Here is a 92532-nt window from a genome sequence, read left to right as displayed (position 1 = left end):
GTGACCTCTGCGGTAAATCAGCCACGAAAAAACTAATGTTCACGAATATTTTTTGCTGGCGCAAAATTGGTACTGAACCCTCCCCCCAATATTTCTATTTATTTCAACATTATTTCCACTTTATTTCTCTTTACCGCCAAGGTGCCAAGGTCACGCAAAGGACCCAAAGTTTTGGTACACACTCTGCGCTCTCAGCGTCAACCTTTGTGCCCTCAGCGGTTAATTAGCCACGAAAAAACTAATGTTCACGAATATTTTTTGCTGGCGCAAAATTGGTACTGAACCCTCCCCCCAATATTTCTATTTATTTCAACATTATTTCCACCATATTTCAATTCAGAAGGAAATTTAAGGTAAGGATTAACCAGTATCCCAATATCGATCAATATCTACTAATATCCATCAGTATCCAATATCAATCAATATCATCTTTTTTATTAAAGTTCTTCTCATAAAACTCAAACACCCTATTCCAATGATCGTAAAAGTCACTTTCATTGCTCGCAGCTCCGGCACCGTGGCCACCGTTGAGGTAGTTGACCCAGGTGACGTCTTTGCCCAATCGGCGCATCGCATAAAAGAGTTCTCGGGAATTGGTGCCCGGTACATTCCAATCTCCTTCACCGGTCATGATGAGATGGGGTGTTTTGATGCGGTCTGCATAGAGAACAGCAGTAGTAGCCAAGTATTTCAAGGGTTCATCCCAAAGCGTACCTCCGATGCGGTCTTGTCCATATTCGGCAGCGGTGTAATTTCTGGTTCCGATTTTGGGGCTGTCGCCTAAGAAACTGATGATATTGACTTTACCTGAAATGTTGATGGCCGCTGCAAATCGGTCAGTTTGGGTAATTAACAAGGATGTGGCATAACCTCCGTAACTTCCGCCTTGTACACCTACTTTGTCATTGTCCACTTTGCCCTCATCTACCAGTTTATTGATCGCAGCAGTGATGCCTTTGACCCATGCTTCTCCAGGATAACCCATTTCCAAATCCACCGAAGGTCTCAAGGCAAAGTATCCCTGATTAGCGAAGAGGTTCATGTTGCGGTTATAGCCGTTGGCAAAAAAACTTTCATAAACTTCGCATACCAAGGGGTATTTTTTTCCTTCTTCGTAATCCACCGGATAGTATAAAATACCTTGAAGCTCTTTGCCATCCACGTTCCGGTAGGTGATGAGTTCGGAGCGGGTAATCTTTTTATCTGCCAACCAAGGGTTGAGGTTGGTCAGTGGCCTGAAGTCTGCAAAGGTCCAATCAGTCAGCATAAGGTCAGCTGGCATATCCCCATCGGATAAACTCAAGACGATGTTTGAAGCGTTTTTGGCTTTTTGAATGCCTGTGTACAAACGGGTGTCGATGATGATATCTTCCATGGTCCGATTGCTTAGATTGTAGCGGACAAATCCCCTTCTCCAAACATCCTTTTCACTGTAGGAAAAATAGAGGTGATTTTCATCTTCGGACCAATGTGCCAAACTGAGATTAGGCGCTTTTTCTTTGTCTTCCGGGAATTCATAGACCATTTCTAATCCCTCACCTTGGGCATCTATCAACCAGTAGCCTTTGTCCGAACTCAGCAAGAGTTTGTTTTCGGATGGAGACCAGGCCGTGATGGAAAATTTCACTTCCTTTTTCTTTTCTTCGTCCGAATAAGCTTTTCCTTTGGTCAAATTCTTTGCGTCCAAGGCTCCCAAGGTTTGCACGAAGACATAGCCCGAATCTACCCAGGCAAATTTGGCTTTGGATTCAGACCAATTGTAGTTTCTTCGTTGCTTGTTTCGCTTGTAAAGAATATGAGTAGAGTCCGGATTATTCAAATGCTTGTAAGCTACCTGATATTCCGTCCCCTCATTTCTGACATAGGAGGTTTTAAGAGGAAAGGTCTCGTTGAAAATCAGGAATTGATTGTCTTCTGAAAGGTATACACCTCCATAATTGGCTTCGGGCAAGAGTTGTTTGGCAGCACCATTAGCTAGGTCTACTTGCATGACCTGGGTAAGTGCGTTGGTATTTCTGATTTCATCCCAGTTCAAAAATGGCTTACTTCCGTCATAGACTACGACAGGCCCCTTGGTTGCCGCATTATATAATTCCATTGCCCTTGTCATCCAATCGTTTGCTCGGGTATGAAGGAGCATGGATTTTCCGTCAGCAGTCCATGTGAGGTCTGAATTGGCCAACAGTGGATTGCCGCTCACCTTGATTTCACGGATACGCTTGCGGTTAGTATCGTAAATCATCAGGTGCAGCTTTTCTCCCTTTTGTTCCAAATAAGCCAATTCTGTGGAGTTAGGAGACCATGCAATGGAAGTGACCCGTGATTTTTCTTTATATGGGAAAGTCTTCTTACCTGTGCTTGTTTCGATGATGACGAATTCTCCCGGCAAGACATTGATATAGGAAGGGTCCTGAAAGCGGAAGTGGTCCACATCGAAGCGGGCGCTACCATCGCTGATGACTCCTCCAAGCAACTTCCCGTCTGGTGAAAGTGCGGTGCTGCCAATGGATTTGACCTTGATGGCGTCCTCGACGGTGAAGTTGGTTTTTTGTCCCCAAGCGAGTTGGGAGATGAAGAGGCTTACAAAAAGGAAGAAAAGGGTGGAACGATTTTGCATGGGATTGTTGGTTGATTTTAATTTCTAAACATCCCAACAAATAACTGCATTTCAATGCCTTTCAACTAACCGTTAGCGGAAAAATCGGTCAGTTGATAGAATTTTGAGACTTGGATATTTTCTTCCCCCCGTCTCTGATAGCTAGCAAAGAAATCCAGTTTATTTACCGCATTCTCCTTCGGTAAACTTCAAAATACCTCTAGCAGTAGCTTCGCAGGCGTTGCCATAGGTCTTGCCATCACAGCCGCAGACGGGTTGGTAGATCGCTGGACAGACTGCATCCCGACGTACTTTTGAAGCATCAAAGCAGTCTTTTGCCAATTGATCTTCCCCATCAAGCACCGGGTCGATAGCATCACAGGTAAATGCCGTAGCAGCTATAAAAGCGAAGATGAATAGTAGGTTAGCTAGTTGTTTCATGGTTTTGGTTTTTTCTTTAAGACGAAAGAATGGTGCCTTGTGCTACATGTGGGGGCAAAATTTTTGCCAAAATCAATGAGTTTAAATTAAACGTTTAAATCTTGGGGAGAACTTGGCCTTTGGATCTTCTATTTGTACTTTCATGGAAATCAACATGAACTATGGAATTTCCTAAAGATTCAAATCTTCCTACTCATCTTTTAGCATCTTGTTTTGATAGCACATCTGCTACTTATAAGTATTATTGGTTCTTAAGTATTCTGGATTCTTTGAGTGAAAATAAAACAGTATTTCCGAAGAAAGAGCTTTTTTCAAGGATGGTAGCAATTCCTTGGTATACTGTAAATTATTTTCAAGTTTCCTTTGGCAAGCAGGATGTAATACATAGAGAAATCGAAAACATTAGAAGCTTTGAGAATATTTCAATTGATGAAGATAAAAATACAATTGTTTCAAAGTTAATAAGGTCTCAAAATTCTCAAACACAGCAAGCTCTTTACCACTTCGACAATCAGGTTCCACATTGGTTTTTATCACCATGGTTTAGAAAAAATAAGAGTAGACAGTATATTTATTCGGGTTCAAAAGATTTCGAAAATGAATGTTTGTATGGTTTATATCAAGATCGAATTGAGCTAAACCCCAATTGGTTGCCTTATTTGATAAAAAATGTACGATTTTTAAAGGATTTTTGCTTGTGGAATCTAGCAGTATTTTTGCAAAAACGTAATCCTGGCGTGCCTGAAATACCGAGTAAACTTGTAAAGCCTGCTAGTCGAAATCCATTAACCAGTCAAAGAAACAATTTTTGGAACCTAGTTTTTGATGAGTTGGGTGAAATTGAATGTATTTACACCCATGAAAAGTTAACCAGATCAAATTATGAAGTCGAACATTTTATTCCTTACAGTTATGTTTGTCATGATTTGATGTGGAATCTTGTTCCTGCTGATCCAATATTTAATTCTCGAAAAAGTAACAAACTACCTAAGTTGGAGGACTATTTTGATGGATTTTATAAAATCCAAAAGCAAGCAATCGAAGTCATTTTAAGTAAAAAACCTAATTCGAAGTATTTGCTGGATTATTTATTTTTATTTAAAAACCTTGATGAAATTGAGGAGTTACCAACTCTCTTTGACAAAGATAGACTCAGGGAGGCTTTTCAGCCTTTGATTTTAATGGCTCATAATAATGGCTTCCAATACTTGTCACGAAATGAAAAATGAATTCTCCCACCTCACCGCCAAAGAACGAGACAAGATCTCCTTTCCTGCAAGACTCTTGGAGGAAAGAGGTCTGTTGAAAGGGAGAATATTGGATTTTGGATCTGGCTATGGGAGAGATGTGGAGGTATTACAGTCCAAAGGTTATCAAATTGAAGGGTATGATAAGCATTATACCCCAACTTATCCACAAGGTAAATTTGATACCATCATTTGTTTGTATGTCTTGAATGTGTTGCACTTAGAGGAGCAGACTAAAGTCTTGATTGAGATTTCCAAACTGCTTCAACCGACTGGGAAAGCTTATTTTGCAGTTCGCAGAGACCTGACTTACCAAGGATACAGAACACATAAAATTCATCAAAAACCGACCTATCAATGTAATGTTGTTTTACCTTTCCAATCGCTCTTTGTAAACGATAGTTGTGAAATCTATGCATACGCTCCCATAAATCAATTGAGTAGTGCCAGTGATGTTGACTGTATTTTTTGTAGGCCAACTCTTGAAATGCAGTTGATTGCTGAATCAGCTTCCGCTTTTGCGATTTATGATAAATTCCCTGTAAATCCAGGACATGCCTTAATTATTCCCAAAAGGCATGTGGATAACTATTTTGAATTGACGCTTCGTGAACAAACTGCTATGAATTTTATGCTGAATGAAGTCAAACAGGAGATTCAGGAAAAATTCAATCCAGCTGGTTTTAATATCGGAATCAATGTGGGCAAAGTTGCGGGGCAATCCATCAACCATGTGCATATGCACCTGATTCCTAGGTACGATGGGGATGTGGAAGACCCCTTTGGTGGTGTACGTGGAGTGATCCCCTCCAAAAAAACATACTAACCCTAATTTTCCTTTTCCAACTCCTCAATCAATCGGTCCACTAAGCTGATCAGCTGATCTTTGTCTTTTGCTTTCCATTCGTGGAGGACACCATCTATGGATTGGGCTATGTCTGGCATTTTCGATTGGAGGCTTTTGCCAGGATAGGTGAGTTGGATTTCTACACGGCGCTCGTCACTTTCGGAGCGTACTCTTCGGACTAGATTCATGGATTCCAAACGCTTCAGTAAAGGGGTTAAGGTGCCTGAATCCAAGGATAGCTTTTGTCCAATCTGTGAGACCATCAAGCCATCCTCTTCCCATAGGCAAAGCATCACCAAGTATTGGGGATATGTCAAACCTATATTTTCCAAGGGTTCCCGGTAGCGCTGGGCAATCAATCGGGATACCACATAAAATCGAAAACCAAGTTCTTGCTGAAGTAGTGACATAAAAGTATACGTTGAGTTGTGAACAATTAAATTTAACAAAATTGGCTCACGGAAAGCACGGAAGTCGCGGAAATTTTTTGAAAAGGTCCACGAATGGCACGAATGGACACGAAAAAACTTCATAATTCTACATTCGACGTTGGGCATTCGACATTTTTTGGAGTAGCGGGAGTGGTTCACTCAACGCCCGCAAAGAAAGGTGTATGTTGTTATGGGTTTGAATAAAACTAAATCTAAAATCTTACCTCTAATCCCGTTAGCTATCGGGACTAAAATAAAAAGGTCCACAGATTTGCACAGATATTATGCCTGATAGTAAGCTTTTTAATTTGGTGCAAGGCTTAAGAATTTTTGCTTGTGACTCCTTCATCAATCTATCTTTAAATTGGGTATCCGAATGTGGATCATGTAAGGGCGCAAAGTTTTCTTCGCAAAGCTCAGTAATTGATACAAAAAAAGCGACTACTAGTCGCTTGTTATCCAAAAGGGAGGAAAAGGAATGAGTTAGTCTTTCCTCTTTTTTTCTTCTTGCTTGGCCTTTTTATCGGCTCTTTTTTCCTTCAAGTTTTTTTCAGCTTTTTTCTTTACAGCCTTTTGTGCGTGTTGTTCTTTTGCCATGATCGTCAAATTTGTAAGGAAGATACCGTTTTTAATCCAATAATTTACAGAAGTGCTCGCAGAAATCACGGAATAGTTTCACGCAACGAGCGCAACGATGTGACGCAGCGGCCGCAAAGTCATTCTACATTCCTCATTCTCAATTCTTAATTATTCCTCCTTCATCCCTCATCCTTCCTCCTTTTCCTTGGGTTTCACGCAGCGGGCGCAACGGTGAGACGCAACGCCCGCAAAGTCATTCTACATTTCTCATTCTCAATTCCTAATTTTTCATCCCTCACCCTTCTGCCTTCTTCCTTTTTTCAGGGGTCCACAGATTTCGCAGATTGGCACAGATTTTTTGATAAGTGAGATTGGTAATTTTTGAGGGGAAAATTTTCTTCGCAAAGCTCAGGGATGAACACCAATAAAAACCTCAATTTTGAATTCAATTGCGATTCCCTTAAGTTTCATCACATCTTTTCTAGAATAATTCTTTTGTTTACACGCCACCAATATATCGCCGATACGTGTGCTGAGCTTGTCGAAGTAGGCATATATCAACTTATATCGCGCTAGCATATTTCATTATCCATCCCTCACAATCTCTCCATCAGCAGTCTCGTTTCTCGCTTCTAAAATCTCGCTTCTTACAAGGGTTCTTGCTGACTCAAGCAATGAAAGCTGCCCAAACCCCATATCAAATCCACGGAATCTACGCCTACGACTTTTCGGTTGGGAAAACAGCCTTGGAGGATATCCAGGGCTTTGTCATCGTTGGTATCACGGAAGGTTGGTACAATCACGGAACTGTTGCCGATGTAAAAATTGGCATAGGATGCCGGTAGTCTCATATCCTCGTAGATGACGGCTTTTGGCATGGGTAGCTCGACAATGTTGAGGGATTTTCCGTTTAGTAATTTCATCTCTTCCAAGAGTTCCATATTTTCCTTCAATACCTCATAATTTTCATCGGACTTATCATCCTCTACCACGGTCACGACGGTATCTGCATTGACAAAGCGAGTCAAATCGTCGATATGTCCATCGGTATCATCTCCAACAATCCCGTCCTTTAACCATAAAATCTGATCAATCCCATAAAATTCCATCAAGTACTGTTCAAGCTGCTGTTTGGATAAGTGTGGATTTCGGTTGGGGTTTAAGAGGCAGGCTTCCGTCGTCATCAAGGTACCTTGACCGTTGACTTCGATGGCACCACCTTCCATGATAATGCCCGGACTAAAGGTTTGAATATTTCGATATCGGGCGATGTGATAGGGAATCTCATTGTCCAAATCAAATGGGGGATACTTACCGCCCCAGGCATTGTAATTCCATTTGACCAAGGCTTTTCGCTCAGGAGCCCCTTCATTGATCAAAAATGCCGGTCCATGGTCTCTGCACCAAGCATCATTGGTGGGGAAATGGTGAAAAAAGACCTTGGAAAGGTTGATGTTTACTTTTTCCAATTCCTTTCTGGCAAAGTCTTCCATCGCTTGTCCCGCTACATTGATATGCACTTCCTCCCCTTCGGCAAGTAGCTTGACAAAGGTGGCGTAGGATGGAAAAATGGTGGAAATTTTCCCGGGCCAAGAGGCCTCTTTGTGTGGCCAACTCAACCAAGTTGCTGCATGGGGTTCAAACTCTGCCGGAAAGCGATAGCCTAGGGCCTTGGGGCTTTTGCCTGGTTCAATCTTCATCGATGAATCGCTTTAAGATCGGGGAATAGGTTTCGATGCGGCGGTCTCTCAGGAAAGGCCAATGCGTGCGGTAGCGATCGGACTGGGACATATCAATGCCTTCCACATGTACCAATTCTTGTTCGTGATCTGCCTGATAGGTAACCCACCCAAAGGCGTTGGTCACGAAGGAACCTCCCCAAAATTTCATATCTCCTTCGATTCCTACGCGGTTGACGGCGATGACGGGAACGCCATTGGCAACGGCATGTGATTTTTGGACGGTCTGCCATGCATGGTATTGTTCTCTGTTGGTATCCTCATCTTGGTCTTTGTGCCAACCAATAGCAGTTGGGTAGAATAGGAGTTCGGCCCCCATCAGCGAAGTGATGCGTGCAGCCTCTGGATACCACTGATCCCAGCAGATCAACACGCCAACTGTGGCAAATTTTGTTTTGAAGACCTTGTATCCCAAGTCTCCGGGGGTGAAGTAGAATTTCTCATAGTAGCCCGGATCATCGGGAATATGCATTTTACGGTATTTTCCCAAGTAGCTGCCGTCGGCATCCAATACAGCGGTGGTGTTGTGGTACAAGCCTTCGGCACGTTTTTCAAACAAAGAAGCGATGATCACTACGCCTAGTTCTTTGGCAAGTTCGCTGAATTTTTCGGTGGATTGTCCAGGAATTTTTTCAGCGAGTTCAAAGTTTGCATGATCTTCTACATCGCAGAAGTAGAGGGAACCAAAGAGTTCCTGCAAGCAGATGATCTGAGCGCCTTTGGCTGCTGCTTCGCGGATGCCTTGTGCTGCTTTTTGGAAGTTGGATGCGAGGTCAGCACTGCAAGCATTCTGAACCAAGCCTACGTTTACGATTCGTTTCAAGATAAAATCTGTAAAAAGGTGAAGTACTAGTTCAAAAATAAACCAAAAAAATGGAAACTTGTGAAAAAATAAAAAAGATAGCTCGCAGAATGCGCAGAATCCACGGAAGAAATGGTTGAATGGTAAAGGAATAGTTCACGCTACGTCCGCAACGATTGAACGCCAAGTTCGCAATGTCATTCTACATTCCTCATTCTCAATTCCTAATTTTTCATCCTTCATCCCTCATCCTTCCTCCTTTTTTTCAAGGGTCCACAGATTTCGCAGATTGGCACAGATGATTGATGGAGAGCAAAACTTTCTTCGCAAAGCTCAGGGATTTAAATCGGATGGTAATTACTTGTTAAAGTTAGTTATTCCTCCTATTTCGAGCTGAATTAAAAACTGGGGGAATGTGTCTGTTGGGGCGTTTAGAATGGATACATACTTGGATTCCCATTCAAATCCTTCGCGAGGTGGAACTCTGAATCCGACTTTTAATCGTACCACTGCGCAATCTTCTTTAAATAAATTCTGATATGCTACTCCTAAACCAATTAAGGTGCCATATGACAAGTGATTGAGTTCGACTGATGTGTTTGGGTTTTGAAGGATGGAGCCTATAGTACCCATGCTTCCCGTATTTTTTGAAGCAATTAAACTAGATTCTGTTCCGGAAAAACCCACAAATCCAAATAGGGAATATTTTTCTTTAATCAACACATGATACAACAATGGCAGGTTTGCTGTTACGGCTCTTCGTATAATTTTCGACTGTGGGTTTAAAGATTCATTGGACTGTCTTCCTAAAAGAACTTGAGGTCCGGCTTCCAATCGATTAAATCTCCAATTAAAACCAAATCCAACATTCAACGCACCTGAAGGTATAGTAGGATAATTGCTTTCAGTAAGGTAATTGTTGAGATGGATAGTATGGGTGTAGGTAAATGAAGGAGCCACCAAATATGGCCCTAGTCCCCTTTTGTAGTACGATTTTTTTGTTATATCCACTTCTTCTCTGGGCCATTGGGCAAAAAGAAAAGTGCTCCGTAGGAAAAGTACCAGGAATACACGGATCAATCTAACCATTTAAGTAGAATATATTGATTTGAATACGCCGGTCAGCCATTTGACCGGCGTTTGTGAATTATAATATTTGCAAGACGTTTATTTTTTCTTTCTATCCCAGTTAAATGCTCCGCCTATGGAAAGTTGGACCTGCCAATAGTTGAAACTATCAAGGGGTGAATTGCTCAGTTGAGTGTATCTGCTACTCCAGTTCTCAATAGGATTAGTCTGAATCCTTTTGCCAATTCTGATTGATCCAATTATAGAGTCTTCTAGGAATAAATCGTGTGCATCCATTCCAATTCCAATAAATAATCCATTAGAGTAATTATTAAGATGGACAGAGTTTCCGGGATTGCTTAGCATGTTATCCAAGGAAGTGGAAGAAGTAGATTTTGACAAGAAGAGTGTAGTTTCTGTAAAACTGTAAGCAATGAAAGGATATACAGCACCGCCATCTGTTCTTATCACATGGTAAGCAAATCCAAAATTCCCTGACCAGGTCATTCTCCTCGTAGTTTGGTTAATAGTGTCATCTCCTGGTGTCGTTCGTAGTTGGTTACCCCAAAACAGGTCGGTTATCACCATCAATCTGTTGATCCTATAGTTCAATCCAAATCCTAAGTTCAAATGCCCTCTTGGTAATACAGGGTATCCATTTTCATTTAGCAATTGATTGATACTTGCTGGAGAACTCATAGTAAATGCCGGAAATATGATATAAGCATTAATCCCTCTATCATAATCAGGTCTTGGATGTTCCCACCTATAAACCTCCTCACTATCTTGTGCAAAACCTACTGAAAACATCAGTAGCAAACAGCATAAGATACCTGAAAACTTGACTACCATAAGAATTTGAATGTATGTTTGACCATATTCACTATCTCTTTACCCAATTCTTTCGAGCTGTCGCACATGTTTTCGTAATTAGTAGGATTTAGAGTTAATACCCCTTTTCACGACACAAATAGAATTAAGTTTTCAAAATTTGGTCAATATCCACTTATTAAGTACTTATAATCGTTTAATTAACGATTGTAGGAAAAACTATCTGTTATTAGCACTTAAAACACATAAAAAATATGGTATGATGGCTTCTACCTTCCTATCATTCTACACTCCTCATTCTCCATTCCTAATTTTAGGAGTCCACGAATGTCACAAATACTTCATAATTCTACATTCGACGTTGAGCATTCGACATTTTTGGAGGTAGCGGGAGGGTTTCACGCCACGACCGCAGCGGTTTGACCCCACGGCCGCAACGTCATTCTACCTTCTTCATTCTCAATTCTTAATTTTTCCTCCTTCCTCCCTCATCCTTCCTCCTTTTTTCAGGGGTCCATAGATTACCCAGATGTTTTTTGCATTTATTTTGGTTAAATGGTATTTTCAAAGAAACAATGAACTATGAAAAACTTTTGGAGAGCACTGAAGCAACCGATTATTTTTTTGTTGAAAAAACCGACAATCTCGATCGCAAAAAAGGTGTCCTCCTCTCCGAATAAGCAACAGGTTTTTAAAAGGTTGACGGATATTTATCAGGATATAATTCAACATCCGAAGTCAAAGGAAGGTGCCTTGTATGAATTGGATCTGAGAACAGGGACCACCATTATATTTTCGGATCACCATAAGGGCAATAAGGGTGGCGGGGATGAGTTTCGCTTTGCCGAGAAAAATTACCTGGCAGCACTCGACTATTACAATCGTAAAGATGCAACATACATCAATTTAGGAGACGCTGAAGAATTTTGGAAATTCAATATCTTCTCCATCATGAAGCATAACAAAGCAACGTTTCAAGCAGAGAAGAAATTTGTGGAGCGGAATGCGTTCTACAAGATCTATGGCAATCATGACCTTTTTTGGAAAATTGACCCATTTGCGGAGATGTACCTTTGGCAACTCTATGGAAAGGCTATCAATATCTATGGAGGAATTGTGATTCGCGTAGCATTAGAAAACGGGAAACATATAGATGTTTTTTGTACCCACGGGCATCAGGGAGATCAAAATTCCGATGGGAACGCATTTTCCAAGTGGTTTGTCACCTATATCTGGGGCCCTTTTCAGTCATTTTTGGAAATCAATATCAACACTCCAGCCAATACCCAAACGGAAAAAACACTCCATAATCGGATCATGTACGAGTGGAGTCAGCAACAGGAAAACTTAATTTTAATTACAGGTCATACCCATCAGCCGATTTTTCATTCCTACAGCCATTTACAGTCATTGAAAGAAGCCTTGGCGCAAGCTCAAGAGCTTGGGGAAACCGAAGAAATCCAGGAATTGAAGGAGAAAATCGACCGACATCCAGAGCAATGTCGGGTAGCGGCAACTACCAATGGGAAATACCGACCAACGTATTTCAATGCCGGCTGCTGCTGCTTCAGCGACCATAGTATTACAGGAATAGAAATAGCAGAAGGAACGGTTCGCTTAGTCTCTTGGCATGATTTGAATGGAACTTCTGAACGGGAGGTCTTGGAGGAATTACCACTTCACGAAATCCGACACATGTTTTTTGACTAAAACGCCTCTTCTATGCAATATTTCCATAAAAAGAAATGTGCTCTATCCAATCCCTCAAAACTCCTACCTGGGTTGGTTCGGATGCTGACGCGCTTGCCTTCGGCATCGGCAATCTTGACGATTTGATGATCTCCAAAGTAAGAAGCTTTGGCGATTCTGCCAATCAATTGCTGTCCTTCCCGCTGTACGACCTCCCCGTGCTCGGGACGGAAGGTAATGCGCACCTGTTCATGGTACTTGCTAGCTTCCGGGTCAGAAATAAAACCAAAGGAAGTATAAAATCCATCTTTGGTCGGCGTGGCAAGCATCACATTCAGTTTACCAAAAAAGTTGGCAACATAGGCGTTGACAGGATGCTCGTATAGATTCTTGGGAATGTCGATTTGTTGAAGGTAACCCTTGTGTAGGATTGCCACGCGGTCAGCTGTGGAAAGTGCATCGCGAGTATCATGCGTAACAAAAATTGCTGTAATGCCTGTTTTTTTGATGATTTGACGGATTTCCTCTCGTACCTGATCTTTCAATACCGTATCCAGATTACTGAAAGGTTCATCCATCAACAAAATTTTGGGATTAGGCGCTATAGCCCTTGCTAAAGCGACACGCTGCTGCTGACCCCCTGAAAGTTGATGAGGATATTTGCTGAAATCTTCTTTCAAACCGACCAAACGCAAGGTCTCTTCTGCCACCTCATCTTTGTTGGGAAGCTTTTTATCCAATCCGAATTTGATGTTTTCCAGGATGGTCAAATGGGGGAATAGCGCATAATCTTGAAACACCATGCCTACTTTGCGCTCATGGGCAGGAACGGATTTTTTTCCTTCTACAATAACTTGTCCGGATAGTGAAATCACACCGTCGTCTGGGTGTTCGAGTCCTGCGATCAATCGAAGCAAAGTAGTTTTTCCTGAGCCACTTTCGCCTACCAATGCCAATATCTCTCCTTCTGCTACTTCGAAGGAAACATCTTTAACAGCAAATTCCTTTGCTTGACTGTACTTTTTATTGACCTGTGTAAGTGAAAGAATGCTCATGCAGTCTGGGTTCTATCCTATTTTTTTATTGATCAAGCGATTGAGTAGAATTATGGGAATAATTCCGGTCAAAATGATGATCAATGCGGCATTTGAAGATTCGGCGATCATTTCGTTGGTGGCCATATCAAATGTTTTGGTCGCCAATGTTTGGTAATTAAACGGTCGCAGGATCAAAGTTAAGGGTAATTCTTTTAACACATCCACAAAAACCAACAATACACCTGAAACCAGTGAATTTTTGATCAATGGAAGATCAATTTTAAAGAGTGTTTTGGTACTTCTACTGCCTAATAAGCGACTAGCCTCATTTACATGAATGCCGATTTTTTGGAATCCAGATTCTACAGGATTATAGCCTACTGCCATAAAACGCACCACATAGGCAAACACCAATGCGAAGAGCGTGCCTGATAGAAATAAGCCAGCTGTTTTGGCAGTCAGGAAGGTATTATACACCCATTTGTCAAACGCTAAAAATGGAATCATAATTCCCACGGCAATCACTGCACCGGGAATGGCATAGCCCAAGGTGGAAATTTTTGTAATATTTTTGATCCATTTGAATGGACTCAGACGAAGCGTGTATAATAAAATCACGGACAGGATGACAATAACTATTCCCGTGATTGCTGCTAAGGTAAAGCTTCTATAAATCAACAAGAAGAAATCCTGATTGATGACTTTTTCATAGGTCATGCTTACCCAATGCAAAATCTGGAAAAACGGGATTAGAAAACTGATCAAGAAAATGAGAAGGCAAATGCTTGTATACATGTACTGCTTGGCCTTGGTTGGGACTAAGCGTACCGTTGGTTTATGGGTTCCTTTCAGAGAGGCATACTGCCGGTTGCCTCGTTGCCAGGATTCTAAATAAAGGATGCTGAAAACGAAGACCATCAAAATTGCAGCGAGGTAAATGGCCGTAGTCGCATCTCCCAAGGAAAACCATGACCGGAAAATGCCGGTGGTAAAGGTGTTGACGCCAAAGTATTTTACCGTTCCGTAGTCATTTAAGACCTCCATAGATGCCAAAGCAATTCCACCCACAATAGATGGGCGTGCCATGGGTAATGCTACTTTGAAAAAGGTTTGAAAGCGATTTGCTCCTAATAGAAAAGAGGCTTCCTGTAAGCTTTTAGATTGTTGCAGAAAGGATGTGCGACTAATCAGGAATACATAAGGAAATAGCGTTACCGAGAGGATAAAAATCGTCCCCGGTAAATTCATTAAATCAATCAAAGGACCTTTAAACGTGATATCAAAGTTGTTTCTTAGGAAACTCTGAATGGGTCCTGTATAACTGATCAGACCTACATACGTGTAGGCCATGATATACCCAGGAAAGCTGAGTGGAAGAATCAATAACCACTCGAAGTATTTTCTTCCGGGAAATTCATAATTAGACACGAGCCAAGCAGTGCTGACTCCTAGTAAAAAAGTGAAAAAAGCAACTCCTATGAGAATGAAAACAGTATTTTGAAAGTATCCCCATAAAAGTGTTTCGGAAATATGCTTCCAACTATCTCCGGGACTATCGAAGATTTTAAAAAAAATGGTCAATAAAGGAGTGGCTACTAGCAGCAGTATCAGCAGCGAGTAGCCAGTCCATTTATTCCACCAATAATACGTTCGTTTGACTAATTCCAAACCTTATTTCCAGCCTACTTTGTCAAAGATTACCACTGCCTCACTGTTGTTTTCACCCAATACAGAAAGGTTAATATCATCTGCTTTGAATGTTCCCCATTTCAATAATTGCTCTGAGAAAGCAGCAGCAGGATTTACAGGATATTCAAAGTTGATATTCGCCAAAAACTCCTGCGCATCTTTGGATGAAAGGAATTCTAACAATTTGATTGCATTGTCTTTATTTGGAGCATATTTGGTTACACCAGCACCGGAGATATTGATATGCGTTCCTCTATCGTCTTGGTTAGGGAAGAAGATTCCAATTTTTTCAGCAGCTTTGCGCTCTTCTTCATTGGCATCATTCAACATGATACCGATATAATATGTGTTGACGATAGCTACATCGCCTTCTCCAGAGGCAACAGCTTTTACTTGGTCTCTGTCAGAACCTTTTGGCGCTCTAGCCATATTGCCTAACAAACCAGCTGCCCATTCTGCTGCACCTTCACTGCCTTTGTGTGCAATCACTGAAGCTAGCAAGGATTGGTTGTAGATGTTCTCAGAAGAGCGGGTCAACACTCTGCCTTTCCAGTTTTCTTCAGTTAAGGCCTCGTAAGTACTCAATTCTTCAGGATTGACACGGTCTACGCTGTAAGCCAAAATTCTGGCACGGTAAGTTAATCCAAACCAATTTCCAGCCGGTTCTCTAAACTTTGCAGGAATATTGTTGTTCAATACATCAGAAGATACTGATTGTAACAAATCTTTGGTTTGTGCACGGTACAGTCTTCCAGCATCCACCGTAATTAGTACATCAGCAGGAGAATTAGGTCCTTCCAATTCTAATTTCTGTATCAATTCATCTGCCGAGGCAGACACTACGTTTACTTTGATGCCAGTGGCTTCAGTAAACATATCGAAGAGTTGCTGATCAGCTTCATAATGTCTGTGAGTATAGACATTGACAACTTCTTCCTTTTCTGAGCTTCCGCAGGCAATCAAAAAAGCCGCGGCAAGTGCTACAAATGTTGATTGAATAAGTGCTTTTAGCATAGTTCGTTATTTTGAGAGGGCGAAATTAATCATTATTTAAATCAAATCTAAATAAACACAAAAAAGATTTTATATTTGCAACAGAAGTACATTAACCCTGAAGTTTTTCAATATGACTATTCAACAATTGGAGTATGTATTGGCTGTTGACAAGTTTCGTCATTTCGGTCAAGCTGCAGAATCTTGCTTTGTAACACAACCCACCCTGAGTGCCCAAATTCAAAAACTGGAGAATGAATTGGGAGTCATTTTATTTGATCGAAGTAAAATGCCAGTGATTCCAACAGAGATTGGGGTACAGATTATTACCCAAGCAAAGAAGGTAGTATCTGAAAGTAAAGGCATTTTCGAGTTGGTATCCCAACTGAAAGGGGATATTTCTGGATTGATCAAAATCGGAATTATACCAACGCTGGCACCGTACCTTTTGCATCGCTTTATTCGGAGTTTTTTGGAAAAATATCCCCATGTGAAAGTGCAAGTGGAGGAAATAGTGACAGAAGAAATCGTCCGTAAACTCAAAAATGATGAGCTAGACTTAGGCATTGTAGTCACTCCTTTGGAAGAAAATGGGATTGTTGAAAAACCCATGTTTTATGAGAAGTTTTATGCCTATCTCTCTGAGGGACACCCTTTGTTACAAAAACCAAAACTAGTTGTTGGTGACCTGGAGACGGATGATATGTGGGTATTGCAGCAAGGACATTGTTTCCGCGATCAGGTATTTAGGTTGTGTGACCAAACGAAGTTTCAGCGCATGAACTTCCACTACGAGAGTGGGTCATTGGAAGGCTTGAAAAATATGGTCAATGAATATGAAGGCATGACCTTGCTTCCAGAATTGGCCACCTTTGATCTATCTTCGGAAGAAAAACAGCGTTTGCGACCTTTTGAGGGAGAGGAGCCTATGCGAGAGGTAAGTATTGTACTGAACAGAAGTTATCTCAAGAAAAAATTGGTTGAGTTGCTTTTCAACGAAATTTCAGAAAACATTCCTCAAAGCATGACATCCAAAGCGCATGGTAAAATCGTAAAGTTTAAGTAGTTTTCGGACTAAATAAATTTTTGATGAAGGGAAGGATTCTTTCGCTTGCGGTTTTGCTGTTCTTATTCTTGCAAGAATCGGAAGCGCAGTCTTTTGCTCGACGATATCTGAACAAGGTGTTGAATGACACCTCAGATATTAGCAGACCCCAATTTTTGGTATATCCTACCTTAGCATATGCACCCGAGACAAGCTGGGAGATTGGTTTTTCCTCCTTATATGTCTATTATCCCAAGCGAGACACAACCAATCGCTTGAGTGAAATTAATGGCTTTACTTTCATTACGCTGGAAAATCAATATGGAATTTGGTTTGACCACGCCATTTATACGGATAAAAATAAGTGGTTCTTTTTAGGAAAAATCCGATTGCAGAGTTTTCCGCTCAAGTACCATGGGATAGGTATGGACAGCCCAAGGGATTACTTAGCCTTGGTGGATGCCAATCAGATTTGGATCAAGGAGCGGGTGTTGCGAGAAATTCGCCCCAATCTCTATTGGGGTTTGGAAGCAGAGTACAATCAACTATCCCGAGTCGATTTTCAAAAGGCTGAAAATGCCCCTGCTTTCGATTTGCCATTGGGGTTTGAAGGCTCTCGAAATTTGGGTTTGGGACTAGGTCTTGTGTACGATGACCGTCACAATGTATTGAATGTACGGGATGGGCATTTTGCGGAGTTAGCTTTGATCCGCTACTTTCCAGCCTTGAGCTCTTTCAATTTCAATGCCTTATTATTGGATTCCCGTCTTTTTAGGCCCGTTGGAGCCAACAATGTTTTGGCTTTTCAATTATTGGGTCAATTTATGGCAGGTGATGTTCCATTCAATCAATTAGCCTTGATGGGAGGAGAAAGTATGATGCGGGGGTATTATTTGGGAAGATTCCGAGATCGCAATCAAGTAGCAACACAGGTGGAATACCGGATGCTTCCTTTGCCTTTGGGCTTCACAGACCGCTTGGGAGCAGCAGTTTTTGCTAGTGCAGCCACAGTTGTTCCAGACTTTTCTCAAGCCTCCATCAACAAAGTTGCTTGGGCCGCTGGAGCGGGTGCTCGTTTTTTATTGTTTCCCAAAAAGGATATTTACACGAGATTAGATGTGGCTTTTACTAAAGAGGGAACAGGATTTTATCTGTTTATTGGGGAGGCGTTTTAAGCTAATTTTTTTATTTCATGTTGCAAAGAAGAGAGTTCAATTGAAATGATATTCCAGACAATCGAATAGTCTACACCAAAATATTCATGAATTAACCTATTTCGGAAACCTCGAAGCTGACTCCAAGGAACCCTTGAATTTTTTGTTTTAAAATCTTCGCTTAGACGGTTAGATGCTTTTCCGATTATTAGTAGATTCATCACTATCGCATCTTTAGTTTTAGAGTCTTTTAAAAATTCTTCAAAGCTCAACCCCGCTTTATAGTTGAGAATTTTTTGAATTGCTTCTAATATATCTTCCACCAAAAGTTTATTATCCCTACTAGACATAGACTAAGTCTTTTTTGATAGCATTGAAATATTTTGGTTTGATTCCATTTCTCGATACCAAATCAACTTTTTGACCTACGCACTTTTCTAAATCTTCAGCCAAATCCATAAATGCTAATCCTATCGGACCATTAAACTCTACTAAAATATCGATATCTGAAGCACTTGTTTCTTCTCGTCTGGTATAGGAACCAAAAAGACCTATAGCTTTTAATGGATACTCAGCAAACAGTCGGTCTTTGTTTTCCAGTAATAATTGTTTTATTTCTTGAAGGTCTTTCATAGATGCTAATTTACTTAAAACCTCACAATTGTAATAATCTCCGCCACACAAACAGGCTTGTCCGAATTTTTGGCTTCTATGTTGGCTTGGATATGTAGGCTTACTGCTCCATCAGGCCGATCCTCTACTTTGCTGACCGATGCATGAAGTCGGACCGAATCACCCGAATATAGTGGTGCTGGAAAGCGTACTTTCTCCGTACCATAATTGAGTGCCATCTGTACCCCTTCAAGTGGAAGCAAATCGTAGAGCAATTTCGGAATCAACGAAAGTGTCAAATACCCATGAGCAATGTTTTTTCCACCCGGTAGTAATGTTTTGGCTTTATCGGTATCTACATGAATCCACTGCTTATCATCAGTGGTATCAGCAAACTGCTGAATCAATTCCTGGCTCACCACTACCCACTCACTCTCGCCCAGAGAACTCCCCACGGCCTCCCTCAAATCCCCCACCGACCGAAACACTTTCTTTACTTCACTACCCTTATCCGCTCTTGACTCTTGCTTCTTGACTCTTGCTTCTAAACCCTCATTCTTAATTTCTAATTCCTCATTCTCCATTCCCTTCATCCTTCCTCCCTCATCCTTCCTCCTTTTGACGACCACAACCGCTTTCCCTACCACCTTCCGGTCCATCATTTCCTGAAGGGCTTTCGGGCTTTCTTCCAAGCTGTACAACTGATGTATGTGCTGACTGATTTTTCCAGCCTGTATCATCCCTACCAATTCCATTAGATTTTGCTGACTTGCTTGTGCTTCCTCTGTGGAAAACCTCCCCCAAAAAACACCCATCACTGAGCAGCCTTTCAGTAAAATCAAGTTAAGCGGAAACTTGGGAATTTCACCGGCTGCGAAGCCTACTACCAAATAGCGCCCCTTCCAAGCCATGCTTCGAAGTGCGGGTTCGGCAAATCTATCCCCGACCACGTCCAAGACTACATCCACTCCTTTCCCCTGCGTCAATTCTTTGACGCGTTCTTTCAAATCTTCTGTTTCATAATTGATCAGGTGATCAGCACCTTTCTCTTGACAGATAGTTAACTTATCTTCACTCGAAGCTGCGGCAATAACAGTTGCACCCATGACCTTTCCCAACTCCACTGCAGCCAAGCCTACCCCGCCAGAAGCACCTAATACAAGTAAGGTTTCTCCTGATTTTAATTGTGCACGATTTTTTAGCGCAAAATAGGAAGTCCCAAAAGTGTACAAGGTAGAAGCTGCTGTCACATCATCCATAAAAGGCGGGATGGGGAATACCCGATCTGCGGAAACTTTCACCTCCTCTGCAAATCCACCCCAGCCACACAAGGCCAATACTCGTTGTCCGACTTTTAAGTGCTTGACCTGATTTCCAACGCTCTTGATAACACCCGACACTTCCCCTCCCGGTGAGAAAGGGAGTTCGGGTTTGAACTGATATTTATTTTGGATGATTAATACATCGGGAAAGTTGACCGCACAGGCTGCCACTTCTATGACAACCTCTTTTTCACCTGGCGAAGGGTTTTCTACTTCCTTGTAAACAAGGCTATCTGGTAGCCCGTATGATTCACAGATAATTGCTTTCATAATCAAAAGTTTGGCTCAAAATAGGCAAATCTTGATTATAAATGTAATTTTGTGAGCAGGATAATTCATCAAACGGATATGAGCACGATCAAAATTGAGTTGCCCGACGGTCTTGGAGTGGAACCCCAAGAATTTCTTTTAGCTGCTGCCAGCAAGCTGTATGAGACAGGGAAAATAACTTCAGGTCAGGGTGCTTCCATGCTCGGTGTTTCCAAAAGAACTTTTCTTGAGTTATTAAATTTATACGGAGTTTCTGTGTTTAATATTTCTGAAAGCGATTTGGATGAAGATATTAAGAATGCGGGTAGTTATGGTCCCCGTAATTTATAAACTAGTAGAATATTAACCCACATATAAAATGTCAGTAAAAACCTACATTCAAGACAATAAAGAACGTTTTTTAAATGAGTTGTTTGATTTGCTTCGTATCCCTTCTGTAAGTGCTGATCCGAAGTTTAAAAATGATGTGTTTGCTGCGGCAGATTTTGTAAAGGAGCAGTTAGAAAAGGCCGGTGCGGATAAGGTGGAATTGTGTCAGACGGCAGGCTATCCGATTGTGTATGGAGAAAAAATCATCGACCCTGCCCTTCCAACGGTCTTGGTATATGGCCACTACGATGTGCAGCCAGCCGATCCATATGAATTATGGGATTCACCGCCTTTTGAGCCAGTAATCAAAACGACTGACAGACACCCGGAAGGTGCCATCTTCGCACGCGGTTCGGCTGATGATAAAGGTCAGTTTTATATGCATGTAAAGGCCTTTGAAGCCATGATGGCCAATAACTCTTTGCCATGTAATGTGAAGTTTATGATCGAAGGCGAGGAGGAAGTTGGTTCGGCCAACTTAGACATCTTTGTCAAAGCCAACAAAGAAAAATTGAAGGCCGACGTGGTGTTGGTATCTGATACACATATGATTTCCTTACAAGATCCATCGGTGACGGTGGGTTTGAGGGGACTGTCCTACATGGAAGTCGAAGTCACAGGGCCCAACAGAGACCTTCACTCTGGAACGTATGGAGGAGCGGTAGCCAATCCGATCAATATTTTGTGTCAAATGATCGCATCCTTGCAGGATGAGAACAATCATATCACCATTCCAGGCTTTTATGATAAGGTGGAGGAGTACAGCGCTGCCTACAGAAAGGCCTTGAATGAAGCGCCATTTGAGCTAGAGGACTATAAAAAGAAATTAGATGTAGCAGATGTGCATGGTGAAGAAGGCTATACCACCATCGAGCGTGTAGGTATCCGACCAACCTTGGATGTCAATGGTATTTGGGGTGGTTATACAGGAGAAGGTGCCAAAACGGTGCTTCCTTCCAAAGCCTATGCAAAAATTTCCATGCGATTGGTACCCAATCAAGACTTTCGAGAGATTTCCAACTTGTTTGAAGCGCATTTTAAATCCATCGCTCCTGCTTCCGTCAAGGTAAAAGTAACTCCTCATCACGGTGGAGCTCCTGCTGTAGTGTCTACAGATACTCCAGGTTATAGAGCAGCTGATTTGGCTATTCAAGAAGCTTTTGGCAAAAAAGCCATTCCAACAAGAGAAGGAGGTTCGATTCCAATCTGTGCCCTTTTCCAGCAGGAATTGGGCTTGGATCCGATTCTATTGGGCTTTGGTTTGGATACTGATGCCTTGCATTCACCCAATGAACACTATGGTGTGGCGAATTATTTGATGGGAATTGAGACCATTGCCTTCTTCTTCAAGCACTTCAAAGATCAAGCGAGTGCTTAAGCGATAGTCTTGAGTACACTTGAAACTAGAAACAAAAACTGCGGTCATGAACAGTATTCGTCAGAGAATAATGAATGACCGCAGCTTGCTTTTAATAGCAATTGTCCGTTCAGCCACCCAAATAGCCTTTTGTGCCAAGGATTACTGAACTATTTGCCTAATTTCCTCATTATTACAGCGGAAAAGTAATTATACCATGTCTACATACCTGAAAAGCAGTCTCTTTCTTTTTTCTTTCTTGCTTCTTTCCTTTTATGCTTCGGCACAATTGATTGCTCCACCTAAATGGACAATTCAATTGGCGGATAAAAACCCAAGTGTGGGTTCTGAGGTAAAAATCACCTTCAAAGCACAGATTCCAAGAGATTGGTATATTTATTCCAACGACTTTGATCCAGATTTGGGCCCTATGCTGACGGAATTGGAGCTTAAAACCTCGGATGGAGTGCAATTGGTTAATGGTTTGAAGGCCATCAACCCTAAGAAAAAATACGATGAAATCTGGGAAGGTGATGTGACCTATTTTGTGGGTTCAGGGACATTTGAACAGACAGTAAAAGTTACTGGTAATGCGATCAAACTGGTTGGTTCGATCAATTATCAGATGTGTTCTGATGTCACTGGTCAGTGTATTCCATTTGAAGAGGATTTCACGATTACGGCGACGGCGACAGGAACTGTTTCCTCCAGTGCGGATGCTACTACAGCGGCAGTATCTTTGGAAGAAATTGTGGAGGAAGTGTTGGAAGATGCTGGAGAGGAAGTTGTAGAGGCTGATTTATCAACTCCAAACGCTGTTGCTGATGCCCCCACTTACATTGATTTGACAGCAGATGAGGAAAATGAGGGTTTGATCGGCTTTATGATCATTGCTTTCTTGGCAGGATTAGCTGCTTTGTTGACACCTTGCGTATTCCCCATGATACCGATGACGGTAACCTTTTTCACAGGTAGAGCAAAATCAAGAGCTTCGGGAATTCGGAATGCTTTTTTGTATGGATTTTCCATCATTGCCATTTATACCATAGCAGGTACGGCAGTTGCGGCAATCCAAGGACCTGAATTTGCTAATTGGTTATCCACACACTGGGTGCCCAATGTATTCTTCTTCTTGGTTTTCATTTTCTTTGCCTTTGCTTTTTTGGGAATGTTTGAATTGACTTTGCCGAGCAGTTTTGTCAATAAAATTGATGCCAAAGCGGATAAGGGAGGTTTTGCAGGTGTCTTCTTTATGGCCTTTACCCTGGTATTGGTCTCGTTCTCCTGTACAGGTCCTATTGTGGGTTCGATCTTGATTTCTTCGGCAGGTGGAGCTTTGGTGAAGCCGATTTTGGGCATGTTTTCTTTCTCTTTGGCATTTGCTATTCCATTTACACTGTTCGCGATTTTCCCGGAGTGGCTGAATTCTTTGCCAAAATCTGGTGGATGGTTAAACTCAGTAAAAGTTGTTTTAGGTTTCTTGGAATTAGCCCTTGCATTCAAGTTCCTTTCGGTAGCAGATCAAGTATACCATTGGGGGTTGTTGGATCGAGATATTTACTTGGCGATTTGGATTGTGATTTTCTTCTTACTGGGCTTGTACCTCTTAGGAAAGCTTCGCTTGCCGCATGACTCTCCTATGGACTACTTGTCCGTACCAAGATTGATGTTGGCGATTGTTACCTTTGTATTTGTAGTGTATCTGATTCCAGGGTTGTGGGGAGCACCTTTGAAAGCTCTGAGCGGATACCTTCCTCCGATGGCTACGCATGATTTCAACATTATGGAAAACCGAGGAACAGCAGCTAAAGCAACCACATTGGACGATGTACCCAAGTATGCCGACTTCCTACACTTGCCTCATGGCTTGCAAGGATATTTTGATTATCAGCAAGCCTTGGCAGCGGCCAAACGAGCCAATAAGCCTCTGTTTATTGACTTTACTGGACATGGCTGTGTCAATTGCCGGGAAATGGAAGCCCGGGTTTGGTCCGACCCACAGGTATTGCAGCGCTTGCAGGAAGATTTTGTGATGGTGGCTCTATATATTGACGAACGTTATCAGCTTCCGGAATCAGAGTGGTATACATCTGAGTTTGATGGAAAAGTGAAAAATACCATAGGCAAGCAAAATGCAGATTTTCAAATCACCCGATTCAATAACAATGCGCAGCCGTACTATGTGATTTTGGATCATCAAGAGCAATTGCTTATCCGACCCAAAGCATATGATACCAATATCCAGAATTTTGTCAATTTCTTGGATGAGGCGAAAGCGGAGTTTGGAAGAAGGTAAGATATAAAATACAAATCATCCCAACCTAATAGGTTTCCACAACCTGTTAGGTTTTTGTTTTTAAGCCTTATTTATTCCACAATCTTCCTTGGAATACTTTGAGGCAGACGTGTGAGTAATTCATAATTCACTTGCTGAGAAGATTCCCCGAAAGATGCTACGGAAATTTCCTGATTTCCTTGCACACCGATCAAGACCACCTCATCTCCAGCCTGCACTTTTTCCAAATCTGTAATATCTACTGCTATACTGTTCATAGTAACCGTACCTACCACAGGGACAATTACTCCACCAATCAAAACTTTTCCTTGGTTGCTTAATAGACGGCTAAATCCATGACAATATCCAACAGGCACGAGCGCAATCGTCATATTCCGCGGTGCCATGTAGCTGGAGCCATACCCAATAAAGCTTCCCATGTCAACCTTTTTAGTATTCATGATGCTGCTTTTCCAGGAAATGAGCCGTTTGAGCGGGTTTTTATTGTCTAGTGGTAAGGATTGGAACCGGTACATATACGTTTCTTGCGTGGGCCAAAAGCCATAGGAAGCAATACCAATTCGAACCATATCCATTTTTGTCTCTGGATAGAGTAAGCTGGCTGCGGAGCAAGCTGTATGGTATTTTTCAAAGTGAATGTTGTGGGTATCAAACCACTTTTTGAATTTACGGTATTGCTTGATTTGGTTTCTTATCCGGACGTAGTTGCTGATGCTTTCTGCTCCAGCAAAGTGTGTGCATAGCCCTTTTAATCTGATATGCGAAGCGTTTTCTTTGAGTAAGCTCATCAACCATTCCAATTCATCCCACTCGAAGCCTGTTCGGTGAAAACCCGTTTCTACTTCTACATGGATATTTACCGGAGTGCGGGTTGTTTTGGCAATGGCAATCGCTTGTTCTAGCCGATTAAAATCAAACACATAGAACTCCATCCCTTTTGCAATGACCTCTTCTAAATCCTCAGGATCAATCATGCCCATGATCATTGCCTGACTCTTGTGTTTGCTGGCCTGATAGACTCTCCAAGCCTCATCTGCTGAAAAGGTCGAAAAGTGGCGGATGCCATTTTCTTCGGCAAGCGCTACGATATGTTCGATGCCATGCCCGTAGGCGTTTCCTTTGACTACTACCGAAAGTTGGGTTTTTGGGCCGAGATCTTGTTTTAAAAATTGAATATTGGCTGCATAAGCAGATTTACTGATTTCTATATAGGATGTCTGACGCATGTCTGCAAGTTATAAACATATCCCATTTACCCTAATTTAGTGTGGATAAACTGTAAAGTGTTGCACTGTTTTTTCACTTTTTTAGTACATTCCCATATCAAATTACCCCTAAAAAATGAAAAAATTTGCCCTTGCTTTATTTATCTTAATTTCCTGTCAAGCAAAAGAGGAGATACTTCCTCCAGATCCTGTTTTTCCGATTCCTAGTGAGCGACAGCTTGATTGGCATGAACTGGAGTATTATGCATTTGTTCATTTCAATATGAACACCTTTTCTGACAGGGAGTGGGGTTTTGGAGATGAGTTGCCCTCTATGTTTGATCCAACTGATCTCGATACCAGGCAATGGGCCCGAGTAGTCAAAGATGCTGGTATGAAAGGAATCATCATTACAGCCAAACACCACGATGGTTTTTGTTTGTGGCCCTCAGCCTATACAGAGCATTCCGTAAAAAATTCCCCCTGGAGAAATGGACAAGGTGATCTGATACAAGAGTTAAAAGAGGCTTGTGAAGAATTTGGCTTGAAGATGGGTATCTACTATTCCCCTTGGGACCGCAATCATCCAGCATACGGTCAGCCAGCATACATTACCTATATGCGGAACCAATTAACAGAATTGCTCACTAACTATGGAGAATTATTTGAAATTTGGTTTGACGGGGCGAATGGCGGTACTGGCTATTATGGCGGTGCCAACGAGGATCGAATGGTGGATAAATTGACCTATTATGATTGGCCGACTACCTATGAGTTGGTAAGAAAGTTACAACCCAATGCAGTCATGTTTAGCGATGCTGGCCCCGATGTGCGCTGGGTAGGAAATGAAAATGGCTTTGCTTACGAGACTACTTGGTCCAATTTAATGAGAGACTCCGTGTATGCAGGAATGCCGGAGTATCCTGAGCGTTTTGCTGCGGGTCAGGAAAATGGGACGCATTGGGTGCCTGCAGAAGCCGATGTGAGCATTCGTCCAGGCTGGTATTATCATGCTCATGAAGATGATAAAGTAAAAACACTCGAAGAACTGACAGAGATTTATTACCAAAGCATAGGAAGCAATGCAGCCCTGTTGATTAATTTCCCTGTGGACAGGCGCGGCTTGATTCATGAAAATGATGAAACACAAATCTTAACGTTAGCTACAAAGATCAAAAAAGACTTTGAAGTGGATTTGATAAGTAAGGCTACAGTATCTGCTTCCAATGAACGTGGAAAAGGATTTGAATCAAAGAATGTGCTTGGTTTGGATTTAGCTAACTATTGGGCTGCTTCGGACGGCATTATTCAAAACGAAATTTTACTAGCATGGGAGCAACCCGTAACCATTAATCGTTTTCTAGCTCAAGAGTTTATACCCCTCGGACAACGAGTCAAGTCTTTTGTACTTGAAGCAAAACTTGGGGGTCAATGGAAAGTTATCCACAAAGGAACCACCATAGGTGCGAAAAGAATTTTGCGTTTTGATACGGTGCAAACAACGGATCTGAGGTTGACTATTCAAGACGCAAAAGCGAGTCCTACCTTAGCACGTTTGGGGGTTTTCTTTGCGGAGGATTGATGTAAAAAGGAAAAATGTATGTTCAAATGAGGATTAAGGCGTTGAAATTCAACTCCTATCGGAGTTGGGCAATTTGGAATTTGGTTATCCATTTTACCCCGAGTTGTGACTAGGGGCTAATAACCTCCGGTAGTCAACTCCCGCGGGAGTTTTATTTCCCCAACCTCTTCGCTTCCTCCCAATACACATCCATCTCCTCTAAGCTCATTTGGTCCAAGCTTTTACCGGCTGTTTTGGCGGCTTGCTCAAGGTATTGGAATCTTTTGATAAATTTCAGGTTGGTTCGTTCTAAAGCCTCCTCAGGATTGATGTCGATAAATCGTGCATAATTGATCAAGGAAAATAATAAATCTCCAAACTCAGCTGTAGCCTTTTCCTTGTCTAGGGATTCTTCGGAGACGGCGTTAAACTCCTCCTTAAACTCCTGCATTTCCTCCTCTACTTTTTCCCAAACCTGATGCTTTTCCTCCCAATCGAAACCCACGCCACGGGCTTTTTCTTGAATGCGCATGGCTTTGATCAATGCTGGAAGGGACTTGGGTACTCCTCCCAAGACAGACACATTTCCTTTTTCCTGCAACTTTATTTTTTCCCAGTTTTGCTTGACAGCTTCCTCATCGTCAGCTTTTACATCTCCGTAGATATGTGGATGTCTGCGAATCAGTTTTTCAGACAGAGAATCTATGACTGATTTGATATCAAAGGCTTCTTTTTCCGAACCGATTTTGGCATAAAATACGATATGAAGTAAAATATCCCCTAGCTCTTTTTTTATCTCTTCCAAATTGTTATCCAAAATGGCATCCGACAACTCAAAGGTCTCTTCAATGGTCAGGTGTCGAAGACTTTCCAAGGTCTGTTTGCGATCCCATGGACATTGTTCCCGTAATTCATCCATGATAGTCAATAATTTGTCAAAAGCTTGAAGTTGGCCGGGTCTTTGTGATAATTGAGACATAAAGAGGGAAACTATTCGAAGAGTAGAAACGTTTTGAAAGTATTGTGTAAATTTGCGGAAATAAAATTGATATGGCAACCTTATATTTGACTTTAGGATTTCTAGCGCTTTTCTTCATATTGATGTCTGTGCGTTTGATTTTTATCAAAAATGGGGAATTTAAAGGTACCTGTGCATCTCAGAATCCTTATCTGAATAAAGACGGGGGAACGTGCAGCTATTGTGGAAAAGAAGTTAGTCCAGATAGCAGCTGCGCCAATCCAGACAATGAAGTAGATAAGGTGCTTGCCAAATTTAAATAAGCGACACTTACGTTTCCTGGGTAAACCAGGATTTTTCTTTATCCAAACAAATTTTAGAACGTGGCTTTAATAAAATCTATTTCCGGTATCAGAGGAACTATCGGAGGCAAACCTGGTGAGGGCTTAACCCCATTGGATGTTGTTAAATTTACCTCCGCTTATGGATATTGGGTAAAAACCCATACCAACAATCCTAAAGTAGTCATAGGTAGAGATGCCCGCATTTCGGGTGAAATGGTATCCAAGTTGGTAGCAGCAACCCTTCAAGGTTTGGGTATTGATGTAATCGATTTGGGTCTGAGTACAACCCCAACTGTAGAATTAGCCGTTCCTTTAGAAAAAGCAGGTGGAGGAATTATCCTAACCGCGAGCCACAACCCTATTCAGTGGAATGCCCTGAAGTTATTGAATGATAAAGGAGAGTTTATCTCAGATGCGGAAGGGAAAGCCATTTTGGAAAGTGCTGAGAAGGAAGATTTCTCTTTTGCTGAAGTAAAAAAATTAGGTTCTTACACCGTTAAGGACGATTATATTGACAAGCATGTTGAGCATGTCCTTTCACTACCTTTGGTGGATAAGGAGGCAATAGCGGCTCGCAAGTTTAAGGTTGTGATCGATTGTGTGAACTCTACAGGTGGTATTGCCTTACCAAAATTGTTGAGAGCTTTGGGTGTGGAAGAAATCGAAGAAATGTACTGTACACCCGATGGTCATTTCCCTCATAATCCAGAACCCCTTCCTGAAAATTTACGCGATATAGCTGAAAAGCTTAACCGTGGGAAATATGACTTGGGTATTGTTGTGGATCCGGACGTGGATCGCCTATGCTTCATGAATGAAGATGGAAGTGCTTTTGGAGAAGAATATACCTTAGTGGCTGTAGCAGACTATGTGCTTTCCCAAACTCCTGGTAATACGGTTTCTAATTTGAGTTCTACCCGTGCTTTGCGTGATGTCACCGAGAAAAGAGGTGGAAGCTATCAAGCAGCTGCAGTTGGAGAAGTCAATGTGGTCAACAAAATGAAAGAATCCAATGCCATCATCGGTGGTGAAGGTAACGGAGGGGTAATTTATCCTGAGTCACACTACGGACGGGATGCTTTGGTTGGAATCGGATTGTTTTTGACTCATTTGGCAAAGTTTGGCAAAAGTATCTCCATGTTGAGAGCTACCTATCCAAATTATTACATCTCCAAAAACAAGATTGAGTTGACTCCGGATATCGATGTAGATAAAGTATTGGAGGCTATCAAATCAAAATATAGCAAACAGCCGATCAATGATATCGACGGAGTGAAAATTGAGTTTGACAAAGAGTGGGTGCATTTGAGAAAATCAAATACAGAGCCTATCATTCGAATTTACTCGGAGTCTGCTTCTCAGGCTACCGCAGAGCATTTGGCGAATAAACTCATCACAGATATCAAAGAGGTAATTACTGAGTCATAAAAAAAGAAATTGCTAACTTGCAGGCGCTATGGAGATTCTCTGTAGCGCCTTTCTTTATAAACCCAAATCTAGGAAGCAATGAGAGTCTATTTTGACAATGCGGCAACCACAGCTATGGACGATCGTGTGATTGAAGCCATGCTGCCGTTTATGAAACAGCATTATGGTAACCCCTCTTCTGTGCATAGCCATGGACGGGAAGTACGTTCTGCCATTGAAAAAGCCAGAAAGAAAGTAGCTGAATTGTTAAATGCTTCTCCAGCTGAGATTTTTTTTACTTCTGGAGGTACGGAGGCGGATAATACAGCCTTGGTTTGTGGAATGGAAACGCATGGTATCACACATGCCATTACATCCCCTATCGAACATCATGCAGTATTGCATACCTTGGAGGAATGTGCCAAAAAGGGAAAGATTCAATTGAGCTTGTTGGAGGTCAACGAAAGGGGTGATGTTAATCTGGAGCAATTGAAACAACTCTTGGAAAAGCATCCTCATTCCATGGTTTCTTTGATGCATGCCAATAATGAGATCGGAACTATCAATGACCTAGAAACTATCGGTCTGTTAGCTAGAGAATTTGGCGCTTTCTTCCATTCTGACACTGTACAGACCATGGGTCATTATGTGCATGATTTGAAAAATTCACCTATAGATTCAGTCGTTGCAGGGGCCCATAAATTTCATGGACCGAAAGGCTCAGGATTTTTGTATGTAAAAAAGGAAAAGAAAATACATCCCTTTATTTACGGCGGTGCCCAAGAGCGCAATATGCGTGGTGGAACAGAAAATGTGATTGGAATTGTAGGAGTAGCCAAAGCCTTGGAATTAGCTTATGAGGATATGGCGGATCATCAGGCTCATATTCGCTCCATCAAGCAAGCATTCAAGTCCCAACTCGAAGCTTCAATCCCAGGCGTGCAGTTCAATGGGGCTTCTGGAGATTTAGATGCTAGCTTGTACACCGTATTAAATGTGAGTTTGCCTCCTTCGGAAGAAAACAGAGGGATGTTACTATTTAATCTGGATTTGAATGGAATTTCGGCTTCGGGTGGTTCGGCTTGCAGCAGTGGTGCAACGGTAGGCTCCCATGTCTTGAGAGCTTTAAACCATAACCCTGAGCGTGAATCGGTTCGTTTCTCTTTCAGCCGATTCAATACCTTGGAGGAAGTCACTTATGCGGTGGATAAGATAAAAGAACTTTACGCAGTGAATGTGTAAATAACTACACCGGAACAATTAATGGTATAAATAGAGTCAGACCCGGCAGGTTTTTAAAACCTGCCGGGTTTTTTTGTGGTCGAACTAGCTTTTCAAACCAACAGCAAGAAGGTTTTGTAAATTATTCCTAAATAGATAGGTACTTGTTTGCAACTTTAGGACTAAATACATAATTTGAACGAAAAATTATGGTTATGAGGTTCTTCGTTCTATTGTCTGTTACTTTCATCTTATTTTCTTGTGGTACTAGAGAGGGTTCCGATAGGTCTTCAGGTACGCTTAACTTGACCATTCAACAAGATACAGTATTGATTGACTCCGGTGACGAGCTCGTTATGGCTGGGGCAAGTATGTTTACGTATGGGCTTAGTCCTGACAAAAAGCGCTTGTATAATTTTGATCGGAAGTCCTTGAAGTTGGAGGTTTTTGACTTAGACAATAAGTCTCTGCTCCAAAAAGTATCCTTTGCCAATGATGGTCCCAATGCGGTTTCTGCCTATGTGATGGCCTTGCGGGTTTTTCCGGATGGAAGAATTTTTATGCATGGGTTCGATAAAAGTGGGTTTTATGATTTGGAGGGAAATTTGACCGAGTCTCTAAGTTTACATCCAACAGATTACATTGCGCCTGATGCAGAGACAAGCTATTCCTTTAAGTCTGAGTATGTATTTTTGGATGATCAGACGGTTTTGATGGGTTTGATGAACATGTTTGAGCACGTACCTTACTTGGCTAAATTGAATGTGAAAGAAAAATCCTTGGAAATGATTGATTTTGAGTATCCTCAAAAAATGGAGAAGTTCTCCATCATTATGGATGGGGATGGCATGAAAATGGCCTCCATGGGTGCGATTTATAAGCAGATATACCAAGGAAAGGTGTTGATTCATTCGGATATGTTCAATGAAACGCTAGTATTTGATCCCATAACAACTGAATATTCCCTGATTGAATACAACAGTACCCTGACCCCAAACGAAAAAGTAGGTGGTCAAAAGCAGAAAGTTGGAAGTCGGGAGGAGTTTAGTGAGCAAAGCAAGATTTTGGGTTCTCAGGTCAGTTTTGGTAGATGGGTGTGGGATGAAAGCTCCGAGCGTTTCTATCGCCTTTCCAGCATACAACAAGCGGCTGAGAACACCGAAGGAGAAAGTTATTACAAAGTAGTATTGACCGTTTTTGATAAGGACTTACAAATGCTCGGAGAGGTCTTAGTTCCCGATTACCGAAAGAAATATGGGGTTTATTTTATCAAAGACGGAACCGTATGGATTCACGAAAATGTGGATGATGAGTTGGGGTTTGTACGCTTGAAAGTGGGGTGATTTTTTGATTTTATTTCCAAAACCATCTAGTGATTGAAAATAAATAATGATTCGGCACAAAATTTTAAAGATTGTGAATTGTTATTTTATGGTTGTAAAAGAACAAAAATTGTAAATATTTGTATTTTTATCTTAATTTAAATATAAAAATATACTAAATATTTGCTTATTTCTTTCTTTCTTTGAATACTTTGAAGTTGTAATTACTTCAAAGTTTAATTTATTAATTAAAGTCAAACAAAAATCATCATGAAAAAACTCCTTGTTGGCATTTGTGCCATTCTCTTGTTATTTTCGTCTAGCTATTCAACGGCTAGTGATGCTTCAGTTAACCCTCCTCCTGGAGCAGGTTCATCTAAGTGTACAGTAAGTTCAAATCCATCAAACAATGTTGGATACTGTATAAATTTCTTTGGTGGAGATTATTGTACTGGAAAAAGTAGTGGAACGATAGCCCCAGCCTGTGATGGTACTATTAAACCACTATAAATTTGAATTTTAAATTAAGACTATCTTTTAATAAAAAAATTATTTGCTACGGTTGCAAATATAGTTTAGTTGAAAGATAGTTTTTTTTCTATTATACTATGAAAAAGTTAGGATATATTCTTTTGTTAATATTGTTCTTTGCTTGTTCAAAACATGATTCAAATAAAGAGAAAATAATTGGTAATTCTTTTTCCATCCCCCTTTCACAAACAGAAAGTTTTATTTCTCTTTCTTTTGATGTTTCTACTATAGATCAAAAGCCTGTCGCAGCAGTTTATAATTTTCTCAATGGTGAATTAAGGTTGTATGATATAACTACTGGAAAGGATCTCTTTAAAAAAACCATTCCCTTGGAAGGGCCAAATTCAATTCCCGAACATTTTTTAGTCAACACTTATATTGGTGAAGAAGGAGTCTTCCTTGTCTCGAATGCTGGAAGGGTTGTTTATTTATTTAATAAAAAAGGAGATTTTATAAATAAACTAAGACTCCCAGATTTTGAGGAAGACCATGGGTACTTTTATTTTTCCGATGGTAATAAACTGTTTATGAATAAAGATAACAAGATATATCTCAGTTATTTCGCAGGGTTGTTTCCTAATAGAAATCCAAATAATGTGTATAATAGTGTTTTAGCTATATCTATTGATGATAATAGTTTTAGATATTTGGCTCCATTACCTAGAGAAAATGTTGAAATTTTCTGGGGGGAAGGCCATATGCTAACTGGGCCTTTTGGAACCTATTCTACACATTATAATGGTTTGATTACTGGTTTTTCTAATTCCAATATTGTAAAAGTTTATGATCTTAATGGGACCTTGTATAAAGAGGTTTATTTGGAACTAAGGAATTGGAGACAACCTGTGCCAACGAACATAAAATATGAGGACCTAGCTAACTTGGATCAAGATGCACTTTACAAATTAAGAGCTCATAGTAATCAACAACAAAAAGTTTGGAAAATTCTTGAAATGGAGGAGGGATTTATAGTTGAAGTTTTGGAGCCTGTATCGGAAGCACCGCTGCCTAGATTTACAGTGTATAAATTTGATAAGGACTTTAATTTTCTGTCTACTCGTGCGTTTTTGGATGACCATTATACCTGTTATCAATCATTTGTAGTAAACAATAAATACCACTTGGTGGACCTGAAAGCCTATGAAGAAAATGAGGATGAGTTGAAATTTGGGGTTTTTGGATTTGAGGATCTTTGAATTGGAATATCAAGCGCTTTAGTGGTAGTTCTGTAACTCATTTTTAGTACAAGTTGCTTAGCCATAAGTTCAATTCTTGCGAGCAAGTGATTTGCTGATGAATCAATAAACCCTGTAGATTGATTTGTATTCAAATCAAAAATTCCATATATTTGATTTGTAATTGAATCAATTAGAATGGAAGAACTCTTAGCATATCAAGGAAATCTTTTAAAATCCTTCCAAAGTAGTTGGTATAGGTATTTGTATGCAGAGTTGTTGGTGGAGGAAAGGTTGCTAGGTATCAAAGGTCTTCGTGGGGTTGGAAAAACCACTTTGTTGCTTCAATATTTACATCAGCTTACAGAAGCAGGTGAAAAAGCAATGTACGTAACAGCTGAGCATCCTTATTTTTATACGAAAAATCTTTTCAGTCTAGCTTCCTTGTGGTACAGCTACGGAGGACGTGTATTGTTAATTGATGAGGTACATAAGTATCCTGACTGGTCTCGAGAATTGAAGTTGATTTACGATGGATTTCCTGAGTTAAGGGTGGTTTTTACCAGTTCATCCGCCCTGGATCTGTACAGAGGAGAAGCCGATTTGAGCAGAAGGTTGGAAACTCAACTACTGCATGGACTTTCATTTCGAGAATATCTTTCGCTTTATCAGGGATTGTCTATCGAAGCCATAGACTTCTCTTCTATCCTTGGTAATCCTTTAGCTATTTCGACAGAATTGATTCAAAAAATAGGTAAACCTGTATTGCCCCTTTTTAAAGAGTACCTACGACAAGGATATTTTCCTTTTGCCAAAGACCTCAAGCCGGAAAGAGTACCGCAGCGATTGATTCAAATCATTAATACCGTGCTTGAAAGTGATCTTGCGACGATTCAAGGATACAGTGCATCAAATGTAACGAAGGTAAAACAGCTATTAGGAGTAATTGCCGCAAGCGTACCCTTCGAACCCAATATTTCCAAAATAGCTGAAAAAATGCAGCTGGGTAGGCAAACGGTGAATATCTTCATCAAGCACTTGGAAGATGCAAAGATTCTTAATTTACTTTACGAGCATGTAGGTGGAATCAGTCAATTACAAAAACCGGGTAAGATTTATTTCGAAAACGCCAACTTTCTGTTCTCTTTACAATTGAATCCTTCTGTAGGTACAATGCGGGAGACTTTTTTTCTAAATCAACTCAAAAACAGCGGACATGTGGTGAGCCTCAGTAAGAAGGCTGATTTTTTGGTGGATGAAACCTACACTTTTGAAATTGGTGGTAGAACCAAAGACCAAAGTCAAATCAAGGGTGTGGAGCAAGCCTATCTTGCTCTTGATGATCTGGAATTTGGAATGGGAAATAAAATACCATTGTGGGTTTTTGGATTCTTATATTAACCCATTATCAACTAATCAGGTATTCAAGCGTTTGATTTGTCCATCCAATAAAGACTCATTTGCCAAAGCCACGATGATGGCCGTATCTCCTCCGTTCATCACATTGGAGTGCGGCAATGCGTTTTCTTCCATGCAGCGATAGAAGTCCGTCAAGGCATAGTAACTTCCATCTTTCAACGGCTCATCAATCAAGCGAATGCCTTTTTTGTCTGCATTCCAATTGAGTTTAGTGGCTCCTGACACACCATCTACTAGTTGTAGTTCTTCCAGTTGCTGTTCTTCTGGATAGAAATAACCATCGTTGACAAATAACGAGACTGTTCCTTTGCTGCCACGGATTTTAAACACATAGCCTTCATGGGCATTGCTACAGGTAGCACCAAAATTTCCCACCATGCCAGCTTGTTCATAACGTGCCAACAGCTGCACATTGTCAAAGGTCTCTCTACCATCTTTGAGGTAATCTATGCCACCCGTGGCGAAAAGAGTGTCTGGTTTGGTATCAAAGGCCCAATCGATGAAATCTATCTGATGAGAAAGGAGTTCTGCTGCTAGTCCTCCTGAATATTCGTGGTACATCCGCCAGTTGACTTGTCGCTCAAACTCAGGGCTTGGAACAGGTCTTCTCCAGGTGGTATTCCTATCCCATCGCACTTCTATTTGGGTAACTTTGCCCAAGTAGCCAGCATTTATGTAGTCTTTGACCTTGAAGTAGAGCGGAGAATAACGGTATTGGTGACCGATTTGTATGGTCTGTTTGGAATAGTCCTCAGAAATCCGTTGAAGCTCCAAAGCTTGCTCAACGGTATGGGTCATCGCTTTTTCTAGGAAAATATGTTTCCCGGCCTCCAAACAAGCCTTGGCCTGTTCAAAATGCAAGTACAGCGGTGTACAAATGACGATGGCATCAATGGATGGGTCTTCCAACATCTTGCGATAGTCTTTGTATTGCTTGACAGAAGTTGGATCGGCATAGTTTTTTAGATTGGCAAGTCTAAAATCCAAGGTGTCACAAACTGCAGTTACCTCATAGCGTTCAGGAAGTGTATTAAATACCGCATGCAATCCCGTGCCACGATCTCCGTAACCAAGAATGCCAATCTTGTATTTTTTTCTCAACCCATACGAAATTCCAAATCCAGGAATAGCCATGGCCAAACCTAGTACCGAACTGCTCTTAATAAATGCTCTCCTTTTCAATGCCAAACGTTTTTAATCTCTTACTGCTTTTCAATTTAAAACAAAGACTTCAAGACCAAAAACCAACTTTGATAAATGGTCAAAAGCCAAAAAAGCGCTATGGTTAAAAATAGCGCTCTTTTGATTGGTTTCAAATCTTGGGTTCCCAACCTGGTTCATAAGATCTCCCCCATAGCTCCATACCCTTTCGGTTATAAATATGCCCGTTGGCAGGATTGCAGTCAAAGTTTTCTCCGATGCGGGAAGAAATATTGGCCAAGTGACAAAGGAGGGTACTGATTCTCCCCACTTCAATAGGCGATCTTTGCACAGCTTGCCCCCTGATAGCTTCTAGGAAATTCACTACGTGGGAGGTACTCATATCACCCCCACCACCTAATGCAGTTCCTCCCTCATCATTGGCAGATTTTACTTCTCTTATAAGTTTACCATCTCTGTCAAAGAGACGATACAACTCTCTATTGACAAAAACAGAACCGTCTGTTCCGAAGATAATGGTGCCTCTTCCGCCTCCATACATATCGTAATTGTTTCGGCTTTTACCATCCCAAATAATGGTCTTATCTCCTTCAAACTTGAATGTGGCAAGCATGGTGTCGTACATTTCCCAACCATCATCCTGAAAATGATATTTACCGGAATCTACGGCTACGTGATTTGGAAAATCCACTTTCAATGCCCAACGAGCCACATCCAATTCATGGGTAGCATTGTTGCCCGTTTCGGCAGTACCAAAGTCCCAACCGTACCAGTGCCAATTGTAGTCCCAGGTATCATGCATGTAAGCTTTGCGAGGGGACGGACCTTGGAATAATTCCCAATCCAATCCATCCGGTACAGGCGCAGCTGTAGGGTTAGGCACTCTGCCTCTCGCCATATTGTAAAAAGCTTTGGCCATATAAGGTGTACCAATGACTCCATTGTGGATTTCTTGGATAATTTCTATGGTATGGTCAGAGGAGCGTTGTTGATTGCCCATTTGTACTACCTTCCCATATTTCTGCTGGTATTCCACCAATAATTCTCCTTCCCGAGCATTGTGGCTACAAGGCTTTTCTACGAATACATGTTTACCGGCTTCCAAAGCCATCCAAGTACCGGGTGCATGCCAATGGTCCGGAGTAGCATTGATGATGGCATCTACTGATTTATCTTCTACCACTTTGAAAAAGGAATTTTCCAATTTCGGACTGTAGTTCAACAGGTCTGAAAAGCGTTTGCCGGCTTTTTCCCGTTGGGATTTCATGACATCGCAGAGGTAAGCCACTTGCACATTATTTTTGGAATCGGTCAAGGCTGGAACAAATGCTCCCAACCTTCTTCCCAATCCGATGATGCTGATATTGATTCGGTCATTGGCACCGATGATGTTTCCGTAACTTTTGGCAGAGAAGCCCAAGGCTCCCAAGGAACTTAATCCAGCGCTTAAAAGTGTTCCTTTCTTGAGAAAATCCCTTCTGGATTGATTATGATCTTCCATCTGTATCTTGGGTTAATTTAATGCTTTAATTTTGATGTTTTTGAATTTTACTTCATCTCCATGATCTTGAAGTAAGATGTGGCCTTCTGGGGCTTCACCAAAGTTTTCCCAAACCTTGTACTTACTTTCGCTTACCATTTGTCTGAAATCTTCAGAACCTCGTACATACTCCAGTACTTTTACCCCATTGATAAAATGCTCTACTTTGTTGTCAGGGTGGACTACTATTCTTCCTTGGTTCCATTCGCCCGGCTTGCGTACATACCTAGGTTGTTTGTCAGCTGTTTTTAAGTCATACAAAGAAGCTAAGGTGCGATTACCATCTCTGCCATTTTTTGCATCTGGATGATTTTCATCATCTAGGATTTGATATTCTAAGCCGATTGCAGAACCTGTATTCCCTTCTTGAAGGGTTACAAAATATTTTACACCGCTGTTGGCACCTTCTGAAATATTGAAGTCAAATGCCAAGTCGAAAGCACTGTATTTATCCACTGTAACAATATCCCCAAAGCTCATGGACTCAGAACCGTCAGAAGCCTCTACCATGAGGATTCCGTCTTTGATATGCCATCCTTCCGAAGGAAATGCATCTTTATAGGCACCCACCCAACCAGTAGAGGTTTGACCATCAAATAGTAGTTTCCAGCCATTGGCTTTTTCAAGCTCTGTCAATTCATTGAGGCCTGTATTGACTACAAATACATCTCCCGAGAAGGGAGTTGGCTGCAAGTTTTCTGTTTGTACGCGGATATTTCTGAAATAGGTTTTTTGACCTTCATCCTCTAGGTTGCGGATAGAGTGCACCTGCAATCCGATGAATCCTCTGCTATCCATATCATCCACTACATAAGCAGCTTCCTGCCCATTGACCCAGGATTTGATAGTATTACCGATGGCTTCAATTCTATACGTATTCCATTCACCCATTTTAAAGGCAGATTTGGCAGAAGGGTTCAAATCCAAGGGATACATCCAACCTCTTCTTCGCTCATCGAATAATCCGCCAGACCAAGCACGGTCTGTAGGGTCAGCTTCGATTTGGTAGCCATATACAAGACCATTCCCATCCATCGCTTCTGGATCAAACTGTCCGCGGACCATTACTCCTGAATTGGACGAAACATGGTTGATTTTCAAATCAAATTCTAAAATAAAATCTTCGTAGAGTTGCTCGGTTACCAAGAAGGTGTTGGGAGTGCCATGCTTGGCTATCCCGATAATTTCTCCATTGGCTACCTCAAATTCTGCTTGTCCCATTACGGCTTTCCAGCCGTTGAGTGTCTCGCCGTCAAATATGGATACCCAAGCTTCTTGCTCTTCGGAATTATCGGCCTGCTTACAAGCAAAAACCGTTAAGATGAGTCCCAAAAACAGGAAAGCAATCTGTTTGTTATGCGTGGTCATTGGTTAATTGAGTTTTAGTACTACGATACAATTTCTTGAAATATTGTGGAAATAAAGCCTGAATAAAGGCCATTTTACGAAAACGATTCCGATTAGTGGAATTTTGGATGCTGTTAATTAAACTCCAGAAAAGGCAGTATAGCCCCCGTCTATGGGTATAACTACACCAGTTACAAAGGCAGACCCTTCATCTAGTAACCAATACAGGGTAGAAAGCAGATCTTCCGGTACGCCAAATCTTCCCATGGGGGTTTGATTGATGATTTGCTGTCCCCTTGCAGTCAAGGAACCATCTGGATTGGTCAAAAGAGCTCTATTTTGGTCGGCCAGGAAAAAGCCGGGAGCCATTGCATTGACGCGAATGCCCGTCTTGGCAAAGTGTACCGAGAGCCATTCGGTAAAGTTAGAGACCGCAGCTTTTGCTCCGCTGTAAGCTGAAACTTTTGTCAGTGGCTTGAAAGCAGAGAGGGATGAAATATTGATGATGGAACACCCTTTCCTTCCAACCATGTCTCTAGCAAAAACTTGTGTTGGAATAAGTGTTCCCAATAGATTTAATTCAAATACAAACTTGAAACCAGCCGGGTCCAAATCAAAAAATGTTTTGATGGATTCATTGTCGAGGTCTTCTACGTCCATAAATGGTTTATCTGTTGTACCCTGTGGATGATTTCCTCCTGCACCATTAATTAAAACATCGCATGGTCCCCAAGTGGCTAAAATTTGCTGATGAACAGCTTCCATAGATGCCTTATCCAATACATTTGCTCCAAAACTTAATACATCACCTTCGAGCGTTTGTGCAAATTCATCAGCTTCTTGTTGCACAAGTCCGATGATGGCAACTCTGGCGCCAGCCTTTGCCAAGGATTTGGCCATTGCTCCGCACAAAACGCCATATCCGCCCGTGATTATTATTACTTTGCCTGAAATTCCTTGCATAGTCAATCGGTTTATTGTTTACTCAAAGTTGTCCAATAAAACTCATCTTGTCTATCGCTGTGATTGAAAATTGCGCAATCGATTCCACTAATGTGAACTTTCTCTCGGGGTAAATACGGATGGAATGATGATACGCTTTTCTTCTGACAGATCGACCTTCTTATCTTTCAAACCCTTAATCAGTTCCAATGCACAGGCAGAACCCATATCAAACGCAGGCTGGGCGATGGTGCTCAGGGGTGGATTTAGAAGATCAGCCATCTGCATATTGGAAAAGCTTACGACACGAACTTGCTCAGGTACTTTGATCCGTGTTTTGGTAAGTGCTCTGTAAGCGGCAATGCCTAGTTTTTCAGCAGCAGCGAGTACACCATCCGGCCTCGATAGTTTAAAAAATAGTTTTTCTAAAATCTCTTGATTTTCCTTGTCGTTATGTCCCATTTCAATCAAACAAGCGGGATCTAAAGTTTTTCCCAATTCTTGATGCGCTTGGATAAATCCTTCCCGGCGCGCAGCTCCCACACTACTTGTATGGGATAAGCCAAGGTATACCACTTTTTGACAGCCCTTTTCGAGTAAATGCTTGGTGCCTAGGTAGGCCGACTCTTGATCGTTTGTGGTATACTTAATACCTGCTAATTGCCTCGCTACTCTGTCAAAAAATAAAACTGGGATATTTCGTTCCCGTAACCATTCCAAGTGTTGCGTTTCTTTTTCTTCATCTGCCAAAGACATGATAACTGCATCCACTTTTCCTCCTAGCAATCCATATACTATCTTCTTCTCCTGCTCTACATCTTCATAGGAGTTGTAGGCAATCAAACTGTAGCCATGTGTTCTGCAAACATCTTCTACACCCTCTATGACTAAATTAAAAAATGGGTTGACACGGTCCGGAACGATGATTCCAATGGTCTTGGTTTTTTGTTGACGTAAGCCCTTGGCATAAGCATTTGGCTGAAAATTGAGGGCCTTGGCAAGCTCCGTTACCTTTTTCTTGGTTGCTTCACTGATTTCATGGCTATCATTGAGCGCTCGTGAAACAGTCGAAGTAGCGAGATTCAATTTTTCTGCTAAATATTTGATGGTAATTTCGGACATCTTTCGGTTTTGGGTCTTTCGATAATATCTTAAATATGGTCATAAATTCGGAAACGATTGCACACTTTACTGTTGAAAGGCAATTTTTGTGCAGGAAGAATCTCTACTTTTATTTGGATAAAATAACCTAAACTATGAATGAGCAATTTTTGATGAAACAAACCATGCGCTGGTATGGGCCGAATGATCCTGTGACTTTGCAAGATATTCGACAGGCCGGCGCAACTGGGATTGTAACTGCATTACATCATATTCCTAATGGGGAGGTTTGGACAATAGAAGAGATTTCCCAAAGAAAAGAAATTATAGAAAAGGCCGGTTTGACATGGGATGTAGTGGAATCTGTTCCCGTACATGAGGCGATCAAAACACAAACAGGAGCATTTCTCACCTACGTAGAAAATTACAAGCAATCGCTCATCAATTTAGCGACTGTGGGGATTACAACAGTATGTTATAACTTCATGCCTATTTTGGACTGGACCCGTACCGATTTGGCTTTTGAGTTGCCCAACGGAGCGAAAGCCTTGCGATTTGATATAACAGCTGTTGCGGCATTTGATGTATTTATTTTGAAAAGACCGAACGCAGCTTCTGCTTACACTGCTGAGACAATCAAAAGAGCGAAGGATTATGTAGATCGCTTATCGGAGGCATCCAAAGATCAACTGATCAGCAATATTATCAAAGGATTACCGGGTTCTGAAGAAGGCTATACCTTGGAGCAGTTTCAGGAAGCTCTGGATACATATAATGGAATAGACCATGATCGCTTGGCTTCAAACCTGGATTATTTCTTATCCCAGATTGTTCCTGTAGCTGAAAAGCATAGACTGAGGTTGGCCATCCATCCTGATGATCCACCATTTGATATTTTTGGATTACCACGGGTAGTAAGTATTCCTGAAGATGTTCGAAGAATATTTGCTAACAATCCCAGTCCTTGCAATGGATTGACGTTCTGTACTGGCTCCTTCGGAGTGTTGGAGTCCAATGAGTTGCCTGCCATGGTCCGTGAATTTGGCGAGCGTATACATTTCATCCATTTGCGAAGTACCTTGAGGGATGAACTTGGGAATTTCTATGAGGCGGATCATTTGGCAGGTGATGTACCGATGCCGGCTGTGATAGAGGAGATTTTGCATTGGCAGCAGCAGCGAGGGGAATCTCTCCCGATGAGACCCGACCATGGCCATCAAATGCTGGACGATCTGAAAAAAATTACCAATCCGGGATATTCTGGCATTGGCAGATTGAAAGGCTTGGCAGAGTTGAGGGGAGTGGAAGCTGGTATTTTATATTTATCCTCAAAAATTTAGTGCTTTTTCATATTTTTAGTCACTTCTATTTGAATTAAAGTTATCATATAGTGAGTAATCTATCAGTCCAGTTGTCACTGGAAAAATTGATCTTAGAGCAATTTGAATCCAAGTTTGGAGGATCTCCAAAGCTTGTAAAGGCTCCTGGAAGAATAAATCTAATTGGTGATCATACTGACTATCATCAAGGATTTGTGCTTCCAGCATCAGTAGATTTGTATATAACTGTAGCCATTCGAAAAAGTCCAACAAGACTTAATCGGGTATATTCTTTAGACTTTGATCAATATATTGAATTTGAACAGAGTGAGTTTATTGGAAATGAGAAAAATTTGAAAGGATGGGTGAAATACCTAGTTGGTATGCTAGATTGGATTCATTCGGTTAAAGAAAATTTTCACCCTATAGATCTTGTAATTGGAGGAACTATTCCTGTTGGAGGTGGTATGTCATCATCAGCTGCCTTATGTAATGCCTTAGGATTAGCGTTTAGTTTGGAGGCACAAATAAATCTAGATCCAAAGAAAATTATTTTTGCTGCTCAGGCAACGGAACATACCTATGCAGGTGTTAACTGTGGCATTATGGATCAGTTTGCATCTATGTTTGGTAAAAAAAACAGTGCTGTTTTTTTAGACTGTAAAACGCTTGATTTTGAATACGTTCATATTGATCTTTCTGAATACTGCTTTGTATTACTTGATACCACGGTAAAACATAGTCTTGCTGATTCCGAATACAACGCACGACAGCTTGAATGCTCTGGTGGATTAAAGCTTATACAACAAGATTTTCCTAGTATCCAATCCCTACGTGACATTAGCATGGATTTGTTGATTTCCTACCGAGCAACTATGCCAGAAAAAATTTTTGATAGATGTATGTTCGTCATTGAAGAAAATCAGCGTGTAATCGATAGTAAAAAGTTACTTAGCAATGCTGGCTTTGTTAGTTTTGGAAAATTAATGATTGAATCGCACAAAGGCTTACAGTTAAAATACGAAGTCAGTTGTACAGAATTAGATTTTTTGGTTGACTTAGCCAATCAGTTTATAGGGGTTTCTGGAGCTAGAATGATGGGAGGAGGTTTTGGCGGATGTACCATCAACTTAGTTGAAAGACGATTTAAGGAAGGTTTTATTCAACACGCTAAATTATCTTATCTCAATATGTTTGGGTTGAACTTAAAATCCTATGAACTAGAGATCTTGGATGGTGCATATGCTTCAATATGTTAAGTTTTTTATTGTATTTCTTTTTTTGTAAGTTTGTAAGGTATTGAAAAAAAGCAGTTTATATTTTTGTGTAACATATTTACCTACTTTTTGAAACGGATTTACCCTATACAGGAAATATATATTTTTCAATTTTGAGGCAAAACAAAATAAAAACCGAAGTTGAAGTTTAAGGAAATTTCAAAATCAAAAAAGCTCAAGTTATACCAGTTAAGAGAAGTCATTTTTGGGCTTCTCTTCCTGGTGTTTTTGTTGTTGTTAACAATAATCCTATAACCCATGAAAACCCGGATTTATCTTTTCTTGACTTTTTTTATGATGACGGCAATCGTTGTTGCTCAGAATGCTGTAATCACTGGAAAAGTTATAGAAAGTGAGACAGGAGAACCATTATTTGGTGCAAGTGTATTGGTTGAAGGAACATTTGCAGGAGTTTCTACAAATATTTCTGGTGATTTTTCATTGATCACCCAGGCTCAAGGAGGACAAGTTTTAATAGTGAGTTATTTGGGTTTCGAGACAAAACGAATAAATGTTTCGATTGATCAACCTGATGTTAATGTTGGAATTATACGTCTCGGTTCTGATACCAGAAGCTTAGATGTTTTTGAAGTAAGAGCGAGTTTAGAAGGTCAGCAGCGTGCCTTTAATCAGCAGCGGATGGCTGATAACATCAAAAATGTAATTTCAGCTGATCTCATTGGCAGGTTTCCAGATTTAAATGTTGCCGAAGCCATGCAACGTGTCCCTGGAGTAAATATTCAACGAGATAGAGGTGAGGGTGCCACGGTGAGCATCCGAGGAACTCCCCAGCATTTTACTGCTATTCAAATTAATGGTGAACAGATTCCTTCTGTTCAACAGGATGGTTCTAGGAATGAGGCCTTGGATTTGATTCCTGCCGATCAATTATCCAGTATGGAAATTACAAAAGCTCCTACATCTGATATGGATGGAGATGCCATTGGTGGTGTAATTAACCTTAAAACTCCAGTAGCAAGACGATTAGACTTAGCGATTAGAGCAGAAAGTGCACTGGGTTATAACGACATTTCTGGTGGGTTAAATGGAATAGGAAGGCTTAGAGTAGATAAGCGTTTTTTTTCTACGGATAAAGTTCAAGATGGTAAGCTGGGTGTAATTTTGGGTGGCTCATACTTTAGTAGCAATAATTCTGAGGATAGAATAGATGCCACATGGCAAGGTATTGCCAGACCCATTGGCAACCTTGAGTTTCCCGAAATCGTCATGGGAAATTACCAATTTAGAAGTACAATCAATCAACGGGAGCGCATAGGTGCCACAGCAACTGTAGATTATAAATTCAATTCCAAGAATGAAATTGTTTTTAACTACATGTACAATAGAAGAGAAGATAATGATCTTCGAAATAGACTTCGATTTGACATGGATAGGCCTGGTACTATATTTCATCGACTGGATTCTATGTCCAATGGAAGGGTGAGAAGGGATATCAATATTTTTGATGAATTGAAAACCAATCATAGCTTCAACCTTCAAGGTTTTCATACAATTGGTCTTTGGAAACTTGATTGGTCTGCTTACTACACTCTTTCTAATCGGACTTTTTCATCTGACAGGGGTGATTTTGCACAGGATAATGTAGGCATAGTTACCGATAATTCGTCAGGTATTTACAGTGATGTGCCACTTTTTAGAACAGCCTCTTTTAATCAAAGTATTTATGACCCGTTTTTTTATGCTGATTTTAGAAGATATGAAGAAGATTTTGAAACTACGGACGCAACTAATCTTGTCACTAGGTTTGATATGCTTCGGAATTTTACAATTGGTGGTAACAAGCAAGGGTTTTTTAAATTTGGAGCCAAAGTCAGGTCTCAATCCAATTCAAAATTTAGAGATAATAGAGTTTTGAGGTTCAATGATCCAAATAGATTGTTGAATACCTCTGAAGCTTTTTTGAGATCTCTTTCAGGTACACAACCCATAAGCTTTTTGAATGGGTCATACAATTTTGGACCATTGATTGGTCGCGAAAATTTTCAATCCTACATCAACACCAATCGCTTGTTTTTGACGGAAGGTGATGATGCTTGGGACTCAAGAAGACTTTCCTTGAACGATACTTATGATGCTTTTGAAGATATTTATGCTGGTTATATGATGACCCGCTTACAGCTCAATAAGTGGATGGTACTGGCAGGTTTGAGGTATGAGTTTAATCAAGTGGTTTATGATGCATTTGAAGTTATCCGGGTTGGAACAGATGTGCGGGGTACACCCATCAGAGGAGGAACAGATTATGGATTCCTTCTTCCTAATCTTCATGTGAAATACAACCTTGGAAAGTTTACAGCTTTACGTTTTTCCGCAGTAGTCAATTATGCCCGACCGAACTTTGTAGACATCGTTCCTTTTGTAAACTTCGATGCAGATGCTATCACACTAAGGCTAGGAAATCCTGATCTCCAACCTGCCAGAGCGCTCAATTTGGATGTGATGTATGAACATTATTTTGCAAATGTTGGGATATTTTCTGTAGGAGGATTCTATAAAGATATTGATCAGTTTCAATTCTCAAGAATTGATCCTTCCTTGTTAGAAGATTTCCCAGGCTTCCCAGGTACTCAAGGGTTTATTTTTAGACAAGAGCAAAATGGTGAAAACGCCAAAGTAGCAGGGGTTGAAGTCAACTTTGTAAGAGCCTTGGATTTTCTCCCAGGATTTCTGAGCAATTTCAACATTGATGCTAACTACACCTATGCTTATTCTAATGCATTTACTCAAGATAGATTCAATATTTCATTGCCAGGACAGGCACGTCATACCTACAATGCCGCATTATCAGCAGATTTTGGAGCGTTTACTGGAAGGTTAATGGCCAATTACAATGGAGATTTTGTGAGTTCTGTTGCATCACAGCGGCAGGATGACATCATTCAAGAAGGCCGCTTACAGATTGATGCTAGCGCTAATTACAACATTAGCAGTAAATGGAGACTTTTTAGTGAATTTGTGAATATCACCAATGCCCCCAATGTGCGGTTTCAAGGTGATAGAAGTCGGATTTCTAGGATAGCTTATTTTGGCTGGTCGGCAAGAATTGGTATTGGATTTAGAATTTAATGACATGAAAAATATAAAACTTATTATATGGATCTTACTACTGTTTGTAACAGTAACTGCCTGTGATCGAGAGGAAGTTTTTCCACTTCCCGCTCCATCATTGGTATTAAGGACTCCTTCACCAAATCAAATTGTGCAGGAGCCAGGCAATGATATTTACTTGGAGTTTAATGTGCAGGCATCTAGTGGACTAGAATCATTTGAAGTGCTTAAAGATGGGCAAATGATCGATCAAGTCACCTATTCCACTGAAATTTCATCTGTATATATTTTTGAATATACTGTTCCATTTGACGAAGAAATTGGTACTGTCAATCAATTTGAATTTAGAGTTAGAGACCGACAAAATCGGACTGCACAATTTGATTTGTCAGTTTTAATTAGGTCCACTTTTGAGCAAGTTGTGGAAGTAATCAATGGTGTAGAAGTAACCGTCATCAAAGGGAAATTGAATAATGATTTTCATTTCAGTGCCGATAAAACTTACATGATTGATAGTGTACTATCCATAGAAAATGGTTCTACCCTTTCAATTGATCCTGGCTCTGTAGTTTATTTTAAGACTTATGCCAATGAAAATCAATTTTCTCAACTAGCAATATTTAGGGATTCAAAGATAATCGCCGAAGGCACCAAAGATGAACCAATTGTCTTTACTAGTGACCGAGTATTAATGGGTGAAACACCACGTCCTAATGACTGGGGGGGAATTTACATTTTAGGAAATGCTCCTACAAATGTGGGGCCTACAGGAATTGTAGATGGTTATAGGTATGGAGGAACGAGGACAAATGATGATTCAGGCATCCTCAAGTTTGTAAGGGTAGAATTTGCCGGTAAGTTAGGGTTTCATGCTATCCATTTTTTTGGGGTAGGTTCACAGACAAGAGTAGAACATCTACAGGTATTTAGAAATGAGAATATTGCAGTCAGAGTTAGAGGAGGAAGGGTTAGTTTTAAGTACTTGGCAGGGATAGGTCATGGAGGTTATGGTATTTGGGCTGATGAAGGCTGGCAGGGCAATGGTCAATTTTGGATTTTTCAGACCGATAGACAAGCTACTTTGGTGCCGATTAATTTTTGGAATATTGCTCGATCCCTTGAAATGAGAAATAGCGATGGGTTTTTTGATACCCAACCAAGAACGACATTTAGAATTTCAAATGTGACCCTTATCGGTAATGGCTTTCAAGATGGTGTCAGCAATGGTACTAGAAGAGGTGTGCGAATCAGGACTGGAGCACGCGGAATTTTACAAAATCTGATAGTCACAGAATTCCCCGATGATGGTGTGCGTATAGAAGATTTACCTATTAGTGATCTTGGCCAAAATATGATACTCGGAAATACTTTTTCCTTTAATAACCGGAGAAATTTTGAACAAGACGCGCCAATCTTTGCCCAGGATCCTGCATTCAATGTAAGTGCTAATCCAGTTCAAGGAATTTCACTTTCCAACTTTGTAGGAGTACAGTCCACGCAATTTAACCCCACTAATTTGGGAAGTTTCTTTAGTCCAGCCCCATTTGCAGGGGCAGTATCACCTGACAATGATTGGACAGCTGATGGTTCTTGGTTTAAAAATCTTGACGGGACAATTCGATAAATTCATTCAATCCAAAATAAATAACCATGATACAAACAAAACCAAAAAGTATGCGCATTTACCTTTTAGGACTTGCTGTACTTGCTTTTCTAACATTTTCTTGCGGAGAAGATGACGAACCGCAATTACCTACACCTACTATTTCAATTGAAGGAGGTGAGACTATAGAAGTTAGGAGAGGTCAAACAATCACTGTAAATCTCAACCTGAATACAGGAGGAGGAAATCGAGAATTAATTGTTTTTAGAGGTGGAGGAGTCTTAGAGGTTGTTCCTTTACAACAGGACGCTACTTCATTTTCTTATACCAATCAAACAGTTCCAACAAATGCAACTGAGGGTGAAGTTTTCCAATTTGAATTTGCTGTCACTAATACTCAAGGAGTTACCTCAGAGAGGGTCTCATTGAATGTGGTAACGGTAGCTTATGAAGCAGTTACTATTGGTGGACAGCAGTTATTCCGTGTAGATATTCCTGAAGATGGTATTTTTGAAAATGATGTGGTTTTCATCACTGGAAGAAATTATCTGGTTAGGAGTACCATGAATTTTGCTTCAGGTGCAGCTTTGAGAATTCAAGAGGGGGTTCAGGTATTTATTGAAAGCCCTAATGGTACGCTTACAGATATAGTAATCAATGCGGGAGCAACTGCCGAAGTAGTCGGAACTGCCCAAAATCCCATAGTATTTACATCTGTTAACACATTGACCTCTAATGAGGATTCTGGGGATTGGGGAGTTTTCAATATTCGCGGAAATGGTGGTACATCTACTAGTGGAACTTACCGTTATATCAGATTTGAATATGGAAATGCAAGAAATTTTAGACTTCAAAATGTTGGAAGTGGTACTACCATAGATCATATTCAAGTCTTTAGAGCTGCTGGAGAAGGAATAATGCCTACTGATGGTACTGTCAACATGAATTATTTGGTAGCTACAGATTGTGAATCCGGAGGGTTTAGAATTGGTGATGCATATGCTGGAAGAATGCAATTTGGGATCTCTATGATTAGTAGAGTTTGGGGAGATAATTCAGAGGTTGATATAAGAGAAACAGCCTCTCCTATAATTTCCAACTTTACAGTAATTGGACCTGGAGCAGATGCTGGTAATACCTCTGGTATCCGTATGAGAGCTAACAGCAGTGGAAAAGTATACAACACAATCATTGCTTCATTTGCTAGAAGAGGATTAAGACTTAATGATAATGTTTCAGTAACGGACTTAAATGGACCTACCGTTTTTGCACACAGCTTTATATTTGATGTGCCTACAGATCCTTATAGAGATGATACAGCTAATGGGAATCCGTTTAGAGGCTTTATTGATGGCGATGGTGTTTTTCAAAACCCATTCTTCAATAATGTGACTGGTTTTGAAGGTAACCAACCAGTTTTAACTACCATTCCTGGTATAAGTAGTGGTTCCTTTGTCCCTACCGCAGCTCAGGCATCCCAATTTAATCCCAATACCATTACAGGGTTTGCTTCAGCTGCATTTGTCGGTGCTGTACAAAATTCTGCAAACGATTGGACTAGAGGTTGGGTAAAAAATCCTGATGGCTCAATCCGTTAATCTATAGTTTTAGTCAATTAGCAGGCAGTTTCTCTAGAAGTTGCCTGCTAATTTTTTTCTCGTGTAGTTTCTCATATATAAGGTTCGTGTGTTGGTTATGAAAAGATCAATCTCTCTCATGTGTTTTTTTGTATGGCATTTGTCCCTAGGGCAAAGTTTGGAAAAAAACACTCCTCCACCCAATCCTCAAATTCCTTTTAAAGCCTCGGTTATTCCAGATAGAATCATACTTTCTTTTGGAGATCAAGTCGATTCACAACGGAATATCAAGTGGAGAACTTCCCTTGCCAGCGATAAACAAGCTTTGGAATTGGCAGTACAAACAGGGAAAAGTGATTTTCATAGATCAAGGCTAAAATTCTCAGCACAAACAGCGTTGCAGGTAACCTTGCAGTCGGACAGCTCTCTGGTCCACGAGGTGAGTTTGATTGACTTAGAAAAAAATAAGATTTATAGTTACAGAGTTGGAGGAGGAGACTATTGGTCGCCTTGGTTTGATTTTGATACCCAAGAACCTGAGGATTCTTTTCAGTTCATTTTTTTGGGAGATGCACAGAATGATTTGGTTCCTTTATGGTCAAGAGTAGTGGCTAAGGCATTTGAAACAGCCCCAAAAGCAAAATTTGCCTTGCATGTCGGGGATTTAATCAACCATTCCCAAAATGATTATGAATGGGCTGAATGGTTTCATGCCGCAAGCCCATATATTCAACGAATTCCCCAACTAATTGTGCCAGGTAATCATGAATACATCAAAGATGAAAATGAAAAAAAGATCGGTATCACGCCTTATTGGGATGCTCATTTTAAGTTTCCAGCCAACGGGCCAATCAATCTAAAAAACAGATCCTATTTCTACGATTATGGAAATAGCCGTTTTATCATGCTTGATTCCAATGAAAAATTAGAAGAACAGGCAGATTGGCTGGAAAATATCTTGGCCAGCAATACTCAAAAATGGGTGATCGTGATGTTTCATCATCCGGTGATATCGGGTGCTACCGGAAGAGTTAACGATGGAGTTTTAAAAATTTGGAAACCAATACTCGATAAATATAAGGTTGACTTAGTACTTCAAGGGCATGACCACGTCTATGCAAGAGGGAATGAAGTAATTTCTGGATTGGATCAATGGAATGAATACAGCGGAACAGTATATGTAGTCGCTGTAGCAGGTAGAAAAATGTATCCTTTGGGGGATCATCCGTGGATGCTTCAAAAGTTTGAAGGAGTGCAGACTTTTCAGACGGTAACTGTTTTTTCAGACATGCTAAAATTTGAGACTTACATGTCCAATGGAGAGCTCTTGGACGCTTTTGAAATTATCAAAGAGGAAAACAGTAAAAACACTATCAATGAATTAATCTTGGGCAACTAATTATGAAAAACCTACTGACATTGGTTTGCTGCCTTGTGCTAAGCACGTTGGTATATGCAGAAGACAAGCTGCCAAAAGCTACGCTCAAAGGCGATACCCTCTTCATTGAAAATACACATGCTATTCATACATATCTTTGGGATGGTCAACTTCGATTACTGTCTATTGTAAATTTAACCGATGGAGTCAATTATTTTTCTACTGATCCTAAACCTGACATTTTTCTTGCCAAGGAGTCTCAAGATTTTCAAAAAGTTGATTTTTCAACTGAAATAGTGCAAAACTACCCTATAGAAAATCCCTATCTTAAAGTAAGTCTGGTAAGTTCATCAGAATCTTTACAACTCAATCATGACTTGATAATGTATGAGCATTCTGGAGCTATTAGGCATCAGTATGCTATCAAAGGTGAAGCATCAGAAAAAATTTGGGAAATAGCCGGAAATGAAGGCAATCCTATGATAGAAAATATCAGGGTTGGTATAGCTGAAAACACCCGAATTGGAGTTTTGTCAGGATTAAGTCCTCATACCAGGTACGAACTTGTAAGCTTTAAGGAAGCTACCGATTACCATGACAATATGGTAACTAAGCAGACTTTATTTCCTTTTCGTCAAGCGCAACAAGTTCAGGGAAATTTAATTGTAGCACGACTTCCTCATGCAAATACTTCGCTATGGATGCTCAAAGAAAGCCCGATTGCATGGTCTCAATCCAGTTATCCTGGGTTTGATTTTACCATTTACAACTGGGGAGTTGCAATGAATGGCTTAGGGATTGAACCAAGGATATTATCATCAGATCAATGGATAGCTGTGTATTCTTTTGCAAGGGGGTTATCGAAGCAGGAGGACTTGGCCGAACGCAAGGACTGGTTGACGTATCAGATGATGTTGAGAAAGTATGACACCAATCGTGACGCTATGATTCTCGCCAATACATGGGGAGATAGAAGCCAGGACAGCAGAATGAATGAAGAATTTATTCTAAAAGAAATTGAAGCTGCCGCTCAATTGGGAATTACCCACTTACAATTAGATGATGGCTGGCAGCAAGGTTTATCCAAAAATTCAGCTTCCAAAGCAGGGATGAAATGGGATGACTGGACACTCGAAGACTGGCAACCCCACGCGGAGCGATTTCCTAATGGCTTGAAATCTATTGTAGAAAAAGCAAATCAATCTGGAGTAGAAATTTGCCTCTGGTTTAATCCAAGTAAGTCAGACTACTATAAAAACTGGGAAAGGGATGCTTCTATTTTGATTTCCTATTTCAGAGAGCTTGGAATTAAGGTCTTTAAAATTGATGGATTAGAACTCGGCAATCTGGAAGCTGAGACGAATGTTAGGAAGTTTTTTACTGCTGTCATGGATGCCACCGAAGGCACAGCGACCTTCAACTTAGATGTGACTGCTGGAAAAAGAGTTGGCTATCATTATATGCAGGAATTTGGAAATGTTTTCTTAGAAAATCGATATACAGATTGGGGTAATTACTATCCGTATAGATCACTTCGGAACCTTTGGATGTTAGCTTCTTATGTACCAAGTAGTAGATTGCAAATCGAATGGCTCAATGTTTTTAGAAACGCTGGAAAATATGCGGCAAATGATATTCACGCACCATCAAATGTTGGACTTCCCTATGCGTTTTCAGCAACCTTGGCAGCACAGCCATTAGCATGGATGGAAGTATCCGGATTACCTACAGGTCAGGAGGATTTACGAAATTTACTCAAGGTTTATTCTAATCATTCGTCTAATTGGCATGCGTCTGTGGTACTTCCTTTGGGAGAAGAACCATCAGGTGTATCTTGGTTAGGCTTTTGGATTCATACTCCACTGGAGCCACATGATTATTTGTTAGTCTATAAAGAGGCATCGGAGGCTGATTCATTTTCATTTCACCTTCCAGATAATTATACCGATTTTGACATTATCTATGGAGAAAGTATAGCTTCTGATTTACAGACGAATCAACTCATGCTTACTATTGAAGGAACTTACCAGTTTTTGATTATCAAACTGAAGCATTAAAACATCGCGTTTCAAATTCAATCTATTGGTCCGTTTTCTTATTGAAAGTTGAAAAAACTTCGTGACTTACATCAGATGCGTCACGAAGTTTTTTGCATAGGAGTACGTTTAAAGCTTTTTAATACTTAAGGCACTGATAATTGGCCTTCCTACTTTGCTGGTAAATGATATTTCAATTCCTGAATTATTTGAAGCATTGACTACAAATTTTTCTCTAACAGGATAGTTGTATCCAAAATCTTTGAGTAAATCGAGATTTTCAATGACAGTTAGGCCGTTGATGGAAATATCAAAAACCCGAATTCCTCCTGGATGTTTAGGAGATTCTATTCCTTCGACAAATCTTCTAGACCTTGGGAATGGCTCAACCATCCAAAGTTCCACAACATACTCCCCATCAGGCATATCCGCATAGAATTTTTCTATGCCCTCCTGCATAGTTTGATACAAAGGAACAAATTCATTAGTGGTAAGAATATCTTCTTTTGTGCCGATTTTGTTGGCGATATACAAACTTTTTCCTCCCACATGCCCCCAGCCACGATTATCGTAAACTCTGCTTGGGATATAGTTCACCTTTCCTTTATCATCAAAAAAGCTGTGATTGCTCCCAAAGTTGACGTACAATTCTGTTTGCATGGCATCTTTGAGTGATTCAGCTACTGGGGTAAAATGGATTTCCAGTCGGTCTTTTATTATGGTCTCATGAGGCGATTTTGCTTCAAAAATATTTTCTCCTTCGATAAATACCACATCCCAAGTCACATGATGATCAGTTACGGTTTTTTCACCAAGGGATTGTCCATTATGAATAAGTTCTGCTGCTGGAAGGTTGCTGTAAATTTGAACAGGCAAAGCAGCTGTTTTACCATCTGTGGACAGAGCAGAACGATGCCTCCAATTGGTTTCGGCTATTTTTAAAACAGGCGTGTCTGATAAGTACGCTTGAAATAAATAGTAAACATCTTTTGGAGTTCGGTCACTTGTCAGTATACCCTTATTATTGAGATGTGGATTGGTGTCAATTCTTCGCTCGGAGCTAAAATCAATTAAATTCCACACAGCCCCGCCTGAAATGTATGGCCTTTCATATAACTGTTTTAAGTAGCTTTCAAGAAATCTTTTATGACCCTCCATGGTAAAATCAAACTTTTCTGGTTTGGTACTATGGAGCCTAGGGTCACTACCCGCCCCAAACTCACTGATGAAATGAATTCTCTCTGGGTAAAGCGCATGCTGTTCATCCATAAACTTGCCAAAATCCTCAAAATTATCATAATACCAACCATGATATAGGTTCCAACTCACGATTTGAGGAATTTCAGACAATCCCGAACTTTCATACAAAGGATAATTGTGGAGGGCCATGGCTGTATAGCGGTAGGGGTCCTCCTGTCTTGTGATTTTTTCTAATTTTTTAGCTAGCTGCACTGTGTGTCTCGTTTGACTATCTACGATAGCAGAATCAATAAATCGGTGAGCCCAATATATTTCATTCATATAGCCCCAAATAATCACCGATGGATGATTGTAGTGCTGTCTAATCATTTCTTTAAGCATTTCTTCGGAGTTAAAGTCATGCTCTTCGCTTGCGGTCACTTCGTTGACAAGGGGAGTTTCCTCCCAGATCATCAATCCCAATCGGTCTGCTGCTCGCAAGACAGCTGGGTCTTGTGGGTAATGAGCCAATCGGACAAAATTTGCTCCCATATCTTTGATTGCCTTCATATCAGCCCAATGCTGTTCATCAGACAGTGCATTACCCATGCCCATAAAATCCTGATGTCTGTTTGCCCCCATGAGTTTCATGGGCTGTCCATTCAAGAAAAAGCCTTCTTTGGGATCAAAGTGAAAAAAGCGGATACCAAATGGAATATTCAATTGATCCGTAAGTTCCCCTTGATGATAAATTTTTGCCTCCAGGCTATATAAGAAAGGAGAGTCAGGTGCCCATAAATCTGGATTAGAGATTGCTATATCCTTAATATCAAATGAATTCCTCCCCCCTTGGAGTAGTATTGGATGTTGAGATTCATGAATGATGTTATTGTTTGGATGTTTGATAACTAACCCAAGTGAGATATCCTGGATATTTTGAATATTGCTTTGTATGCCTCCCTTAATCGTCAGTTTTGCTTGGTCCTGAGATACTTCTGGAGTTTGGATAAAAACTCCATCACTGGCATAATTGTCCATATCAAAATGCAGCTTTGAAGTAGAAATGAGCCATACATCTCTATAGATGCCTCCAAAAAATGTAAAATCAGCAGAAAGTGGTGGTATATCGGGGTTATGAGAGTTGTCCACCACTATCGCAAGCTGATTGTATTCCGGTTCCAAGTGATCCGTAATATCAAATCGAAACGCTGAATAACCTCCAATGTGCTCACCTACATGTTTTCCATTCATGAAAACTGTCGTAGTTTGGTTAGCGCCTTCAAAATGGAGGTAGTAGTTGTGGTTTTCTTTGTCAAATTTCTGCTGAAGTTCCTTGAAATAGTAACCCTTTCCCCGATAATATCCTCGTTGACCATCAGGCAATACGTCCTGATCGTTCCAGGTGTGAGGTAAGTGAATTACAGGCCAATCAGGAGCAAGTTTTTCTATTTTTTCAGCCTCGAAATCTCCTTTGGAAAACTTCCAATGTGAATTAATGGATTCTTTAGACCGAGTTTGTCCCTTGGCCATCAAGGTGGGTAAGCATACGATTAATCCCCAGAGTACAGCAATTTTTAAAGTCTTCATCTTTATGTTTTGAGTTTTCAAAAACACAAGAAGAAGTAAGGAAACACCTGTTAGCGAGGGCTCAACAGGCTAACAGTAATCAAAATAAAGCTCAGAGTAAAGCTACATAAAATATTTATTCTTCGAAATATCTAAGGCAAAATTCCAGCTAATTTCTATTTTCACCATATGAAAGTAAAGTGTGTCATTGGGCTATTCTTCATTGGTGTTTCTTTTGGTTTTTTTTCTGATCTCCAAGGTCAACAGTTAACCTATGACAATATTAAATTCGATAGAATCGGAGTCCAAAAAGGCCTATCCCAAAATAGTGTTTTAAGCATATATCAGGATATTTTTGGATTTATTTGGTTAGGAACACGAGATGGTTTGAATAAATTTGACGGCTATGATTTTGAGATTTTTAGGCATGAAATCAATAACAAGACGAGTTTAGGTGGAAATACAGTCACAGAAATCCAAGGAGACTCTAAAGGGAATATTTGGGTAATTACTGAAAATGGACTCAGTTTTTTAGATAGAAAAAAAGGAACATTTAAAAATTATACGTTACCATCAGATCAATATGAGAGTACGTTGTTTAATGCCTTGTTGATTGATAAATTAGACAGGATTTGGGTTGGTGGGAGATTTGGATTGTTCCTTTTTGACGTAGAGAAAGAGGAGTTTTCCAAAGTTGGAAGTTCATCTTTACAACTTTTGGGGATGGTTACTGCCTTAACTGTGGATTTTAATGGTAAAATCCTTGTTGGATCCTCTCGAATGACCATTCATAGTGTAGAACAGGATCTTTCACTTAAAAGAATTGAATTGGAACTACCCTCTCCAAGTACGGCTAGGGTTGAAGCTATGGTAGTAAAAGGAGACTCCTTATGGATAGGGTCATATGGAGATGGTTTGTATTTGTTTAATTCAGAAGGGAAGTTTATTAGTCAGTTTAAACAAGAGGTTGAAGACATCAACAAAAGATTGACTAATAACAATATTCGAACACTTGAAATTGACAATGAGGGGAGCTTATGGGTAGGTACCTTTGATGGATTAAATTTGATAACCGATCAAAATAAAGTCATTTCTATTTTTTCAAAACCTGCACAAGCTGAAAGCCTTTCTCATGGAAGTATCCGATCTATATTAAAAGACAAAAATGGTTCTATTTGGATTGGTACCTACCAAGGTGGTTTAAACTTGTATGACCCAAACTTGCAACGCTTTGAACATTATTATTCGAAACCAGGAGAAGATACTTCTTTATCCTATGATGTAGTTGGTGCTTTCGCCGTAGACTCTAAGGGAAAAGTTTTCATTGGTACCGAAAGAGGGGGACTAAATCGTGTAGAATTTCCAGAGGAAAACCATACATCCATTAAGAGAAATAGTACTATCAAATCTTTAATGGTTGATTTTCAAGATCAAGTTTGGATGGGAGTTTTTAGGGAGGGTTTACAAAAACTGCAAACTGATGGACGTACTATTCTCAATTATCCATCATCCAGCCAACCAGATTTTGCGTTTTTAAAAAGAGCGATCATCAATTTTATCTTACCTGATGGAAAAAAAGGATTATGGCTTGCAGTGGACAGTGGTGGAGGGCTATTTTATTTTGATATAAAGACAGAAAAATTTTCTAATTACCTTGGTCAAGATGAACTACAAGAATATCTTAGAAACTATCCAGTAAAGTCTCTCACATGGTTAGAAAACGATAAATTGATGCTAGCTACCAAAGGAAAAGGTGTAGTGTTTTTTGATACAAAATTAGGGACTTTTGAAACATTTGATAGCTTTGGAGATGATTCTATTTTTGCTGATGAAATCAATCATCTTTTTTTAGATAAAAAGGGTCGTATTTGGATCTCATCTCAAGGAGAGGGAATAATTTTGTTTGATCTCAAAAACAGGACTTCACAACAGTTTCATACTGGGAATGGGTTGCTTAATAATGTTGTACTTGGGACATTACAAGACAATGAAGGAAATCTATGGTTTGTCTGTATCAATGGTATTAATAAACTTACCATAGATGGAGACAACTATTTTTTTAAATCATATCGCTTATCCTCAGGGTTCCCATTAATTGAGCTAAATGAAGGAGCTTTTTTAAAACTACCTACCGGCGAGTTTTTGATTGGAGGAATAAATGGTTATGTCAAATTTGACCCTTTAAAAATTAAAGACAACGAACATGTTCCTAATGTACTGCTTACAAATTTGAGTGTTTCCAATAAGAGAGTTTCCCCAAACGATGAATCTGGTATCTTGGACAACAATATCTATAAGACAGAAAAAATCATCTTGACCTATTTCCAGTCCATTTTTAGTATTGATTTTGCTGCATTGAATTATATTAGACCTGAGAACAATAGCTATGCCTATCAGCTAGTTGGATTTGACGAGGATTGGGTTCAGACTAATGGAAGAAGATCCGCAACGTATACTAGTTTACCTGATGGAACTTACACTTTTTTGGTAAAAGGAAGTAATAATGATGGTATATGGAATGAAATCCCAGCTAAGTTGGAAATCGTCATTTTGCCACCACCTTGGAAAACTTGGTGGGCAATTTCGATTTATGGAATTGTGATTGTATTTGGTTTTTGGATTATTAGAAGAAATGCCATAAAAAGTACTCAATTAAAAAATACGCTTCTTTTAGAACAACTAGAAAAAGAAAAATGGCGTGAATTTCATGATTTAAAGCTGAAATATTTTATTGATGTATCCCATGAGTTCAGGACGCCATTGACCTTGATTCTCTCTCCTTTGGAAGATATCATTGCACGGGGAACGGGAGATTCTTGGCTAAAAAGCCGGCTTAGAATCATGTTTTTCAATGCAAAGCGACTATTACATCTGATTGACCAAATATTGGAAATTCGTGAAATCGAAACAGGTCATTCCCAGCAAAATCTAAAACCTTTATTTTTGGAAAGCTTTTTAGCCGACATACTCGATAGTTTCAAAGGATTGGCAGATAAGCAAAAAATCAAGCTTTCGGCAGCTTTCGATGGTTTGCCCCAACAACCACTTTGGATTGATCAAGACAAAATGGAAAAAATCCTTTTTAATCTCTTATCGAATGCGTTCAAATTTACCCAAGTGGGGGGTGAAATCACTTTTACTGTACAAGAGCGAGGTGGAGTTTATCATTTCACCATCAAAGACAACGGGAGAGGAATCAGTCAAGAAGCATTGCCCCATATTTTTGACCGTTTTTTCAAAGAAAGCAAAAAGCAATATGGGGCCGGTATAGGCTTATCCTTGACAAATTCACTGGTAAGTATATTAGGAGGTAAAATTTCGGTAGAAAGCCAATTAGGAAAAGGAACGGCTTTTTTTATTGAGATGCCATTTGAAATTGCTGACGAAATAGTAGAAAAAGAATCAAGCAATCAACCATTTGTAAAACCTGTACCCTTGGAATATCAGGATACCGAGCTGGCGGGAATGCCGGAGGACAGCAGTGATTCCAAACCAACATTGTTGATTGTCGAAGATAATGTGGAATTAAAAAAATTTCTCAAAGGTCAGTTTAGTCATGAATATGAAGTAATAACGGCTAAAAATGGTGTTTCTGGTTTGAATAAGGCCTTAAAATCTGATCCTGCACTAATTATTTCTGATGTGATGATGCCTGAGATGGATGGAATGGAATTATGTAAAGCAATTAAAACTAATCCAGCTATCAGCCACATTCCGATAATCTTGCTGACCGCCAAAAGCGCCCAAAATTTCAAGTTGGAGGGGTTAGAATATGGGGCAGATGATTTTATCAGTAAGCCATTCAATATATTAGAATTGAAAGCCAAGGTCAAGAGCATACTCAAAAATAGAGCCTTGGTACAGGAGAAATTCAGGGGTGAGCAAGCTTTGGGGGATTCCAAAGGAACGTTGAGTACGCAGGACAGAGACTTGATGCAAAAAGTCCAACAGCTAGTGGATGAACATCTGAGTCAACCGAATCTTACAGTTGACTTTCTAAGTGACCAAATAGGGATGAGTAGGGTGCATTTATTCAGAAAAATCAAAGCCCTTACCGGACTTACGCCTTCTGAGTTTATCAAGGAAAAACGAATGAACCTCGCCATGAAACTTCTGCTTTCTCAAAAGCACAGAGTTTCTGATATCGCCTACGAAGTGGGTTTTCAGGATGTGGCGTACTTTGGAAAAGTTTTCAAAAAGCACTTTGGGCATAGCCCGGGAGAAGTCAAAAAACAGGAGTAAAAGTTGTCAAACAACCTGTTGAACCTTTACCCAAATACATATAAATTCCTGCAAATGCCAAAATCTGCCATCTGTAGGTATGGTTGAAAAGCTTTTTTTCCGAATTACCTGAATGTAAATTTAACTTGCTTCAACTATACTTAGGTAGTTCAATAATTCTTGCTCCACAGCTGATTTCAAACCTTTGATTTTTCCTAAGTTTTCTTCCCACAGACCTTCGTTGGATAGAATTTTGTCAACTTTTTCTGATAGTTCATTAGGCTCATTCCAGACTGAGTTGAAAAATGACATGATTTCAGGGCTATCATTCACTGGAAGTTTTGTTTCTTGATATTCACCCTTATAAAACAAGATTAAAGCTGCGAATGACTTGATTAAAATGGAGGGTAACTGTTGATTTTTATGATAATATCCAATAAGGGATGGAAGCACTCGAACTTTAAATTTGGATACAGCATTCAACGCGATGCTGGCAAGCTCATGGTGAACATATGGATTTCGGAAGCGATCCAATACATCCTGTGCAAAGTCTAGCAGTTCATCTTTTGGCATATCCATGCTAGGAATGATTTCATCATAAATGATTTTTTCCAAAACTGGATAAAATTTGACATCTTCCATACAATCTCTAACGGTTCTTAAGCCTTCCAAATAGGCCAAGGGAACCATTGCGGTGTGTGCTCCATTGAGAATTCTGACTTTCCGTGTTCTATAAGGAGTCAGGTCATCTACTACCTTGATTTGTAAGCCAGCTTGTTCGATAGGTAGAATATTTTGAATGCTTTTAGGACCTTCAATTACCCACAAATGAAAAGGCTCTGCTTTGACTAGTAAAGAGTCGAAGTATCCAAGTTCCTGTTGGATTTCTTTGGCAGTCTCTTTTGGATAGCCTGGCACAATTCTGTCTACCAGTGTATTGTAAAATGTATTTTGGTTGATTACCCAGTCCTTAAAAGCTTGAGGTAGCTTCCAAAGTTTTACATATTGAAGTACGCATCTTTGAAGCTCCTCGCCGTTTTTATCGATCAGTTCACAAGGTAATATGTAAAGCCCTTTGTCTTTGGATGCATTGAAATGATTGTATCGCTCCCAAAGTAAGAGGGTGACTTTACCGGGAAATGTTTCGGGAGTTTTGTCATAGGAGCGATCTGATGGTTCAAACGCAATACCTGCTTCTGTAGTATTCGAAAGTAATATCTGGAGGTCAGGATTTTTTGCCAAGTTCTTGAATCCGATAAAATCCTCATAGGGATTGATTACTCCTTCTACAGCTGTAATCAATCTGGCTTCGTTGATTTCCTGACCTTGGTGAATGCCTTGTAAGACAACATGGTACAAGCCATCCTGTTGGTTGACTTGTGTTCCCATGCCTTGCTGTAAAGGTTGTACAATCTGAATATTACCATTGAAATCTGTCAACTCATTCATTTGATCGATCATCCAATCGCAAAATCCGCGTAAAAAGTTGCCTTCTCCAAATTGGACAACTTTGATGGGTCGGGCTTCAGTAGTAACAGTATTCCTTGTGAGCTTATTGAGAGTATCCATGGCGGTGCTTTTCCTTAGAAATTAAAATATGCTTTAGCATTGTGGTAACAAATGTCTGAAACGATTTTTCCTAGCCATTTTTCATCTGCTGGCAGTTCTCCTTTCTCTACATCTTTTCCTACCAAATTACATAAGACTCTTCGGAAGTATTCGTGTCTTGGGAAGGAGAGAAAACTTCTGGAATCCGTCAACATCCCAACAAAGCAGCTCAAAAGCCCCATATTAGAAAGAGTATTGAGTTGTTTTTCCATGCCGTCTTTTTGGTCTAAAAACCACCACCCTGATCCAAACTGTATCTTTCCTTTGACAGACCCATCGTTGAAGTTGCCTACCATCGTAGCAAGCACTTCATTATCTCCTGGGTTCAGGTTATAAAGAATAGTTTTTGTCAATTGGTCAGTGGAGTCCAGCAGATTGAGAAATCCAGCTAAGCCTAAAGCTTGAGGATAATCTCCAATAGAATCAAAACCAGTATCAGGACCTAATTTGGAAAGCATACGTTGATTGGTGTTCCTAAGGGCGCCGAGATGAAATTGTTGTACCCAACCTTTGGCATGATACATCTTACATAATTCAAGCAAAGTGTTGAATTTGAAATACTTGATCTCTTCTCCACTTAATGTTTGACCATATAGTAGTTTTTGGAACAAAAGATCGGGGGAGAATTTACCAAGTTTGAAAATATATAATTGCTCTAGTCCATGATCGGAAATCGTACAACCATGAGCTGCAAAAAAGTCTATGCGATTTTGTAAGGCTTGAAGCAAGTCTGAATAATTATTGATATCAAAACCAACTGCATCAGACAATTTGCTTACATAGGCCATGTAAGTTTTAGAATTTTCAACAGCAAACGCTTTGTCAGGCCGGAATGCAGGGAAAAGTTTGGGAGAGATACCATTTTTCTGCCCTAGCTTATGAAACTCCAAGCTATCTATAGGGTCATCAGTACTGCAAACAACCTCTACATCCATTTTCTGGAGCAATCCTTGAGCCTTAAAGTTATGGTCTTGCAATGCTTCAGTTGTTTGGAAAAATATTTCATTTGCATTTTCTAAATTAAGTAACGCATCTATTCCGAAATATCGCTTCAATTCCAAATGTGTCCAGTGATAAAGTGGATTTCTCAATGTGTAAGGCACAGTCTCTGCCCATTTCTGGAATTTTTCCTGATCACTGGCATTGCCTGTGATGTATTTTTCATCAACTCCTAGTGTTCGCATCGCACGCCATTTGTAGTGATCACCTGCCAGCCAAACTTCAGAAATACTTCTGTATTGTTTGTTTTCAGCAATTTCTTTCGGAGAAAGATGGTTGTGATAATCCAAGATGGGTAGATGCTTGGCATATTGATGATACAGTATCTTTGCAAATTCTGATTCTAATAGAAAGTCATCGCATAGAAAGCTTTTTTTGATTATATCTGTAGAAAACATAAGCTTAATAGGTTATTAGAGATTCATTATTATTTTTGTGTCGATTGTCTGAGAATTAACTCAGGTTTTAGTACTGTCTTTTGTGGAGTTTCATCCGTTTTTTCGTTATTGAGGATAGCAAAAAAGGTTTCTGCTGTAACTCTCCCCATAGGAATGGATTTTTGGTCTACAGTGGTAATAGTTGGGTCAGTGAATGATGTAAATGGCTCATTTCCAAAACCAGCAATCTTAACTTGTTGGGGCACTTGTATACCTTTTTCTTTGAGAATTTGAAGAGCTCCCATAGCAGCGTAATCTGAGCTTGAAAAAATAGCATCAAATTCAACACCTTTTTTCAAAAGGTTCTCTGTACTTGACCTTCCATCCTCCAATTGCATGTTACTTTCTTCAATCAAGTTCGGGTCGAGTTGAATTTGATTGTCTCGTAGGGCATCTTCGTAGCCTCTTAATCTGTCCCGATAAATATTGATTTTTTTAGGACTGGTAAAGTGGACAATGTTTCGGCACCCTTGCTTGATCAGGTGATCTGTCATCTGATAAGCAGCCAAATAGTCATCGATGACTACCTGTGATACTTCCAATTCATTGGTAATCCGGTCAAATAAAACTAAGGGGATTCCTTTATCGAGTACTTTTTTGAAATGGTCAAAATTGGAGGTGTTTTTGCCTATGGAAGCGATGATGCCGTCCACACGTGCATTGAGTAATGCCTCGATGGTCTGTACTTCTTTGTCGTATTCATCATAGGATTGGGAAATGATAACCTTGTAATCCAGATTATTGGCAATTTCCTCAATCCCTCTTACCACAGAGGAAAAGAAATTTCTATTGGCAGTTGGGACGACTACGCCGATCAGCTTGCTTTTGCCGCTTCGGAGGGCGGAAGCAATGTGATTGGGTTGGTAGTTGAGTTGCTTAGCCATCTTTACCACTTGCTTCTTGGTGGTTTCTGAAATCCGCGGATTATCATTCAATGCGCGGGACACTGTCGAAGCCGTGATATTTAATTTTTCAGCAATATCGTGAATAGTTGCTTTTCCTTTTTTCATACGTTGTTGAATTAATCTCTAGGCCTGCCAATCGTTGCCAAGATCCCTCCATCCACATAGATAATTTGCCCATTGACAAAATCGCTTGCTTTGGAGGCTAAGAATACCGTTGCACCGGCAAGATCTTCAGGGTTTCCCCATCTCCCTGCGGGTGTTCGTTCGAGGATGAAATTGTTCATAGGATGTCCATCTACTCGGATAGGTTTGGTTTGTTCAGTTGCAAAATAACCGGGACCTATGCCGTTGACCTGTATATTATATTTTGCCCACTCGGTTGACAAGTTTTTGGTAAGCATTTTCAATCCACCTTTTGCTGCAGAATAAGCAGTGACAGTATCTCTTCCAAGTTCGCTCATCATGGAGCAAATATTGATGATTTTTCCGCCCCTTCGCTCAATCATCCCTTTGGCCACTGCTTGGGAGAGAATAAAGGGTGACACCAAATCTACATCGATGACTTTTCTGAAATCTTCAGGGTCCATTTCTAAGGCAGGTACCCGCATGATCATCCCAGCATTGTTGACCAGAATGTCTATGGGGCCAATTTCTGCGGTAATCTTAGCAATATTATCTTGAACCACACCAGGCATGGTCACATCGAAGAGATAACCCTTGGCATCAATGCCAGCTTCCTTGTATGCTTTCAAGGCACTCTCCATTTTTTCCGGTGTATGTCCATTGATGACGAGTATAGCCCCCGCTTTTGCAAGCGCTTGTGCCATTGCCATCCCTAATCCATGCGTTGCCCCTGTTACGAGTGCGACTTTTCCATCCAATGAAAATAAATCGTTCATCTTAGCGGAGTTTATCAGGTGAAACGACATCCATATCTCCATAGTCCAGATTTTCACCCGCCATTCCCCAAATAAAGGTATAGTTAGAAGTGCCAGCACCACTGTGAATAGACCAAGGTGGACAGATGATTGCTTGATGATTGGTTAGCCATATATGACGAGTTTCCTGTGGTTCGCCCATAAAGTGGCAAACTGTCTGCCCTTCACTCAAATCAAAATAGAAATAGGCCTCCATGCGTCGGTCGTGCGTATGGGCAGGCATGGTATTCCAAACCGACCCTGTTTTCAGTTCAGTCATCCCCATTTGCAATTGGCAGGTTTCTACCACCGAATTGACAATCAACTTGTAAATCGTACGGGCATTGGAGTTTTCTACGGAGCCCAACTCTACAATTTCCGCATTGGATTTATCTACTTTTTTGGTTGGGAAAGTAGCATGTGCCGGAGCGGAATTGAAGTATAAAAGGGCCTCACCTTCAGCAGCAGGATGGAACACCACCGATTGTGTGCCTTTACCTACGTACAAAGCCTCTTTAGGATTGAGAACAATTTTTTCTCCTTCAACTTCTATGTTACAGGTACTTCCAACATTGATGATACCTATTTCTCTTCTTTCCAAAAAGTAGGTGGATTTCAGTTGTTCGACTGTCTCTAAGTGGAGTGGTTTGGATTGAGGAAAAATTCCTCCCACGATTAAACGGTCATTTAAAGAATAAACACCTGTGATGGTATCGGCTATGAATACCTGATCTACAAGAAAGTGTGCTCTTAGTTGCCTGGTGTCATACCCTTTGACATCTGTAGGATGGTTGGAGTATCTAGTTTGAATAGTTGTGTGCATCATATGTAAAATTAATGCTATCGGTTGCGCAATATAAAACTTATTGCGCAATTAAGTAAATTTGCTAGAATTATTTTTGAAGAGTACATGATTTTAAAATTTGATTTGATGACGTATAGCAAAGTAATAATGTTCTGTTTTGAGGTCAAATAGGTAATTTTATTTGATTTTTTTTTAATGACATTTTTTTTTCTCAGATTAGTTTGGTATTTATGCAATCGATTGCTCAAATGAATTCCTTTGCGCATTTATTGCACAAAAAAAATCTGTTAACTTAGCTAGTTGTTGTTGTGAAAAAAATAACTGTTCCTACACTCCTGATTCTCTGCTTATTTTTCACCATTGGGCCAACTTCTGAACTTTGGGCCCAAGAGAAATACAGGTGTACAATAGAGCTAACTAATCCTATTGGCTTAGAACGTACAGATGCTTTTGTACTTGTACCCAAAGAAAAACTTACGCCACTCTTTCCCCTCATCCAATCATCGCATTTGACTGTTCTAGAAGGTAATCAATCCATTCCCTTTCAATGGGTTGACAATGGTGCAGAGCAAGGCTTGGTGTTGGTTTTTCCGAATTTTCAGGAATTTGAAAAGAAAATCATTCATGTCATCTACGACGAACAAACCGTCCCAAACCACAATTTCACCAAACGAACACAGGCAGAGCTTTCGCACAAAGTCGGTGGCTACTTTGAAAATCGGAAATATATCGGGGGAAATTTTCAGAACGTACAATCCCTGAAAGTTCCGGCTGAACATACGGACCATTCTTGGTACATCCGCTATGAAGGTCCAGGTTGGGAGTCCGATAAGGTTGGATATCGTTTTTATTTGGATTGGAGAAATGGCGTGGATGTGTTTGGAAAAAAAGTGAGTGAACCCATCCTGCAATTGGTTGGACTGGATGGATTTGATTCCTATCATGAAATGCAGGACTGGGGAATGGATGTACTGAAGGTTGGAAAAACTCTGGGAGTAGGCTCAATCGCTGCATTCCACCAAGGTAAGGCAGTCAGAGTGGAACAGACCGATAGTTTGTATGCGGAAATACTGCAAAACGGTGTACTTTACTCTGCTGTGGAAACCCACTATTATGGTTGGCAGGTAGGTGGGCGAACCACAGATTTGTTTTCTCAAATCAGCATCTCAGCCGGAAGTAGGCTGAGTAAGCAACACATCCGTCTTAGTAATGAACTTGATAACATTGCCACTGGTCTTATCAAAGACCGAAAAGCTGAACTGATGGTGCATCAGACGGACCAAGGATATGGCTATCTTGCAACCTATGGGCCCCAAAGCCTAAACGATGACTTGCTTGGAATAGCAATTATTTTCAATCAAGCGGACGTGCTTGAAGTAACAGCAGATGAGTTATCCCATGTGGTGATCCTCAAACCATCTAACCAAGAAGTAAGCTATTATTTCTTGGCTGCATGGGAACTTGAACCCGGGGGACTTCGGAGTAAAGAAGCTTTTGAAAACTATTTGAAGCAAACCATCCGGGAGTTGTCGAACCCCATCAAAGTGGAAATAAACTAGTGTAATTCTTGATGCTATGAGTACATATAAACTTGGGAATTTGTCTAAAATCTGTTGATATGAAAGCTGTCATACTCTTGTGCTTCTTGATTTTGCATCCCTTTTTGGTGGCTTGCCAACAGGAGGCTGTGCCCCCACAAAAAAGTTATGCTGCTTGGATGGCGGATTCCGAGATGCTGAGGAATCCGGATGGCTGGACCATTGATTTCAATGCCAAACCCAAGTGGGAGTATACGCATGGCTTAATCATGATGGCAATGTTGAGGGTGTATGATCAAACCAAGGATCCCCAATACTTAAACTATGTGAAACATTTCTCTGAGTTTATGATTCAGGAGTCTGGTGAAATTTTGACCTACAAACTATCGGATTATAACATTGACCGAGTCAATGGAGGGAAGTTTTTGATTACGCTTTATAAATACACTAATGACCAACGCTACTTATTGGCATTGAATCAATTGAGGCAGCAAATGCGCGAACATCCCCGAAACAGCGAGGGGGGTTTTTGGCATAAAAAAGTTTATCCTCATCAGATGTGGCTGGATGGACTGTATATGGGTGCTCCTTTTTTAGCTCAGTATGCAGCTACTTTTGATGAACAAGACATTTGGGATGATATCTTCAATCAATTTTATTTAGTAGACAAGTATCATTACACGCCTGAAAATGGGCTTTATCATCATGCATACGACGAAAGTAAATCGGAACGCTGGGCAGATACAGCTACTGGGCTTTCTAAAAACTACTGGGGAAGAAGCATCGGCTGGTTGGCAATGGCTATGATTGATGTTTTGGATTATTTTCCCGTCGAACATCCCAAGCGCGCGACTTTGGAAGCATACGCTAATCAATTGGCACAAGGAATTATAGCATACCAACATGAGTCAGGAACTTGGTATCAGGTGGTGGATCAAGGTGAGCGGGAAGGAAATTATTTGGAAGCTTCTGTATCCAGTATGTTGGCCTATTTTCTGCTGAAAGGAACGGAAAATGGAGTGCTGAAATCAACATACAGAGCAGCAGGGATACAAGCATATGAGGGTATCCTTCAAATGTTCATTTCTGAAAACCCAGATGGTTCCTTAACCATGAATGACATTTGCGGTGTTGCGGGTTTAGGAGGTAATCCGTATCGGGATGGTAGTTTTGAATATTACATCGGAGAACCTATTCGTCCAAATGACCCCAAAGGTGTTGGCCCATTTATTCTTGCGAGTTTGGTCTATGAAAATCTAAGGAGGTAAGCATGGTACAGATGATTGTTTTGTGGATAGTTCAGCTAAGCTTGCTCAGCAATCCCGACTTTACCGTTGCTCAGGATGGTACGGGAGATTTTAGAACAATTCAGGAGGCGATTATGGCTGTGCCCGATTTTAGGAGTGCGCCCACGGTTATACGAATAAAAGCTGGAGTTTATAAAGAAAAAATCATCCTTCCAAATTCCAAAACCCATGTATGGTTTATTGGGGAAGATGCCGCTACGACGGTATTGACCTATGATGATCATGCTTCCAGGTTGAATCGTTTTGGTGAATCACTAGGCACTTCTGCTTCCAGTTCCTTTTTTATCTTCGGCAATGACTTCTATGCGTATAATCTCACGTTTGAAAATTCAGCGGGACCAGTAGGGCAGGCAGTTGCTGTCCGTGTCTCCGCCGACCGGGCTGTCTTTGAAAAATGTCGTTTTTTGGGACATCAAGACACACTTTATGCCGAGGGGGAAGGAACCCGACACTATTACAAGGAGTGCTACATCGAGGGAACCACTGATTTTATTTTCGGAGCAGCTACATCCGTTTTTGACAACTGCCAGATTCATTCCAAGGCGGGTGGCAAATACATCACGGCAGCCTCCACTCCAGAGAAGCAAGCACATGGTTTTATATTCTTCCAATGTAAACTCACGGGGGATTCACCGGTGGGAACAGTTTTTTTGGGAAGACCATGGAGGCCATTTGCGCAAACAGTTTTCATCCAATCTGACTTAGGCCCTCACATTGCTTCCCAAGGCTGGCACAATTGGAATAAACCCGATGCTGAAAAAACAGTCCACTATGCTGAAATTGAGAATTTTGGCCCCGGAGCTGTCTCTAAGGAGCGAGTACCTTGGGCCAAAACAAGCGCATCAAAAGAGGCGGCTGTTATCAGTCTTTCGGCAGTTTTGGCAGGCAAGGACGGCTGGAATCCACATGAATTTCTTATCTCTCAAAAATAGTCAGACCTATTGTATACGCTCAATGCACTAAACCCTATTCACATGAACCATCCACACACCAAATTCTTATTCATTTGTTTGATTTGGAGCGCTTTTGTTACGAGTTGTCAAGCGCAACAGCACACAATCAATCAGTCCACCATCTATGATGGGATTGAATTTGACATGCCCCACGTAAAAGAAACTTCCTTTCCGGATTACACCATTGTTATAAAGGATTTCGGAGGAGTTGCTGATGGGCTGACCAAAAACACGGAAGCCTTTGCTCAAGCAATGGCTCATCTGGAGGCCAAAGGCGGGGGTACCCTGTTGGTGCCTAGAGGAATCTGGTTGACAGGTCCCATCGTATTCAAAAGCAATGTGAGGCTACATGTAGATGCAGGGGCACTGATTCTATTTTCTAAGGATTTTGATGATTATCCCTTGGTGGATACAAGTTTTGAAGGACTTGATACCAGACGCTGCATGTCACCAATCTATGCTTATGGTGTAGAAAACATAGCCATTACCGGAACCGGAACAATCGACGGAAATGGAGATGCTTGGAGATTTGTCAAAAAAAGCAAAATGACGGGCAATCAGTGGAAATCTTTGTTGGAAAAAGGAGGCGTTTTAAATGAAAAAGGGGATACCTGGTTTCCCTCCGAAAGCTCCTTGAAAGGTTTTCAGGCAAGTTCAAATTTCAATGTTCCAGACTTGATTCCGGTGGAGGAATACGAATCGATTCGTGATTTTCTGAGGCCCGTATTGGTCAGTATTGTCAAAAGTAAGCGGATTTTATTGGATGGTCCTACCTTCCAAAATTCCCCCGCATGGAATATTCATCCTTTGATGAGTGAAGACATTATTATCCGCAACCTTAATGTGCGGAATCCTTGGTATTCTCAAAATGGCGATGGATTGGATGTGGAATCCTGCAAAAGGGTTTTGATTTACAACAATATTTTTGATGTGGGTGACGATGCTATTTGCTTCAAATCAGGAAAAAATGAAGATGGTAGAAGAAGAGCTATACCTACCGAACATGTGATTGTCAAAAACAATATTGTCTACCATGGTCATGGGGGTATTGTCATAGGAAGTGAAATGTCTGGGGGTGTGAGAAATATCCATATCTCTCAATGCACATTTATGGGAACAGATGTTGGCTTGCGTTTTAAAAGCACCAGAGGTCGTGGAGGATTGGTAGAAAATATCTACATATCTCATATTGATATGATTAACATCCCAACGGATGTTATTAATTTCAATCTTTTTTATGGAGGTAACTCCCCTATCCCAGAACCGGACCAAGATGCCAGCAAAGAGGCTAGGGATGAACGCCTGGCGCCAGTTACGGTAGAAACCCCTTCCTTTAAAAATATTTACATGAAGCACATCGTCGCCACAGGTAGCGGAGTCGCAGCTAATTTTCAAGGCTTGCCGGAGATGAATTTACAGAATGTACACTTGGAGCACGCAACTTTGGAGGCTAAAAAAGGAATCATCGCAGTCGATACAGATGGGCTTTTTTTGAACAATGTAAAGGTGATGGCAGCTACAGGCCCAGCTTTGGTATTGTACAACAGTAAAAACGTGCAAGTTTCCAAGTTTGATTATGTAGTCAAGGAAGAGGTTGGGATTTCTGTCTTAGGTCCTTTGTCTATGGCTATTCAAATTTCCAAGGAGTCTTTGAGAAGAGCTACTGATGTATCTAAGGGCGAGGGAGTTCGTACAAATGCAGTCATTGTTAAGTAAGATGAAAAGTATTGGAATTGTATGTGTGCTGGGATTGCTTCTTTCATTTCAAAAGTTGAAGGAAGCACCGCTCAAGATATTTCTTGTGGGAGATTCAACCATGGCTGATAAGTCCTATGTGCCAGGCAATCCAGAGAAGGGTTGGGGTCAAATTTTGCCTTTGTATTTCAAGGAGGGAGTAATGATTGTCAATCATGCCGTCAATGGAAGAAGTACTAAAAACTTTCGGGAAGAAGGAAGATGGGACAAGGTACTTGATGAGGTTCAGGAAGGAGACTTTATCTTCATTCAGTTTGGTCACAATGACCAAAAAGAGGATGACCAAAACCGCTATGCCTCTCCTGCTGATTATAAAAAAAACCTCACCCGATACGTGATGGAAGCCAGGGCTAAAGGAGCAATTCCTGTGTTGGCTACCCCGTTGTCAAGAAGGAGTTTTGATGGACAAGGCAATCTTAAAGACACGCATGCGGCGTATACCCTTCAAATGAAAGAGGTGGCTTTGGAATTGGATGTCATTCTTCTGGATTTAAATGCCAAAAGCAGGGAATTGCTAATGGCTTGGGGTGTGGAGCGCTCTAAGGAGCTGTTTATGCATTTTGAACCCGGTCAATACGAGCGATTTCCAGATGGTATTGTAGACAATACCCATTTCTCACCCACGGGAGCTTTTCGGATGTGCGATTTGGCTGTGGCGGCTATATATCAACAAATTCCAGTATTGGGAGATTACCTCAAAAAGTAAATTTTTTGGGTTATTTTGAAAAGAGTGTTATCGGTGATAGCACTACTTTTTGAATTATGTAAACGATTGCGCAAAACGTCTGTTTTTTCTTTGGTATATTTGAGTGTGGGGAAAAATTTTATCCAAACAATATCCGTTAAAATGTGCTTTTAAGCATTTTTAAACAATCAATATGATATTTTTTTAAAAAATTCTTGTGGAGAAAAATTTTTTTTCATAATATGCAAACGATTGCGCAAAATAATTCTGTTTTTGCAAAAGGCATGCTTATATTGATTATTTGTTTTGTTGCATAAATACAAGCAGCAGACATGTGTGGAAGAAGGTGAAATAAGCTAGTTTTAAAAAAAATGAACTGACAAATTATACGTAACAATTAACCCTAATCGATAATGAACCAAAAATTTACAAAAAAGTCAGTATCAAGACCGTTGTTGCTTTTGGCGGTCTTTTTGCTGTTGTTGGCACATGTAACCTTTGGACAAGGAATAGTCAAAGGTAAGGTTACAGACGCAGGAGGAGAACCGATCCCCGGTGTCACCGTTTTGGTAAAGGGAACTAGTAAGGGTGCCGCTGCTGATTTGAATGGGGACTACTCCATAGAAGTTCCGGCCAATGCTACCCTTGTTTTTTCTTTTATTGGATTGGTTTCCAAAGAAGTCTTGGTAGGCAACCAAAGCATCATCAATGTTACCATGGATGAAGACATTTCTACGCTTTCAGAATTTGTTGTTATTGGTTATGGTACTATTGATAGAAGGGATTTGACGGGGTCAGTTTCCTCAGTCAATAGTAGGCAACTTGTAGATATTCCAGTCAACTCAGCAGCGGAAGCTTTAGCTGGCCGGTTGGCCGGTGTGCAGGTGACAGGTGCCGAAGGTGCACCCAATGCTGACATACAAATTCGAGTGAGGGGAGGAGGTTCAATTACCCAAGATAACTCACCGCTATACATTGTGGATGGAATTCAGGTTGAAAATGCCTTGAATGTGTTATCTCCTCAGGATATAGAGTCCATCGATGTTTTAAAAGATGCTGCTGCTACGGCCATTTATGGTGCAAGAGGTGCTAATGGTGTCATCATCATTACCACCAAAGGTGGCAAAGAAATGAAAACATCGGTCAGCTACAATGGTTTTGCGGGTGTTCGAAATCTTGCCAACAAATTAGATGTGATGAATCCTTATGAGTTTGTTCGTTATCAATACGATAGAAGTAGGGGTTCAGAGCAGGAACGTAACAATTTTTTGAGAACGTATGGGCACTTTGGTGACATCGAAAACTATAGACAGATTCCTTTTGTAGATTGGCAAGACCAAGTTTTTGGACGCAATGCAACCATGCAAACACACAACGTGAGTGTGGCTGGTGGAACAGCAACTACTAAATTTAACTTGAGCGTGACCTCCAATACGGAAGAAGGGATCATGTTGGAGTCTGATTTTGATAGAAAATTAATCAACTTCAGATTTGATCATAAAATTACCAATAAATTAAATGTTGGCTTTAATGTTCGGTACAATAATACAATGGTGAATGGTGCGGGAACAGCTTCTGAAGGTTCTTCTAGCACTAACCGTCTTAGGCATGCCATCCGTTATAGACCAATGTTGATGGGAGGTACAGATTTAACACAATTTGATCCTGACTATGCTGACGAAACCAATTCCAATTCTTTGGCATTGGTGAACCCAATATTAATTACAGAAGCAGAGTATCGTCAGCGAAAGCAGAATGTTACAAATTTCAATGGATCAATAGAGTATAAGTTTACTGAATACCTTTCTTTTAGATCTACATTTGGAGCAGATTTTAATAATTTTAATGATTATGCATTTAATGATTCTATCACTTCTCCTTCAAGACAACAGGGGGCTAGTTTACCCATGGCTTCAATTCGAAGAACAGAGCGTAGAATCTTAAACAATTCCAATGTATTGGTCTTCAATACAAATAAAATAAAAACTAGCTTTACTGAGTCCAATAGGATTGATTTGTTGTTGGGACAAGAGATTTTTGAAGAATTCTCTCGTATGGATTTTTTGGAAGCTCGTTTTTTTCCGAGTGGAACTACTCCTGAAATAGCATTAGGAAATATGGCATTAGGTACTCCGATGATTCCTAATACAAATGTGCAAGAAGCTCGACTTCTCTCATTTTTCGGAAGACTTAATTATGCCTACAGAGATAAATTTTTATTCACTGGAACCATGCGTGCTGATGGCTCATCTAAGTTTGCACCAGGCAATCGCTGGGGATATTTTCCCTCAGTAGCTGGCGCTTACCGGATTTCGGAGGAACGGTTCATGCAAAGTATAAGTAAAACTGTATCCGAAATGAAGCTGCGGCTGAGTTATGGAGAGTCAGGCAATAACCGTATCGACAATTTCCTGTTTTTAACTCAATTCACTCCGAATGCATTTTATGGGTTTAATAATACGGTTAATGTAGGTTATTCACCTGCGGCATTAGCGAATGAAAATTTACGTTGGGAGACTACTGTTGCCAATAACCTAGGTTTAGATGTAGGATTGTGGGGAGGTAGATTACAGTTTTCCGTTGATGCTTATTTAAACCGTACCAGAGATCTACTAGTGGAGGTACCTGTTCCAACTACTTCTGGCTATACCGTGCAGATTCAAAATGTTGGAGCTACTTCCAATCGAGGATTGGAGTTTCAGCTTTCGGGAGCCATTGTTGAGAAAAAGAATTTTTCCTGGAATGCTAACTTCAATATTTCCTTTAATCGCAACAGGGTAGATGACTTAGGAGATCAATCGTTTTTCCTTATCCCCTCTGGATGGGCGGGAGGAAATGCACCATTTGATTATGCTATTCAGGTGGGAAGACCTGTTGGCGCTATGTGGGGCTTGATTACGGATGGATTCTATACCTTGGATGATTTTGATTTTGTCAATGGGCAATACATCCTCCGAGATGGCGTCGCTACCAATCAAAGTATTACTGCCGTGGCTCCGCGACCAGGCTCCTTAAGATTTAGAGATATCAATGGAGACGGTGTGGTGGATGATAATGATCGAACAGTTATTGGAGATGCTCAACCGAAGTTTTTTGGTGGTTTCAATCAGCAATTCACCTTCAAAAACTTCGACGCAAGTATCTTCCTCAACTTTGTGTATGGCAACAGTATTTTAAATGCCAATAAGTTGGAGTTTAGCTCTGGTTTTACTCCTAATGCTAATATGTTAGCTATCATGAATGACCGATGGACCAATGTAAATGCTCAGGGTCAGGTGGTGACAGATCCAGCTGAACTAGCAGCATTGAATCAGAATGCAACGATCTGGGAGCCGCTAAGATCTGCAAGTTCATTTTGGTTACATTCTTGGGCTGTAGAGGATGGCTCTTTTCTTCGAATCAATAACGTGACGATTGGTTACACGCTACCACAACAGATTTTGTCAAAGTATAAAATCCAGCGATTTAGAATTTATGCTACCGGTAATAACTTGGGTATTTTCACCAGGTACTCAGGGTATGATCCAGAGGTTAACACAAGAAGAAGAACACCGATGACACCTGGTGTGGACTATTCTGCTTATCCGAGAAGCCGCTTGTTTCTTGGTGGAGTCAACATAACCTTTTAAACCCAAAAAGCCAAAATCATGAAAAAGTTTAACTTAAAAATAGCAACATTTCTTCTTTGCATGGCCACGTTGGTTTCCTGTGAGGATTATTTGCAAGTAAATCCGGTTTCTTCTTTCGGACCTGATTTCGTATTCAGTAATGTAGGAACTGCTACTCAAGCGCTTACCGGGGTGTATGCGCCGCTTGGTGGTGACCACGGATATGGAATTCGCCTAAGCATGTACTATCCTGTAAGTGATGATATTTTGATGGGGCAAGCTGGTAACCCTTTTCCTGACAATGAAAGAAGAGATATTGCCCAATACAATGTACAACCTAGCAATACTCAATTACGACTACCTTTCAATCAGTTGTATTTGGGTATAGAGCGCGCAAATATTTGTATCGCTGAGATTCCTAGGATGAATATGTTTGAAAATGGAACAGCTTCTGAAAGGGCTGCTTTGAGAAGGTTATATGGAGAAGCTTTAGCATTGAGGGCTCAATTTTATTTTGAATTGATTCGAAATTGGGGAGATATCCCAGCTCAATTTGAGCCTTCAAGTGCTCAGCCAGATCTTTTCTTGGAGCGGACGGATAGAGATATTATCTATGACCGTATCATAGAGGATTTGGCGGAAGCTGCGGAATTAGTTCCTTGGGGAACACCTGGTGGAAACAATGAGAGACTTACCCAAGGAGCTATCAGAGCGCTTAGAGCTAGAATCGCACTTTTTAGAGGAGGTTATTCCTTGCGGTTGGATAGACAAATGAGAAGAGGTACTGGGCATGTTCGCTTCTACCAAATTGCTAAAGAGGAAACTGAAAAAATTATCCAGAGTGGTTCTCATGGTCTACATCCTGATTACGAGGAATTATGGAAAACATTACTAGCTAACAGAAAAGATCCCGCTGGTGAGTTTATTTGGGAAGTAGCAATGACTGGTGGAACCAATCAATTTGGAGATTCCAAACTTGGGTTTTACAATGGTCCAAGGTGGAATAATATTGGAAACTCTGCTTTGACACTTCTTCCAACCTTTTTTTATGCATTTGATGAAAATGATTCTAGAAGAGATGTATCAGCTGCTCCTTACAATATTGAAAGAGAAGGGACGCTTGTTGCCAGACCCTTGCATCAAATGCTGGATGGTAAGTTTAGAAGAGATTGGATCACACCATCAACTTTTGGGACTGTAGCACAGTATTTCAATATTAACTGGCCTATGATTCGTTATTCTGACGTCTTACTGATGTTTGCAGAAGCTGAAAATGAATTAAATAATGGTCCAACACCGAATGCAATTGCTGCATTTGAAGAAGTGCGATTAAGAGCATTCAATGGCGATAGGAACTTAATTGGTGTTACGCCCACGGATTATCAGGGCTTTTTTGATGCGCTAGTAGATGAGCGTGCTTTTGAATTGGTGGGAGAAGGTATTCGAAAGTATGATTTGATCCGATGGAATATGCTTGGTCGAAAATTACAGGAAACTAGAGACAAGTTAACCCGCATGGTCAATCGGGAGGGTGAGTACGCGAGTCTTCCTACAACGATGTTTTTCCAACCAGGTCAAACTACAATTAATTGGATGAACTCTCTAACTCAACCGCAGCCAACACCTGCACCTGCGGGCTCTGCCTCAGTCGCTTGGGTTGGTAATGGTTTAAATAATGGTATCCTTAATTTTTATGTGATTGGTTTTGAGCCAAATAAAAATGAATTATTGCCATTACATACATCAGTTTTGGATGCGAATCCTCGATTAAGACAGGAGTACGGCTACTAATCTAAACTCAAAATTCTAAGCAATGAATATCTTAAAAAAAATATACTTCAAAGCCCTATCAGCGTTTCTTTTGGTAGGAGTTGTGTTAGTTGGATGTACTGATTTTGACCTCGATTTATCAATTCCCGATGAAATGACTCGATTTCGTCCTTCCGGATTGACTGCGGCAAATGGAGAAATTGCAGCAACATTGACTTGGCCTGCTTCTTTATTTACAAATCCAGGTGAAGTTACTTATACGGTACAAATAGGTACAGACAGTTTATTTACATCCGTAGTATTTGAAACAGTTACAGAAGAGACTACTGTTCAAGTTACAGATGAAGAACTACAAGTTCAAATACCATATTTTGCACGAGTTCGGGCTAACGGGGTAACTTCTGCTCAAAATTCTGCATGGGTAAGGACAATGACTCCATTCCAAATCACAGGTGAACAAATCTTTTTGCCAACATTAGATAACGAGATTGGTTCGACCACTGTGCTCCTACGTTGGAGACCTAATGCTAGCCCAACTCGCATTGTATTAGCTGATCCTGCTGGCAGCCAATTAGAGTTTTTGTTGACAAACGAAGATAGACAAGCTGCTAGTGTTACCTTAGAAGGATTACAACCGTTGACTGCCTACGTGGCTACTATTTTTGCGGGTCAACGTACAGTTGGAGCTACATCTTTCGTCACCAAAGAGGAAAGTATATATGATATTCTAGTATCTCCTGGTCAAAATTTACGAACAATCATTGAAGAAGCTCCTGATGGAAGTTTTATTGGATTAGAACCAGGTACATATGATTTGGTCGATAATTCAGGAGCGTTTGCAAACCTTAGATTGATCGGAAAAACAATTATCCTTCATTCTGTTTCTGGAAATCCTGCTGATACTAGGATAAATTTCAGAGAAATTACCTTTTCAGAATCCGGTGCAGGAATAGAGGTAAATGGAATCACCTTTGATGGAGAGCCTGGTATAGGTGACTATTTATTCAACTTTGTAGGTGGACCTGCGGATTTCACCAAGGTTGTCATAGATAATAGTGTTGTTGTCAACGTGAGAGTTGCATTTATGAGAGCTAACCGAGCTGGTAATAACGAACACAAAATCGACTTGATCAGAGTGAATAACACGTTGATGAGAAGTCATGCGGTCGCAAACTGGCATGTATTCCATATTGATCGCTGTGAATTCAAGGAGTTGGAAATCACTAATTCTACATTCCATGCAATAGGAAGCAGAGGATTTATCGGCTGGGCGACCAATATGCCAATGACTTTCCGCCCAAAAATCACTGTCAATAATGTAACCATCAATGGCCTTGGTTCTAGCAACAGAAATGATTCTTTGTTGGATTGCAACAATAATGAGGTTGACTTTACCATGACTAACTCTATTGTGGCCAACATGCCATTTGATGGTCAGACGGTTGGATCACGATTGATAAGGGCCAATCCTAACTCTCAAGTTATTTTAGCTAATACAAACCTATTCAACCTAACTACAGGAGGTCCAGACCCTCAAGAAATTAGTATTATTTCTTACGTTCAAACCTCCAATTTATTGAATGTCAATTTGGGCTGGAATCAGTCAACAACTGATTTCGGATTGCCAGCCAATTCTCCTTTGCGAACAGCAGCTACTAATGGTGGTCCAATAGGAGACTTGCGTTGGGCGTTTTAAGTAAAAATGATTGCTCCTCTCTTTATCCCTTCTTGGTATAGGAGGGGAGCTTCTACTAGTACCTATGAATAATCATGTAACGTATAATTTCCTCATTCTTGTTTTGGCCCTTGGTTTGTTTGCTTGTGGCAAGGATACTGGTTTGATTATGGAAGATGAGGAGCCTGTAAAGCAGTTTAATCCTGTAGTGGAGGAAGCTCTTGCTTTTCCAGGTGCTGAAGGATTTGGAAAAGAAACGACTGGCGGAAGAGGCGGTATTGTCATCAAGGTGACCAATCTGAATGATGCAGGGCCAGGAAGTTTACGGGCAGCTATAGACAATCCTCAAACCCGTATCGTTGTTTTTGATGTGGCCGGCTACATTGAACTCCAAAGCAATCTGGTGATTAGAAATGGTAACCTTACAATAGCTGGACAAACAGCACCTGGAGACGGGATAACCATAAAAAACCATTCGGTGATCGTGAATGCTGATAATGTGATTATCCGGTTTATGCGCTTTAGAGTAGGTGATCAAGGAGGAGACGAAGCAGATGCAATGGAAGGAAGATTCCGCGAGAGGATTATCATTGACCATTGTTCTATGTCTTGGGGAACCGACGAAACAGGTTCTTTTTATGGAAACAGAAATTTTACGCTCTCTTGGTGTATCCTATCTGAAAGTCTGACCAATTCAATTCATGAAAAGGGTAGACGTGGGTATGCAGGAATTTGGGGAGGGAACAATGCTTCTTTTCATCACAACTTAATTGCACACAATAACAACCGAAATCCACGATTGGACCACCCAGGTGTCTATCCTTCACCCCTCAATACGGGTAATCTGAGAGGTGTTGTGGATCTCAGGAATAATGTAGTGTATAATTGGGGGGATGATTTGGTTAGAGGCGGAGAGGCTGGGTCTTTCAATTTGGTTAACAATTATTTCAGACCTGGACCTGCCAGCAGGAATACCTCCCGATTTTTAAATGCTTGGAGACAGTCTACTTCCAGTGACCCAGTATTTGGCTTTGGCTCATTTTATGTTAGTGGTAATGTCATGGAAGGACGTGATTTAGTTAATCAAGATAATTGGCTGGGAGTAGTTCTTCGGGATGGTACCCTGCAAGATAAAGCTGCACTCCAGCGTTCGGTTCCTTTTCCAGCATTTTATGGATTTTCTCAATCAGCTGTAGAGGGTTATGAAAAGGTCCTTGAATTTGCTGGTGCTAGTTTGATACGTGATGCAGTGGATGTTCGTATCATTCAGGAAGTTCGAAATCGTAGCTTTTTTGCAGCAGGCTCGAGAGGAAGTAATTTTGGTCTTATTGATAGTCAAGAAGATGTGGGCGGGTATCCTGTATTGCGTCCGGGGACAGTAAGGGTAGATTCCGATGGAGATGGAATGCCAGATGCCTGGGAAATTTCCAATGGACTTGACCCTTTTAGTAATGATGCCCGTGCAAGAAATCTAAGTACAGCATATGACAATATAGAAGTATACATCAATAGTTTGGTGAAGGATATTATTGAACGACAGTACCGATGAATCAACTAGCTAGACTTTTCTTCTGGGTATTGTTGACTGCTTTTGTAGGGGTATATACGGTAGGACAGGCTCAAGAAAAGATACTTGCATTTCCCGGAGCAGAGGGTTTTGGGAAATATACATCAGGTGGTCGTGGTGGAAAATTATTGTTTGTTACCAACTTGAACGATGCAGGAGAAGGGAGCCTTCGGGCTGCTATAAAAACATCGGGTCGTCGCACCATCCTTTTTCGTGTATCTGGAAATATAGCCTTGCAATCAAGTTTGGTCATTGAACACGGGGACCTTACCATTGCCGGGCAGACTGCGCCAGGAGATGGAATTACTATTCAGAATTATCCTATCAAAGTACATGCAGAAAACGTAATTATTCGCTTCATTCGTAGTAGAATGGGAGATTTGGCAGGAATAGAAGAAGATGCAATATCTGTGATTCGTTCGAAGGATGTCATTGTTGACCATTGCTCTTTTTCCTGGGCTACAGACGAATGTGGCTCGTTCTATGATAATGAAAATTTTACCCTGCAATACTGCATCCTTTCTGAAAGCCTCAATAACTCTGTTCATGAAAAAGGGGCCCATGGATACGGAGGTATCTGGGGAGGGAAGCAAGCTTCTTTTATTTATAACTTTTTATTGAACCATAATAGCAGAAATCCCCGCTTCAATGGTTCGCGGTACCATAAAGAACCTGCCCTCGAGATAGTTGATTTCCGTAATAATCTAATTTATAACTGGCAGGGCAACTCCTCTTATGGGGGTGAGCAGGGCAATCATAATTTGGTGAATAATTATTATAAGCCAGGTCCGGCCACACAATCTTCCAAGGATAGAATTTTGGAGCCATACAAGCCTTATGGTAAATTCTATTTAGAGGGCAACCTTGTCCTTGGATACCCCAAAGTAAGTGAAAACAACGTTTTGGGGATTCATGGAGTGGAAGCTGAAAAAGTGCTTGTTTCTCAAGCATTCGGTGCAACTAACCCATTCACCATTCCTGCATCTGAGGTTGAAAGTCGCCTGCATGTGTTAGTAGGTCAATCATTGGTAAGAGACGCTGTAGACCTTCGGGTTTTGTATGATTTGCAAGGAATGACCGTCAGTTTAGCACCGCACTTGAAGGGAATTATCAACAGTCAAGAAGACGTAGAGGGCTGGCCAATGCTTCAGTTCAAAGAACCAATGGTCGATTCAGACCAAGATGGTATTCCAGATTTATGGGAGCTTCAACACGGTTTGGACCCAAAAAATCCAGAGGATAGTTTAAGTTGCTCTTTGCAAGCTCCTTACACGAATCTTGAAGTTTATATGAATAGCCTTGTTCAACATTTGTACCTAGAAGAGACAGTACATTAAACAGGTGTACGTAGGAAGTCTTGGTGGTATGTGTTGCCACCAAGACATTCTGAGGCTTACAAGGACACTCCCCGCTTCCAAGGAATAAAATCATCTTGACCCAATTGTTGGGCTTTGGTTTGTTGCTTGCCAGAGGCTATGGAAATGATGTGTTCCAATAGCTCCTCTCCCATTTCTTCAATCGATTTTTCTCCCGTAATTACAGGCCCAGTATTAAAGTCAATGATGTCAGGCATGCGCTCAGCTAATTTGTTATTGGAGGAGATCTTGATTACGGGAACTATGGGATTGCCTGTAGGAGTACCCAAACCTGTGGTGAAAAGGATGATGTTGGCTCCTGATCCTGCCATAGCCGTGGTGCTTTCCACATCATTTCCAGGGGTACAAAGAAGATTTAATCCGTTTTTTTGAAGGTATTCTCCATAGTCCAATACATCTACTATGGGTGAAGTCCCTCCTTTTTTTGCTGCTCCTGCAGATTTCATAGCATCGGTTATGAGGCCATCTTTAATGTTTCCAGGGGATGGATTCATGTCAAAACCTGACCCAACCTTCTCGGCCGCCTCAGCATAAGTAGACATGAGTTGGGAAAACTTATTGGCAATCGGGTTGTCAACACATCGGTTGATTAATTCTTGTTCTACCCCACACAATTCTGGAAACTCAGAGAGTATAGTAGTTCCTCCCAACGCCACTAGTAAATCTGAGACATGCCCCACGGTTGGATTGGCAGAGATTCCGGAGAAACCATCAGAGCCCCCACACTCCAAACCTATGCTTAATTTGCTCAAGGGGGCTTCCTCTCGTTGAAGTTTATTAGCTTCTATTAAGCCTAAGAAGGTTTTTTTGATGGCTTCAGAGATCAGCCGATTTTCAGTTCCTTCCACTTGTTGTTCCAACATATACACTGGCTTTTGGAAGTTTGCTTGAAGTTTTTCCAGTTTTTCCCGGAGGATTGCGGGCTGAGCATTTTGGCAACCCAAGCTCAATACCGTTGCTCCGGCTACGTTGGGGTTGTGGATGTAACCTGCCAACAAGGTGCACAGCATTTCAGAATCCTGTCTGGTACCTCCGCAGCCACCTTGATGAGTTAAAAATTTTAATCCGTCTATATTTTCAAACAAGGGATGTGCGGTTTCGACGATGTTTTCCGCCGCTACGATTGTTTCAATCCCTCCAATATCTCCCGATTTGTATAAATCAGTCATTTGCTTGACTAATGACTTAAATGGATTTTGTTTTGCGAAGCCCAATTCTTCTAAGAAGGCATCCTTTATAACTTCTACATTCCTGTTTTCGCAAAAGACCAATGGTATGATGACCCAGTAATTGGCAGTGCCTACCTGACCATCTTTTCGATGATACCCTTGGAAGGTCCTTCCCTCAAATCTGTTGATGGAAGGGGGTGTCCAGGTGCTTATTTCAGTTTTTTTGCCAAAGGAACTCGCTTCATGGGCTACATTTTGAGTTGTGATGACTTGACCTTCGGGCAAATCGGTCATCGCTTTTCCTACGACAACTCCATACATAAAAATTTTACCTCCTGTGGAAATCGGTGCGATGGTGAATTTATGTTTGGCGGGAATATCCTGCTTCAATACAATTGTCTTGCCTTCAAATTCTATGGCCTCTTGATTGCTCAAATCGCTTAATGCGACGAGTACGTTATCTTTCGGATGAATTTTTAAAACTGTATGGTTCATTAGAAATTTTGTTTATATTGCGCAATCGATTGCACAAATTAAGCAAAAGAATTTTAGAAAAGAAATCAAAATCTTTAAATTCACCGCTACAAATAAAATATCTGATGCGCAATAAAATCATCACCATTGGAGAAATCATGATGCGCCTTTCTACACCTGGCCATGAGCGCTTTGTGCAGGCAGAACAATTGCAGGTGCATTACGGAGGAGCAGAGGCCAATGTAGCTGTATCACTCGCCCAGTGGGGACTGGAAGCGACACATGTCACGGCCATACCGCCGCATGACTTGGGCTTAGCTGTTAAAAGCTACCTTCGAAAGCAGCAGGTAGATTGCACGCATGTATATACCCACGAAGGAAGATTAGGCATCTATTTTTTGGAAAATGGGGTCATGCACCGCGCCTCCAAAATCATCTACGATCGATTTGATTCTGCTTTTGCCAATTGGACCGCTTTGGAAGTGGATTGGGAGGCCGTATTTGAAGGGGCTACTTGGTTTCACTGGACAGGTATTACACCTGCCCTTTCGCAAGCGGCTGCTGACTTTTTGCTGCAAGCTTTAAAAGCTGCCAAAAAGCACGGTGTCAAAGTAAGCGCAGATATCAACTATCGCAGAAACCTTTGGCAATACGGCAAAGGGCCCTTAGAAGTCATGCCCGAATTGATTCAATATGCCGACCTCATCATAGCTGGGTTGACAGACTTTGAAAATTGCATGGCTATCAAGACTTCTGACTACCTAGAAGCTTGTCATCTTGCCAAGCAGGATTATCCTTCTCTTGCCTATATCAGTACTACCGACCGAGTTACGATTTCTTCCAACCATAATCAGTTGAGTGCTGTCTTATGGAATGGTCATGAACTCCTAACTTCCAAAATCTATGATATGCCTCACATAGTGGATAGAATTGGGGGTGGTGACGCTTATATGGCAGGGCTGATTTTTGGTTTGCTCCATATGGAACAGCAAGACGCCTTAGAGTTTGCAGTTGCAGCCTCTGTATTGAAGCATGGAATTCCAGGGGATGCTAATTTGGTTTCCGTGGAAGAAGTTCAGTCCTTGGTAGCCGGCGATCATGTAGGCAAATTACTTCGTTAACAATCCTTACTTTCAAACCTATACAACCATGATGAATACCGATCAGATTGTCGCACAAATGGGAAATTCAGGAATGATTCCTGTTTTTAGTCATGCTTCAATTGATGTATCCATACGCGTACTCGATGCTGCTTATGCGGCAGGAGTACGTGTTTTTGAATTTACCAACAGAACAGCGGAAGCAGCGGAAGTTTTTCAAGCACTAAAAGCACATGCTGCTCAATATCCTGATTTGCTTTTGGGGATTGGTACAATTTTTACCACTGCGGATGCCGAAAAATTCCATCTCTTGGGGGCTGATTTTATCGTTTCTCCTGCCTTGGTTTCCGAAGTAGCGGGCTATTGTAACTTCAACCAACTAGTATGGATTCCCGGTTGCGCAACTGTTACGGAAGTATTTCAGGCAAAAAGTTTGGGTGCTACGCTAGTCAAAGCTTTTCCAGGGAATCTGCTCGGACCTGGGTTTATCAAGGCGGTACTGTCTGTGATTCCTGATATCAAATTGATGCCAACAGGTGGCGTCGAACCAACACGCGAAAATCTAGCAGCATGGTTTGGAGCGGGTGTTCATTGTGTGGGTATGGGCTCTCAGCTAATCAATCCGAAGTGGATAGCTGACAAAGACATGGATAGTCTCCAACTAAGTATGCAGCAAACTCTGGCACTTATTCAAGAAGTACGCAAATGAGGAATTGGAACAAATGGGTGGTATTGCTTTGCATCCCCCTTTTTATAACCTGTACTGGTAAAGGAAGCGAACGAATCATCAAGCTGGGGCACGGATTGGGTGTCACACATCCCGTGCATGAGGCGATGGTGTATATGGCAGATCTTGCACGAGAAAAATCCAACGGACAACTGGAAATCAAAATTTACCCCAATTCCCAATTAGGTTCCGAGCGTGAATTGGTGGAATTACTACAAATCGGGAGTTTGGGTATGACGAAAGTTTCTGCGGCGACTTTGGAAAGTTTTGCACCCCGTGTACAAGTCTTTTCCATGCCATACATTTTTAGAGACGATGCTCATCGGGACTTGGTACTCAAAGGTGATGTTGGTAAGGAATTGTTATTAGAAGGCGAGCAGTTTTGGTTACGGGGATTATGCTACTACGATGCGGGTAAGCGAAGCTTTTATACCAAACAAAAACCAGTGGAGACCTTGGATGATATCAAAGGGTTGAAAATCCGAACCTTGGAGAGCAATATGGCTATCAACATGATTAAAAGTTTTGGGAGTTCTCCCACCCCTGTTTCGTATGGGGAATTGTACACGGCCTTGCAACAAGGGATTGTGGATGGTGCTGAAAATAACCCCCCAAGTTTGTACACCTCCCGTCATTATGAGGTATGTAAATACTATTCCATCAACGAGCATACGGCTGTACCTGATGTGGTGGTGATCAGCACAAAAGTTTGGAATCTCCTAACCGAGCAAGAGAAACAATGGCTTCAGGAAGCAGCCGATGAATCGGCTGTTTACCAGTACCAACTCTGGGAAAAATCAGTAAAAATGTCCTTGAGGGAAATGGAAAAAGCGGGAGTCATCATCAGCTACCCCGACCAAACCCCCTTTCGGGAAGCGGTGGTCAGCTTGTATGCATCCATTCAGCAAAATAATCCTGACTTGTATAAGTTGGTAGAGCGTATTCAAGCTACTAAGGAGTAAGCCCCAAACGTATGTAAATGCACAACATAACAACCCACTACCTAAAATAACTGACACATGAAGGAAAAATTGGATAAGGTCATCGCTCATGCGCTTATCTTATTGATGGGTGCCATGGTTATCAATGTGACTTGGCAAGTCCTTTCAAGATATTTGTTGCAAAATCCTAGTTCCTTTACAGATGAGCTGTCTCGCTACATGTTGATTTGGTTAGGAATGTTGGGTGCAGCTTATGTAGCAGGACAAAATCAACATTTGGCCATCGATATTTTACCAAAAAAATTGCAAGGCATACAGCAAAAACGCTTGCTGATTTTTATTGCAGGGGCGATTTTGCTATTTGCATTGATCGTGATGATAATTGGTGGGACAAATCTGGTCTTCATCACCTTCATGTTGGGACAAAAATCTGCGACACTTCAAATTCCGCTTGCCTATGTGTACACGATCATCCCTCTGAGCGGATTGTTGGTAGTTGTCTACCAAGTACTTCAAATTCAAACCCTCATCACCGATCAACAGGCATAACTTATGGAATGGACGAGTATACTAATTTTGGTGTTGTCATTTGTGACCTTGATGATGTTGGGTGTGCCAGTGGCCTGGAGTTTGGGGATTTCGAGTTTTCTTACCCTATTGGTGACTGTAGAATCTATGCCTTCCGCTACGACCATAGCTCAGCGGATGGGGACAAGCTTGGATAGTTTTTCCCTATTAGCCATTCCCTTTTTTGTATTGGCAGGTGAAATTATGAATCGGGGTGGAATTGCCCAACGCTTGATAGATTTGGCTAAAGCGATGACGGGAAAATTACCGGGAGGCTTGTTGTATGTCAATGTCATAGCTGCCATGCTTTTTGGGGCCATTGCAGGTTCCGCTGCTGCTGCTGTTTCTGCTATTGGAGGGATTTTGGGTAAGCGCATGGATTCGGAGGGCTATCCCAAAGGCTTGGGCGCCGCCGTCAACATTACTTCCTCTACTACAGGTTTGATTATTCCTCCTTCCAATGTGTTGATTGTTTATTCCTTGGCTTCAGGGGGTGTTTCTATTGCAGCCCTTTTTGTAGCGGGGTATATTCCAGGGATATTTATTGGCCTCGTCTTGATGGGTACAGCGGCTATTTTTATAAAAAAACATAACCTGCCCAAAGGCGAAACGACTTCTTGGCGAGAATTGAATAGTAAGTTTTGGAGGGCATTACCTTCGTTGATGTTGCTTTTTGTAGTAATTGGGGGTATTGTGGCAGGGGTTTTTACTGCTACAGAGGCTTCCGCCATAGCAGTGATTTATACCTTGGGATTATCTTTCTTTTACAAAGAACTCAAGCTAAAAGAAGTTCCTGCCATTCTTTTGAAATCCTCAGAGACTACAGCCATTGTGATGTTGTTGATTGCGACATCCATGAGTATGTCTTGGGTGATGTCAAGTGAGGATATTCCTCAATCTATTTCCGCATCCCTGTTGGGCTTGAGTGATAACATTTTTGTCATCTTATTGATGATAAACCTTATTCTGCTCTTTGTTGGGATATTTATGGATATGACTCCTGCGGTATTGATTTTCACGCCTATTTTCCTACCGATAGTGACAGCTTTGGGAGTGGATCCAGTTCATTTTGGGATTATCATGATTCTGAATTTGTGCATTGGCTTGTGTACACCTCCTGTTGGTTCCGTGCTATTTTTAGGGGTACAGGTATCAGGATTGAGTATTCAAAAAATCGTCAAACCTTTGGTTCCCTTCTTCATTGCCATGATTTTAGGTTTGGTGGTGATTACTTTATGGCCTGATCTGACGCTTTGGTTGCCGAGGGTGTTGGGATTATAGGGAGTTGTACAATAGGGCTACAATAGAGGCCCCTAAATTTTTTTGTTAATTTTTTCTTTCCTTGTCATATATTCTCTCCTCTTCGACACTAAGAAGTATATGAAGCCAAAGCAACTGGAACATGTGATCAAAGAGCAGCACGCCGATGCCTACCGATGGGCGAGGCAATGCTGTCACTTTCAGGATGCTTTGGCCCAAGATGTCTTGCAGCAGGTCTATCTGAAAATTCTGGAAGGGAAAGCGGTGTTTAATGGGCATTCGTCTGTGAAGACTTGGCTTTTTTCCATCATAAGGTATACAGCCATGGAGCACATCCGTAAAGATATGCCCATGCACTTACTCGAAGAGGTAATGGAAGTCGCAGTGGAAGAAATGGAGGAAAGTCCCTTGAATCATGAACAACTGATGTTGAAACTTCCTCCCCAACAGCGAGAAGTGTTGACGCTGGTCTTTTACCATGGTCTAACACTGGAAAAGGCAGCTGAGGTAATGTGTTTGCATATTGGTACAGTACGCACTCATTATGATCGGGCAAAGAAAAGTCTTAAAACGTGGATCCTAGAGAAGAAAGCAGATGAATAACAGAGAGCCTATAGAAGATGAGGAATTGAGGCGTTTCTTTTTGGAATGGAAGGAAAAGGATGAGCAATTGCCAATTCCGCCAGTTGAGTTTAAGAAACAGGCAACCTTCAAGCTATGGAAATGGCTGCCAATAGGGGTAGCAGCAGCGGGATTGATTGGGTTTTTCTTGCTCAAACCTTCCTCGGTTGAAACAGGCCTTGAAAAGGATCTTATCATCATCCAATTAATCGAACATGCCAATCAGGAACAGGAAATTATCATCGAAACCAGCTCTTCGCTCGATGTATGGGAAGCACCAAGTAGTTCATTATTAACCGAATTTTAATCAGTAACAAAATCATGAAAATCATACTCACAATCCTAATAGCTTTAGTAGCCATGCAAGGCTATGCCCAAGATATCTTCAAAGAAACCTTGTATTCAGCCGATTTGGTGATGGCTAATAGGGAACTTATCTCATTGACTGACAAACAGGCGGATAAAATCAAGCAGATCCATAATCAGCAAGCAACTGAGTTTAGAAAGCTGAAACTTGAACTTGACGAAGCCAATATTAAACTTAAATCCATGCTTACCGCTACCAAAGTAGATCAAGTGGTAGTGGATAGACAAATGGATGCGGTTCTTAAGCTGGAAAATCAGTTAAAGAAGAAACAATTCAACACGTTGGTTGCCATTAAAAATGAATTGAATGAAAGCCAACAAGCAGAATTAGCGATTTTGAAACAAGTGCCAACTTCTGCTACCAATCTTCAAGGAAATGCTGTGGTAAATGTCAGAAGTACAGGGGGTCAGCAAGGAAATTCAAAAGTGAATATCAGAAGTGTAGGAAGTCAGCCTTCACCAAATATAGTAGTCTCAACCTCGACAGAAAATCAACCTATTTACATTATTCGCCAAGGGAAAAATGAGAAAAAGGTTTCCAGTATCATAGAATTGGAAAATAGTAGCATCAACAGCGTTTCAGTAATCAAGGGAAGTTCGGCTTGGGAACTCTATGGCGATGAAGGCAAAAATGGAGTGGTGATTGTGGAGTTGAAGAAAGAAGCAAAATTTAACTTTGAATAAAGATGCCACAAAGGCGCGAAGGCACAAAGGATGGGTCAGTCTTAGCAATCGCTGCCAAATCCCCAAAAAAATGCTCCCATTGGGATGGAATATTAATCCAACTTTTTCAAATGGCTTATCAATGGTTGAATCCCATAGAGGGACACATTGGTAAGCCATTTTATGTTGATTTCTGCGTTTCATTGGTGATCGAATTAAACTTAGGACACCCTTTCGTTCAGAAAAATGTTATTAAACACACTTTTTCAAAGGAAAAAATGTAAATCAACACACTTTTATGAAGGAAAGCTCAGTTTGTTACTAACAATTAAGATATCAGGGCTAGCGCCCCTCTAATTCCAAACCTTCATTACTTTGCTACGAAGAACACAGGGCTATCGCCCCTTTTGTTACTTCCACCAAAAATGTCTCCACCCCCTCAAAATCTTACTTTTCCTTCCATTTTTTCCATGATTTCTGCGCTTTCCGCGAGCCACCCCCACTTTGAGATAGCAAACAATTCGTGTTTATCCTTGCACTTGCCTGATTTAAGTAGTTTAGTGGCAGTCTAACCGCAGAGGACACAAAGGTTGGCACAGAGGGCGCAGAGTTGGTAGCATAACTTTGGGTACCTTTGCGTGACCTTGGCATCTTTGCGGTTAAAGAAATAAAGTTGAAATAATTGGAAATAGTGGGTTGTGATTTCAATACCAAATTTGCGTCAGCAAACTCATCTGTGTAAATCTGTGATAATCAAATTTTCAAATCTGTGATGAAGAAATCCTTTTTAAGCCCTTCAAAATATGAATGTTAACGTCCTTTTTTCACATCCTCAATGCATGTCTCCACTCCCCAAATCTATTCTAACTTTTCCTTTCCACCTTTTTCCGCGTCTTCCGCGCCTTCCGCGAGAACTCCCTACACTCCGAATTGCCGCAAATGATGATCCGTATGCTTCCATACCAGTATCCCCCACTCCCGATGACTAAGCGGACCGAAGAAGGGGTGAAAACCCTGAAGTTGGTGGCTGATGCTGCCGAATGCTTGAAGGGTGTCCATTAATCCTTGCTTTTCTTCTGCAAATTTTCCCTGATCTACTTTCCCTTTCATGTCAAAGCGCTTGGGCCCTTTGACTAGCTTGGGGAATTCTTTTTTGAAATAGAAAAAATAGTACTTGCCAAGTACTTGCTTGATATTTGCTTTCTTTTCCGGTTTGGGAGATTTCAACACTGCACCTGCCACCTCACGTGCATGCGCGAGCATTTCCTCTATCTTCATAGTTCCCCAATGTGCCTGGTCCCCTGCTTGCAGCTTGGCAACTCTGTCCAGCAATTCTTGGCGATGATCTGAGTGAAGAATTGTTTTTTTCATAAGGGCAGGAGGTTTTGGGTTAGTTGGATGTTCTTTTAAAGCTAGTAATTTTTAGGTTCTTTTCGTACATGATACCTGAAATCGCAAATTTTATACAAAATCAGCGATTATAATCGCTAAATTTATATTAAATTTGCGATTATGTTTATTCAAAGACTACTTCAGGATAAGCTTACGAAAAAGCTGCAAGACCCCAAAGCCATTATTCTATTTGGGCCAAGACAGGTAGGGAAAAGCACTTTATTGAAACACCATGCAGATAGATTTCATACGCCTATCCTTTGGTGGAATGGAGATGATGCGGATATCCGAGAAATGCTCGGAAGTCCAAGTTCTACGAGATTAAAAACCCTAATAGGAAAAGCAAAAACAGTGGTCATCGATGAAGCGCAACGGATTCAGAATATTGGTATTTGCATTAAAATCATCGTAGATAATTTTCCGGACGTCAAAGTCTTTGCTACAGGGTCTTCAGCGTTTGAACTCTCCAATACC

At 40.8% G+C, this 92532-nt stretch carries 71 protein-coding genes and 1 pseudogene; 44 read left to right on the top strand and 28 right to left on the bottom strand.

Annotated elements, in window-relative coordinates; genetic code table 11:
• A partial coding sequence (locus ACXIUD_RS18610) for a hypothetical protein (RefSeq protein ID WP_458054158.1) occupies positions 1-227 on the top strand: 227 nt, incomplete at its 5' end.
• Positions 228-415: 188 nt separating this feature from the next.
• On the opposite strand, the gene ACXIUD_RS18605 is transcribed toward ACXIUD_RS18610, so the two are convergent.
• Both ACXIUD_RS18605 and ACXIUD_RS18600 read right to left on the bottom strand, forming a co-directional pair.
• Entirely contained in the window at positions 416-2617 is a 2202-nt protein-coding gene (locus tag ACXIUD_RS18605) for a prolyl oligopeptidase family serine peptidase (RefSeq protein WP_458054157.1), read from the bottom strand.
• A gap of 159 nt (positions 2618-2776) precedes the next feature.
• A complete protein-coding gene (locus ACXIUD_RS18600; protein ID WP_458054156.1) occupies positions 2777-3037 on the bottom strand; it encodes a Kazal-type serine protease inhibitor family protein in 261 nt (86 codons plus the stop codon).
• A gap of 161 nt (positions 3038-3198) precedes the next feature.
• On the opposite strand from ACXIUD_RS18600, the gene ACXIUD_RS18595 reads away from it, so the two are divergent.
• A complete protein-coding gene (locus tag ACXIUD_RS18595) occupies positions 3199-4266 on the top strand; it encodes an HNH endonuclease domain-containing protein (protein ID WP_458054155.1) in 1068 nt (355 codons plus the stop codon).
• Positions 4256-5110 carry an HIT domain-containing protein gene (locus ACXIUD_RS18590; protein WP_458054154.1) on the top strand — a complete coding sequence of 285 codons (855 nt, stop codon included), beginning with the start codon at positions 4256-4258 and terminating at the stop codon, positions 5108-5110. Before ACXIUD_RS18595 ends, ACXIUD_RS18590 begins: the two co-directional genes overlap by 11 nt.
• 2 nt (positions 5111-5112) lie before the next feature.
• Here the strand turns inward: ACXIUD_RS18590 and ACXIUD_RS18585 are convergent, their stop codons facing one another.
• From ACXIUD_RS18585 to ACXIUD_RS18565, 5 genes are all read right to left on the bottom strand, one after another.
• Positions 5113-5541 (bottom strand): MarR family winged helix-turn-helix transcriptional regulator, encoded by a 429-nt coding sequence (locus tag ACXIUD_RS18585; RefSeq protein ID WP_458054153.1) that lies wholly within the window; start codon positions 5539-5541, stop codon positions 5113-5115.
• 1247 nt (positions 5542-6788) lie between these two features.
• Entirely contained in the window at positions 6789-7841 is a 1053-nt protein-coding gene (locus tag ACXIUD_RS18580; RefSeq protein WP_458054152.1) for an agmatine deiminase family protein, read from the bottom strand.
• A complete protein-coding gene (locus tag ACXIUD_RS18575; RefSeq protein WP_458054151.1) occupies positions 7831-8703 on the bottom strand; it encodes a carbon-nitrogen hydrolase in 873 nt (290 codons plus the stop codon). The genes ACXIUD_RS18580 and ACXIUD_RS18575 overlap by 11 nt, the downstream gene beginning before the upstream one ends.
• A gap of 336 nt (positions 8704-9039) precedes the next feature.
• Positions 9040-9771, bottom strand: a complete 732-nt coding sequence (locus tag ACXIUD_RS18570) for a hypothetical protein (protein WP_458054150.1) — start codon at positions 9769-9771, stop codon at positions 9040-9042.
• Between the two features lie 78 nt (positions 9772-9849).
• Positions 9850-10602 (bottom strand): hypothetical protein, encoded by a 753-nt coding sequence (locus tag ACXIUD_RS18565; RefSeq protein WP_458054149.1) that lies wholly within the window; start codon positions 10600-10602, stop codon positions 9850-9852.
• A 561-nt stretch (positions 10603-11163) separates the two neighbouring features.
• On the opposite strand from ACXIUD_RS18565, the gene ACXIUD_RS18560 reads away from it, so the two are divergent.
• Positions 11164-12291, top strand: coding sequence for a metallophosphoesterase (locus ACXIUD_RS18560; protein ID WP_458054148.1), 1128 nt, complete (start codon positions 11164-11166; stop codon positions 12289-12291).
• Here the strand turns inward: ACXIUD_RS18560 and ACXIUD_RS18555 are convergent.
• Genes ACXIUD_RS18555 through ACXIUD_RS18545 form a run of 3 tightly spaced genes read right to left on the bottom strand, consistent with a single transcriptional unit; the run spans position 12288 to position 16010 of the window.
• The gene (locus ACXIUD_RS18555; RefSeq protein ID WP_458054147.1) at positions 12288-13325 is read right to left on the bottom strand and encodes an ABC transporter ATP-binding protein; all 1038 of its coding nucleotides are present in this window, start codon (positions 13323-13325) and stop codon (positions 12288-12290) included. The two genes, ACXIUD_RS18560 and ACXIUD_RS18555, sit on opposite strands and share 4 nt — an antisense overlap.
• A 12-nt stretch (positions 13326-13337) precedes the next feature.
• Positions 13338-14975 (bottom strand): ABC transporter permease, encoded by a 1638-nt coding sequence (locus tag ACXIUD_RS18550; RefSeq protein WP_458054146.1) that lies wholly within the window; start codon positions 14973-14975, stop codon positions 13338-13340.
• Between the two features lie 3 nt (positions 14976-14978).
• Positions 14979-16010 (bottom strand): Fe(3+) ABC transporter substrate-binding protein, encoded by a 1032-nt coding sequence (locus ACXIUD_RS18545; RefSeq protein ID WP_458054145.1) that lies wholly within the window; start codon positions 16008-16010, stop codon positions 14979-14981.
• A 112-nt stretch (positions 16011-16122) separates the two neighbouring features.
• Between ACXIUD_RS18545 and ACXIUD_RS18540 the strand changes: the two genes are divergently transcribed.
• On the top strand, positions 16123-17055 hold the full coding sequence (locus ACXIUD_RS18540; RefSeq protein WP_458054144.1) for a hydrogen peroxide-inducible genes activator: 933 nt from the start codon (positions 16123-16125) through the stop codon (positions 17053-17055).
• Positions 17056-17078: 23 nt separating this feature from the next.
• A complete protein-coding gene (locus ACXIUD_RS18535; protein WP_458054143.1) occupies positions 17079-18209 on the top strand; it encodes a BamA/TamA family outer membrane protein in 1131 nt (376 codons plus the stop codon).
• Here ACXIUD_RS18535 and ACXIUD_RS18530 read toward each other — a convergent pair.
• From ACXIUD_RS18530 to ACXIUD_RS18520, 3 genes are read right to left on the bottom strand one after another with little or no spacing between them, the layout of a single operon-like run.
• Positions 18206-18538, bottom strand: a complete 333-nt coding sequence (locus ACXIUD_RS18530) for a HepT-like ribonuclease domain-containing protein (RefSeq protein ID WP_458054142.1) — start codon at positions 18536-18538, stop codon at positions 18206-18208. The genes ACXIUD_RS18535 and ACXIUD_RS18530 overlap by 4 nt on opposite strands.
• Positions 18531-18821: a nucleotidyltransferase family protein gene (locus ACXIUD_RS18525; RefSeq protein ID WP_458054141.1), complete on the bottom strand. Its 291-nt coding sequence runs from the start codon at positions 18819-18821 to the stop codon at positions 18531-18533. The genes ACXIUD_RS18530 and ACXIUD_RS18525 overlap by 8 nt, the downstream gene beginning before the upstream one ends.
• A gap of 14 nt (positions 18822-18835) precedes the next feature.
• Entirely contained in the window at positions 18836-20392 is a 1557-nt protein-coding gene (locus tag ACXIUD_RS18520) for a zinc-binding dehydrogenase (protein ID WP_458054140.1), read from the bottom strand.
• Between the two features lie 78 nt (positions 20393-20470).
• Between ACXIUD_RS18520 and ACXIUD_RS18515 the strand changes: the two genes are divergently transcribed.
• The 3 genes from ACXIUD_RS18515 (at position 20471) to ACXIUD_RS18505 (ending at position 24414) form a co-directional block, all read left to right on the top strand.
• Positions 20471-20722 carry a UPF0175 family protein gene (locus ACXIUD_RS18515; RefSeq protein WP_458054139.1) on the top strand — a complete coding sequence of 84 codons (252 nt, stop codon included), beginning with the start codon at positions 20471-20473 and terminating at the stop codon, positions 20720-20722.
• Positions 20723-20750: 28 nt separating this feature from the next.
• The gene (locus tag ACXIUD_RS18510; RefSeq protein ID WP_458054138.1) at positions 20751-22139 is read left to right on the top strand and encodes a dipeptidase; all 1389 of its coding nucleotides are present in this window, start codon (positions 20751-20753) and stop codon (positions 22137-22139) included.
• A 196-nt stretch (positions 22140-22335) separates the two neighbouring features.
• Entirely contained in the window at positions 22336-24414 is a 2079-nt protein-coding gene (locus tag ACXIUD_RS18505) for a cytochrome c biogenesis protein CcdA (RefSeq protein WP_458054137.1), read from the top strand.
• Between the two features lie 71 nt (positions 24415-24485).
• On the opposite strand, the gene alr is transcribed toward ACXIUD_RS18505, so the two are convergent.
• Positions 24486-25640: an alanine racemase gene (gene alr, locus ACXIUD_RS18500; protein ID WP_458054136.1), complete on the bottom strand. Its 1155-nt coding sequence runs from the start codon at positions 25638-25640 to the stop codon at positions 24486-24488.
• Positions 25641-25755: 115 nt separating this feature from the next.
• Between alr and ACXIUD_RS18495 the strand changes: the two are divergent.
• A pseudogene (locus ACXIUD_RS18495) lies at positions 25756-27192 on the top strand (alpha-L-fucosidase); the annotation flags it as partial.
• Positions 27193-27352: 160 nt separating this feature from the next.
• Here the strand turns inward: ACXIUD_RS18495 and mazG are convergent.
• Positions 27353-28159 carry a nucleoside triphosphate pyrophosphohydrolase gene (gene mazG / locus ACXIUD_RS18490; RefSeq protein WP_458054135.1) on the bottom strand — a complete coding sequence of 269 codons (807 nt, stop codon included), beginning with the start codon at positions 28157-28159 and terminating at the stop codon, positions 27353-27355.
• 71 nt (positions 28160-28230) lie between these two features.
• Here mazG and ACXIUD_RS18485 point away from each other — a divergent pair, with 71 nt between their 5' ends.
• The 7 genes from ACXIUD_RS18485 (at position 28231) to ACXIUD_RS18455 (ending at position 35539) form a co-directional block, all read left to right on the top strand.
• Positions 28231-28461: a hypothetical protein gene (locus tag ACXIUD_RS18485; protein WP_189581571.1), complete on the top strand. Its 231-nt coding sequence runs from the start codon at positions 28231-28233 to the stop codon at positions 28459-28461.
• A gap of 60 nt (positions 28462-28521) precedes the next feature.
• Entirely contained in the window at positions 28522-29910 is a 1389-nt protein-coding gene (gene glmM, locus ACXIUD_RS18480; RefSeq protein ID WP_458054134.1) for a phosphoglucosamine mutase, read from the top strand.
• 78 nt (positions 29911-29988) lie between these two features.
• Positions 29989-31131, top strand: coding sequence for a cysteine desulfurase family protein (locus tag ACXIUD_RS18475; RefSeq protein ID WP_458054133.1), 1143 nt, complete (start codon positions 29989-29991; stop codon positions 31129-31131).
• Between the two features lie 194 nt (positions 31132-31325).
• Positions 31326-32453, top strand: a complete 1128-nt coding sequence (locus ACXIUD_RS18470; RefSeq protein WP_458054132.1) for a DUF4221 family protein — start codon at positions 31326-31328, stop codon at positions 32451-32453.
• Positions 32454-32702: 249 nt separating this feature from the next.
• Entirely contained in the window at positions 32703-32942 is a 240-nt protein-coding gene (locus ACXIUD_RS18465) for a hypothetical protein (RefSeq protein WP_458054131.1), read from the top strand.
• 98 nt (positions 32943-33040) lie between these two features.
• Positions 33041-34159 carry a DUF4221 family protein gene (locus ACXIUD_RS18460; protein ID WP_458054130.1) on the top strand — a complete coding sequence of 373 codons (1119 nt, stop codon included), beginning with the start codon at positions 33041-33043 and terminating at the stop codon, positions 34157-34159.
• 177 nt (positions 34160-34336) lie between these two features.
• Positions 34337-35539: an ATP-binding protein gene (locus ACXIUD_RS18455; RefSeq protein WP_458054129.1), complete on the top strand. Its 1203-nt coding sequence runs from the start codon at positions 34337-34339 to the stop codon at positions 35537-35539.
• Between the two features lie 15 nt (positions 35540-35554).
• On the opposite strand, the gene ACXIUD_RS18450 is transcribed toward ACXIUD_RS18455, so the two are convergent.
• From ACXIUD_RS18450 to ACXIUD_RS18430, 5 genes are all read right to left on the bottom strand, one after another.
• A complete protein-coding gene (locus tag ACXIUD_RS18450) occupies positions 35555-36739 on the bottom strand; it encodes a Gfo/Idh/MocA family protein (protein WP_458054128.1) in 1185 nt (394 codons plus the stop codon).
• A 130-nt stretch (positions 36740-36869) separates the two neighbouring features.
• The gene (locus tag ACXIUD_RS18445) at positions 36870-38219 is read right to left on the bottom strand and encodes a Gfo/Idh/MocA family protein (RefSeq protein WP_458054127.1); all 1350 of its coding nucleotides are present in this window, start codon (positions 38217-38219) and stop codon (positions 36870-36872) included.
• 12 nt (positions 38220-38231) lie between these two features.
• Positions 38232-39626 carry a 3-keto-disaccharide hydrolase gene (locus ACXIUD_RS18440; protein WP_458054126.1) on the bottom strand — a complete coding sequence of 465 codons (1395 nt, stop codon included), beginning with the start codon at positions 39624-39626 and terminating at the stop codon, positions 38232-38234.
• A 117-nt stretch (positions 39627-39743) separates the two neighbouring features.
• A complete protein-coding gene (locus ACXIUD_RS18435; protein WP_458054125.1) occupies positions 39744-40568 on the bottom strand; it encodes an SDR family oxidoreductase in 825 nt (274 codons plus the stop codon).
• A gap of 87 nt (positions 40569-40655) precedes the next feature.
• Positions 40656-41669: a LacI family DNA-binding transcriptional regulator gene (locus ACXIUD_RS18430; protein WP_458054124.1), complete on the bottom strand. Its 1014-nt coding sequence runs from the start codon at positions 41667-41669 to the stop codon at positions 40656-40658.
• A gap of 134 nt (positions 41670-41803) precedes the next feature.
• Between ACXIUD_RS18430 and uxuA the strand changes: the two genes are divergently transcribed.
• The 7 genes from uxuA to ACXIUD_RS18395 all read left to right on the top strand — a co-directional run bounded on the left by uxuA (position 41804) and on the right by ACXIUD_RS18395 (position 53928).
• Positions 41804-42988 (top strand): mannonate dehydratase, encoded by a 1185-nt coding sequence (uxuA, locus tag ACXIUD_RS18425; RefSeq protein WP_458054123.1) that lies wholly within the window; start codon positions 41804-41806, stop codon positions 42986-42988.
• A 71-nt stretch (positions 42989-43059) separates the two neighbouring features.
• Positions 43060-44226 (top strand): galactokinase, encoded by a 1167-nt coding sequence (gene galK, locus ACXIUD_RS18420; RefSeq protein ID WP_458054122.1) that lies wholly within the window; start codon positions 43060-43062, stop codon positions 44224-44226.
• A 276-nt stretch (positions 44227-44502) separates the two neighbouring features.
• On the top strand, positions 44503-47331 hold the full coding sequence (locus ACXIUD_RS18415) for a TonB-dependent receptor (RefSeq protein ID WP_458054121.1): 2829 nt from the start codon (positions 44503-44505) through the stop codon (positions 47329-47331).
• A gap of 4 nt (positions 47332-47335) precedes the next feature.
• Positions 47336-48937 (top strand): hypothetical protein, encoded by a 1602-nt coding sequence (locus tag ACXIUD_RS18410; RefSeq protein WP_458054120.1) that lies wholly within the window; start codon positions 47336-47338, stop codon positions 48935-48937.
• Positions 48938-48963: 26 nt separating this feature from the next.
• A complete protein-coding gene (locus ACXIUD_RS18405) occupies positions 48964-50514 on the top strand; it encodes a hypothetical protein (RefSeq protein WP_458054119.1) in 1551 nt (516 codons plus the stop codon).
• 97 nt (positions 50515-50611) lie between these two features.
• On the top strand, positions 50612-51892 hold the full coding sequence (locus tag ACXIUD_RS18400; RefSeq protein WP_458054118.1) for a metallophosphoesterase: 1281 nt from the start codon (positions 50612-50614) through the stop codon (positions 51890-51892).
• Positions 51893-51894: 2 nt separating this feature from the next.
• A complete protein-coding gene (locus tag ACXIUD_RS18395) occupies positions 51895-53928 on the top strand; it encodes an alpha-galactosidase (protein WP_458054117.1) in 2034 nt (677 codons plus the stop codon).
• 108 nt (positions 53929-54036) lie between these two features.
• Here the strand turns inward: ACXIUD_RS18395 and ACXIUD_RS18390 are convergent, their stop codons facing one another.
• A complete protein-coding gene (locus ACXIUD_RS18390) occupies positions 54037-56673 on the bottom strand; it encodes a glycoside hydrolase family 2 TIM barrel-domain containing protein (protein ID WP_458054116.1) in 2637 nt (878 codons plus the stop codon).
• A 168-nt stretch (positions 56674-56841) separates the two neighbouring features.
• On the opposite strand from ACXIUD_RS18390, the gene ACXIUD_RS18385 reads away from it, so the two are divergent.
• Positions 56842-60894, top strand: coding sequence for a hybrid sensor histidine kinase/response regulator transcription factor (locus ACXIUD_RS18385; RefSeq protein WP_458054115.1), 4053 nt, complete (start codon positions 56842-56844; stop codon positions 60892-60894).
• 120 nt (positions 60895-61014) lie between these two features.
• Here the strand turns inward: ACXIUD_RS18385 and ACXIUD_RS18380 are convergent, their stop codons facing one another.
• The 5 genes from ACXIUD_RS18380 to kduI are packed head-to-tail and all read right to left on the bottom strand — an operon-like array spanning position 61015 to position 66562.
• Positions 61015-62442, bottom strand: coding sequence for a tagaturonate reductase (locus tag ACXIUD_RS18380; RefSeq protein ID WP_458054114.1), 1428 nt, complete (start codon positions 62440-62442; stop codon positions 61015-61017).
• Positions 62443-62456: 14 nt separating this feature from the next.
• Positions 62457-63878 carry a glucuronate isomerase gene (gene uxaC / locus ACXIUD_RS18375; protein WP_458054113.1) on the bottom strand — a complete coding sequence of 474 codons (1422 nt, stop codon included), beginning with the start codon at positions 63876-63878 and terminating at the stop codon, positions 62457-62459.
• Between the two features lie 29 nt (positions 63879-63907).
• Positions 63908-64927: a LacI family DNA-binding transcriptional regulator gene (locus tag ACXIUD_RS18370; protein WP_458054112.1), complete on the bottom strand. Its 1020-nt coding sequence runs from the start codon at positions 64925-64927 to the stop codon at positions 63908-63910.
• 11 nt (positions 64928-64938) lie between these two features.
• Complete coding sequence (locus ACXIUD_RS18365; protein WP_458054111.1) at positions 64939-65721, bottom strand: gluconate 5-dehydrogenase; 783 nt, start codon at positions 65719-65721, stop codon at positions 64939-64941.
• 1 nt (position 65722) lies between these two features.
• Positions 65723-66562, bottom strand: a complete 840-nt coding sequence (kduI, locus tag ACXIUD_RS18360) for a 5-dehydro-4-deoxy-D-glucuronate isomerase (RefSeq protein ID WP_458054159.1) — start codon at positions 66560-66562, stop codon at positions 65723-65725.
• Positions 66563-66852: 290 nt separating this feature from the next.
• On the opposite strand from kduI, the gene ACXIUD_RS18355 reads away from it, so the two are divergent.
• The 10 genes from ACXIUD_RS18355 (at position 66853) to ACXIUD_RS18310 (ending at position 82739) form a co-directional block, all read left to right on the top strand.
• Entirely contained in the window at positions 66853-68103 is a 1251-nt protein-coding gene (locus tag ACXIUD_RS18355; RefSeq protein ID WP_458054110.1) for a DUF4861 domain-containing protein, read from the top strand.
• A 59-nt stretch (positions 68104-68162) separates the two neighbouring features.
• Positions 68163-69350, top strand: a complete 1188-nt coding sequence (locus ACXIUD_RS18350; protein WP_458054109.1) for a glycoside hydrolase family 88/105 protein — start codon at positions 68163-68165, stop codon at positions 69348-69350.
• 2 nt (positions 69351-69352) lie between these two features.
• Positions 69353-70321, top strand: coding sequence for a pectinesterase family protein (locus ACXIUD_RS18345; RefSeq protein ID WP_458054108.1), 969 nt, complete (start codon positions 69353-69355; stop codon positions 70319-70321).
• A 42-nt stretch (positions 70322-70363) separates the two neighbouring features.
• Positions 70364-72058, top strand: a complete 1695-nt coding sequence (locus ACXIUD_RS18340; protein ID WP_458054107.1) for a glycoside hydrolase family 28 protein — start codon at positions 70364-70366, stop codon at positions 72056-72058.
• 1 nt (position 72059) lies between these two features.
• Positions 72060-72803 (top strand): rhamnogalacturonan acetylesterase, encoded by a 744-nt coding sequence (locus ACXIUD_RS18335; RefSeq protein WP_458054106.1) that lies wholly within the window; start codon positions 72060-72062, stop codon positions 72801-72803.
• Positions 72804-73195: 392 nt separating this feature from the next.
• Positions 73196-76411, top strand: a complete 3216-nt coding sequence (locus tag ACXIUD_RS18330) for a SusC/RagA family TonB-linked outer membrane protein (RefSeq protein WP_458054105.1) — start codon at positions 73196-73198, stop codon at positions 76409-76411.
• Between the two features lie 18 nt (positions 76412-76429).
• The gene (locus ACXIUD_RS18325; protein WP_458054104.1) at positions 76430-78181 is read left to right on the top strand and encodes a RagB/SusD family nutrient uptake outer membrane protein; all 1752 of its coding nucleotides are present in this window, start codon (positions 76430-76432) and stop codon (positions 78179-78181) included.
• A 22-nt stretch (positions 78182-78203) separates the two neighbouring features.
• Positions 78204-79856, top strand: coding sequence for a hypothetical protein (locus ACXIUD_RS18320; protein WP_458054103.1), 1653 nt, complete (start codon positions 78204-78206; stop codon positions 79854-79856).
• Positions 79857-79920: 64 nt separating this feature from the next.
• On the top strand, positions 79921-81384 hold the full coding sequence (locus ACXIUD_RS18315; protein ID WP_458054102.1) for a pectate lyase family protein: 1464 nt from the start codon (positions 79921-79923) through the stop codon (positions 81382-81384).
• The gene (locus ACXIUD_RS18310) at positions 81381-82739 is read left to right on the top strand and encodes a pectate lyase (RefSeq protein ID WP_458054101.1); all 1359 of its coding nucleotides are present in this window, start codon (positions 81381-81383) and stop codon (positions 82737-82739) included. Before ACXIUD_RS18315 ends, ACXIUD_RS18310 begins: the two co-directional genes overlap by 4 nt.
• Positions 82740-82795: 56 nt before the next feature.
• Here ACXIUD_RS18310 and ACXIUD_RS18305 read toward each other — a convergent pair whose 3' ends face one another.
• Complete coding sequence (locus ACXIUD_RS18305) at positions 82796-84442, bottom strand: UxaA family hydrolase (protein ID WP_458054100.1); 1647 nt, start codon at positions 84440-84442, stop codon at positions 82796-82798.
• 104 nt (positions 84443-84546) lie between these two features.
• On the opposite strand from ACXIUD_RS18305, the gene ACXIUD_RS18300 reads away from it, so the two are divergent.
• From ACXIUD_RS18300 to ACXIUD_RS18265, 8 genes are all read left to right on the top strand, one after another.
• On the top strand, positions 84547-85542 hold the full coding sequence (locus ACXIUD_RS18300; RefSeq protein WP_458054099.1) for a PfkB family carbohydrate kinase: 996 nt from the start codon (positions 84547-84549) through the stop codon (positions 85540-85542).
• Between the two features lie 28 nt (positions 85543-85570).
• Positions 85571-86230 carry a bifunctional 4-hydroxy-2-oxoglutarate aldolase/2-dehydro-3-deoxy-phosphogluconate aldolase gene (locus ACXIUD_RS18295; RefSeq protein ID WP_458054098.1) on the top strand — a complete coding sequence of 220 codons (660 nt, stop codon included), beginning with the start codon at positions 85571-85573 and terminating at the stop codon, positions 86228-86230.
• On the top strand, positions 86227-87210 hold the full coding sequence (locus ACXIUD_RS18290) for a TRAP transporter substrate-binding protein (protein ID WP_458054097.1): 984 nt from the start codon (positions 86227-86229) through the stop codon (positions 87208-87210). The genes ACXIUD_RS18295 and ACXIUD_RS18290 overlap by 4 nt, the downstream gene beginning before the upstream one ends.
• 57 nt (positions 87211-87267) lie before the next feature.
• The gene (locus ACXIUD_RS18285; protein ID WP_458054096.1) at positions 87268-87738 is read left to right on the top strand and encodes a TRAP transporter small permease; all 471 of its coding nucleotides are present in this window, start codon (positions 87268-87270) and stop codon (positions 87736-87738) included.
• A 3-nt stretch (positions 87739-87741) separates the two neighbouring features.
• Positions 87742-89037, top strand: a complete 1296-nt coding sequence (locus ACXIUD_RS18280; RefSeq protein ID WP_458054095.1) for a TRAP transporter large permease — start codon at positions 87742-87744, stop codon at positions 89035-89037.
• Positions 89038-89136: 99 nt separating this feature from the next.
• A complete protein-coding gene (locus tag ACXIUD_RS18275) occupies positions 89137-89619 on the top strand; it encodes an RNA polymerase sigma factor (RefSeq protein WP_458054094.1) in 483 nt (160 codons plus the stop codon).
• A complete protein-coding gene (locus ACXIUD_RS18270) occupies positions 89612-89944 on the top strand; it encodes a hypothetical protein (protein ID WP_458054093.1) in 333 nt (110 codons plus the stop codon). Before ACXIUD_RS18275 ends, ACXIUD_RS18270 begins: the two co-directional genes overlap by 8 nt.
• A gap of 14 nt (positions 89945-89958) precedes the next feature.
• Positions 89959-90687 carry a periplasmic heavy metal sensor gene (locus ACXIUD_RS18265; protein WP_458054092.1) on the top strand — a complete coding sequence of 243 codons (729 nt, stop codon included), beginning with the start codon at positions 89959-89961 and terminating at the stop codon, positions 90685-90687.
• An 897-nt stretch (positions 90688-91584) separates the two neighbouring features.
• On the opposite strand, the gene ACXIUD_RS18260 is transcribed toward ACXIUD_RS18265, so the two are convergent.
• On the bottom strand, positions 91585-92037 hold the full coding sequence (locus tag ACXIUD_RS18260; RefSeq protein ID WP_458054091.1) for a DUF1569 domain-containing protein: 453 nt from the start codon (positions 92035-92037) through the stop codon (positions 91585-91587).
• A 141-nt stretch (positions 92038-92178) separates the two neighbouring features.
• Between ACXIUD_RS18260 and ACXIUD_RS18255 the strand changes: the two genes are divergently transcribed.
• A partial coding sequence (locus tag ACXIUD_RS18255) for an AAA family ATPase (protein ID WP_458054090.1) occupies positions 92179-92532 on the top strand: 354 nt, incomplete at its 3' end.

Source organism: Mongoliitalea sp., from assembly GCF_054166905.1.
Note: the sequence above shows the minus strand (reverse complement) of the source record. Positions and strands in the feature narration are given on the sequence as shown.

Bases quoted from the DNA above. Each gene is read 5' to 3' on its own strand.
- ACXIUD_RS18590 (WP_458054154.1), top strand. From the start codon at position 4,256: ATGAAAAATGAATTCTCCCACCTCACCGCCAAAGAACGAGACAAGATC.
- ACXIUD_RS18555 (WP_458054147.1), bottom strand. From the start codon at position 13,325: ATGAGCATTCTTTCACTTACACAGGTCAATAAAAAGTACAGTCAAGCA.
- ACXIUD_RS18470 (WP_458054132.1), top strand. From the start codon at position 31,326: ATGAGGTTCTTCGTTCTATTGTCTGTTACTTTCATCTTATTTTCTTGT.
- ACXIUD_RS18485 (WP_189581571.1), top strand. From the start codon at position 28,231: ATGGCAACCTTATATTTGACTTTAGGATTTCTAGCGCTTTTCTTCATA.
- ACXIUD_RS18320 (WP_458054103.1), top strand. From the start codon at position 78,204: ATGAATATCTTAAAAAAAATATACTTCAAAGCCCTATCAGCGTTTCTT.
- ACXIUD_RS18290 (WP_458054097.1), top strand. From the start codon at position 86,227: ATGAGGAATTGGAACAAATGGGTGGTATTGCTTTGCATCCCCCTTTTT.
- ACXIUD_RS18370 (WP_458054112.1), bottom strand. From the start codon at position 64,927: ATGAAAAAAGGAAAAGCAACTATTCACGATATTGCTGAAAAATTAAAT.
- ACXIUD_RS18325 (WP_458054104.1), top strand. From the start codon at position 76,430: ATGAAAAAGTTTAACTTAAAAATAGCAACATTTCTTCTTTGCATGGCC.
- ACXIUD_RS18400 (WP_458054118.1), top strand. From the start codon at position 50,612: ATGAAAAGATCAATCTCTCTCATGTGTTTTTTTGTATGGCATTTGTCC.
- ACXIUD_RS18315 (WP_458054102.1), top strand. From the start codon at position 79,921: ATGAATAATCATGTAACGTATAATTTCCTCATTCTTGTTTTGGCCCTT.
- ACXIUD_RS18365 (WP_458054111.1), bottom strand. From the start codon at position 65,721: ATGAACGATTTATTTTCATTGGATGGAAAAGTCGCACTCGTAACAGGG.
- ACXIUD_RS18260 (WP_458054091.1), bottom strand. From the start codon at position 92,037: ATGAAAAAAACAATTCTTCACTCAGATCATCGCCAAGAATTGCTGGAC.
- ACXIUD_RS18405 (WP_458054119.1), top strand. From the start codon at position 48,964: ATGATACAAACAAAACCAAAAAGTATGCGCATTTACCTTTTAGGACTT.
- ACXIUD_RS18410 (WP_458054120.1), top strand. From the start codon at position 47,336: ATGAAAAATATAAAACTTATTATATGGATCTTACTACTGTTTGTAACA.
- uxaC (WP_458054113.1), bottom strand. From the start codon at position 63,878: ATGTTTTCTACAGATATAATCAAAAAAAGCTTTCTATGCGATGACTTT.
- ACXIUD_RS18285 (WP_458054096.1), top strand. From the start codon at position 87,268: ATGAAGGAAAAATTGGATAAGGTCATCGCTCATGCGCTTATCTTATTG.
- ACXIUD_RS18565 (WP_458054149.1), bottom strand. From the start codon at position 10,602: ATGGTAGTCAAGTTTTCAGGTATCTTATGCTGTTTGCTACTGATGTTT.
- ACXIUD_RS18310 (WP_458054101.1), top strand. From the start codon at position 81,381: ATGAATCAACTAGCTAGACTTTTCTTCTGGGTATTGTTGACTGCTTTT.
- alr (WP_458054136.1), bottom strand. From the start codon at position 25,640: ATGCGTCAGACATCCTATATAGAAATCAGTAAATCTGCTTATGCAGCC.
- ACXIUD_RS18530 (WP_458054142.1), bottom strand. From the start codon at position 18,538: ATGTCTAGTAGGGATAATAAACTTTTGGTGGAAGATATATTAGAAGCA.
- ACXIUD_RS18335 (WP_458054106.1), top strand. From the start codon at position 72,060: ATGAAAAGTATTGGAATTGTATGTGTGCTGGGATTGCTTCTTTCATTT.
- ACXIUD_RS18605 (WP_458054157.1), bottom strand. From the start codon at position 2,617: ATGCAAAATCGTTCCACCCTTTTCTTCCTTTTTGTAAGCCTCTTCATC.
- ACXIUD_RS18580 (WP_458054152.1), bottom strand. From the start codon at position 7,841: ATGAAGATTGAACCAGGCAAAAGCCCCAAGGCCCTAGGCTATCGCTTT.
- ACXIUD_RS18395 (WP_458054117.1), top strand. From the start codon at position 51,895: ATGAAAAACCTACTGACATTGGTTTGCTGCCTTGTGCTAAGCACGTTG.
- ACXIUD_RS18585 (WP_458054153.1), bottom strand. From the start codon at position 5,541: ATGTCACTACTTCAGCAAGAACTTGGTTTTCGATTTTATGTGGTATCC.
- ACXIUD_RS18440 (WP_458054126.1), bottom strand. From the start codon at position 39,626: ATGACCACGCATAACAAACAGATTGCTTTCCTGTTTTTGGGACTCATC.
- mazG (WP_458054135.1), bottom strand. From the start codon at position 28,159: ATGTCTCAATTATCACAAAGACCCGGCCAACTTCAAGCTTTTGACAAA.
- ACXIUD_RS18350 (WP_458054109.1), top strand. From the start codon at position 68,163: ATGAAAGCTGTCATACTCTTGTGCTTCTTGATTTTGCATCCCTTTTTG.
- ACXIUD_RS18300 (WP_458054099.1), top strand. From the start codon at position 84,547: ATGCGCAATAAAATCATCACCATTGGAGAAATCATGATGCGCCTTTCT.
- ACXIUD_RS18535 (WP_458054143.1), top strand. From the start codon at position 17,079: ATGAAGGGAAGGATTCTTTCGCTTGCGGTTTTGCTGTTCTTATTCTTG.
- ACXIUD_RS18415 (WP_458054121.1), top strand. From the start codon at position 44,503: ATGAAAACCCGGATTTATCTTTTCTTGACTTTTTTTATGATGACGGCA.
- uxuA (WP_458054123.1), top strand. From the start codon at position 41,804: ATGAATGAGCAATTTTTGATGAAACAAACCATGCGCTGGTATGGGCCG.
- ACXIUD_RS18545 (WP_458054145.1), bottom strand. From the start codon at position 16,010: ATGCTAAAAGCACTTATTCAATCAACATTTGTAGCACTTGCCGCGGCT.
- ACXIUD_RS18435 (WP_458054125.1), bottom strand. From the start codon at position 40,568: ATGCAAGGAATTTCAGGCAAAGTAATAATAATCACGGGCGGATATGGC.
- ACXIUD_RS18540 (WP_458054144.1), top strand. From the start codon at position 16,123: ATGACTATTCAACAATTGGAGTATGTATTGGCTGTTGACAAGTTTCGT.
- ACXIUD_RS18390 (WP_458054116.1), bottom strand. From the start codon at position 56,673: ATGAAGACTTTAAAAATTGCTGTACTCTGGGGATTAATCGTATGCTTA.
- ACXIUD_RS18380 (WP_458054114.1), bottom strand. From the start codon at position 62,442: ATGGATACTCTCAATAAGCTCACAAGGAATACTGTTACTACTGAAGCC.
- ACXIUD_RS18510 (WP_458054138.1), top strand. From the start codon at position 20,751: ATGTCAGTAAAAACCTACATTCAAGACAATAAAGAACGTTTTTTAAAT.
- ACXIUD_RS18385 (WP_458054115.1), top strand. From the start codon at position 56,842: ATGAAAGTAAAGTGTGTCATTGGGCTATTCTTCATTGGTGTTTCTTTT.
- ACXIUD_RS18520 (WP_458054140.1), bottom strand. From the start codon at position 20,392: ATGAAAGCAATTATCTGTGAATCATACGGGCTACCAGATAGCCTTGTT.
- ACXIUD_RS18600 (WP_458054156.1), bottom strand. From the start codon at position 3,037: ATGAAACAACTAGCTAACCTACTATTCATCTTCGCTTTTATAGCTGCT.
- ACXIUD_RS18265 (WP_458054092.1), top strand. From the start codon at position 89,959: ATGAAAATCATACTCACAATCCTAATAGCTTTAGTAGCCATGCAAGGC.
- ACXIUD_RS18505 (WP_458054137.1), top strand. From the start codon at position 22,336: ATGTCTACATACCTGAAAAGCAGTCTCTTTCTTTTTTCTTTCTTGCTT.
- ACXIUD_RS18465 (WP_458054131.1), top strand. From the start codon at position 32,703: ATGAAAAAACTCCTTGTTGGCATTTGTGCCATTCTCTTGTTATTTTCG.
- ACXIUD_RS18560 (WP_458054148.1), top strand. From the start codon at position 11,164: ATGAAAAACTTTTGGAGAGCACTGAAGCAACCGATTATTTTTTTGTTG.
- ACXIUD_RS18295 (WP_458054098.1), top strand. From the start codon at position 85,571: ATGATGAATACCGATCAGATTGTCGCACAAATGGGAAATTCAGGAATG.
- ACXIUD_RS18305 (WP_458054100.1), bottom strand. From the start codon at position 84,442: ATGAACCATACAGTTTTAAAAATTCATCCGAAAGATAACGTACTCGTC.
- ACXIUD_RS18430 (WP_458054124.1), bottom strand. From the start codon at position 41,669: ATGTCCGAAATTACCATCAAATATTTAGCAGAAAAATTGAATCTCGCT.
- ACXIUD_RS18525 (WP_458054141.1), bottom strand. From the start codon at position 18,821: ATGAAAGACCTTCAAGAAATAAAACAATTATTACTGGAAAACAAAGAC.
- kduI (WP_458054159.1), bottom strand. From the start codon at position 66,562: ATGCACACAACTATTCAAACTAGATACTCCAACCATCCTACAGATGTC.
- ACXIUD_RS18445 (WP_458054127.1), bottom strand. From the start codon at position 38,219: ATGGAAGATCATAATCAATCCAGAAGGGATTTTCTCAAGAAAGGAACA.
- ACXIUD_RS18570 (WP_458054150.1), bottom strand. From the start codon at position 9,771: ATGGTTAGATTGATCCGTGTATTCCTGGTACTTTTCCTACGGAGCACT.
- ACXIUD_RS18475 (WP_458054133.1), top strand. From the start codon at position 29,989: ATGAGAGTCTATTTTGACAATGCGGCAACCACAGCTATGGACGATCGT.
- ACXIUD_RS18275 (WP_458054094.1), top strand. From the start codon at position 89,137: ATGAAGCCAAAGCAACTGGAACATGTGATCAAAGAGCAGCACGCCGAT.
- ACXIUD_RS18340 (WP_458054107.1), top strand. From the start codon at position 70,364: ATGAACCATCCACACACCAAATTCTTATTCATTTGTTTGATTTGGAGC.
- ACXIUD_RS18345 (WP_458054108.1), top strand. From the start codon at position 69,353: ATGGTACAGATGATTGTTTTGTGGATAGTTCAGCTAAGCTTGCTCAGC.
- ACXIUD_RS18460 (WP_458054130.1), top strand. From the start codon at position 33,041: ATGAAAAAGTTAGGATATATTCTTTTGTTAATATTGTTCTTTGCTTGT.
- ACXIUD_RS18455 (WP_458054129.1), top strand. From the start codon at position 34,337: ATGGAAGAACTCTTAGCATATCAAGGAAATCTTTTAAAATCCTTCCAA.
- ACXIUD_RS18330 (WP_458054105.1), top strand. From the start codon at position 73,196: ATGAACCAAAAATTTACAAAAAAGTCAGTATCAAGACCGTTGTTGCTT.
- ACXIUD_RS18515 (WP_458054139.1), top strand. From the start codon at position 20,471: ATGAGCACGATCAAAATTGAGTTGCCCGACGGTCTTGGAGTGGAACCC.
- ACXIUD_RS18280 (WP_458054095.1), top strand. From the start codon at position 87,742: ATGGAATGGACGAGTATACTAATTTTGGTGTTGTCATTTGTGACCTTG.
- ACXIUD_RS18595 (WP_458054155.1), top strand. From the start codon at position 3,199: ATGGAATTTCCTAAAGATTCAAATCTTCCTACTCATCTTTTAGCATCT.
- ACXIUD_RS18270 (WP_458054093.1), top strand. From the start codon at position 89,612: ATGAATAACAGAGAGCCTATAGAAGATGAGGAATTGAGGCGTTTCTTT.